Origin of the sequence: Achromobacter sp. NFACC18-2 (assembly GCF_900108985.1) — a bacterium.
Lineage (GTDB): Bacteria > Pseudomonadota > Gammaproteobacteria > Burkholderiales > Burkholderiaceae_B > Achromobacter.
This window is the reverse complement of record NZ_FNYM01000005.1, coordinates 254,453-367,407: the sequence shown is the minus strand read 5'-3', so window position 1 is coordinate 367,407 and position 112,955 is coordinate 254,453. Positions and strand designations below refer to the sequence as shown.

The 112,955-nt window shown below is 64.2% G+C and carries 95 protein-coding genes (1 of these 95 cut by a window edge); 29 read left to right on the top strand and 66 right to left on the bottom strand.

The features are described from left to right. A partial coding sequence (locus BMW75_RS29630; RefSeq protein ID WP_217646942.1) for a hypothetical protein occupies positions 1-226 on the top strand: 226 nt, incomplete at its 5' end. 319 nt (positions 227-545) lie between these two features. Here BMW75_RS29630 and BMW75_RS10475 read toward each other — a convergent pair. Further along, the gene (locus BMW75_RS10475) at positions 546-842 is read right to left on the bottom strand and encodes a hypothetical protein (RefSeq protein ID WP_254791983.1); all 297 of its coding nucleotides are present in this window, start codon (positions 840-842) and stop codon (positions 546-548) included. Between the two features lie 146 nt (positions 843-988). Between BMW75_RS10475 and BMW75_RS10470 the strand changes: the two genes are divergently transcribed. Beyond that, the gene (locus tag BMW75_RS10470; RefSeq protein WP_092579100.1) at positions 989-1,912 is read left to right on the top strand and encodes a LysR substrate-binding domain-containing protein; all 924 of its coding nucleotides are present in this window, start codon (positions 989-991) and stop codon (positions 1,910-1,912) included. Positions 1,913-1,999: 87 nt separating this feature from the next. Here the strand turns inward: BMW75_RS10470 and BMW75_RS10465 are convergent, their stop codons facing one another. After that, positions 2,000-3,517 (bottom strand): acetyl-CoA hydrolase/transferase family protein, encoded by a 1,518-nt coding sequence (locus BMW75_RS10465; RefSeq protein ID WP_092579098.1) that lies wholly within the window; start codon positions 3,515-3,517, stop codon positions 2,000-2,002. Positions 3,518-3,762: 245 nt separating this feature from the next. Here BMW75_RS10465 and BMW75_RS10460 point away from each other — a divergent pair, with 245 nt between their 5' ends. Then, positions 3,763-4,689 (top strand): LysR family transcriptional regulator, encoded by a 927-nt coding sequence (locus BMW75_RS10460; RefSeq protein WP_076515564.1) that lies wholly within the window; start codon positions 3,763-3,765, stop codon positions 4,687-4,689. 226 nt (positions 4,690-4,915) lie between these two features. Continuing rightward, entirely contained in the window at positions 4,916-7,330 is a 2,415-nt protein-coding gene (locus tag BMW75_RS10455; protein ID WP_092579096.1) for a DUF3772 domain-containing protein, read from the top strand. Positions 7,331-7,362: 32 nt separating this feature from the next. Here the strand turns inward: BMW75_RS10455 and BMW75_RS10450 are convergent, their stop codons facing one another. From BMW75_RS10450 to BMW75_RS10440, 3 genes are all read right to left on the bottom strand, one after another. Next, positions 7,363-8,043 carry a hypothetical protein gene (locus tag BMW75_RS10450; protein ID WP_092579094.1) on the bottom strand — a complete coding sequence of 227 codons (681 nt, stop codon included), beginning with the start codon at positions 8,041-8,043 and terminating at the stop codon, positions 7,363-7,365. Positions 8,044-8,087: 44 nt separating this feature from the next. Continuing rightward, on the bottom strand, positions 8,088-8,564 hold the full coding sequence (locus BMW75_RS10445; RefSeq protein ID WP_076515568.1) for a hypothetical protein: 477 nt from the start codon (positions 8,562-8,564) through the stop codon (positions 8,088-8,090). Positions 8,565-8,967: 403 nt separating this feature from the next. Then, positions 8,968-9,360, bottom strand: coding sequence for a hypothetical protein (locus BMW75_RS10440; RefSeq protein WP_231952186.1), 393 nt, complete (start codon positions 9,358-9,360; stop codon positions 8,968-8,970). Positions 9,361-9,458: 98 nt separating this feature from the next. Here BMW75_RS10440 and BMW75_RS10435 point away from each other — a divergent pair, with 98 nt between their 5' ends. Further along, the gene (locus tag BMW75_RS10435) at positions 9,459-9,749 is read left to right on the top strand and encodes an antibiotic biosynthesis monooxygenase family protein (RefSeq protein WP_076515572.1); all 291 of its coding nucleotides are present in this window, start codon (positions 9,459-9,461) and stop codon (positions 9,747-9,749) included. Between the two features lie 76 nt (positions 9,750-9,825). On the opposite strand, the gene BMW75_RS10430 is transcribed toward BMW75_RS10435, so the two are convergent. The 8 genes from BMW75_RS10430 to BMW75_RS10395 form a co-directional block, all read right to left on the bottom strand. Further along, entirely contained in the window at positions 9,826-10,437 is a 612-nt protein-coding gene (locus BMW75_RS10430; RefSeq protein ID WP_092579092.1) for a 3'-5' exonuclease, read from the bottom strand. Positions 10,438-10,441: 4 nt separating this feature from the next. Continuing rightward, positions 10,442-10,666, bottom strand: coding sequence for a DUF1653 domain-containing protein (locus BMW75_RS10425; protein ID WP_076515574.1), 225 nt, complete (start codon positions 10,664-10,666; stop codon positions 10,442-10,444). A 122-nt stretch (positions 10,667-10,788) separates the two neighbouring features. Further along, complete coding sequence (locus BMW75_RS10420; protein ID WP_092579089.1) at positions 10,789-12,132, bottom strand: methyl-accepting chemotaxis protein; 1,344 nt, start codon at positions 12,130-12,132, stop codon at positions 10,789-10,791. 147 nt (positions 12,133-12,279) lie between these two features. Then, positions 12,280-12,990, bottom strand: coding sequence for a glutathione S-transferase (locus BMW75_RS10415; RefSeq protein WP_092579087.1), 711 nt, complete (start codon positions 12,988-12,990; stop codon positions 12,280-12,282). 84 nt (positions 12,991-13,074) lie between these two features. Continuing rightward, complete coding sequence (locus tag BMW75_RS10410; protein ID WP_092579085.1) at positions 13,075-14,673, bottom strand: GMC family oxidoreductase; 1,599 nt, start codon at positions 14,671-14,673, stop codon at positions 13,075-13,077. A gap of 35 nt (positions 14,674-14,708) precedes the next feature. Further along, complete coding sequence (locus BMW75_RS10405) at positions 14,709-15,512, bottom strand: shikimate dehydrogenase family protein (protein ID WP_076515582.1); 804 nt, start codon at positions 15,510-15,512, stop codon at positions 14,709-14,711. Between the two features lie 13 nt (positions 15,513-15,525). Then, positions 15,526-16,512: a transketolase family protein gene (locus BMW75_RS10400; RefSeq protein WP_092579083.1), complete on the bottom strand. Its 987-nt coding sequence runs from the start codon at positions 16,510-16,512 to the stop codon at positions 15,526-15,528. Next, complete coding sequence (locus BMW75_RS10395; protein ID WP_092579081.1) at positions 16,513-17,370, bottom strand: transketolase; 858 nt, start codon at positions 17,368-17,370, stop codon at positions 16,513-16,515. A 125-nt stretch (positions 17,371-17,495) separates the two neighbouring features. On the opposite strand from BMW75_RS10395, the gene BMW75_RS10390 reads away from it, so the two are divergent. Next, positions 17,496-18,200 (top strand): GntR family transcriptional regulator, encoded by a 705-nt coding sequence (locus BMW75_RS10390; RefSeq protein ID WP_076515588.1) that lies wholly within the window; start codon positions 17,496-17,498, stop codon positions 18,198-18,200. A 9-nt stretch (positions 18,201-18,209) separates the two neighbouring features. Then, positions 18,210-19,280 (top strand): glycerol dehydrogenase, encoded by a 1,071-nt coding sequence (locus tag BMW75_RS10385; protein WP_092579079.1) that lies wholly within the window; start codon positions 18,210-18,212, stop codon positions 19,278-19,280. A gap of 62 nt (positions 19,281-19,342) precedes the next feature. Here BMW75_RS10385 and BMW75_RS10380 read toward each other — a convergent pair whose 3' ends face one another. Genes BMW75_RS10380 through BMW75_RS10370 form a run of 3 tightly spaced genes read right to left on the bottom strand, consistent with a single transcriptional unit; the run spans position 19,343 to position 22,009 of the window. After that, positions 19,343-20,278, bottom strand: coding sequence for a 3,5-dioxohexanoate:acetyl-CoA acetone transferase (locus BMW75_RS10380; RefSeq protein WP_092579077.1), 936 nt, complete (start codon positions 20,276-20,278; stop codon positions 19,343-19,345). Further along, positions 20,271-21,227: a 3-hydroxyacyl-CoA dehydrogenase gene (locus BMW75_RS10375; protein ID WP_092579075.1), complete on the bottom strand. Its 957-nt coding sequence runs from the start codon at positions 21,225-21,227 to the stop codon at positions 20,271-20,273. Before BMW75_RS10375 ends, BMW75_RS10380 begins: the two co-directional genes overlap by 8 nt. Further along, positions 21,227-22,009 carry an SDR family oxidoreductase gene (locus BMW75_RS10370; protein WP_092579073.1) on the bottom strand — a complete coding sequence of 261 codons (783 nt, stop codon included), beginning with the start codon at positions 22,007-22,009 and terminating at the stop codon, positions 21,227-21,229. The genes BMW75_RS10375 and BMW75_RS10370 overlap by 1 nt, the downstream gene beginning before the upstream one ends. Before the next feature lie 329 nt (positions 22,010-22,338). Between BMW75_RS10370 and BMW75_RS10365 the strand changes: the two genes are divergently transcribed. From BMW75_RS10365 to BMW75_RS10340, 6 genes are all read left to right on the top strand, one after another. Next, positions 22,339-23,538: an ABC transporter substrate-binding protein gene (locus BMW75_RS10365; RefSeq protein ID WP_076515598.1), complete on the top strand. Its 1,200-nt coding sequence runs from the start codon at positions 22,339-22,341 to the stop codon at positions 23,536-23,538. A gap of 134 nt (positions 23,539-23,672) precedes the next feature. Continuing rightward, entirely contained in the window at positions 23,673-24,539 is an 867-nt protein-coding gene (locus tag BMW75_RS10360; RefSeq protein WP_092579071.1) for a branched-chain amino acid ABC transporter permease, read from the top strand. A 23-nt stretch (positions 24,540-24,562) separates the two neighbouring features. Further along, positions 24,563-26,344 (top strand): branched-chain amino acid ABC transporter ATP-binding protein/permease, encoded by a 1,782-nt coding sequence (locus BMW75_RS10355; RefSeq protein WP_092579138.1) that lies wholly within the window; start codon positions 24,563-24,565, stop codon positions 26,342-26,344. After that, the gene (locus tag BMW75_RS10350) at positions 26,337-27,041 is read left to right on the top strand and encodes an ABC transporter ATP-binding protein (RefSeq protein WP_076515602.1); all 705 of its coding nucleotides are present in this window, start codon (positions 26,337-26,339) and stop codon (positions 27,039-27,041) included. Before BMW75_RS10355 ends, BMW75_RS10350 begins: the two co-directional genes overlap by 8 nt. 19 nt (positions 27,042-27,060) lie before the next feature. Continuing rightward, positions 27,061-28,056, top strand: a complete 996-nt coding sequence (locus BMW75_RS10345; protein ID WP_092579069.1) for an NAD(P)H-quinone oxidoreductase — start codon at positions 27,061-27,063, stop codon at positions 28,054-28,056. Positions 28,057-28,076: 20 nt separating this feature from the next. Beyond that, positions 28,077-28,844: an SDR family oxidoreductase gene (locus BMW75_RS10340; protein WP_092579136.1), complete on the top strand. Its 768-nt coding sequence runs from the start codon at positions 28,077-28,079 to the stop codon at positions 28,842-28,844. Positions 28,845-28,907: 63 nt separating this feature from the next. On the opposite strand, the gene BMW75_RS10335 is transcribed toward BMW75_RS10340, so the two are convergent. Then, positions 28,908-29,567: a thiopurine S-methyltransferase gene (locus BMW75_RS10335; protein ID WP_092579067.1), complete on the bottom strand. Its 660-nt coding sequence runs from the start codon at positions 29,565-29,567 to the stop codon at positions 28,908-28,910. A 187-nt stretch (positions 29,568-29,754) separates the two neighbouring features. Between BMW75_RS10335 and BMW75_RS10330 the strand changes: the two genes are divergently transcribed. Continuing rightward, on the top strand, positions 29,755-30,531 hold the full coding sequence (locus BMW75_RS10330) for a hypothetical protein (protein WP_092579065.1): 777 nt from the start codon (positions 29,755-29,757) through the stop codon (positions 30,529-30,531). A gap of 50 nt (positions 30,532-30,581) precedes the next feature. On the opposite strand, the gene BMW75_RS10325 is transcribed toward BMW75_RS10330, so the two are convergent. The 4 genes from BMW75_RS10325 to BMW75_RS10310 all read right to left on the bottom strand — a co-directional run bounded on the left by BMW75_RS10325 (position 30,582) and on the right by BMW75_RS10310 (position 34,554). Beyond that, positions 30,582-31,340, bottom strand: a complete 759-nt coding sequence (locus BMW75_RS10325; RefSeq protein WP_076521736.1) for a YoaK family protein — start codon at positions 31,338-31,340, stop codon at positions 30,582-30,584. Between the two features lie 77 nt (positions 31,341-31,417). After that, on the bottom strand, positions 31,418-32,128 hold the full coding sequence (locus tag BMW75_RS10320; protein WP_092579063.1) for a lysozyme inhibitor LprI family protein: 711 nt from the start codon (positions 32,126-32,128) through the stop codon (positions 31,418-31,420). Continuing rightward, complete coding sequence (locus BMW75_RS10315; RefSeq protein ID WP_092579061.1) at positions 32,125-33,354, bottom strand: SMI1/KNR4 family protein; 1,230 nt, start codon at positions 33,352-33,354, stop codon at positions 32,125-32,127. The genes BMW75_RS10320 and BMW75_RS10315 overlap by 4 nt, the downstream gene beginning before the upstream one ends. A 153-nt stretch (positions 33,355-33,507) precedes the next feature. Beyond that, on the bottom strand, positions 33,508-34,554 hold the full coding sequence (locus tag BMW75_RS10310; RefSeq protein ID WP_092579059.1) for an aldo/keto reductase: 1,047 nt from the start codon (positions 34,552-34,554) through the stop codon (positions 33,508-33,510). A 317-nt stretch (positions 34,555-34,871) separates the two neighbouring features. Here BMW75_RS10310 and BMW75_RS10305 point away from each other — a divergent pair, with 317 nt between their 5' ends. From BMW75_RS10305 to ycaC, 3 genes are all read left to right on the top strand, one after another. Beyond that, entirely contained in the window at positions 34,872-35,831 is a 960-nt protein-coding gene (locus tag BMW75_RS10305) for an AraC family transcriptional regulator (protein ID WP_092579057.1), read from the top strand. Positions 35,832-35,879: 48 nt separating this feature from the next. Then, positions 35,880-36,851 (top strand): LysR substrate-binding domain-containing protein, encoded by a 972-nt coding sequence (locus BMW75_RS10300; protein ID WP_092579055.1) that lies wholly within the window; start codon positions 35,880-35,882, stop codon positions 36,849-36,851. 128 nt (positions 36,852-36,979) lie between these two features. Then, positions 36,980-37,612 (top strand): isochorismate family cysteine hydrolase YcaC, encoded by a 633-nt coding sequence (gene ycaC, locus BMW75_RS10295; protein WP_076515620.1) that lies wholly within the window; start codon positions 36,980-36,982, stop codon positions 37,610-37,612. Between the two features lie 75 nt (positions 37,613-37,687). Here ycaC and BMW75_RS10290 read toward each other — a convergent pair whose 3' ends face one another. Further along, complete coding sequence (locus BMW75_RS10290) at positions 37,688-38,839, bottom strand: sterol desaturase family protein (protein WP_092579053.1); 1,152 nt, start codon at positions 38,837-38,839, stop codon at positions 37,688-37,690. 252 nt (positions 38,840-39,091) lie between these two features. On the opposite strand from BMW75_RS10290, the gene BMW75_RS10285 reads away from it, so the two are divergent. Next, the gene (locus BMW75_RS10285; protein WP_092579051.1) at positions 39,092-39,334 is read left to right on the top strand and encodes a YdcH family protein; all 243 of its coding nucleotides are present in this window, start codon (positions 39,092-39,094) and stop codon (positions 39,332-39,334) included. Positions 39,335-39,351: 17 nt separating this feature from the next. Here the strand turns inward: BMW75_RS10285 and BMW75_RS10280 are convergent, their stop codons facing one another. The 3 genes from BMW75_RS10280 to BMW75_RS10270 form a co-directional block, all read right to left on the bottom strand. Next, the gene (locus BMW75_RS10280; RefSeq protein ID WP_254791982.1) at positions 39,352-40,344 is read right to left on the bottom strand and encodes a Bug family tripartite tricarboxylate transporter substrate binding protein; all 993 of its coding nucleotides are present in this window, start codon (positions 40,342-40,344) and stop codon (positions 39,352-39,354) included. Positions 40,345-40,484: 140 nt separating this feature from the next. Continuing rightward, entirely contained in the window at positions 40,485-41,717 is a 1,233-nt protein-coding gene (locus tag BMW75_RS10275; protein WP_092579049.1) for a CaiB/BaiF CoA transferase family protein, read from the bottom strand. Positions 41,718-41,752: 35 nt separating this feature from the next. After that, complete coding sequence (locus BMW75_RS10270) at positions 41,753-42,709, bottom strand: hydroxymethylglutaryl-CoA lyase (protein ID WP_092579047.1); 957 nt, start codon at positions 42,707-42,709, stop codon at positions 41,753-41,755. Positions 42,710-42,823: 114 nt separating this feature from the next. Here BMW75_RS10270 and BMW75_RS10265 point away from each other — a divergent pair, with 114 nt between their 5' ends. Next, a complete protein-coding gene (locus tag BMW75_RS10265; RefSeq protein WP_092579132.1) occupies positions 42,824-43,771 on the top strand; it encodes a LysR family transcriptional regulator in 948 nt (315 codons plus the stop codon). On the opposite strand, the gene BMW75_RS10260 is transcribed toward BMW75_RS10265, so the two are convergent. Beyond that, positions 43,768-44,094, bottom strand: a complete 327-nt coding sequence (locus tag BMW75_RS10260) for a hypothetical protein (protein WP_175493142.1) — start codon at positions 44,092-44,094, stop codon at positions 43,768-43,770. The genes BMW75_RS10265 and BMW75_RS10260 overlap by 4 nt on opposite strands. Before the next feature lie 179 nt (positions 44,095-44,273). Between BMW75_RS10260 and BMW75_RS10255 the strand changes: the two genes are divergently transcribed. Next, positions 44,274-45,179: a DNA/RNA non-specific endonuclease gene (locus BMW75_RS10255; protein ID WP_092579043.1), complete on the top strand. Its 906-nt coding sequence runs from the start codon at positions 44,274-44,276 to the stop codon at positions 45,177-45,179. Between the two features lie 22 nt (positions 45,180-45,201). Here the strand turns inward: BMW75_RS10255 and BMW75_RS10250 are convergent, their stop codons facing one another. From BMW75_RS10250 to BMW75_RS10210, 9 genes are all read right to left on the bottom strand, one after another. Beyond that, positions 45,202-46,434, bottom strand: coding sequence for a beta-ketoacyl-[acyl-carrier-protein] synthase family protein (locus BMW75_RS10250; protein WP_092579040.1), 1,233 nt, complete (start codon positions 46,432-46,434; stop codon positions 45,202-45,204). 13 nt (positions 46,435-46,447) lie between these two features. Further along, the gene (locus BMW75_RS10245; RefSeq protein ID WP_254791981.1) at positions 46,448-46,792 is read right to left on the bottom strand and encodes an acyl carrier protein; all 345 of its coding nucleotides are present in this window, start codon (positions 46,790-46,792) and stop codon (positions 46,448-46,450) included. Positions 46,793-46,966: 174 nt separating this feature from the next. Then, entirely contained in the window at positions 46,967-48,133 is a 1,167-nt protein-coding gene (locus BMW75_RS10240; RefSeq protein ID WP_092579038.1) for a fimbrial protein, read from the bottom strand. Further along, entirely contained in the window at positions 48,124-50,736 is a 2,613-nt protein-coding gene (locus tag BMW75_RS10235) for a fimbria/pilus outer membrane usher protein (protein ID WP_254791980.1), read from the bottom strand. The genes BMW75_RS10240 and BMW75_RS10235 overlap by 10 nt, the downstream gene beginning before the upstream one ends. Then, positions 50,619-51,356, bottom strand: a complete 738-nt coding sequence (locus tag BMW75_RS10230; RefSeq protein ID WP_092579034.1) for a fimbrial biogenesis chaperone — start codon at positions 51,354-51,356, stop codon at positions 50,619-50,621. Before BMW75_RS10230 ends, BMW75_RS10235 begins: the two co-directional genes overlap by 118 nt. Positions 51,357-51,460: 104 nt before the next feature. Beyond that, on the bottom strand, positions 51,461-52,003 hold the full coding sequence (locus BMW75_RS10225) for a fimbrial protein (protein WP_092579130.1): 543 nt from the start codon (positions 52,001-52,003) through the stop codon (positions 51,461-51,463). Between the two features lie 202 nt (positions 52,004-52,205). Next, positions 52,206-52,739 carry a fimbrial protein gene (locus tag BMW75_RS10220; RefSeq protein ID WP_092579032.1) on the bottom strand — a complete coding sequence of 178 codons (534 nt, stop codon included), beginning with the start codon at positions 52,737-52,739 and terminating at the stop codon, positions 52,206-52,208. 53 nt (positions 52,740-52,792) lie between these two features. Then, entirely contained in the window at positions 52,793-53,200 is a 408-nt protein-coding gene (locus BMW75_RS10215) for a hypothetical protein (RefSeq protein ID WP_139208522.1), read from the bottom strand. Between the two features lie 5 nt (positions 53,201-53,205). Further along, a complete protein-coding gene (locus BMW75_RS10210) occupies positions 53,206-54,564 on the bottom strand; it encodes an amino acid permease (protein ID WP_175493141.1) in 1,359 nt (452 codons plus the stop codon). 1,107 nt (positions 54,565-55,671) lie between these two features. Here BMW75_RS10210 and BMW75_RS10205 point away from each other — a divergent pair. Both BMW75_RS10205 and BMW75_RS10200 read left to right on the top strand, forming a co-directional pair. Continuing rightward, the gene (locus BMW75_RS10205) at positions 55,672-56,043 is read left to right on the top strand and encodes a DUF2946 family protein (RefSeq protein ID WP_092579026.1); all 372 of its coding nucleotides are present in this window, start codon (positions 55,672-55,674) and stop codon (positions 56,041-56,043) included. A gap of 256 nt (positions 56,044-56,299) precedes the next feature. Beyond that, positions 56,300-57,070: a helix-turn-helix domain-containing protein gene (locus BMW75_RS10200; RefSeq protein WP_092579024.1), complete on the top strand. Its 771-nt coding sequence runs from the start codon at positions 56,300-56,302 to the stop codon at positions 57,068-57,070. Positions 57,071-57,097: 27 nt separating this feature from the next. Here BMW75_RS10200 and BMW75_RS10195 read toward each other — a convergent pair whose 3' ends face one another. The 5 genes from BMW75_RS10195 to metC form a co-directional block, all read right to left on the bottom strand. Then, positions 57,098-57,826, bottom strand: a complete 729-nt coding sequence (locus tag BMW75_RS10195) for an amino acid ABC transporter ATP-binding protein (protein WP_092579128.1) — start codon at positions 57,824-57,826, stop codon at positions 57,098-57,100. A 29-nt stretch (positions 57,827-57,855) separates the two neighbouring features. Further along, positions 57,856-58,950: an amino acid ABC transporter permease gene (locus tag BMW75_RS10190; RefSeq protein ID WP_175493140.1), complete on the bottom strand. Its 1,095-nt coding sequence runs from the start codon at positions 58,948-58,950 to the stop codon at positions 57,856-57,858. Further along, positions 58,947-60,089, bottom strand: a complete 1,143-nt coding sequence (locus BMW75_RS10185) for an amino acid ABC transporter permease (RefSeq protein ID WP_092579020.1) — start codon at positions 60,087-60,089, stop codon at positions 58,947-58,949. Before BMW75_RS10185 ends, BMW75_RS10190 begins: the two co-directional genes overlap by 4 nt. Before the next feature lie 25 nt (positions 60,090-60,114). Further along, the gene (locus BMW75_RS10180; protein WP_092579018.1) at positions 60,115-61,194 is read right to left on the bottom strand and encodes an amino acid ABC transporter substrate-binding protein; all 1,080 of its coding nucleotides are present in this window, start codon (positions 61,192-61,194) and stop codon (positions 60,115-60,117) included. 68 nt (positions 61,195-61,262) lie between these two features. After that, positions 61,263-62,414 (bottom strand): cystathionine beta-lyase, encoded by a 1,152-nt coding sequence (gene metC, locus BMW75_RS10175; protein WP_092579016.1) that lies wholly within the window; start codon positions 62,412-62,414, stop codon positions 61,263-61,265. A 108-nt stretch (positions 62,415-62,522) separates the two neighbouring features. Between metC and BMW75_RS10170 the strand changes: the two genes are divergently transcribed. Both BMW75_RS10170 and BMW75_RS10165 read left to right on the top strand, forming a co-directional pair. After that, positions 62,523-63,434: a LysR substrate-binding domain-containing protein gene (locus BMW75_RS10170; protein ID WP_076515654.1), complete on the top strand. Its 912-nt coding sequence runs from the start codon at positions 62,523-62,525 to the stop codon at positions 63,432-63,434. 310 nt (positions 63,435-63,744) lie between these two features. Continuing rightward, complete coding sequence (locus BMW75_RS10165; RefSeq protein ID WP_092579014.1) at positions 63,745-65,268, top strand: tyrosine-type recombinase/integrase; 1,524 nt, start codon at positions 63,745-63,747, stop codon at positions 65,266-65,268. Between the two features lie 51 nt (positions 65,269-65,319). Here the strand turns inward: BMW75_RS10165 and BMW75_RS10160 are convergent, their stop codons facing one another. The 8 genes from BMW75_RS10160 to BMW75_RS10130 all read right to left on the bottom strand — a co-directional run bounded on the left by BMW75_RS10160 (position 65,320) and on the right by BMW75_RS10130 (position 74,518). Next, positions 65,320-65,859, bottom strand: coding sequence for a JAB domain-containing protein (locus tag BMW75_RS10160; protein ID WP_092579012.1), 540 nt, complete (start codon positions 65,857-65,859; stop codon positions 65,320-65,322). 50 nt (positions 65,860-65,909) lie between these two features. Continuing rightward, the gene (locus BMW75_RS29080) at positions 65,910-66,329 is read right to left on the bottom strand and encodes a JAB domain-containing protein (protein WP_139208521.1); all 420 of its coding nucleotides are present in this window, start codon (positions 66,327-66,329) and stop codon (positions 65,910-65,912) included. 120 nt (positions 66,330-66,449) lie between these two features. Next, entirely contained in the window at positions 66,450-66,914 is a 465-nt protein-coding gene (locus tag BMW75_RS10155; protein ID WP_092579010.1) for a hypothetical protein, read from the bottom strand. A gap of 709 nt (positions 66,915-67,623) precedes the next feature. Beyond that, positions 67,624-70,254, bottom strand: a complete 2,631-nt coding sequence (locus BMW75_RS10150; protein WP_092579008.1) for a GAP1-N1 domain-containing protein — start codon at positions 70,252-70,254, stop codon at positions 67,624-67,626. Between the two features lie 4 nt (positions 70,255-70,258). After that, positions 70,259-71,101 carry a TRAFAC clade GTPase domain-containing protein gene (locus BMW75_RS10145; protein WP_092579006.1) on the bottom strand — a complete coding sequence of 281 codons (843 nt, stop codon included), beginning with the start codon at positions 71,099-71,101 and terminating at the stop codon, positions 70,259-70,261. Then, positions 71,098-72,129 (bottom strand): TRAFAC clade GTPase domain-containing protein, encoded by a 1,032-nt coding sequence (locus tag BMW75_RS10140; protein WP_092579004.1) that lies wholly within the window; start codon positions 72,127-72,129, stop codon positions 71,098-71,100. Before BMW75_RS10140 ends, BMW75_RS10145 begins: the two co-directional genes overlap by 4 nt. Continuing rightward, positions 72,126-73,154, bottom strand: a complete 1,029-nt coding sequence (locus BMW75_RS10135) for a GTPase-associated system all-helical protein GASH (protein WP_092579002.1) — start codon at positions 73,152-73,154, stop codon at positions 72,126-72,128. Before BMW75_RS10135 ends, BMW75_RS10140 begins: the two co-directional genes overlap by 4 nt. Continuing rightward, a complete protein-coding gene (locus BMW75_RS10130; protein WP_092579000.1) occupies positions 73,154-74,518 on the bottom strand; it encodes a metallophosphoesterase in 1,365 nt (454 codons plus the stop codon). The genes BMW75_RS10135 and BMW75_RS10130 overlap by 1 nt, the downstream gene beginning before the upstream one ends. 274 nt (positions 74,519-74,792) lie before the next feature. On the opposite strand from BMW75_RS10130, the gene BMW75_RS10125 reads away from it, so the two are divergent. Further along, on the top strand, positions 74,793-75,419 hold the full coding sequence (locus BMW75_RS10125) for a tyrosine-type recombinase/integrase (protein ID WP_092578998.1): 627 nt from the start codon (positions 74,793-74,795) through the stop codon (positions 75,417-75,419). A gap of 117 nt (positions 75,420-75,536) precedes the next feature. Here the strand turns inward: BMW75_RS10125 and BMW75_RS10120 are convergent, their stop codons facing one another. The 13 genes from BMW75_RS10120 to BMW75_RS10060 form a co-directional block, all read right to left on the bottom strand. Further along, positions 75,537-78,014, bottom strand: coding sequence for a TonB-dependent siderophore receptor (locus BMW75_RS10120; RefSeq protein WP_254791979.1), 2,478 nt, complete (start codon positions 78,012-78,014; stop codon positions 75,537-75,539). 120 nt (positions 78,015-78,134) lie between these two features. Continuing rightward, entirely contained in the window at positions 78,135-79,100 is a 966-nt protein-coding gene (locus BMW75_RS10115; protein ID WP_092578994.1) for a FecR domain-containing protein, read from the bottom strand. A gap of 11 nt (positions 79,101-79,111) precedes the next feature. Then, positions 79,112-79,615, bottom strand: a complete 504-nt coding sequence (locus tag BMW75_RS10110) for a sigma-70 family RNA polymerase sigma factor (RefSeq protein ID WP_092578992.1) — start codon at positions 79,613-79,615, stop codon at positions 79,112-79,114. Between the two features lie 764 nt (positions 79,616-80,379). Beyond that, a complete protein-coding gene (locus tag BMW75_RS29910) occupies positions 80,380-80,601 on the bottom strand; it encodes a CrpP-related protein (RefSeq protein ID WP_092578990.1) in 222 nt (73 codons plus the stop codon). Between the two features lie 273 nt (positions 80,602-80,874). Further along, positions 80,875-81,711, bottom strand: a complete 837-nt coding sequence (locus BMW75_RS10100; protein ID WP_092578988.1) for a DUF2950 family protein — start codon at positions 81,709-81,711, stop codon at positions 80,875-80,877. Next, complete coding sequence (locus BMW75_RS10095) at positions 81,708-82,991, bottom strand: DUF3300 domain-containing protein (RefSeq protein ID WP_092578986.1); 1,284 nt, start codon at positions 82,989-82,991, stop codon at positions 81,708-81,710. Before BMW75_RS10095 ends, BMW75_RS10100 begins: the two co-directional genes overlap by 4 nt. Before the next feature lie 137 nt (positions 82,992-83,128). Beyond that, a complete protein-coding gene (locus BMW75_RS10090; RefSeq protein WP_092578984.1) occupies positions 83,129-84,316 on the bottom strand; it encodes a hypothetical protein in 1,188 nt (395 codons plus the stop codon). A gap of 18 nt (positions 84,317-84,334) precedes the next feature. Further along, a complete protein-coding gene (locus BMW75_RS10085; protein ID WP_092578982.1) occupies positions 84,335-86,434 on the bottom strand; it encodes a site-2 protease family protein in 2,100 nt (699 codons plus the stop codon). Between the two features lie 7 nt (positions 86,435-86,441). Further along, complete coding sequence (locus tag BMW75_RS10080; protein ID WP_092578980.1) at positions 86,442-87,773, bottom strand: efflux RND transporter periplasmic adaptor subunit; 1,332 nt, start codon at positions 87,771-87,773, stop codon at positions 86,442-86,444. Between the two features lie 5 nt (positions 87,774-87,778). Further along, positions 87,779-88,558: an efflux RND transporter periplasmic adaptor subunit gene (locus BMW75_RS10075; protein ID WP_175493139.1), complete on the bottom strand. Its 780-nt coding sequence runs from the start codon at positions 88,556-88,558 to the stop codon at positions 87,779-87,781. Then, complete coding sequence (locus tag BMW75_RS10070; protein ID WP_092578976.1) at positions 88,555-90,072, bottom strand: TolC family protein; 1,518 nt, start codon at positions 90,070-90,072, stop codon at positions 88,555-88,557. Before BMW75_RS10070 ends, BMW75_RS10075 begins: the two co-directional genes overlap by 4 nt. Beyond that, complete coding sequence (locus BMW75_RS10065) at positions 90,069-101,228, bottom strand: VCBS domain-containing protein (RefSeq protein WP_092578974.1); 11,160 nt, start codon at positions 101,226-101,228, stop codon at positions 90,069-90,071. Before BMW75_RS10065 ends, BMW75_RS10070 begins: the two co-directional genes overlap by 4 nt. Positions 101,229-101,360: 132 nt before the next feature. Further along, on the bottom strand, positions 101,361-102,371 hold the full coding sequence (locus BMW75_RS10060; RefSeq protein ID WP_092578972.1) for a helix-turn-helix domain-containing protein: 1,011 nt from the start codon (positions 102,369-102,371) through the stop codon (positions 101,361-101,363). 667 nt (positions 102,372-103,038) lie between these two features. Between BMW75_RS10060 and BMW75_RS10055 the strand changes: the two genes are divergently transcribed. After that, the gene (locus BMW75_RS10055) at positions 103,039-103,824 is read left to right on the top strand and encodes a hypothetical protein (protein ID WP_175493138.1); all 786 of its coding nucleotides are present in this window, start codon (positions 103,039-103,041) and stop codon (positions 103,822-103,824) included. Positions 103,825-103,910: 86 nt separating this feature from the next. After that, a complete protein-coding gene (locus BMW75_RS10050; RefSeq protein WP_139208520.1) occupies positions 103,911-105,932 on the top strand; it encodes an alkyl/aryl-sulfatase in 2,022 nt (673 codons plus the stop codon). Positions 105,933-106,003: 71 nt separating this feature from the next. On the opposite strand, the gene BMW75_RS10045 is transcribed toward BMW75_RS10050, so the two are convergent. From BMW75_RS10045 to BMW75_RS10030, 4 genes are all read right to left on the bottom strand, one after another. Then, positions 106,004-106,273 (bottom strand): H-NS histone family protein, encoded by a 270-nt coding sequence (locus tag BMW75_RS10045; protein ID WP_092578970.1) that lies wholly within the window; start codon positions 106,271-106,273, stop codon positions 106,004-106,006. A 124-nt stretch (positions 106,274-106,397) separates the two neighbouring features. Beyond that, the gene (locus BMW75_RS10040) at positions 106,398-107,381 is read right to left on the bottom strand and encodes a hypothetical protein (RefSeq protein ID WP_092578968.1); all 984 of its coding nucleotides are present in this window, start codon (positions 107,379-107,381) and stop codon (positions 106,398-106,400) included. Positions 107,382-107,389: 8 nt separating this feature from the next. After that, positions 107,390-108,172 (bottom strand): bestrophin-like domain, encoded by a 783-nt coding sequence (locus tag BMW75_RS10035; protein WP_092578965.1) that lies wholly within the window; start codon positions 108,170-108,172, stop codon positions 107,390-107,392. 543 nt (positions 108,173-108,715) lie between these two features. Continuing rightward, positions 108,716-110,104, bottom strand: a complete 1,389-nt coding sequence (locus BMW75_RS10030) for a transposase (protein WP_092578963.1) — start codon at positions 110,102-110,104, stop codon at positions 108,716-108,718. 294 nt (positions 110,105-110,398) lie between these two features. Between BMW75_RS10030 and BMW75_RS10025 the strand changes: the two genes are divergently transcribed. Further along, a complete protein-coding gene (locus tag BMW75_RS10025; RefSeq protein WP_092578961.1) occupies positions 110,399-110,860 on the top strand; it encodes a response regulator in 462 nt (153 codons plus the stop codon). On the opposite strand, the gene BMW75_RS10020 is transcribed toward BMW75_RS10025, so the two are convergent. Then, positions 110,834-112,006 (bottom strand): two-component system sensor histidine kinase NtrB, encoded by a 1,173-nt coding sequence (locus tag BMW75_RS10020; RefSeq protein ID WP_092578959.1) that lies wholly within the window; start codon positions 112,004-112,006, stop codon positions 110,834-110,836. The two genes, BMW75_RS10025 and BMW75_RS10020, sit on opposite strands and share 27 nt — an antisense overlap. Before the next feature lie 870 nt (positions 112,007-112,876). Between BMW75_RS10020 and BMW75_RS29070 the strand changes: the two genes are divergently transcribed. After that, positions 112,877-112,955, top strand: partial view of a hypothetical protein gene (locus BMW75_RS29070; RefSeq protein ID WP_139208519.1) — the start only. Its footprint extends 257 nt past the window's final position; the window shows 79 of its 336 coding nt (coding positions 1-79); its start codon is at positions 112,877-112,879; the stop codon falls past the right edge of the window.

The following is a 112,955-nucleotide window of genomic DNA, read 5'->3' as shown; positions in this document are numbered from 1 at the left end:
TGTCGTTGCAGCAGAGAAACGAGATTATGAAGAAGTTTTTATCGCTTGTCAAGTCAGCGTCGTTTTTAACTTCGCTTTCTTGCTGCGGCCTCTCCAGGTCTCGCCAGGGCTTTCGCCCTGCCTTAGCAGCTATCGAAACATCAGGGTAAACCCTAAACTTTCGGCAACTGCCAAGCCCAAGACTATAGCACAATTTTTGCAGATCTTGCAACTGGCTTCTGCCTGATTTGCGTCGATCCTTGCAATAACCGCTTGGCGTTCATGACTGATTGCCTTCGCGGCAGGCGGTGGTGGGTTGCCCCGTCCGCCTGTTGCACTTGCTTGGCTTCGCGGCTCAGAACTGCGTGAACTGCGAAGGAGCGAGACTATAGCACAAATTTTCTGGCTGTCATGTGCGTGTCGCAAATTGCCTGAGTGGCTGGGTGCGTTTGGGCGGCGTGCGCTGCCCGTTCTCCATCGCTCTCTATATATAAGAGGGATAACAGGGCAACTGGCAGCGACCGCTGCGCGTAGTTGGGTTCGGGGGGCCACAACGCGCAGAGGAGTCACCAGCGAATGTAGTCGGCGTTGCGCAGGCGTTCCAGTTGCCGGCGCACGATCGATTCATTGATCAGCCATGGCGGCGCGCCGACATCTTCGAGCAGGCGTGGTTCGATGTCCACGGCGAGATTGCGGATCCGGGCTGCGTTGCGGTGTTGGCGGTACGCTTGCCAAAGTCGGGAGAGGAGGCTTTGGTCGGGCGCGTGCATTGACGCGAGTACGGCCGGATCCGGCGACGTGGGCTTGGGCATCGAGGCCGTCGAACCCAAGGGGGATGACGCCAAAAATGGTTGCGCGGTCATAACGGGCTCCTTTGCAATTCCGTTTTGGTAAGAGTATTCGCCCAATGTCGCGCTGAAAATCCAATTGTTTTGGCGTGATCGGTAAGCTACGATGACCAAACCGATCCCGGTCCGGATTGCCGGATAGAAACGAATGAAGGTTCGCCGTGCGATTACCCCTTAATACCCTCCCTGCCTTTCGCGTCGTGGCCGAGTTGCAGAACCTGCGCGCCGCGGCGGAACGGCTGCATCTGACGCACAGTGCGGTCAGCCAGCAGATCAAAGTGCTGGAGGAACAGCTTGGCTTTCCCTTGTTCGAACGCAGCGGGCGCGGCATCGTGCTGAATTCCGCGGGCGCTGCGCTGTTGTGCAGCGTGCAAGGCGCGATGGCGCTGCTCGATGAGGGACTGATGGCGGCGAACGCGGCGGCGACGGGCAGCGAGCAGCGGCTGCGGGTGTCGGTGCTGCCGTCGTTCGCACAACGTTGGCTGTTGCCCCGCATGGCGCGCTGGCGCGCCCGGCATCCGGGCGTGGCGTTGGAGATCGAGACGTCCCAGAACGTGGTGGATCTGTTGCGGGACGGCTTCCATGCGGCGCTGCGGTTTGGCCGCGGACCGTGGGCCGGGGTGGAGTCGGAGCCGCTCTTTGACGTGCCGTTGCCGCTGATCGTTCTGGCGTCGCCGGAGACGATGGCCGCCCTGCCCGACGATACGCCCGCCACGCTGGCGCGCCAGCCTTTGCTGGGCGAGCGGGAGTTATGGCAGCACTGGTTCACCGCGGCGGGGTTTCCCACACCGGTCACGCCTGTCGCGTCTTTCAATGATGCGGGAATGATGTTGCAGGCCGCCGAACAGGGATTGGGCATCACCTTGGGTCGGCAACTGCTGGCGGCGGACGCGCTGTGCGCGGGGCGGCTCGTGCAGGTGTCGCCCGTATCCGTGCAGTATGAGTTGGCGCAGACCTATCACCTGGTTTATCTGCCCAGTCTGCGCGACTGGGCCCCGCTTGCCGCATTCAAGCAGTGGCTGCGGGACGAGTTGGAGATGTCGCGGCAGACGCTGGTGACAGGGAAACCCGAAGGCGAGGCTTAGGCCTGGGATTGGGCAAAAAAAAGTAAGGCAGCTTGCGGCGGCCTTACCCAAATCAAAACGCGGCGGCAGTAAACCTTCAAGCGTGCGTCAGGCCGCTTTGCGCGCGGATGAGGCGACCGGCTGCATCGAATCCGTTTCGTTGAAGCGCTGGTGCCAGGAGAAGGCTTCCTCCAGCAGGTGCGGCGTCTGGCCGCCGCGTTCGCAGGCGCGGTCGAAATAGTCTTGCAGCGCGTCCCGGTACGACGGATGCACGCAGTGCTGGATGATGGCCCGCGCCCGCTCGCGAGGCGCGAGGCCCCGCAGGTCGGCCAGGCCGCATTCGGTCACCAGCACGTCGACGTCGTGCTCGGTGTGATCCACATGGGACACCATCGGCACCACGCTGGAGATGTCGCCGTTCTTGGCCATGGACTTCGAGACGAAGATCGCAAGATGGGCGTTGCGGGCGAAATCGCCGGAACCGCCGATGCCGTTCATCATGTGCGTGCCGCCGACGTGCGTCGAATTCACATTGCCGTAGATATCGAATTCCAGCGCCGTGTTGATGGCGATGATGCCCAGCCGGCGCACGATCTCGGGCGCGTTGCTGATTTCCTGCGGGCGCAGCACGATGCGTTGGCGATAGTGCTCCATGTTCGCGAGGATCTTTTCGTAGACGGGCTTGGACACCGTGATGGACGACGCCGAAGCGAAGGCCAGCTTGCCCTGGTCGAGCAACTCGATGGCGCTGTCCTGCAGGACTTCGGAATACATCGTCAGGTTCTCGAAACCGGACGATTCGAAGCCGTGCAGCACCGCGTTGGCGATGGTGCCGATGCCTGCCTGCAAGGGCAGCAGCGCATTGGTCAGGCGCCCGGCGGCCACCTCGCGGCGCAGGAAGTCGTTGATGTGCCCCGCGATCGCGTTGGTCTCGGCGTCGGGCGGCAGCGCGTTGGACGGGCTGTCGGGTTCCTGCGTGATGACGATGGCGGCGATCCTGGCGGGGTCGACCTGGATGCAGGGCTGGCCGATGCGCTGGTCCACCGACACCAGGCCGATGGGCTGGCGCGTGGGGCGATCGCCCGGGATGTAGATGTCATGCAGCCCTTCGATCTCCGCGGGCACGCTCATGTTCAGCTCCACGATGATCTTGTCCGCCTGCTGCACGAAGGACGCGGAATTGCCCACCGACATCGTCGGCACGATGGCGCCGGACTCGGTGATGGCGGCGGCCTCGATGATGGCCACGTTGATCGGGCCGAGGTGGCCCGCGCGCAACTGTTCCACCGTCTCCGAGAGGTGCTGGTCGATGAAGGCGATTTCGCCCTGGTTGATCTTGCGGCGCAGGGTCGTGTCGACCTGGAACGGCAGGCGGCGAGCCAGCGCGTTGGCCTGCGCGAGCAGCTTGTCGGTGTCGTGGCCGAGCGAAGCGCCGGTGATCAGCGTGATGGACAAAGGTTCGCGCTCGGCGCGGGCCGCCAGCGCGGCCGGCACGGACTTACAGTCGCCGGCCCGGGTGAATCCGCTCATTCCAACGGTCATTCCGTCCTGAACCAGTAGCGCCGCCTGCTCGGCGGACGTGATCCTGGCGTGCAGCTCAGGGTTGCGAATACGGTCCAGATGCATGGTGTCTCCAAATTCAAAGGCCTGCGGCTGGCGGCCGGGCGCGGCGTTGCCGCCTTGCGCGCCCGGGCACCGTCTGACGCGGCGTTTCCCGAGGTCCCACGGGCCGCGGATACGGACGGTGGGACGATTTTTCGGCAGTATAGGAAGGCGGGCTCAAATCTCGTAATGACTTAAAATCATCCAAATAAGTCGTTTTTTTCATCATTTGATTTTTTCTCGCGCAATGCGCGAAGGACCGCCCCGACATGGATGTGCGCGCGTTGCGGTATTTCGTGGAAACCGTCAGGCATGCCAGCTTCACGCAGGCCGCCAAAGCCCTGTTCGTCACGCAATCCACCGTGAGCAAAATGATCCGGCAACTGGAGGAGGAAGCCGGCACCCCGCTGCTGATCCGAGACGGGCATACCGCGCGCCCCACCGACACGGGCCGGGTCATGTACCTGCGCGGCCTGCAAGTGCTGGAGACGATGCGGCAGCTTTCGGAAGAACTGCGCCAGACCGCTGAACTCGGCCGCGGGTCGCTGGAGGTCGGCATCCCGCCGATGATCAATCTGCTGTTCACGCCGGTGGTCAAGCGATTCCGCGAATTGCATCCCGGGATTCATCTGACGCTGCGCGAAGGGACCGGCCAGGCGGTGGAGAGCCTGGTGGCCAGCGGAGAGCTGGAGATTGGCGCCACCATCCTGCCCGTCGCACCCGATGGCGGGCTGGCCGCGCAGGCGTTCGGCAGCTACCCGATCTGGGTGATCGGGCCGCCCGACGCGCCATGGGCCGGAAAGACGTCGCTGCCCCTGAGCGCGCTGCGCGAGGCGCGGCTGCTGATACCCACCGACGACTTCGCCATCACGCGCCGCTTGCGCCAGGCATTTGCAGACGCGGGCTTTCAGCCGGGCATTGCCGCGCAGAGCGCGCATTGGGATTTCCTGGTGGCGATGGCGTCGGCCGGACTGGGCGTGGCCCTGCTGCCCGAGCCGCTGATGCAGCGGATGAAGACCCGTGGCCTCAGCACCGCCAAGCTGGCCAAGTCCGGCATGCAATGGGAAGTGGGACATATCTGGCTGCAGTCGGGCTACCTGTCCTTTGCGGCCCGGGCGTGGCTGGAGGTGTGCGACGCCGTGCTGGGCAAGCCCCGGCATCGGGCCGCGCGCGGTTCCCAACGCCCATCAAGTTGAATCCAAACGTTGGCCGCGTAAACAGGGGTTGCGCAGGCAGGCATGGCCTGCCGCGCGGCGGGCGGTGTCGTGGCAATCCGCCCCCGTTTAATCGGCCTGCGGGCTCGGCCATTGGAGCGCACCCGCCAGCCTGAAAATACAGGGACACAACACCAGTTTTTGTTGCAACGCGCAGGCCGAGGCCTTGCTATGCTGCGGCCTCGACGCGAGCCACTCGTCCAGGACCATGATCCCGACAACGCCTTCTTTGCTTACGCGCGCCCGCCTGGTCCGCGCCCCCAACCTGGCGGCGCTGCTTGCAGCGCTGCTGCTGGCGTTCTGCTTTCTGCCCGCCTTCGCCGCGCCGCCCGCCACGCCGGTCGATACCGAGGCCGTGCTTGCCGCCGCGCGCAAGCAGATCGACGATATCCGCAAGCAGATTCCCGACGTCACCGACGATGCCGTCCTCCTCAAACAGCGCGGGGAGGCCTTGGATATCCAGTCCAAGGCGGACGCCGCCACGGAGGCGCTGACGCCGCAACTGGCCAGCGTGACGGCGCGGCTGAGCGAATTGGGCACGCCGCCGGAGGGCGCCAAGGAAGCGCCCGACGTGGCGGCGCAGCGGGCACAGCTTGAAAAGAACAGCCGCGCGCTGGACGCGCAGCTCAAGCTGGCCAGGCTGCTGTCGGTGGACGCCGGCCAGACGGCGGAGCAGATCTCGGCGCAGCGACGCAAGCAGTTCCAGGCCCGCCTTGGCGAACGGCGCGATTCCTTTCTGTCCGGCCAGTTCTGGGCCGAGTTCCGCCAGGAGTTTCCGCGCGACCTGCAGCGGCTGGAAGCGCTGCGCAGTAACCTGTCGACCGCAGTGGGACAGACGCCCAAGTGGGGCTGGCTGCTGCTGGCCGCTGCCGCCGGCCTGGCGATTGCGCTGCGCGTGTGGGTAGGCCGATACCTGCTGCGATTGACCGCGACGCGCGTGCCGCCAGGGCGCCTGCGCCGCTCCTTCCTGGCGGTGGCGCTCGTGGCGCTGTCGGTCGCCACGCCGGGCGTGATCGCCCTGCTGATCCAGGCCGGCCTGGACTGGAGATCGCAGCTGTCGGATCGCACCGATTCCCTGGTGACCAACCTGGTGGCCACGGTCTGTTTCGGCGGCTTCGTCTCCGGGATGGGCTATGCGCTGCTGTCCACGCATCGACCTACCTGGCGTTTGCCCCCCGTCAGCGACATCGTGGCGAACCGGCTGCGCTGGCTGCCCGGCGCGCTGGGCGTGCTGGTGGTGCTGATCTGGCTTGCCGAGGGGCTGCCGGTCCTGTTGGACGCAAGCCTGACGACGACGATCACGTTGACGGGCATGGTCGCCGTGCTGAGCATGGCGATGCTCGCCGCCGTGCTGGCGATCAGCCGCCGCCTGCGCCGCCAGGTCATGCAGGACAGCGAGACGCCGGTGCCGTTGTGGGTTTCCCTGATGCTGGCCGCCGTCTGGACCGTGCTGATCGTCAGCCTTGCGAGCCTGCTGGCGGGCTACGTGGCGTTTGGCAGTTTCCTGGTCAAGCAGGTGCTGTGGGTGCTGATCGTGCTGGCATCGGCGTATCTGGCCTCGACGCTGATCGAGGATGGTTTCAGCACGCTGCTGGGCACCTCGCACCGCGAGGGCGGCGACGGCGAAGGGCCCAGCATGCGCGACCAGGCGGCGGTGCTGCTGTCGGGCCTGGGGCGCGTGGCGATCGCGCTGCTTGCCATCACCCTGGTGCTGGCGCCGTTCGGCGAGGCGCCGATGGACCTGGTGCAGCGCTTCGACCAGCTCCGCAAGGGCCTGGCCATCGGTGAGGCGCAGATCCGGCCCGGCGCGGTGCTGCAGGCGCTGATCGTGCTGGCGCTCTCGCTGCTGGGCGTGAAGATGCTCAAGCGCTGGCTGTCCCACCGCTACCTTCCGACGACGGAGCTGGACCCGGGAATGCAGCTGTCGGCGGCGACGCTGTTCGGCTATGGCGGGTTCGTGGTGGCGGTGGCGCTGTCGCTTTCGGCCGCGGGTATCGGCCTGGAGCGCGTGGCCTGGATCGCCAGCGCGCTGTCGGTGGGTATCGGCTTTGGCTTGCAGGCCGTCGTGCAGAACTTCGTGTCGGGCCTGATTCTTCTGGCGGAGCGTCCGGTGAAGGTCGGCGACTGGGTGTCGCTGGGCGGCGTCGAAGGCGACATCCTGCGCATCAATGTGCGCGCCACCGAGATCCAGATGGGCGACCGGTCCACGGTGATCGTGCCCAATTCTGAATTCGTGACGAAGACGGTGCGCAACGTCACGCGGTCCAATCCGCTGGGTTTGGTGCAGATCAAACTGCCCATGCCCCTGTCCACGGACGCCGAACGGGTGCGCGAACTGATGCGGCAGGCCTTTGCGGATCACGAGGACGTGCTGGAGTCGCCGGCGCCCGACGTATTTCTGGACGGCATCGACGCTGGCCATCTGATCTTCAACGCAAGGGGCTACGTGTCCTCCCCCCGCGCGGCGTATGGCGTGCGCAGCGCGTTGCTGTTCACGGTGCTAAAGCGCCTGGACGAAGCCGGGCTGGAGGTATCGTCTCCGCCCACGATGCTGCTCGCGACGGCGCCGGAACCCGCGCAGGCGCCTGCCCCCGCGGCGGTTCCGCCGCCCGCCACGACCTAGGCCCCCCGCGGGACCGCCGCCGTCTCGCTTCCTTAGCCTGGCGTATACAGGTCTGCGAACTGCTGCCGTTCCAGGCGCGGATTACGCAGGGGCGGCGCCGTCAGCGCCGCGCTGCGCGCGGACACGACGGGAGCGCCCTGGGCCATGGGCGCCTGGGGTTGCGCGGGCGCGGAGCGCGCCGTCTGTATCGGCGGCGGCGCGACCTGGGCCACGGCCCCGCTGTCGAACCGGTGGTCCGCCGTCGTCAGGGCGGGGTTGGTGCACAGCCCCTGCGCCACCAGCGCCGCCTTGGTGCGGTCGTCGGTCTGGCACAGGATGTCGATGGCCGCCGTCTCCAGCCGCCGCGAGCGGTCCGCGTCCTTGGTGGACGCCGCCGCCTGCATGGTGCGCTCGAAATTGCGGCGCAGGCTGCATTTCTGGTCTTCGATCGGAATCGCGACATTCATGCCGAAGCCCACCACGGAGCCGCCGCCGCCGGCGGACACCATGCAGCTGTCGGAAGAGAACGAGCCGTAGAAGCTTTGGCCGCCCACGGGCGGCGCGCTGCGCAAGGTGCTGGTGCCGCTGTTGCTGGAGTTCAGTGTGATGCCCTGGTTATTGCCCGCGTTGGTCGCGCCGGACGACGCCGATGTCGTGGAGCTGGAGGTACTGGTCTGCGCCCCGGCCGACGCGGCGACGAGCGACAGGGAGATGGCTAAAACAATGGTCTTCATGATGTCCCCTCGCCCGGACGGCCGAAGCCGTCCGGATAATTGGGTCAGCGATTGAACCCGCCGACATGGCCCACCGAGCCGATGCCGTGTATCGACCCGAAAGCGCCGATATTCGCCGCGTGGAACGTTCCTGTCGCCGACGCGCTCGTTTCCGTGCTGCCGAATGTTGCCCCGCCATTGGCGATGCTGTCGCCGACCATGATGGGCGCGTTGCCCGAGACATGGCCGTAGGACTCGCTGTTGGCGTATTGGCGCGTGCTGGTCACCACTTGCGTGCCGTCGCGACTGAAGCTTCCGCCGACCTCCGCGATGCCGCCCGTGCTGCCGAACGACGTCTGGCTCGACGAGCCGTAGCCGTTGACCTGGGTGGCCACCACGGAGCTGCCTGACGAGATGGATGTGGCGGTGCCGTTGATGGCGCCGGCATGCCCGGTGATCGAGCCTCCTACCTGACCCGGGCCGGTGGCGTAGGCCGATGCGGCAAACAATGACAACGCGGCGACTGCTGCGAGCTTTTTCATTTGAGCTCCTCCTGATCCGTCTGCACGGATGCACAGGTGCCGGAGACCGACCGGCGCGGACCGTTACTTCCCCGTGGGCTGCGCCCTTTCAGGGCGAGGCGCATGGGACTTTCGTAGTGGTACGGAATGATTGCGCCGCGGTAGGCAGATCGGTATCGGTTAAACGAACGACCGGGTCTTTCTGGAGGATGGACTCGCGCATGACACGAACCTGAAAGCGTAGAACGCGGCCCTGCCTGGCCCGTCGTATGGCCGAGGCGGGCGGCATGACAACCCCGCCTTGCAGCCAGGGCTTCAACTCAACGGATGGGACGATGCGTCCTACGCTCGCGCGTGATGCCTAACGCGCAAGGCGGAGGCACAGGACGCGCAGCGGCTGCACGGAAAGCCCGCGCCGCGGCGGTCAGCCGCCCGCGCGTTCCCGTGCAATGCGCAGCAGCCAGCCGGTCTCGCGGCGGGCGAGCATCAGGTCGACGGCCACCAGGACCAGAAGGAATCCGCACTCGGCAAGTTCCAGATTGGCCAGCACCTGGTAGCTGGCCAAGAGCGCCATGCCGCAGACGCCGGCCAGATGCGCGGGCCAGGCCGGCGGCAGGCCCCGTTCGTCCCAGGGAGCGCCGCGCCGCAGACATAGCCAGGCGACGAGCGGCAGGCTGAGCATCGACAGCGGAATGTAGATGGCGATGGCAGACAACAGCACGTCAACCCCGAATTGCGTGTGCAGGAACAACGACATCAAGGCGATGCCGCCCACGCCGATGTACCAGAACAGGCGAACGGCAATGAGACGAGTCAAGGTGACGGCTCTGTGATTCATCGGTGGGGATGGAAACGGAAATTTCGGCCATACTACTCCCGGCCCTGCCCGCCCCCCCTTCAATTGGAGACAAAGCCATGATTCAGGAGATTGCCAGCATCCACGTCCGCGAAGGACAGGAAGCGCTGTTCGAAGCCGGTGTTGCCCAGGCCAAGCCGCTCTTTCTGCGCGCCAAGGGATGCCACGGCATGGAACTGTACCGCAGCATCGAGCAGCCCCAGCGCTACACGCTGGTGGTGCAGTGGGAAACCGTGGAGAACCACATGGTGGATTTCCGCGAATCGGCCGACTTCCAGGAATGGCGCAAGCTGGTGGGCGGCTTTTTCGTCGAACCGCCCCAAGTGCATCACGAACAGCAAGTGATCTGACGCAGCGCGCCAGCCCGGGCGCACGCCTGGGGTGGCGCCATCGCGGCCGTTCGTCAGGCGCGGGTATTGATCCCCATCACGCCGCGGCCAGGCGCGCGCTGGCCGCCAGCGCCACCGCGACCGTGGTGCGCACGTCGGCCAAGGCCCGGTGCGTCGGCTGCGACGCACCCACGTGCCGCGCCAGGATATCCAGCTTGTGCGACGGCAATTCCGGCCATGCGCGGCGCGCCAACGCGAGCGTGCAATGGGTGGCGTTGGCGAACGGCAGGCCCGTCTGGAGCGCCGCCGCGCCAAGAAAGCGCCGGTCGAACGACGCGTTATGGAAGAACACCGGCAGGTCTTCCACGAACGCCAGAAAGGACGAAAAGGCCTGCGCCACGGGCACGCCGTCCCGATCGACCTCGGCCTGCGTGATGCCGGTGAGCCGGGATATGAAAGACGGGACGCGGCCGCAGGTGCGCACCACTTGCGTGTATTCGCGTTCCAGCGTGCCGCCCGCGCCGACCCTTACTGCGGCGAATTCCAGGATTTCGCAACTTGCGGTCGACAGGCCGGTGGTTTCCAGGTCGGCGACGACGAAGGGGCCGCCGAGCGCCTGCAGCGCCTGCGTCAATGCGGCCTGGGCGCGCGGGGCCGGCCGGGCGGGCGCGGCGTCGTTGGCGCGCGGCCGCCGGAAGAAATAAGTCATGGGCCTACTCCGCGGGATGCAGGGCGGCAAAGCGCGGCGAGCCATCGGCAAGCTGGCCGAAAAACAGCTCGGCCGGGCGCACCCACATACCGCGCGCGTGAGGCCACAGATGCTCGTACACCACCATGGATTCCTCGGTTTCGGAATGGCGGGCGGTGCCGATGTATCGGTACAGCCCGCCCTTGTAGTGGCGGTGCGAGGCAAGGGCGAGGGCTTCGGATTCGGTCATGACGTTTACGGCAGAGGGCATGGCCCGCGGCGCATTTCGCTGGCGCGGACGGGGTCGTTACGGACAATGCCGTCTTTATAGCGCACTCGCGCCACCGCGCTACGCAAGCCGGACGGCTTGGGCTAGGCGGCGCGCAACCGTTCGACCGCGTCGGCGCTCATCTGCGTGAGGTCTTCGGTGACGTCGCCCAGCCGGGCCGATTGCGCCAGCGACACCTCGACGACCTGGCCCATGATTTCGGTCACGCGCCGCGACGACGACACGATGCTTTCCATCGTGTCGCCCGCGGACCGGACCTGCACCGCACCGCCTTCGATCTGCTCCACCGACGTGGTGATGAGGGCCTTGATCTCCTTGGCGGCCGCGGCGCTGTTCTGCGCGAGGCTGCGGACTTCGGCGGCCACGACCGCGAAACCCTTGCCGTGCTCGCCGGCGCGCGCGGCCTCGACGGCGGCGTTCAGGGCAAGGATGTTGGTCTGGAACGCGACGCCGTCCATCACGCCGATGATGTCGGAAATGCGGCGCGAGCTTTCGGTGATGCCAGCCATGGTGCTCACGACGTCCCGCATGGTCTCGCCACCCGTTTCCGCGATGTGGCTGGCGTCCTGGGCAAGGCTGTTGGCCTGCCGCGCACGCTCCGCGTTTTCGGTCAGGCCCTGGACCGCGACGCGCAGCGTTTGGGCGGCGGTAAAGCGCTTGGTGATGTCGGTGGCGAACTTCACGACCTTGAACGGCCGGCCCTGCGCATCGAGGATCGGGTTGTAGCTGGCTTCGATCCAGACCTGGCGTCCGCCCTTGCCCAGCCGCAGGTACTGGCCGGTGTCGTGTTCGCCGTTGCGCAGCCTGCGCCAGAACTCCTTGTAGGCCGCGCTTCGGGCTTCCTCGGGCGGCACGAACATGCTGTGGTGGCGCCCCAGCACTTCGTCGGCGCGGTAGCCCACCGCGTTCAGGAAGAGCTCGTTGGCGCGGATGATGGTGCCGTCGAGCTCGAACTCGATGATCGCCTGCACCTTGGAGATCGCGGCAAGCTGGCCTTCGGAATCGGCCTGGCGCTGCTGCTGCTCGGTGATGTCGGTGGCGTACTTGACCACTTTGACGGGCTGGCCGTGCGGGTCGAAGATGGGGTTGTAGGTCGCCTGCAGCCAGACGTCCGTTCCATTCTTGCGAATCCGCCGATAGCGGCCGGCATCATGCGCGCCCCGGGCCAGTCTCTGCCAGAAAGCCGCGTATTGCGCCGAACCGGATTCGCCGGGATCGACGAACATCCGGTGATGCCGGCCCTGGATCTCTTGGAGCGCATAGCCCATGGTGTCCAGGAAATTCTGGTTGGCCATCAGGATGTGGCCATTCAAATCGAACTCGATGACCGCCTGGGATCTGTCGATGGCGTCGATCTGTCCCAGCAGATCCCTCTGCCGCGAGGGTCGGTGTCCACGAATGAATCGGTCAAGCGTATGCCAAAGCATGGTGACCTCCAGGATTCAGTTTGCCGCGCGCCTGGTACACGCGTATCTAATGGAAACTATTTAATCCTAAAAATTTGCGAGCCTCAACCTCATCGGACCAAAATTTTCCACGGCGTTGTCCTCACACACACCCGGGATAACCCGCAGCTACGCCGCGTCAAGCTCCCGATATTGCCGGAAGATGCCCTCTCCGAATGGCAGGCGCCGGCCGCTGGAAAAATAGGCCTGCAACGCAGGCAGCGCGGTCACGCGCTCGTGCAGCGCAAACACATTGGGGTAATGCGCCGCCAGGGTGGCCATGCGCTTGGGAAACGCAAAAAGCAGCCCATCGACCAAGTGATACAGGGATAGATCGACGTAGGTCCACTTCTTGCCGCCCGCCAGCCACGACTGCGGCCCGTCAAGCAGGCGTTCGAAATAGCCCAGGAATTTGGGGATGCGCTCTTCGCGAAAGACGCGCGCCCGGCGGGCGGCTTCTTCCTTCTGGTCTTCGTAGTACTCGCTGGCGGAGATGGGGTGATGCGTGTCGTGCGCTTCGGCCACCATGTCGGCAATGGTGAGCTGCAGCTGGTTTACCCAAAGGCGCCCTTCCAGCGAATCGGGGGCAAGACCGTGCTTTTCGCCCAGGAAAAGCAGGATGTTGGCCGTTTGCCCCAATGTCATCTTTCCGGCCACGAGGTACGGCGGCGCGAAAGGGGGATGCTTGCGCGCGGACTGCAGGTCGTCGATCAGCGCGCCTTCATCGGCGCCGGGGTCGCGCGCCCGCTCGCGGTACGGGATACCGCCCGCCTCGAGCGCAAGGCGCACGAACTCGCCGCGCCCGGGGATGCCATTCCAGTACCAAAGGTCGTAAGTCATACGGTCTCCTTTCAGTTGGCTCAGCCGAACCTCCAGTCTGCAGCCAGCGTCCCGGGTTAGCAAGACGCGTGCCCCGCATGCGACCTACCCCTGCGCGGCATCCTCCAGGATCATTTCGGCGCCGCGTTCGGCCACCATCATGACGGCGGCCTGCGTGTTGCCGGAGACCATCTTCGGCATCACCGACGCATCGACCACGCGCAGTCCGGCCAACCCGTTGACCCTCAGGCGCACGTCGGTGACGGCGGCGGCGTCAGTTCCCATGCGGCAGGTGCCGATGGGGTGATAGATGGTCTGCCCGTTGCGCCGCGCGAAATCCAGCCATTCGTCGTAGCTGTCCACGTCCGCGCCGGGGCTGAGCTCGGCCTGCACGAACCGCTGCAGGGCGGGCTGCCCCACGATGCGCCGCGCCACCTGCATGCCGCCCACCAGGCTGTCGCGGTCCACTTGCGCGCAGAGGAAGTTGGGGCGGATGGCAGGGCCGGCCAGCGGGTCGGCTGATTTGATGTGGATGGACCCGACCGATTCCGGACGCAATTGCGCCACGCCGATGGTCATGCCGGGATGGCGGTCCAGGATGCGTTCGGCGGCATTGGCGTAGCTGGCGTGCACGAAGAAGAACTGCACGTCGGGCGTGGGCAGGTCCGGCGCGCTCTTGACGAAACCATGCACGAGCCCCGTGCCGAGCGTGAGAATGCCCTTGTGGTTCAGGTAGTAGCGGGCCACCTGCTGCGCCAGCCGCCATCCGCGCGACATCTCGTTCAGGGTCACCGTGTTCTTCACGCGCCAGTTCATGCGCGTGGCGAAATGATCGATATAGTTTTCGCCGACCTGCGGCTGCGCGTGCACCAGGGCGATGCCGAGCGACTTCAGCAAGGCCGGATTGCCGACGCCGGACAGTTCGAGCAATTGCGGCGACTGCACCGCCCCCATGCACACGAGCGTTTCGCGGCGGGCGCGCACGGTGTGTTCCTGGCCGTCCTTGCGGTAGGCCACGCCGACGCAGCGTTTGCCCTCGAAGACCAAGCGCGTGACATGGGCGCCGCATTCGACGCTGAGATTGCTGCGTCCGGCGGCGGGCTTCAGGTAGCCGTCCACCACGCTCCAGCGCCGGCCGCGGTGCTGCAGCACCTGGTAGTAGCCCACGCCTTCCTGGTCGCCGCCGTTGTAATCCGGATTGAGCGGCTGGCCGTCTTCGCGCGCGGCCTGCAGGAAGGCATCCGACACGGGAAAGCGTTCGGCGACCTCCTCCAGGTACATCGGTCCGTCCTTGCCGCGGTTTTCGCCGCCCGGCGCGTAGTTTTCGATCTTGCGAAAGACGCGTTCGGCCACTTCGCTGCCCCAGCCAGACGCGCCGGCGGCTTCCCAACCGTCGTAATCCTGCGGTTGGCCCCGGACGTAGATCATGCCGTTGATCAGCGTGGATCCGCCAAGCCCCTTGCCGCGCGGCACGGCAATGGTGCGGCCGTAGACGTTGTCTTCCGGCTCGGTCGCGAAGCGCCAGTTGTAGGTCGGATCGACCAGCAGCTTGGAAAAGCCCGCGGGAATCGGGATCCACATGCTGCGGGCCTCTTGTCCGGCCTCGAGCATCAGCACGCGATACTTGCCGTCCGCACTCAGGCGGTTGGCGAGGATGCAGCCGGCCGTACCGCCGCCCGCGATGATGAAATCGTAGTCGCCCATCTTTGTCTACCGGTCTCGAATGTGGCTGCGCGGATTCAAGGGGCGGACGTCACGCCCAGCATTTCCACCATCAGTTCGATCTGGCACGCCAGCATCGGCGCGCCGTAGTGAACTTTGCAGCCGCGCGCCTGCGCGGCCACGAGCAGCGCCGTGTCCCGGGGCTGCATGATGACCTCGCACACGAGTTGGTCGGGCGTCAGGCGGCTGGTGTCCAAAGGCAGCGGATCGCCCTCCTTCATGCCCAGCGACGTGCCGTTCACGACCAGGTCATGGCCAGAGGGGTCGGCGTTGCCCACCGAGATCTGCGCGTCCGGATGCAACGACAGGATGCGCGCCTTGAGGTCTTCAGCCTTGGCGGGGGTGCGGTTGGCGATGGTCAGGCGCGAAACGCCGGCCTGCACGAGCGCGAAGCCGATCGCATTGGCCGCGCCGCCCGCGCCGGCGAGGTACACGCTCTTGCCTTCGGGCGCGACGCCGCAACTGCGCAGGCCGCGCACAAAGCCTTCGCCATCCAGCATGTGCGCCACCAGGCGTCCGTCCGCCTCGCGCCGCAGCACGTTGGCCGCGCCGATCTTGCGCGCGACGGGCGTGGCTTCGTCGGCAAGGTCCAGGATGGCGGTCTTGTGCGGCACCGTGACGATCACGCCGCCCAGGTTTTCCAGGCGGCGCAGGCCCTCGACCACGGCGGCGAGGTTTTCGGGCCGGGCGTGAAAGGGCACGCACACGCCGTCGAAGCCGATCTTGGCGAAGTGCTCGTTCATGCGCTGCGGCGTCTTCACGTGGTGGATGGGGTCGGCCAGGATGCCGAACAGGCGCGTGTTGCCGCTGATTTCCTTCATGAGCGTCTCCGTTTCAATGCTTGATGAATTCGCGCGCGACGTCGGCGATGCCCGCGGCGTCGAGCTTGTAGTGGGCGTACAGGGTCGTGGGCGGAGCGATGAGGCTGTATTCGTCGTAGATGCCATGACGGCGCAGCCGCGTGCCCGTGCCCGCGTCGGCCAATACCTCGGCCACCGCCGACCCCAGACCGCCCAGCACATTGTGCTCTTCGACGGTCATCAGCAGGCGCGACTGCCCGGCGGCCTTCAGTACGGCGTCGCGGTCCAGCGGCTTGATGGTGGGCATGTCGATGACGCCCACGGACAGCCCCTCGGCGCGCAGCGCGTCGGCGGCGGCCAGTGCGCCATGCAGCGTGATGCCGCAGGCGATCAGGGTGAGGTCGCTGCCTTCCGCATGCACGATGGCGCGTCCGAATTCGAAGGGCGCGCCATCCGCATAGACCTGCGGATCGCGGCCGCGTCCGATGCGGAAATAGATGGGCTCGGGCCAGTTCGCCGACGCCTTGATGGCGGACGCGAGTTGCGGCCCGTCTGCGGGCGACACCACGGTCAGTCCGGCCAGCGCGCGCATGGTGGAGATGTCTTCGGTGGCATGGTGCGAGGTGCCGTAAAACCCCAGGCTGATGCCGGTATGGTGGCCGATCAGGCGGACCGGCAAGCGGGTATAGGCGACGTCCATGCGGATCTGTTCGCAGCACAGCAGACCCAAGAAGGACGCGAACGTGGCGACAAAGGGCATCATGCCCGTGGTGGCCAGGCCGGCCGCGGCCGACACCATGTTCTGCTCGGAAATGCCGAACTGGACGTAGCGGTCGGGATAGGCCTGGGCGAAGCGGTTCAGGCCGTTGGAGTATTGCAGGTCGGCCGAACCCGCGACGACAGGATGGCCGGCTTTCACCAGATCGATCAACGCGTCGGAAAGATACGACAGCCCGGGGTTCACCGCGTTGAGCGCGCGGTACTGCCAGGAATCGGGAGAGAGGACTTGTGCCTGTGCCATTCAGATCTCGCGGGAAAGGATTTCGTCGGCGGCGCTCTGCGCATCTTGCGGCGCCAGGTAGCCCAGGTGCCAACCCGGTTCGGTTTCCATGTAGGACACGCCCTTGCCCTTGATCGTCCTGGCGATCACGCACGCCGGCCGGGCGCGCGCGTCGTCGGCCCGCAGCCGGCGCAGCAGGGCGGTCAGCGCCGACAGGTTGTGGCCGTCGACCTCGTGGACCTCCCAGCCGAACGCCCGCCACTTGTCCGGCAGGGATTCCACGCCCATCACGTCGTCCACCTTGCCATCGAGCTGATAGCCGTTGCGATCGACGATGGCGACAAGGCGCGACAGGCGGTTATGCGCGGCGAACAGCGCAGCCTCCCAGACCTGCCCTTCCTGCATTTCGCCGTCGCCCAGCATCACGAACACGTTGAAGTCGCGCCCGCTCATGCGCCCGCCCAGCGCCATGCCGACGCCATTGGACAAGGCGTGGCCGATGGAGCCGGAGCTGAAGTCCACACCGGGCACCTTGGTCATGTCGGGGTGGTCGCCCAACGGGCTGCCCAGCCGGGTGTAGCCGTCCAGCATGTCGCGGCCGATGAAGTCCAGGTCCGCCAGTACCGGGAACAAGCCGACGGCGGCGTGGCCCTTGCCCATGAGGAAGCGGTCGCGATCTGGCCAATGGGGCTCGCCCCGGCGCAGGCGCATCACGTCGTAGTACAGCGCGGCGAAGATCTCCGCGCAGGAAAACACGGAACTGTAGTGGCCGACCTTTGCGATTTCGATGAGCCGGATGGTCTCCAGCCTGATATGGCGGGCCTTGTCCCGCAGCATCGCGATTTCCCCTGAAGCGGGGGCATCCTGACCCAAGCGCATGGCGTCTCCTCCTGTCGTATGGATATATGATATATAATATACTCACTCTGCGCGAATTGGCTACGCCGGGCTAGAATCCAACCTGGATTCACCCCGCATCCTCCATACAGCAAGCTAGAAACGCCATGCCCAGCCTCAAACCGGTCAAAAAAGAGAACCTTTCCGTCAGGGTCTATAACGAAATCCGCAATGCCCTGATCAATGGGCAATACGAACCTGGCGAGCGCCTGATCATCGGGGAACTGGCGCAGGAAATGGGCGTGTCGATCACGCCCGTGCGCGAAGCCATTTTCCGGCTCATCAGCGAGCAGGGGCTGGAGATGCAGGCCGCCACCGCGGTGTACGTGCCCTACGTCAATTCCGAAAAGCTGCGGGAAATCCAGCAGATCCGCTTTCACCTCGAAGGCATGGGCGCGGCCGAGGCCGCGCAGCACATCACGCGCAAGCAGCTCGACAACCTGATCGCCCTGCAGCGGGATTTCATCTCGTGCACGTCCACCGATCCCAAACGCGCCAGCTACCTGAATCGCAAGTTTCACTTTGCCATCCTGGAAGCCAGCAACAAGCCCATCCTGCGCAACACCGTGGAGTCGTTCTGGGTCATCACGGGCCCCATTCTCAAGGTGTTCCACATCAAGACGGCGGGGCTGGACTACTCGCTGGACGAACATCGGCACGAGGCCGTGATCGAGGCCCTGGAAGCGCGCGATTCGGAAGCCGCCCGCCAGGCCATCCAGGCCGACCTGGTGTGGGGCGGAAAGATCATGATCGACTGGCTGGTCGAACGCGAAAAAGAACTCGACTACCGCCCCCCCGGGGCCCGCAAATAGGGAGATGCCATGCTGAAGATTTTTGGAGCGCCCAGCCGCTATATCCAGGGCTCGGGCGCCCTGGACACGCTGGGACAATATGCGGCGTTGTTCGGGCGGCGCGCCGCCCTCGTCATCGACGGCTATGTCCATGGCGTGCTGGGTCCAAGAATCGAAGCATTGTGCGCGGCGCACGGCGTGGCGCTTTCGCCGCTGATCGTGGAAGGCGACCTGACGCCAGAGGTCATCGAGGGCCTGCGCGCGCAGGCCGCGCCGGCGGGCATCGACATGGTCATCGCGGTCGGCGGCGGCAAGTCGCTCGATGCCGGCAAGGCGGTGGCCAAATCGTCGCATTGCCACCTGATCACCGTGCCCACCGTGGCGTCCAACGATGCCCCCACCAGCAAGAACTACGTGCTGTACGACGCGCATCACAACCTCCTGGCGGTCGAGCACATGCTATTCAACCCCACGATCGTGCTGGTCGACACCGCCATCATTGCCACCGCGCCCGTGCATTTCTTCCGGGCCGGGCTGGGCGATGCCATTTCCAAGAAGTTCGAAGCCGAGCAATGCGCGCGCAATGGCGGCAAGAACATGTATGACGCGGCGCCGCTGCTCACGGCCCAGCTCATTGCCGACGGCTGCTTGCGGACGCTGCTTGCCGACGGCGCCGACGCGGTCGCCGTGGCGGGCACCGGGCAGCCCACGCCGGCGTTCGAGCGCGTGGTGGAAGCGATGATCCTCATGAGCGGTCTCGGATTTGAAAGCGGGGGCCTGTCCATTGCCCACGCGTTGACGCGCGGGCTGCCAAAGATCACCGGCGTGCCGACAGCCCTGCACGGCCTGCAGGTCGCCGTGGGCCTGCTGGTGCAATTGGACCTGGAGAACCGCGGCGACGGCTTGCTGGCCGACCTGAAGCAGTGGTACGCCCAGGTGGGCTTGCCCGTTTCGCTGCGCGAACTCGGTGCGCCCGCCGCGCCGCCGGACGCGGAACTGTCGCTGGCGGCAGACCTCAGCCTGAAGGCCCGCCACGCCTCGAACTTTGATCGCACGCTGGATGTGAACACGCTGGCCGACGCGCTGCGTCGCTACGCCTGACCTGCGGCGGCCGGCGGGGCCGACCGCCGGCCGGGCGCGCCCCGCCCCACCCGGCGTGCGCGTCAGAACGCCACTTTGTCCCTGCCCTTCAGGCCCAGCTTGGCCCGCGCCTCGTCGGGCGTGGCGATCTCCAGGTTGAGCGCTTCGAGGATGCCGCGGATGCGTTCCACCTGCATCCGATTGGATTCGGCCAGTTGTCCCGGACCGATCCAGAGCGAGTCCTCCAGTCCCACCCGCACGTTCGAGCCCATGGCCGCGCCGATGGTCGCCAGCGGCATCTGGTTGCGGCCCGCGCCCAGGATCGACCATTCGTAGTCGTCGCCAAAGAGGCGATCGGCGGTGCGCTTCATGTGCATCAGGTCTTCAGGATGCGGACCGATGCCGCCCAGGATGCCGAACACGGACTGGATGAATGGCGGCGACTTGACCAGGCCCCTGTCCACGAAGTGGGCCAGGTTGTAGAGATGGCTGATGTCATAGCACTCGAACTCGAAGCGCGTGCCGTTGGCGTTGCCCAGCGTCAGGATGGATTCGATGTCCTGGTAGGTGTTGCGAAAGATCAGCGAGCGGCTGTTTTCCAGGTGCTCGCGTTCCCAGTCATGCTTGAAGTCCTGGAAGCGGTCCAGCATGGGGAACAGGCCGAAGTTCATGGATCCCATGTTCAACGACGCCAGCTCCGGCTTGAACGTGGTGGCCGGCCGCATGCGCTCTTCGACCGTCATGTGAGGGCTGCCGCCCGTGGTGATGTTGATGATGGCGTCGGTCTCGCGCTTGATGCGTTCGAGGAAAGGCTGGAACAGCACCGGATCCTGCGAAGGCTTGCCCGTCTGGGGATCGCGCGCATGCAGGTGCAGCACCGCGGCCCCGGCCTGGGCCGCGCCGATGGCCGCCTCGGCGATCTCGTCGGCCGTGACCGGCAGGTGCGGCGACATGCTGGGCGTATGGATGGCGCCCGTCACGGCGCAGGTGATGACGACTTTCGGTTTCGGTTTAGCCATGGTTGTCTCCGTTGCTTTGTTTGTGACGCATCAGGCGCATCAGCATGTCGTCGCGCCAGAAGCGGCGCGCGGGCAGATCCTCGGCGGGCAGCAGGCTGCGCCGCTCGTCGGACAGGGTGTCGATCAGCGCCCCCTCCCAGGCCACGCATTCGTCTTGCGTGGCACCGATGGACCGGTAGAGGTCACCGTAGCGCTGGCAGTAGTCGGCAATGCCGCCCGGCGCATTGAGGTCTATGGTTTCAAACGGCCCCATGAAGGCCCAGCGCAAGCCCAGCCCGTCCTTCACGGTGGTGTCGATGTCCTCGGCGCTGGCGATGCCCTGGCTGGCAAGCCGGAAGGCCTCGTGCAGCAAGGCGCCCTGCAGCCGGTTCAGGATGAAGCCTTCGATTTCGCGGCGGACCAGGACCGGCTTCTGACCGATGCTGGTCATGATCTCGCGCGCGCCCGTCAGCGCTTCGGGGCTGGTCCAGGGCGCGGGGCACAGCTCGACGACCGGGATCAGGTAAGGCGGGTTGACCGGATGGGCCACGAGGCAGCGATGCCTGCCCGCCAGATGGTCGGTGAACTGGCTGGCCGGAATGCTGGACGTGGAACTGCCGATGATGGCGTGGGGCTCGGCCAGGGCATCCAGTTCGGAAAACAGCTGGCGCTTGATCTGCACCTTTTCCGGGGAATTTTCCTGGATGTAGTCGGCGCCCGCCAGGGCTTCCTGCAGGCTGGCTGCCGTCTGCACGCGGTCGACGATGGCGTCCGCGCCCACCAGCAGGCCCTGCGTTTCCAGTTCCCGCAACTGTTGCAGGATCAGGGTGCGCGCCTCGGCCAGCATGGCGGCGTTGACGTCGTACAGCCGCACTTCCCAGCCCATGCGCGCAAAGACGATGGCCCAGCCCTGGCCGATCAGGCCGGTTCCGATGATGGCGGCGCGCCGCGCCGCGGTGGCGGCCTCCATCAGTAGAGCTTCTGCGTGAAGCCATCGACCACGATGGCCTGGCCCGTCACGCTGCGGGCAGCCTCGCTGGCGTTGAACAACACCATGTTGGCGATGTCGCGCGCGGTGACCATGCGCCCCAGCACGGCCTGGTTCTCGTACTGGGCCGCGATCTCTTGGACCGGGCGTCCCAGCGTTTCGGCCTTGGCCGCGATGACGGCGCGGATGCGCGGCCCTTCGACGGCGCCCGGCAGAATGGCGTTGACGCGGATGCCGTAGCCGCCCAGCTCGATGGCCAGGGACTTCGTGAAGCCGATCACCGCCCACTTTGAAGCCGAATACACGGACCGTCCGGCGAAACCGAGATGGCCCGCGGCCGAGGACAGGTTGATCATCACGCCGGCCTTGGACTCCTTGAGCAGCGGGATGGCCTGGCGGGCGCACAGGAACTGGCCCGTGATGTTGACGGCGAGCGTGCGGTCCCAATCGGCCTTGGACAGGGTTTCGACGTAGCCGGTCGGACCCGCGACGCCCGCGTTGTTGACCAGGATATCCAGCCCGCCCAGCGTTTCCTTGACCGCGGCAAAGAGCTGTTCAACGCTGGCCTCGTCGGACACGTCCGCCCGCGCCACCTGCACGCCGGGCAGTTCGGCGGGCAAGGCGGCAAGGCGCGCTTCATTGACGTCGCACACGAAAACCGCGGCGCCGGCGTGGTGAAAGACCTTGGCCATTTCCAGCCCCAACCCGTCTGCGCCGGCGGTGATCAGCACCTTCTTGCCGGTGAAATCAACTTCCTCGAACATGCTTTTGTCTCCTAGGACTGTTCTGAAAAGCGCGATTCATCATATACGATATATGATAAAAACAGCTATTCTTGAGGCAGTCATGCGGCGCTTGGAACCACCTTAAAGCTACATCCGCGTGACGGAATTTTGTCGGTAGATTTTTCGTAGATCGGCCGCTAAGGCTTTATTCATGCGGTTTCAGGGAATTCCCTGATTCGTCATACAGCGACCGACACTAGAATCAAAGGCGAGGGTTTTCGCCTCGCCGGCGCATATATCATATATACAAAAAGACGGACGGCACGTAGATTCAGTCCGCATTCCATACCAACAAAGGAGCGTAGACAGTGTTCAAGTTCAACAAAATTGTTTTGGCGCTGGGCGTGTGCGGCGCGCTGGCAAGCGGCACCGCAGCGGCCGACATGAAGGTGGGCGCCCTCTTCCCGTTCAGCGGCGCGCTTGCGCTGCTTGGCCAGGAAAGCTACCGCGGCCTGGAACTGGCCGTGAACGAAATCAACGCCGCGGGCGGGGTCAACGGCGAGAAGATCGAAATCGTCAAGGCCGACGCCGTGGATCCCACACAGGCCGTGTCGGAAACCAAGCGCCTCATTTCCGCCAACGTGGTCGGCGTGTTCGGCAGCTACGCCTCGGGCATTTCGTACGCGGCCTCGCCCGTCACCGAGCTTGCCGGGGTGCCCTACTTCGAACTGGGCGCCACCGCCCACAAGATCACCACGCGCGGCTACCAATACCTGTTCCGCAGCAATCCCAACACCGCGCTGTACGGCGTTTCCGTCGTGAACGCGCTCCACGAGACCATCGCTCCCGGCATGGGCCTTAACCCCAAGGACATCCGGATCGGCATCATCCACGAGGACGGCCCCTACGGCACCGACGTCGCGGCCACCGAAAAGAAGCGTGCGCAGGAACTGGGCTACAACGTGGTCGAAGTCCTGCCGTATTCTGCCAAGACGGTCGACCTGTCATCGCTAATCCTGCGGCTCAAGGGCGCGAAGGCCGACGTCGTGCTGCAGACGGCCTATCAGAACGACGCCATCCTCTTCTTCAGCCAGGCGCGCGCGGCGGGCTTCAAGCCCAAGGTCGTGATCGGGGCGGGCGGCGGCTACTCGCTGGCCGACACCGCCAAGGCGGTGGGCGCCGACATGAACGGCGTGTTCGACCTGGACTTTCCGCAGGCGTCCATCAATCCGGCCGGCGCCCCCGGCCTGGACAAGTTCCTGCAGGCCTACCGAAGCACCTACAAGAGCGACCCTCAGTCCGGCCACAGCCTGACCAACTACGTGGGCGCCAAGGCGTTCTTTGAAGCCATCGGCAACGCCAAGTCCACCGACAAGGACAAGATCCGCGCCGCGGTGCTGGCCTACAAGAAGCCCGCCGGCCAGACGGCCAACGGCTGGGGCTTCGACTTCGGCGAAGACGGGCAGAACAATGCGTCCACGTTCTACGTGATGCAGTGGCAGGACGGCAAGCTCGTCACCATCGGCCCGGAAAACCTCGCTCTCGGCAAGCCCATCTTCAAGAAATAAAGCGCGATGCCAGCGGCCGGACGCCCGGGCCTCGCGGCCCCGGGGCGCGTCCGGCCTTTCCCGGGGCTTGGGCGCCCCGTCCCTGGACGCTGCGGGACAGGGACGGAGCGCCTCCCGCACTTAAAGGTTGCACCATGGAATTATTCATTCAACTGGTCATCAATGGCCTGTTGCTGGGCGGCGCATACACCATCATCAGCCTGGGGTTGACGCTGATTTTCGGCGTCGTGCGCGTCGTGAACTTCGCGCATGGCGAATTCCTGATGATAGGCATGTACATGGTCTATCTGATCGCGGCGCATTTTGGCGTCCATCCCTACGCGGGGCTGATCCCGGTGGCGGTCATCCTGTTCGCGCTGGGCGCGCTGACCCAGAAGGGCATCATCCAGCCGCTGCTGCATGCCGACCAGCACATCCAGATCTTCGCCACGGTGGGCGTGTCCACCATTCTCCTGAACCTCGCGCTGGTGATCTTCGGCGCCAACGTCTATCGCGCGCCGGTCGAACTGGGCACCAACGCCATCGACGTGGGTCCGTACTCGATGGTCACGGGCCAGCTCGTCACCTTCGTGATCGGCCTGACGCTGGCCGTGCTGCTGCACCTGTTCATGCACCGCACCTACCTGGGCCGCGCGCTGCGCGCCGTGGCCCAGCACCGCTATGCGGCCACCCTGATGGGCGTGAACGTCAACAACGTCTACGCCATCGCCTTCGGCCTGGGCACGGCGTTCGTCGGCATCGCCGCGGGCCTGCTGGCCCCGCAGTACCCCGTGTTTCCCACGGTGGGCACCTACTTCGTGCTGACGGCCTTCGTGATCGTCGTGCTGGGCGGCCTGGGCAGCCTGTACGGCGCCGTCGCCGGCTCCATGATCATCGGCATCGTCGATACGCTGGCGGGCTTCTACATCGCGCCCGACCTGAAGGAGGTTGTCTATTTCGGGATCTTCCTCTTGATCCTTGTCCTGAAGCCGAACGGCCTGTTCGGCGTCGGTACCGAGTGACCCGGAACAACAAGGAGCAAGACGTGTTTCCCGACTTTCGACACCCCAAAACCTACGTCAGCCTCATCCTGCTGATCGTGATGTTCCTTGTGCCCGTCGTCATGGGCACCCCTTTCTGGACCAACCTCTTCGTCCTGCTGTTCGTGTTTTCCGCGCTGTCGGTCGCGTGGAACATCGTGGGGGGCTATGCGGGCCAGCTTTCCCTGGGACACGCCGTGTTCTACGGGATCGGCGGCTACACGGCCACCCTGCTGACCCAGAACTTCGGCATCTCGCCGTGGATCGGGATGTTCGCCGGCGCCGCCATTTCCGCGGCGGTCGCCGTCCTGATCAGCTATCCCACGCTGCGGCTGCGCGGCCCCTTCTTCGCGCTGGCGACCATCGCCATCCTCGAGGTGGTGCGCCTGCTGGTCATCCACGAGGAAAGCTGGACCGGCGGATCGAGCGGCATCAGCCTGCCCTTGAACATCGGTTGGGCGTGGATCGTGTTCCGCGAAAAGATCAACTACGTGATCATTGCGTTTGGCCTCTTCGTGATGGTGACCTGGGTCTCGTGGTACATCCGCAAGTCGCGCATCGGGCACTACCTGATCGCGATCCGCGAACGCGAGGACGCGGCGCTTGCGGTCGGCATCCACACTGTGCGGGTCAAGATCATCGCGGCCGTCGTCTCGGCCGTGCTGACCAGCATCATCGGCACCTTCCACATCACCTACCTCACCTTCGTCGACCCCAGCTCCGCGTTCTCGCTCGAATTGTCCATCCAGGTGGCGATGTTCGCGCTGATCGGCGGACTGGGCACCGTGTCCGGTCCCATCGCCGGGACCTTCCTGGTGCTGCCCATCGCCGAACTCGCGCGCGGCTGGCTCAGCAGCGTGGGCAACGGCATGCATGGCCTGATCTACGGCCTGATCCTGGTGGCGGTGGTGCTGACAATTCCGCGCGGCCTGGCCGGCGCGTTCGGTCCCTTCGTCGAGCGCCTGTTGGCCAGGCTGCCTTACCTGGGCACGCCCCGCCCCAAGCTCAAGCTCGCCGACGAGATCCGCATCCGCAACGCGACCCGCACCGACCGGCCCGTGCTGAAGGCCGAAGGCCTGTTCAAGAGCTTCGGCGGCCTGCGCGCCACCAACGATGTGTCGCTGACGCTCAACCAGCACGAGATCCTGGGCATGATCGGTCCGAACGGCGCGGGCAAGACCACGGTGTTCAACCTGCTGTCGGGCTTCCTGTCGCCGGACAAGGGCGATATCTCGATGCTGGACGCCAAGGGCAACTGGGTCGTTTGCCGGACGCCCGACGCCTTTGCGCACCAGGGGCTGGGGCGCACGTTCCAGATCGCCAAGCCGTTCACGGGCCTGACGGTGCTTGAGAACATCATGCTGGGGGCGTTCATCCACACGTCCGACCGGGACGAGGCCGAACAGATCGCGCTCAAGGTCGCCGAGCAGACCGACCTGGTGAAGTACCTGAACACCGAGGCGCGCAGCCTCACCGTGGGCGGCATGAAGCGCCTGGAGGTGGCGCGCGCGCTGGCCATCAAGCCGCGCATCCTGCTGCTGGACGAGGTGATGGCGGGCCTGAACCCCACGGACATCGAAAAATCCATCCAGATGATCCGGCGCATCCGCGATTCGGGCGTATCGGTGCTGCTGATCGAACACATGATGCAGGCGACGATGGCGCTGTCGGATCGCATCATCGTCCTGAACGAAGGCGGCGTGCTGGTCAGCGGCGCCCCGAAGGACGTGGTCGAGAACCCCGCCGTCATCGAAGCCTATCTGGGCAAGGAGTTTCAAGATGCTTAAGGTGTCGAACCTGACCTCGGGTTATGGCAAGAGCCAGGTGCTCAACGGCCTGGATTTCGAGGTGAACGCGGGCGAGATCGTCACGCTGATCGGCGCCAATGGCGCGGGCAAGACGACCACGCTCAAGACGCTGTGCGGCGTGATCCCCGCCACGCAGGGCAAGGTGGAATTCGAAGGCCAGGACCTGACCAACCGCGAGCCCTACGACATCGTTGACGCCGGGATCACCATGATCCCCGAGGGCCGCCAGCTGTTTCCCCACTTCACCGTGCGCGACAACCTGCTGATGGGCTCGTACAAGCGCGCGGCGCGGCCCATCGTCGAGCGCAAGCTTGAAGAGGTGTTGCGCATCTTCCCGCGCGTCAAGGAGCGCATGAGCCAGTACGCCGGATCGCTGTCGGGCGGCGAACAGCAGATGGTGGCGATCGCGCGCGGCATGATGTCCGATCCGAAGCTGCTCGTGTTCGACGAGCCCTCGCTTGGCCTGTCGCCGCTGCTGGTGCAGCAGATGTTCGACATCATCCGCGACGTCACCGCGCATGGCGTCACGGTGCTGCTGGTAGAGCAGAACGTCTTTCGCACGCTGCGGCTGGCGGATCGCGGCTATGTGCTTGAAAACGGCGCCATCGTGCGCACGGGCACGGGCGAGGAGCTGCTCAGCGATCCCCATGTCAAGAAGGCCTACCTGGGCCACTGAATCCAAGGACCAACGTCTCATGTCTTTACGCTGCACATTCATCGACCATGGCAAGGGCGGCGCGCCCGATTGCATGCGCATTGCCGAGCGCGACATGGAGGCGCCCACGGGCCGCCAGGTGCTCATCGAGGTCGCCTACGCCGGCGTCAACCGCCCGGACGTGCTGCAACGGTCGGGCTCCTACCCCCCGCCGCCGGGCGCCTCGCCCTATCTGGGCCTGGAGGTGTCGGGCACCATCGTGGCCGCCGGCCCCGACGTGCAGGCCTGGAAGGTGGGTGACCAAGTCTGCGCGCTGACGCCGGGCGGCGGCTATGCCCAGTACTGCCTTGCCGACGAACGCCACTGCCTGCCGGTTCCGCACGGTATGGACCTGCTGACGGCCGCGGCGATTCCCGAGAACTATTTCACGGTGTGGACCAACGTGTTCGACCGCGCGCGCCTGGCCGCGGGCGAGAAATTCCTGGTCCACGGCGGCTCCAGCGGCATCGGCCTGACGGCCATCCAGCTCGCGCGCGCCTTTGGCGCAGAGGTCTGGACCACCGTCGGCAACGCGCAAAAGGCGGATGCCTGCCTCAAGGCCGGCGCGCACCACGCGGTGCTGTACCGCGACACGGACTTCGAATCCGCGGTGCGCGAGGGCACCGGCGGCGCGGGCGTCGACGTGATCCTGGACATGGTGGGCGGGGCCTACATCAACCGGAACCTGCGGCTGCTGGCCCTGAACGGCCGGCTGGTGCAGATCGCCTTCCTGGAGGGCAGCAAGGCCGAGATCGACGCACTGCCCATCATGACCAAGCGCCTGCAGTTCACCGGATCGACGCTGCGCCCGCGCTCCGACGAGGACAAGGGCGCCATCGCGCAATCGCTCGTGGAAAAGGTGCTGACGCTCATGGCGCAGGGAAAGTGCCTGCCCCTGATCCACGAAGTCTTCCCGCTGGCCGAGGCTGCGCGCGCGCACGCGCTCATGGAAAGCAGCAGGCACATCGGCAAGATCATGCTGCAGGTGCGGCCATGAGTGCGGCGATGAATGGGGCCATGCATGCGCGCTTTACGGACCAGACCGTCATCGTCACGGGCGCGGTGGGCGGCATCGGCGGGGCCATCGTCCAGGCCTTCCTGGCCGAGGGCGCCCGCGTCGGCCTCATCGATTTCAACGCGCAAGGCGGCCAGGCCGTTGAAAGCGCGCTGCGCAAACGCGGCCACGACGTATGCTTCGTGCCCGCCGACGTCGCGCATTTCGACCAATGCCAGGCCGCCTACGAGCGCATCACGCAGGAACTGGGCGCCGCGACCGTCCTGGTGAACAACGTCGGCATCTCGCCCAAGACGAACGGCCGCGCGCTGAAGGTCTGGGAAATGCCGCCCGCCGAATGGAACAACGTCGTCTCGGTCAACCTGAACAGCGTGTTCTACATGACCCACCTGGCCACGCCGCACATGGTGCGGGCGCGGCAAGGGCGGGTGATCAACATGTCGTCGGTGGCGGGCAAGGCGTATTGCGACATCGTGGCGGCGCATTACGCCGCCACCAAGGCGGGGCTGATCGGGCTGACGCGCCATTGGGCCGCCGAACTCGGCGAACATCAGGTCACGGTGAACGCCCTGGCGCCCGGGCGGATCAGCACGCCCTTGCTGAAAAGCGTGCCGCAGGAGATCAATGACGCCGTGGCCGCCGTGACCGCGCTGCGGCGGCTGGGCACGCCCGAGGAAGTGGCCGACGCCTGCCTGTTCTTCGCATCGGATCAGGCCCGCTTCGTGACCGGCCAGGTCCTGGACGTGGCCGGCGGCTGGCTCATGACCTAGCAAAAAGGCCCGCCCGCGGAGCACCGCGAACGGGCCGATCTGCGGGCTTGCGCCGAGGACGCGTCAGTCCTGCACGCCCAGGCGGTAGACCACCGTATCCAGGCGGCTCACGCCGGCTGACTGGAACTTGGGCTCCTTGTCCAGGATGTCGCGGCGGTCGATGATGACGGCGGGCGACACATCCGCGAAGATCGCCTGCACTTCACTGTCCGCCACCGAAAACGGCGGGCCCGCCATTTCGTCCTGCGGGTAGTCCAGGGTGATCAGCAGGCCGCGATAAGTCGGCGCCAACTGGCCGTAGACGTGGCGCACGTAATCCGCACGCATGGCCAGCGGCAGCGCGACCAGGGCCGCGCGGTCGTACACGCCCACGCAATGCGACAGGACCTGGGCGTCCATCTTGAAGATGTCGCCGCAGACGATCTCGATATTGCCGGCCACGTAATGGGTGCCGTATGCGGAGTCGTGCGTGACGGCACGAAGCTCGTTTTCGGCGAAGAACTGTTCAACCGCGAGCTGCGACAGCTCGGCTCCCAGCACCTGATGGCCCTGCGCCGCCAGCCACACCATGTCCAGCGATTTGCCGCAAAGCGGGACCAGCACCTTGCCGCCCTTGGGCACGCCCAGCGTCGGCCAGTATTTCTGCAAGAGGGGCGTTACCCGCGACTGATGAAAATGCGTGCGCCCTTCGCGCCACCGTTCCAGCCAGAATTCTGCGTCCATGTCTTGTCTGCTCCTCCTAGGAATGCCCGGCGCTCGAGCGTGGCCCAGGCCTGGGCCTGGGCCGGGTCGCATGACCGCGCGCCGATGCCACTGCGGGATTGTATGCCCGGGCCCGCCCCGGCGCTTTTAGGCATGGCGGCGGGCTTCCGGTATCTTATGACCCCGCCTTTCACGCCCGCGACCCGCCATGCTACGCCGCACCCTCCTTCTGACCCTGGCCGGCCTGTCCGCCGCACCGCTGCGCGCCCTGGCCTCGCCCGGCCGCGACGCCATCATCCGCGAGGTGTTCGCGGCGCCGCGGGACAGCCTGCCGTACACCGCGCAGCACGTTGCGCTGATGCGCCTGCTACGCGTGCAGTGGATGCCGGTCGAATCCGGCGCGCCCGCCATCGATTTTGAACAGCCGCTGCTGGGAGGCGAGGATACGCTTGCGGTTGCGCGCGGCGCCCTGGGAACGACGGACGACGCGCTGGCGGTGCGCCGGATGGCGCAAGTGTGCAGGCTGGTGCCGCGCTATGTGGGGTCGATCGGCAGGCTCGCGCCCGGCCGCTATGACGTGCCCGAGGCAATGCGCGCGGCCTTCGACTTTCCGGAAAGCGGCGTGGACAGCCAGGGCAGGTTTGCGCTGCGTAAGGAACACCTGATTCTGCTGCGGGCCGCCGTGTGGCGCGAGGCCGACAGCCCGGCGCTGCAGGCCGTCCTGCGCGAAGGCGACCGCTTCTGGCCGATGCCCTATATCGACGGCAAACGGCCGTACGGCAACGCCAGCTTTTACCAGGTCGACATTGCCCGGTTGCTGGGCGAGCCCTATTCCCTGGACGCCGACGGCTACGCCATCACCGAGCCAGCGAAAGACGCCCGCCTGGCACGCCTGCATCACGAAACCCTGGCGGCGCTCCAGGTGTTCCTGCGGCATTCCACCGCCGCCAAGCCCAGGCGGCAAAGCTCGGCGAGAGCCGGCTAGTTGCGGCCGGCGAGGTGCGGCCGGCCAGGCGCGGCCGGCGAGGCGCTTGCCTATGCGCGATGCATGAAGTGCCGGATGTCGTCCGTGATCGGCACCGCGGCCAGCAGCATCAGCAGGAGCGCCAGCGGCCAGGTCGATCCGAAGCCGAAGTTGAAGAACGAATACGCGCCCGTCACCCCGCCCACGAAGAACAGCGTGACCATGAGGCTCAGCACGATGAGCTTGCCCCGGTCGGCCAGCACGCGCGGCATCGCCTCTGCGCCGCCTTTGGCGACGTTCCAGTAAAACAGCTTGCCCAGTTCGATGCCGATGTCGGTCACCATGCCTGTCACGTGCGTGGTGCGGATCTCGGACCGCGAGACCTTGGTGATCATCGCGTTCTGCAGGCCCATGATGTAGCACAGCAGCATCACCGTCCCCGGCACGTAGAACCAGCGCAGCGTCTCCAGGTTGGCGCCCAGCAGGCCAAAGACGAGCAGCAGCACCGCCTCCAGCAGCAGGGGTAGCGCGTATTCGCTGGCAAGCCGGGACCTGCGCCCGAAGTTGATGAGAAAGGCCGAGCTGGCCGCCCCCGCCATGAAAGACAGCAGCGCCCCCAGGCCCTGCAGCACGACGACGATTCCGCCTAGCGCCATGTGGTCGGCCATCATCGACACAATGCCGGACATGTGCGAGGTGTACTGCTGGACGGCCAGGAAGCCGCCGGCGTTGACGGCGCCGGCGGTGAAGGTCAGCAGGTAAGCGAGATGGCGGTTGGCTTGGGGGCTGCGGCTGACGGCCGTCAGCCGGCGCAGATACGGGATGGTCACGCCGGTCCTTTCAATCAAGAACACATGCACGGCGGTGCGGTGCGAAACACATTCTAGACGGGGTGTACCCGGGTCGATCAAGGCCTGGAGACGGGAAAGTACACGCCGCCCAGGGCGCCGTTGAGCCCGCAATACGGCCGTCCCGCCGCGTCCTCGGCGCCGGCCGGCGCGCGTTCGGCCAGCGCCAGGCCCGCCCCCTTGCGGACCAGGGTCAAGGTCCAGCCTTCGGCGTCGATTGTTTCGACCACCAGCGCGCCGCCCTTGACGGCGCCCACGCCCCGGACGTCGCACACCCAGCGTCCGTTTTCCGGGTGCGCCGCGGAGCCGTCGAATGACAGGCGGCCGTCGGGCTGCTTGCGGATCGAGATGCCGCCCGCGAGATTCTCCCAATCCCCTTCGAAGCCCTGGCGCCGCTTGAACACCAGGGATGCGAGGAAGTCGTCGCGGTACTTCAGCCGGTCGGCCAGTTCCTTTTGCGGCGTGCCGTCGCCGGGGGGAGACGCATAGGCCTCGTCCCGGACCTGCACGAACCAGCGCTGGTCTTCGGTAAGCGCCTTGGCGGTCGCCGCATCGAAGGATTTACGCGCCTTGCCGAAGCGGTTCCCGATGCTGGCGTCCTGGTCGGCCAACGCGCCGTCCGCGCAGATCGCCTTTTCGACCGCGCTCCGGGCCTTCGCGCAATCGAACGAGGGCCGGCCGGCCGCCCAGGCCGCGGGACTGCCCAGCCCAATGCCCAGCCCAACGCACAGCGCAAAGCACAGGGCCGGCGCGCGCACCAGGCGATTCATAGCGAAAACTCCCGCAGGTTCTCAACCCGCGCAGCCAGGCCGTCCGCACCCAGATAGTGGCCCAGCTTGCCGGCGCGCACGCGCTTGAGGTCTTCCTGGTAGCGGGTGGCCATGGCGTCGCGCTCCTGGGCGTAAGCGTCGGCGATGCCTGCGCCGCAGGCCCGCGCCACGAGGCGCGCGGCGTCGGGCGAGCCGCAGGCCACGCAACGCGCCACGCCCAGGGCATCGGCCACGGCGCCGCGCGCCAGCAGCCCGGCCACCAGTTCCGCGGGCGGCTCACGATCGAAGCGGTGGATGGCGGTGGCGCTGACCAGCGCTCCCGCGTCCAGCAGCGCCTGCGCCGCGCCGAAGGCATGCTGCGTCAGGGCGACGTCCACCGGCTGGGCGCTGCCGTGCAACGGCGCATCAAAGCGGACACCCTGCTCCGCCAGGCGCCGCACGAGGCCGGCGTCGTCATGCGCCAGGGCATGCCGCAAGGCCAGCGCGGCAAGACCGGGCCTGTCGGCCAGCGTGCCGGCTTCGAGCGGGGTGCGCCAGTCCACCTGCGCCCGTCGGTAGAAGGCGGCCACGCGGTCGGCCAGCGACTGGGGCATGCCATGCGCCGACACGCGTTCGTCCAGGTACTCCAGCACGCGCACGCCGGTGCTGTCCTCGTCTTGCTCGGGGTCCGCTTCCAGGCACAACGCGGCAAAGGCGCCGTACAGGTCCGTGGCGATGGTCGCGATGCTGTCCTGCTGCAGGGCATGCGTCCAGCCCGGCAGGCCCTGCTTCCAGGCGACCACGCTGCCCGCGCGCGGCCCCGGCTCGACGACGACGTAGATGCGGTCGCAATATTCGAAGCCGCCGATCGGCAGATAGCGCAGCTTGCCGTTCCAGGCCGCGCCATCCTGGTCCGCGGCGTCTTGCGCGCATTCCTGCTCGTGCTCGATCCAGCCCCGCAGATCGCGGTAGTGCTGGCTGCCGTCGTAGAACAGCTCGGACCAGCTCAAGGCCTCTTCATTTCCGTCCATCTGCGTCCGCAGGTCATACGCCAGCTCGCCCCCGGCGGTAAGCCGCCACAGGTCGAGCAACGCTTGCGGGAGCGGCCCCTCGCACTCGGCCTGGATCTCGGCGATGCGGGCATCGGCCAGGGGCGGTTGCACGTCGATCAGCACGCGGTCGGCGAAAACCGCGATGCCGTGCTCGCGCAGGGCCAGCAGTTCACCGGCGGTAAAAAACTCACTCATGTTGGCGCTTCAAGAATGGAACTGGTGCGATTTTACTAGCGGGTGGTGACGCATCACCGCCCTAAGATGGCCGACCGCGGTTGGCGTACAGAGTTTGTCCTTGGCCCTCCACATGAGCATCGGCCGCCCGTCCATTCCCGAGCGCAAGCCGGATCAGGCCGCGCCCGACTCGCGCAGTTGCTGGCGCCGGAATTCGCCCTGGCGCACGTGCATCCAGCCCGGATATTCCGGCGCAAGCGCGCTGACTTCATCCAGCGCCGCCAGCTCTTCCTGCGTCAACCGGATGTCCGTGGCCGCCAGGTTGTCCTCGAGCTGGTCGACGCGCTTGGCGCCGATGATGACGCTGGTGACGACCGGCTGGTGCAACAGCCAGGCAAGCGCGATCTGCGCCACCGAGACGCCCCGCGTGTCCGCGATCTGCCGCATGGCGTCGACGGTGTCGTAGGCGCGCTCCCGGTCCACGGGCGGGAAATCGAACGCCGCCCGGCGGCTGCCGGCTTCGGCTTCGCCGTCGCGGCGGTACTTGCCGCTCAGCAGCCCGCCGGCCAGCGGACTCCAGACCATCAGCCCGACGCCTTCGCTCTGCAGCATGGGCGCCAGTTCCCGCTCCAGGTCCCGGCCCGCGATCGTGTAATAGGCCTGCAGCGACTCGAAGCGCGCAAGGCCCAGGCGTTCGGCAATGCCCAGCGCCTTCATGATCTGCCAGGCCGCCCAGTTGGAGACGCCGACATAGCGCACATGACCGTGCTGCACCAGGGTGTCGAGCGCCCGCAGGGTTTCCTCGATGGGCGTGGCGGGGTCGAAGCCGTGGATCTGATACAGGTCGATGTGGTCCAGTTGCAGGCGCGACAGGCTCTTTTTGACGCTATCCAGGATATGAACGCGCGAATTGCCCCGGGCGTTGACGCCCGCGCCCGTCTGCCCGAAAACCTTGGTGGCGACCACCACGTCGTCGCGCGCGACCTTCAGGTCGCGCAAGGCCTGGCCGGTGATGATTTCCGAGCGGCCCTCGGAATAGACGTCCGCCGTGTCGATGAAATTGACGCCGGCCTCCAGCGCGCGCCCGACCAGCCGGTTGGCGTCTTCCTGTTGCAGGTTGCCGATCTTGCTCCAGAGTTCGCCTTCGCCACCGAAAGTCATGGTGCCCAGGCACAGCTCCGAGACGAACAGGCCCGTGCTGCCGAATTTCTTGTATCGCATGTTTGCTCCTTCAGGGGCTGGCGGGCACGCCGGCCCCCGGAACGGGGACCGCTGCGGCAACCTGCCGGGGGAGCAGACAGTATGCGTCCGGGTCAGCTCGCACGCGCTGCTCGATCCTGCCCTTTTTTTGCCCGATTCTCCGGCGCCGCGGCCTGGGCACCGGAACCCGCCGTTTTCTCCGAAATTCCTGCCTGATTCTCCATTCCCCTGGGCGGCCCGCCACGCGCACTGACCGATGGCAATACACTGACAGGCACCCAATTCTCTGCCGCCGCGGCGATTCCCGCCTGCGGCAGGCACGCAACGGGAGTCCCCCAATGTCCCTGAATCCTGCCCGATCGGGCGAGCCGGCCTACGCGGTCCAGGACGCCGCCTGCGAACTTGCCCGCGCCGAGCTGCTATGCACGCTGGAGCGCATGACCGGCGCCCTGGAAGGGGCGCTGGATACGCCGATCGAGGGCCTGTACCTGCACCGGCTGTCGCAACCCACCGGCGCCAAGCCAGCCCTGCAAAAGGCCGCGCTGGCGGTCATCGCGCAGGGGTCGAAGCGTCTTTTCATCGGCGACGAGACCTATGAATACGATCCCTTCCATTTCCTGATTTCGTCGGTGGACCTGCCGGTGGTGGCCAAGGTGTCCGTCGCCAGCCCGACCCTGCCTTACCTGGGCTTGCGGCTGGACCTGAACCCCGAGGAGATCACCGCGCTGATCAGCGACGAGAACCTGCCGCCGCTGGTCCCCGCGGAAACCTCACGCGCCCTTTGCGTCAATCCGCTGGGCGGCACGCTGCTGGACGTGGTGGTGCGCCTGCTGCGGCTGCTGGACACCCCACGCGACATCCCCATCCTCGCCCCGATGATCAAGCGCGAACTGCTGTATCGCCTGCTGATGAACGGCCAGGGCGTCGTGCTGCGCCAGACGGTCTTGCAGGACAGCCAGCTCAACCGCGTGGCCAAGGCGATCCGCATCCTGCGTGATAATTTCGCCCAGCCGCTGCGGGTGGAGGAGATCGCGCGCGACGTGCACATGAGCGTGTCGTCGCTGCACCACCATTTCAAGCAGGCCACCGCCATGAGCCCGCTGCAGTACCAGAAGCACCTGCGCCTGCAGGAAGCGCGGCGCCTGATGCTGACGGACGACGCCGGCGTGGCGCTGGCGGCGCATGCGGTGGGTTACGAGAGTTCGTCGCAGTTCAGCCGCGAGTACAGCCGCCTCTTCGGCGCGCCGCCCTTGCGCGACAAACAGCGCTGGAAGGACGAAACCGCGCTGGCCGCCTGAAGCGGGCCGCCCGCCCCCTACCCCCACCCGGATTGACGAGGACTATGCATGCATGACCTGAATGACCTCTATTACTTCGTCGAGGTCGTCAAGCACGGCGGATTCGCCCCCGCCGGCAGGGCCCTGGGCATCCCCAAGTCGCGTCTGAGCCGGCGCATCGCGCTGCTGGAAGAGCGCCTGGGCGTGCGCCTGATCCAGCGGTCCACCCGCACGTTCGCGGTGACGGAGCTGGGGCAGGAATACTACGACCAGTGCCTGGCAATGCTGGCGGGCGCCGAGGCGGCGCAGGATGTCATCGACCGCACCCACGCCGAACCGCAGGGCACGATCCGTATCGCCGCGCCGCCCGCCCTTATCTACTATTTCCTGGGCGACGTGGTGGCGCGCTACATGGGAAAGTGCCCCAAGGTGAACGTCTACCTCAAGAGCTTCAGCCGCCCGGTGGACGTGCTGCGCGAGGGCTTCGACCTCGCCGTGCGGGTGCGCTTCGGCGCGCTCGAAAGCAGCGACCTGGTCATGAAGCACCTGGGCATGAGCTGCCAGAGCCTGGTGGCCAGCCCCGCGCTGGCTCGCGGCCTACCCCATCCCGCGGACTTGCAGCACATCAGCCGGCAGCCGGCGCTCGCGCTGGGCACCGAACAGCGCGAATGCCAATGGCGTCTGCTGGGACCGGACAACGCGCGCCTGACCGTGCCGTTCATGCCCAGGCTGGTCACGGACGACATGCTGGCGCTGAAGCAGGCGGCGCTGCGGGGCGTGGGCATCGTCGCCCTGCCCCTGCTGATGATCCGCGAAGAGCTCGACGCGGGGACGCTCGTCACGGTGGGCGCGCCCTGGCAGCCCGAGCCAGGCAGCGTACACGCGGTGTTCCCGTCCCGCCGCGGCCTCCTGCCCGCGGTACGGGAACTGTTGGATTTCATGGGAGAGGCGTATCGTGAAAACGCCCGGCGCGAAGCGCAGAGTCAGGCGCGCCACGGCCTTCCCGTCCTGCAACCGCCCACCTCATTGTCCGATAAATAGAACTCTGAGACGCAATTTGGCGATCTACCGGAGCGGTCGTCCTGAATTTAAGATTCTTTCTACGCACTCAGCGTTGTTCCCAACACCGCGCACCACCGCGCAAACCTGGATCGACCAAGGAATCCGCCATGACCAAACCCTACGTGAAGCTCGACAAGTCCCAAGCCGCCGTTCTGCTGGTGGATCACCAGGCAGGCCTGCTGTCCCTGGTGCGCGATTTCCAGCCCGACCAGTTCAAGAACAACGTGCTGGCCCTGGCCGACCTGGCCGAATACTTCAAGCTGCCGACCATCCTGACCACCAGTTTCGAAGACGGCCCCAACGGCCCGCTGGTCCAGGAATTGAAGGACAAGTTTCCCGACGCCCCCTACATTGCCCGCCCCGGCAACATCAATGCCTGGGACAACGAAGATTTCGTCAAGGCGGTCAAGGCCACCGGCAAGAAGCAATTGATCATCGCCGGCGTGGTCACCGAGGTCTGCGTCGCGTTCCCCGTGCTGTCGGCCATTGAAGAAGGGTTTGACGTGTTCGTCGTCACCGACGCGTCGGGCACCTTCAACGAAGTGACGCGCGACGCGGCCTGGCGGCGCATGGAGCAGGCCGGCGCGCAACTGATGTCGTGGTTCGGCGTGGCGTGCGAACTGCACCGCGACTGGCGCAACGACGTGCAGGGCCTGGGCACGCTCTTCGCCAACCACATCCCGGACTACCGCAACCTGATGGCGTCGTACTCGGCCCTCCAGGCGGCCAAGCAAGGCTGACCGCCGCGTGACCGGCGGAACACCGCCGGGACCAAAGCCAAAAGGCCCAGGTGAATTCACCTGGGCCTTTGCCATTCATTTGCGGCGGGCGAAGGGATACGCCTGCTGCGCCAGGAACGTCCCTGGCATGTCGTTGTCCAGGATGCCGTAGTTCTGCGGCAGCCGGTTGCCGGCCCCGCGCACCGCCGTGCCGAACAGGTAGTCGATGAAGGCGAAATGCGCCGCGTAATTCTTGTCGATCGCCTCGGTGTCGGACGAATGATGCCAATGATGGAAATCCGGCGTCACGATGATGTAGCGCAGCCAGCCCCACGGCAGCTTCACGTTGGAATGGATCAGCACCGCCTGGAACCCCACGATGATGATGTAGGCGTCCAGCACCGGCTTGGAAAAGCCCAGCACGAACAACACGCCCAGCACGGCCACGCGCGTGATCAGCAGTTCCACGATGTGCAGGCGCGAACCCGCCAGCCAATCCAGCGTGCGCGTGCTGTGGTGCACGGCGTGGAAGCGCCACATGAACGGCACCTCGTGGTAGATGCGGTGCGCGGCGTACTGCGCCAGGTCCGCCACCAGCACCGCCACGAAAAGCTCCAGCAGGTACGGCATGGACTGGATGGCGTGTTGCAGCGGTTCGTAGGCCGCCCACGAGAACAACCGGTGGATGAAGAAGTTGATGCACAGCAGCACCGCGCCCACCGACAGGTGATTGAACAGGAAGTGCTTCATGTCCACCTGCCACTCGCCGCGGAACACGGGCTGGCCGGGATAGAGCGGCGTCAGCTTTTCAAAAATGATGAACACGGTGCTGGAGGCCAGCAGGTCCAGGATGAACCAATCGAGGCCCAGATACGGATGCCCCCCGGCGCTGGACGCGCTGATTGCGACCTGGCTTCCGCCCGCCGCGACCGCGCAGCAGACCAGCACGAACGCCGAGATGTTCAGCCAACGCTGCCGCCCAAGCACGGTGTTGGCCAGCGCGATCGAGCCCGACACGAGCAGCGCGCCAAAGAGCAGCGTGCGCATTGCTTCCACCGAATAGAAATTGCGCAGTTCCGGCGTGGTGAGATAGGCGGGGAAATGGAATGCCAACACGCCCAGCACCGACAGGATGGCCAGAAAAAGCGCAATCACGCCGCTCATCATTCCGGTGCCCGGATCGATCCGGCCATCTTGTTTGAATAGATCCAATACTCGCCGATAAATGGGCGCGCCACGCTGTTTCATTGCGATTACAGGACAGTCCAAGGGGAAGCGAGTGTATCGCCGGGGACAGACCACCTTGTAATCAAACGTGAAAGTACGCGACAGAATGACGCATTTCGCGGCGCCCCTTGCGCCCGGTCAACGGGGCGGCCCCGGGCGGCGGGTGGCAAGGTTGACAAGGCGATGGCGTTGGCGTGTCATGGGCTTGACGCTGATGAGGCGTCGAGCCAGGCGCATCGTCGGTCCCGTCAACCGGTTCCTCAAGAGGCCTTTATGTTCCCTGAATACCGCGAGCTCATTACCCAACTGAAGTCCGAAAACGCCCATTTTTCGGCGCTGTTCCAGCGGCACAACGATCTGGACCAGGAAATCCAGAATATGGAGGACGGCATCAAGCCGTCCTCGAGCACCGCCATCGAGGTGCTGAAAAAAGAAAAACTCCACCTCAAGGACAAGCTATACGGCCTGCTCCGCGCCGCCGACAAGAACGGCGACGCCAGCGGCAAGGACAGCTAGCGCGCCCTCGGCGCGGGCTACATCGGCTCCAGGCCCGCGCTCTTGACGACGGCGGCGTACTTCGCCATCTCGGAACGGAAGTACGCCACCGTCTGCTCGGGCGGCATCAGGACGATACGGTTGTTCTGCGTCGCCATCGCTTCCTTCACGGCAGGCGAATTGAACGCGCGTCCCAGCGCGTCATAGATGCGCGCAACGTCCGCCTTCGGCAACTTCGCAGGCCCGGCCGCGGCGAACCAGCCGCCGATCTCATAGTCCGCCAGCCCCTGTTCGCGCAGCGTCGGCAGGTCGGGCAGCGCCGCCATGCGCTCGCCGCCGCAGGCGCCCAACGCCTTGAGCGCGCCGCTCTTGATCTGCGGCAGCACTGACGGCAGCGATAGCACCCCGAAATCCACCTGCCCGCCGATCAGATCGGCCATCATCGGCCCCACGCCCTTGTACGGGATGTGCCGCGCCTTCACACCCGCCTGCTGCACATACATCTCGGCGGCAAGGTGCAGGATCGTGCCGTTGCCCGACGACGCGTAGTTGTAGCGGCCGGGCTGGCTCTTCAAGAGCGCCGTCAACGCCTTGATGTCATTGGCGGGAATGTTCCGGGGATTGGCGACCAGCAGGAACGGCGTCATGCCCACCATGCTGATCGGCGTGATGTCGGTCAGCGGATCGAAAGGCAGGGTCTTGTAGACGCTGGGAAAGATGACGTGGTTGTTGGACAGCATGCTGAGCGTGTATCCATCCGGCGCCGAGCGCACCAACGCGGACGTACCCACGATGCCGCCGGCGCCCGGCTGGTTCTCGACCACCACCGTATGTCCCAGCGCCGCGGACAGCGCCGGCCCCGCTGCCCGTGTGATCGTGTCCACGCCGGAACCCACCCCCACCGGCAGGATGAATTTCACCGGCCGGTCCGACTGCGCCCACGTCAAGCCGGGCGCGCCCAGCACAGCGGCGCCCAGCGCCCCGATCACCTGGCGGCGGCTCCAGCCCCCGCCTGCGCGTTGATTGCTCATGTCTGTCTCCTGATGATTGTTGGACCGGCCGACTTGTGCGGCCGTTTGCTACTGCTACTGCTACTGCTACTGCGACTTCGACGCTACCCACTGCCCGTTCCGGCGTTCTTGGCGTTTTTGGCGTTCCTGGCGCCTTTGGCTCAGGCCGCCGCGCCCTGCTCGCGCAGCGCGGCGATCTGTCCGGCGTCGTAGCCCAGCCCCTGCAGCAACGCCTCGGTGTCCGCTCCCAGCACCGGCGGGTCGCGCCGCACCCCGAGCCGCTGGCCGTCCATCATCAGGGGAAAGAGCGCGGCGCCCGCCGTCTGCCCCGCCCGCTCGCCGTCGGGCAGCCGGATGTCGGCCAGCCCGCCCGTCGCGCGCAGATGCGGATCGTCGTACAGCTCCTCCGGCTTGACGATGGGGGCGAACGGCAGGCCGGCGCGCTCGAAGATGGCGCCCAATTCGGCCGCGCGGTAATTCGCCAGCCGCCGGCGCAAGTCCGCCAGCAGCGTGGGCCGCAAACGGACGCGGTCGTTGTTCGTGGCCATCGCCGGATCGTTCTTCAGGTCGTCAAACCCGAAGGCATCGCAGAAAGTCACCCACTGCGCATCGCTCACCGCCGCCAGGAAGATCTGCTCGCCGTCCTTGACCGTGAACACGTCGTACAGCGCCCAGGCCGACACACGCTCGGGCATCGGCGCCGAGGGCTGCCCCGTGATCGCATACTGCAACATATGCTGGCCGACGAGGAACACGTTGTTCTCGAACAGCGCCGACTGCACCTCCTGGCCGCGCCCGGTGATGCCGCGCTGGATCAGTGCGGCCATCGCGCCGATGGCGCCGAACATGCCGCCCATGATGTCGTTCACGCTGGTCCCGGCGCGCACTGGATCGCCCGGCCGGCCGGTCATGTACGCCAGCCCGCCCATCATCTGCACGACCTCGTCCAGCGCCGTGCGCATCGCATACGGACCGGGCAGGAATCCCTTGTGGCTGACGTAGATGAGGCGCGGATTCTCCTTGGACAGCGAGGCATGGTCCAGGCCGTACTTCGCCATCGTGCCGGGCCGGAAGTTTTCCGCGACGACGTCGGCGCTGAGGGCCAGCCTGCGCGCCACCTCGGCGCCCGCTGGGCTCTGGATGTCGAGCGCAATGCTCTTCTTGTTGCGGTTGAACATGGGAAAAAAGCCCGCGCCCACGCCCAGCAGGTGGCGGGTCCGGTCGCCCTTGACGGGCTCGACCTTGATGACTTCGGCGCCCAGGTCGGCCAGCACCATCCCGCAGGTGGGCCCCATGACCATGTGCGTGAATTCCACCACGCGCAGGCCGGCCAGCGGCAAGGGACGGGAGGCGGGAGCGCCGGCGGCGTCGGGGGTGTCGGGGGTGTCAGGCATGAAAAGGCTCGCAGGAGTCGCGTTGAAGCGCGGGCTCAGGCCGCCAGGCCGGGGCGCGCGCGAAAAGTCTTGGGTAGGCCGGCGCGCCACAACGCGCCGTGCAGGGGCTGGTCCGGCAACCAGCCGGCGACGGCCTCGCGCAATGCAAGCAGCCGGTCCAGGTCGACGCCCGTCTCGATGCCCATGCTTTCCAGCATGAACACCAGGTCCTCGCTGCTGACATTGCCGCTGGCCCCGGGCGCGTGCGGGCAGCCCCCGATGCCGGCCAGGCAGGCGTCGAAGCGCGCCACGCCGGTATCCAGCGCGGCCAGGACATTGGCCAGCCCCAGTCCGCGCGTGTCGTGGAAATGCGCGCAGCACAGCCGGTCGCCCGCGATGCGCCGCGCCGCCTCGAAGAGGCGCCGCACCGCCTCGGGATCGGCATAGCCCACGGTGTCGGCCAGGCTCACACGGTCCGCGCCGGCATCCAGCAGCGCCTGCATCAGGCGCAGCACTTCCTGCGGCCGCACCTCGCCCTGCAAGGTGCAGCCAAAGGCCGTTCCGACGCCGCCCTCGATCAGCACGGACGACCCGGCCGCGTCGCGCGCGGCCCGCATCTGGCCGACCATCGCCACCACCTCGTCCGGCGTCTTGCGCAGGTTCGCCAGGCTGTGGGCGTGGCTGGCCGACAGCGGCACCAGCATCAGGTGGGCGCCGCTGTCCAGGGCCAGCTCGGCGCCCTTCAGGTTGGGAACCAGCACCGACACGGCCAGGCCGGGGAGCCGCCTGGCGTGGGCAATCAGTTCGGCCGTGTCCGCCAATTGCGGCAGCAGCCGGGCGGGCACGAAGGAGCCCACTTCGATCTCGCGCTGACCCGCCGCATAGGCGGCATCGATCCAGCCGAGCTTGGTGTGCGTGGGCATCACCACCGACAGGCTTTGCAGGCCATCGCGCAGCCCCACTTCACGAACCGTGACGGCGGACGGGCGACAGGGGGATTCAAGCTGGGGCATGGCGCGATTGCGTGGGTAAGGGAAGCCCCAGTTTAGATATTCCCTATTTGCGCACAAGCGGTATTTCGGAACGCTTAAAATTCCCATTTGGAATATCACGTCAGGATGACCGCCATGCGCGACCTCGACATCACCACCCTGCGCCTCTTCATCTCCGTCTGCGAGACCGGCAACATCGCCCGCGCCGGGCAGCGCGCCAACATCGTTGGCTCGGCCATCAGCAAACGGCTCGCCCAGCTGGAAGACACCGTCGGCGCGAAGCTGCTCACGCGCAAGCGCCGGGGCGTCGAACCCACGGAGGCCGGAGAAACGTTGCTGGAGCACGCGCGCGCCATCCTGGCCAGCTCCGACCGCATCGAACGCGACATGTCCGCCTACGCGAGCGGCGTGAAGGGGCAGGTGCGGATACTGGCCACCGCCTCGGTGCTGGCCGAGTCCCTGGCGGAAGACATCGCGTCGTTTCTTCAGGCGGAGGCGCACCGCAACATCCGCGTGGACATGGAAGAACGGGTGAGCAACGAGGTGGTGCGCGGCGTGAAGGAAGGCATCGCCAGCCTGGGCATCTGCTGGGACGCCGCCGAATTCCATGGGCTGGCGCACCGCCCCTACCGCGGCGACCGACTGGCGGTGGTCACGGCGCCGGGGCATCCGCTGGCCGAGCAGGAAGCCGTCTTTTTCGAGGAAGCGCTGGCGTACGAGCATGTGAGCATGCCCGCCGCAGGCGCGGTGCTGCGGATGCTGCAGACGGCGGCCAGCAACAGCGGCCGGACGCTGCGCCACCGCGTGACGGTCAGCAATTTCGATTCAGCCTTTCGCGTCGTGCTGGCCGGCCTTGCGATCAGCGTCGCCCCCATCGAGGTTGCGACGCCCTACGCCCTGGCGCACGGCCTGCGCGTGCTGCCGTTGAAGGATGCCTGGAGCCGCCGGCGCTTCGCGATCTGCATGCGCAGCGAGACGGGCCTGACGGCCGCCGCGGCCTTGCTGCTGGAACACCTGGTGGCCGCGGGCGCGGCTGCGCAGCCTGTCCCTGCGCCGAAGGATCGGCCGCGCCGCCCGCGCTAGCGTGGCCGCGCCGTGTCCTTTTCGCCGACGGACGCGTTCATGTACTCCTTGACCGTGCCGTCGGGGTTGTAGATCACCGTCAGCATGCGCTGGTCCTGCATCGCGCCGTACTCGCTGTTGTTGAAGTAGAACCATGACGCGGTCCGCAGCCCTCGCGCATCGACGCGCTGCGACCGGGGCGGGCCGAAATCCCGGACCATGTCGTCAAACGTCGTGACGTTGATCTTGATGGCTTGCACCTTGGCCTGCGTGACCAGGTCGCCCGACGTTGGGGCGGCGCACCCCGCCACGAGGGCGGCCACGAAAAGCAATGACGGTCTCATTCGGTTTCCCCGATCCTGTCAGCCTGCCTGCGCGGCTGCCGTGTCTGTGAATGTCGGACGACCATAAGAATACCTCGCCCCCCCTTCCCCGGGGCCGACGGCGCCGTCAAGTTGCGGTCATCTACAATGCCGCCAGTTGCCGAGCGCGAAGAGGCGCCGGCCCGCAACACACAGGCAGTATGACCCGCGCGAAGAAATCAGCACCCAGAAGGAAAGCCCCGGCAGGCAGAAGCAAGAGCGCCAGCCCCGGCCGCATCTACCGATTCCTGCGTACGTTTGCGCTCACGTCGCTGGCCACGTTCGGCGCCGCCACCTATGCGCTGAACCCCCAGTGGCGCCCCAACCTCTCGCTTGACGAACTCCTCGCGCGCGTCGGTTGGCCGACCCAGGAACAGTTCGCGCCCGCGGCGGTGCCGGCGGGCGGCCTGGCCCACACGCGCTTTGCCGACTGCCCGCAGTTCTTTCCGCAGCAACGCCCCCCTGTCGTGCCCGCCAGCCTTGCGCTGCGAGAACTCTGCTTTTCAAACTTCGCCATCCTGCACAACGGCCAGACGAAGACGCCGGTGTTCGTTGCCGAGCGCCTGAACCGCAGCGTGTTGACGCAGGCGCAAGGCATGGAGCGGTCCGACAAGTTCTATGCCGAGGCCCGCGTGCCGCGCGCCGAACGCGCCGAGCTGGCCGACTACCGCGGCTCGGGCTACTCGCGCGGCCACATGGCGCCGGCGGGCGACATGTCCACACACGAGGCCATGGCGCAGAGCTTTTCGCTCGCCAACATGGTGCCGCAGGACCAGCGGCACAATGGCGGCCCATGGAGCCAGATCGAACAGGACACCCGCAAATACGTCATGCGCGCCTCGGGCGACGTCTACGTCTTCACCGGTCCGTACTATGGCGACAAGCCCAAGGAGATCGGCTCGGGCGTGGCGGTGCCCAGCCATCTCTTCAAGGTCGTCTATGACGCGGCCACGGGGCGTTCGTGGGTGCATTGGCAGGCCAACAGCCCGAACACGACAGCGGGCGCGCCCATCAGCTACGACGAGTTCCAGCGGCGCACAGGCATGCAGTTGCTGCCTGCCCGCTGAACGCCCGCGCGAGCCGCACCGCTCACCCCCGCGTCCCGGCCGCCTGTCGAAACGCCAGCACGGCATTGTTGCCGCCCATGCCGAAGGAATTGCTGATCGCCACCCGCAGCCCGGGCAATTGGCGCGCGCGTCCGGGCACGTAGTCCAGATCGCATTGCGCATCCCCGGGTTCAAAAAACAAGGTGGGCGGCACGACGCCTCGCGCGACGGCCATCGCGGTCACCGCCGCTTCGATCGCGCCCGCCGCACCGATGGTGTGGCCGATGGCGCCCTTGATGCTGCTGACGGGCAACGCGTCCGCCTGAGCCCCAAAAACGCGCCTGATGGCTGCGGTCTCGATCCGGTCGCCCACCAAGGTGCCCGTCGCGTGGGCGTTCACATAGCCGACTTCGCCGGGCGACAGGCCGGCATCCGCCAGGCATCGGGACATGGCCAGCGACTGGCCGTCCGGGTCGGGACGCAAGGGGTGCGTGCCATCGTTGCTGACGCCGTATCCGCAGAGTTCCGCGATGGGCGTCGCGCCGCGCGCCGCGGCGTGATCCGCCGATTCCAACACCAGCATCGCGGCGCCCTCGGCCAGCGCGAAGCCGGTGCGCCGGCGGCTGAACGGGCGGCAACTGCCTTCATCGCCGCTTTCGGGGTCCGCACACAATACGTGCAGCTGCTTCCACGCCGCCATGATCACCGGCGTGAGCATGGCCTCCGCGCCGCCCGCGATCGCCACGTCCAGGTAGCCGTCGCGGATGCGTCGGAAGGCTTCGCCGATGGCGACGGCGCCCGCCGAGCAGGCGGTGGTGTAGGTCTGGGCCTCGGCGGTAGAGGTGAGCTGCTGCGCGATGTGCGCCGCCGGCGCATTCGGCATGGTCGCGGGGACCACCAGCACCGTCCGCCGGGGCACGACGCCGTGATAGGCCTCGACAGCCTCGCACAGCGTGGACACGCCGCCGATGCCGGTCCCGATGAAAACGCCGCATTGCGCCTTGTGGCGGTCCTCCAGGGCGGCGCGCGCCATCGCCTCGGCGGCGGCATGCTGCGCCATCAACGTCACCCGGTCCATCATGCGGACCTGTGCGGGATGCAGCCCCGCGGCCACATCGGTCCGGACATGGCCCACGCGCCGGTCGATGCCGCCGTCCGGCGAGCGCGCCACGCCGCACCGGCCTTCGATCAGCGCATCAAAGGTCTGCTCGGCGTTGTCGCCCACGGGCGTCACCATGCCGATGGCGGTGACCACGACAGATCGACGTTGCGTCATGGCGCAGCTCCGGCTAGGCGGCTGACGCGACGGGGGCGGCAGCCATGCGGTCGACAACCTTGCGCATGTAGACGATCAAGGCGGACAGGTCCGAGGGAAAGACGCTCGTGATCTCCTGCGCGCCCACCGCATGATCGGCGGGCAGCATTTCGTCCGTCGGGATGCCGAACAGGGTCTCGATCTCGAGGAGGATCTCCAGGATGGCCAGCGAGTCGAATTGCGTGATGACGGCGGAAAATGGCTCGTCATTCAGCAGCGGGCCGCGATCGCAACGGCACACGTCGGAAATGATGTCGGCGAGCTTTTCGCGCAGGATGGCGTCGTCCGGCAGGACGGGAGATGCCGCTTGGGTTTGCATGGTCATGGCCCCATAAAAAAATGAACCGCCACCGTCGCGAAGAAGGCGCCGTCTTCCAGAAACCAGACGGTTCCACTATATGACACAGGCGACGACATAGGCGAGGGACGGGCGGGAGAAGTACGGACGACCGTCGGCAGGACGCTGCCGCGGCCGCGATCCGCCAGGGCGGCGTCAGCTATAACTGAAGGTCAGCGTCGCCTTGGCGCTCACCGCCCCCGCCGTGGGCGTCGGCTCTACCTGTTGGTAGCTGGCCCCGATCTGATAGGACCAGCTCGCCGTGGGAACCGCCCCGACGGGCGAGCCCAGGTTCTTGTCGGCCACGCCCATCTTGGGCGGGCGGAAGGTGCCGGTCTGCGTGTCGTATACCCACAATGTCACGCCGACCCCCTTCGCGGCCGTGGCGGCAGCTTCCTGATTTTTCAGCGTCGTGTCATAGCCCTGAACCGTGGATCCGGCGATGGACAGCGTCGGCGCCTGCGCGCTGCTGCTGGTGCACATGACCTGCAGCGTGGTCGATGAGACGCTTCCGGCGGTGCCTGCCTTCAACGCCGCCACGTTGGCGTCGGGCAGTGTGATGCTCAGGGCGGTCGGATTGGACACGCTGCAGGTCGGAACCGAGAACGAGACGTTGCCGTACATGGAAACGGCGTAGAGGTTAACGGGCGGCGACGCCATTCCCAGGTTCGCCAGCGTCGTAACAGCGGATATTTCGGTCGTGTTCAGTGAGCCCGGTACGATCGGGTCGCCGGTCGCGACGACCTCGATGCGCGTCCGGGCGTTGGGCAGGTATTCGGAACTGTTGAACGGAAATACGAGCGCACCGCTCGAGAAATTATTGATGTAGGTGATCGGCGCGGTCTGGGACGAGCTGTCGGTCACATAGTAAAAGATGCGAAAGCCGATGCCCTGGCGGCTGGTCTTGTAGATGTCGGTGCCCCCGATCAAGGGCCTTGAGCTGGCAAAAGTTTCCGAGGCTCCTGGCGGGCAGGCGTACAACGGGGCCGCCTTGCCCCGCTCCCCACCCTCCAGACGCGGCAGCGCCAGCTCCACCGCGAAGAACGGCTGGCCACGCGTCGGGTTGGCCGGCACCGCCACGGAAGTTCTTCCCGCGTAAATCGAATACTGGTTGCCGGCATACGCGGAGTACATTGTCCTGCTGGGCCCCATGCCACCTTGGTTGACATAGCATCGGATTGCTCTCGCGTCGAGCGGACCCGCCTGCGCATCGGGCGCGCCGCCGGCGGCGCCGAGCAATGCGAGGCAACACGCTGCCAAGACGCGTCCCGCCCCCTTCAGCGGGCCAGGCATGCTCTGAGCCTTTTCATGGATTAGCTGCATGTCAGCTCCTTGGTCGATTCCTCGGCGCCGGATGCCACCGAAGATGCGTCGATTTCAAATGCGCAATGCTGCGCCTGCCCTTCGCCCCATTGCACCGTGAACCTGCTGACGCCTTCCAACCCGGTCAGCCAGGCGCGTCCCACCGGTCCCACGATGCCGCGCTGCTTGCCGTCCGGTTCGTGGATCGCCGCCCCAAACGGCAAGGCTGCGCCGGCCGCATCCTTGAGCACCACCAGTATCGTGCGACCCAATTCGGTGTCGAACTTCGCGACCACGATCGCGCCGCGGCTGGGGACGACAGTGGCGACGTTCTGCCCCAGCGTCGCATGGGTATCGTCATAGTCGGGCTTCAAGGAGATGCGATTCTCGCGGTACGGCGTCGCGGACGGTACCAAAGCCCGTCCCGCGCTGTTGGTCCGCACGCCGGGATAGGACTCGACCTCCACGCCGGCTGCACCTGGCGCGTCTACGATGACGGCGGTCTCGCCGATGTTCTGTCCGAGCAGGAAGCCTTTCTTGTCCACGACGACCGCGCCACTGAAGTCGATGTTCGTATTGGAGGCGCCAGCGTTGTAGGCATGGCTGACGTTGGCCACGCCCACGGGAGACGCGTAGCCCACCGCGGCATATCCCCGGCCGCCATTGCCGCCGCCCGGCGCCCCCTGCGTCACGCCGCCCTGCACCGCATAGGTCATCGCGTAGTCGTCGGTCAGCGCCCCGCTGAGATTGACGTCCTGGCTCACTCCCTGGCCCTGGTTGCGCGACAGCGAGTAGCTCGCGCTATGCGTGCCGCCCAGCGGTATGCTGAGCGTCAGCATGAATGTCGACTGGCGCTTCTGCCAGGGGCTGCTGTTGATGCCGTAATTGAGCGAGTATCCCAACCGGCCAAAACCGCTGGAATAGGAAACTTGCGCGAACGACGCGGCGCGGGGAGCGTTCCGATAGACGATGCCGTAGTAGTTGAACGAGATGGAGCTCATGCTTCCGACTCGTTGAGAGAGCCACAACTGGTATTCGTGCATTCGCTCGTATCCGCGAAACGCGTTGTTCGAGCTGCGATCCCGCACCGCGTCGTCCAGGCTGCGGTAACCATCCGAGTTGTACCGGTAGCCCGCCAGCGTCAGGTCGGTACCCAGCGAAGGAAAGGCCTTGGCGTACTGGATACGCGCCGCCGTGCCAACCAGCTTCTTTCCGTCGGCGCCGCGCGAGTGAGAGGTCGTCACATCCGTGGAAAGCGCACCGAGTTCGCGCAGGTTCAGCGCCAGCCCGGCGGCTCCCGCGTAGTACGAACCCTGCGCACCGGTGAGACCGCCGTACGCCGTCACCCCAAAAGGCAGTCCATGCGCGAGCGTCATCTGCGCCATCATCGGGCGTTCGTTCACGTAGCTCTGCCGATGCTGGCCCAAGGCAAAACTGTAGTTCCAGGTTCCTTCGCGCAACATGGTCGGCAGGGCCGAAAACGGCTGAGAAAAGCGCGTGGTGCGGCCGCCCAGTTCCTCGATGGTCACTTCGAGGTCGCCGCCGCCCGGCGTCGAGTAAAGATCGTCGATGACGAAAGGCCCGGCCGGCACGAACGTCGTGTAGATCGCGTAGCCATTCTGCCGCACGGTCACCTTGGCGTTGGAAGGCGCGATGCCGCGCACCACGGGTGCGAACCCGCGTTGGCTGTCCGGCAGCATGCCATCGTCGGACTGAAGCATCACGCCGCGAAACCGCGTCGCATTGAAAATGTTGCCCGGGGTGGCGCTGTCGCCCATGCGCAACCACCCGCGCCAAGGCGCCACGTCGCGCTCGGCGTAGAGGTCGCTCCAGTCAAAGCTGGAACTTCCCGCGCTCTGGAAATAGTTTCCGTTGGCCCGCAGGCGCCATGCCCCCAGATTGAAGCCGTTGCGGAAACTGGCAAAGGTGCTGCTGGTGCTGCTGCCCTGGCCGCCGGAAAAGCGGGAGGCATTGTGCGACAAACGATAGGACGACCAGAACACGGTTGCGCCGTTGTCCCAGAGTTCGGGCGCAACGGTGCCCCGTGCCTTGCGATCCAACGCCGCCTGGGCGATGGAAACGTCAAGGATGTTCTTGTCCTGGTCGTAGCGCGCCTCGGCGGAAGGCAGCGTCTTGAGCGCCCCGGTGCAGCCGGTCGCGGTCTGCAACGCGGGAAAGGCCTCGATCTTTACCCCCATTTCCTTCAGCAACGGCACGGGCAGACACGGTTGCGCGTCCTCCATGCCCTCCACGGCGGCGAAATCGATCTCGCGCATGCCGAAAGCCTCGCGGTTAAGCTGGATCATGACCGACTTCGTGCCCGGCAGGACGCGGTTGGAAAACGCGAACACCGACAAGTCGACGCCGGTCGCGCCCGCCTTTTGATACAGAAAGCTGCTATCGAACGTTGCCGCGTCCTGGTCGGCCTCTGCCGCACGGCCGACGAGACAAGCGGCGAGAATCACGACCGCCGAGAAAACGGCGCGGGCCTGATTCGCGATCATTTTCACTGCCCGCGCGCTTGTGCTTCGGCGCCAGCGGGCACCGCAACCTCTGCCCAGGATTCCACCACGCCATAGTCGTTGACGACTTTCGCCGTGGCCTTCGTCGCGCCGCTGGGACACTTCGCCAACGGCAGCAGCGTCGTGGTCAACGGCTTGGCCACGACAGTGCGGCCAAAGCCATCCGCTTCGCCCGGGACGTCAATGCCCGAGAAATTGACGGTAAACACCGACGTGTTCTTGATCGCAAGCTGGCAGCCCTTGCCGTCCTTCTGCCAGGACCACTGCACCAGCGACGCATCGCGGGGCATTTTCTGGATGGCTTCCGGGCGATAGAACAGCTTGATGCGGGTGCGCGTGGCCAGCGTCAGGCTGTTTTCCGAGGCGCCCTTTTTCTTTTGCGGGATCTCGAGCACGTTCAGCCAGTAATAGCTCTCGCGATCGACGGGCATGCCGCCGCCCACGCGGGTGATCGTGAGACTGCGTTCGGTACCGCCGTCGAAACGGCTCAAGGGCGGCGTCACGAAGAACGGCGTTTCCATTTCCTCGGACTCGCCGTCGATCCATGCCTGCACGACGAAGGGATCCGTGCCGTGATTCTTGGCGTTGATCGAGACGCTCTTTTCCTTTTCATTGAAGATGACGCGCGTGCTGGACAACTGCACGGCCGCGTGGACGGAACTGAAGGCCAGCGCACCGAGCGTGGCCACGACAGAAAGAATGCGCTTGGAGAGAATGTTCATGATGCTGGCGCGCGGCTCTTTGCGGACAAGCCGGCTGATGTTCAGGTTGAGTTGGACCGCCGCCGCCGCATCGGATGCATGGCGGGGTGGATCCCCAGGATGATTCAGGAGTAGGTCAGCGTGATCGTCGCGGTGGCGTCGGCCGTTCCTGATCGGATGCCGGTCGCGCTGGGAGAAGAAATGTAGGAACTGGTGAACTGAAAAGTGCTTTTGCTTGAGTTCACGTTGAATGCGTAGGACTCGCTGCCATCCATGCGCACGATCTGCCCGGACCCGTGTATGGCATCCTTGGTCTGCACCTGCACACCGAAGCCCGTGGCGGCGCCCTGGACCGCCGTCAACGCCAGAATGCCTGCGTCGCCAAACGCCGTGGTGCCGTTGAATCGCAAGCTGGCGGCCTGCAGGGTGGAGACTTCGCACCCGCCCAACGTCACGGAGAAATCCTTCCAGTACTGCTGACCCGGCGTTCTGCTTGCGCTGAACTCGGAAATCGGCACATCGCCCATCACCACCGCGTCCACCGATACGGTGCAAGGGGTGCTCGTGATACGCCCGGAAATGCTGAGTGTCACGGACTGTCCATGCGCCACCCAGGACGCCGCCACGAGAACCACCGCAACAGCGAGTTTTGCTTTGTTGAGTTTCATGTCGTCAAGCACGCCCAGTACGATCTGGCGTGCGGTAATGGAGCGTCGCCGCCATCCAGACAAGCAGCGTTACGGCGGTGCGCCCAGGGCGCACAAGGCGGGCGAGGTTCAGGGGTCGCAAGGCCGTCCGCGCGGGCGGCCTTGCGTAGAACCCGGGCGGGCGGGAGCTACTCCCAGCCCGCCGTACGCGCGTCTGCGCGAATTACGAGTACGTGACTTCAAACACCGCGCGCGCGTTGGCGGGACCCGCGGTCACCGACGTCTCGGTCGCTTCGTAGTAAGCCTTGAAGTTGAAAACGTTGGTGCCTTCGGCGAGCGTGTAGGTCTTGGCGGCGCCGCCAACGACCACGTCGGTATTGCTCGCGACATCTTCCAGCGCGATGGCCACGCCTTGCGCACCCGCGCCGTTTTCCAGACCCAGCAGGCGGCCGAGGACGACGCTGCCAGCGCCCGGACGGAAGGCGATGGAGGCCGTCCCCAGCGTCGTGACGTCGCAATTCAGCAGCGAAATGCTGAACGCGGAGGCGGGGCCGCGGTCGCCCACGTTGGCAAAGTAGTTGGTGGAGATGGAGCCCATGGACACCACCATGTCTGCGCCCTGCTGGCCGCCACCGATCGAGCAAGGCGAAGTGGTGATCTCGCCCTGGAACGAGATGTTGCCGGTATCGGCCGACGCGGCGCCCGCGAAGGCGGCGAAGGCGGAGGCGATCAGGGCGTTGATGACGAGCTTTTTCATGACGTAAAGACCTATCTAAGTGGAAGAAAAAAACAACGAAATGGCGGATTGAACTACCGCCCAAGTGCTTGCCTTCGGGTCCGGCCGGCGCAGACGCCGGTATCGATCCAAACTAGTCGCGCAAGACAACCCAAGAGCAGATTGGCGGGCCAGAAAATGCCGCGCCGCACGATCCTGCCCAGCAGGTGCCGCTGCTTGCTAACGCCCAGTTCGTGCTTCAGGTCGGCGACCATCCAGCGAACCACCACCGCAAGTTTTTTCGCCAGCGGCGGATGCCTGTGCATCAGCCGCAGACATGGCTTTGCCCAGAGCCGATAGCCGAGGTAGCTGGTCGGCGAGAAGCGCCGTGCGCAATTCGTTGCGTCGTAGACCCAGTCCTGGAACGAAATGAGTTCCTGACGGCGCAATTCGTTGCACACGATCTTTCTGTCGTAGTCGACCCAATAGGCGTGATTGCTCATGGACATCACTCCGTCTGGAATGGCGCGGACAGGCGGTCTGCCATGGCAGACGCTCGGCCCGTCGAGCGCGTTGAACGGGAAAGGAATGTGAAGCCCGCGTAGCCGAGCCAAAGCAGGAGGAGGAAAGGAAGGCCGATGTGCAGCGTGGCGGCGAATTCGTCGATCACCAGGGTGGAGCCGGCGATCGCCGCCACCACCACGGCGCCAACGATGGCGGGTACGGCACGCAAGCGGCTTTGCATGGACGAGCGCAGGAATATGGCATCGCGGCCAAGATCGCGGCGGGCATGCGTCAGGAAGATGGCCAGCCACACGAACAACAAGCCGCTAATGGCGATCGACGTCGCCACAACGTAGGCGTCGCCGGGCAGCCAGGTGTTGACCCCCAGCACCGCGATGGACAGCCCGCCGGTCACGGCAACTGCGCGGCCGGGTCCCCGGCGGGATGAACGGCCCAGCCTTGCCGGCGCCTGCCCGGCGCGCGCCATGCTGAAGAGCATGCGCGAGGCGCAATAGATCTGGCTGTTGAGCACCGACAGGATCGTCACAAGCACCAGCGCGCGAAACAGCGTGTTCGACCAAGGCAAGCGGGCCAAGTCGAGCAACGTGGCGAAGAGGGGCCGGGACAGTGAGCTCACGCCGCTGTCGAGCAGCACCGACGCCGCTGCAACCGCAGCCAGCGCCAGGCCCACGACGGCGAAGGAGGTGATACGCAGCGTGCGGCGCAGCCCCTTGGCGGTGGATCTCGTTTCAGCGGCCACGATGGCCAGGGATTCGATGCCGACGAAGCCAAGCGTCGCAAGCATGAAGGCCTGCCAGACATTGATGAAAGGCACGGAGCCGAAGACGGACGTCAGTTCGGAGGAAGATTGCGCAGGTGTGGAAGGCCCCTGCGTGGTGTAGTGAAATGCCAGGCCAATGAGGGCGATCAGCCCCCCCACCTTGAGCATCGACAATGCGACTTCGCAGCGCGCGAATGCATGCGCACCCGCCATGTTGACCAGCGTGAGCATTGCAAGCACGCCAGCCAGCAGCCAAACAGGAGAGGCCTGAGGCAGCCAGGCCGCCAGCACGGGAACGAGCAGGGACACTTCGGTTCCGATGATCAGGACGAGAGAGGCCAGGTATGCCGCGCGCACCAGAAACCCCATGGCAGGCCCCAGGGTGCATTCCGCGTAGGAACCGAATGCGCCGGGCGTGGGGTATTGGGCGACGAGGCGGCTGAGCCCGGCCATCAAGGCCAGCACCACCAGCGCTGCCGCCACGTAGGCGGGAAACGCGGCCGGGCCGGCCAGCAGCAGCGGCAGCGCGCTGCCCGACACCAACCCGTAACTGATGACCGTACCGAAAGCGACCATGGACATTTGCCGACCGCTTAGCACAGCTGGCAGGGCCGACTCTCTGTTCAATATGTGGTTCAAGTGATTCATGGCGGGTACCTCTCCCGGAAATCGAGGGGTACACCTCAGGCAGGGCGAAGCCTCATTGGGACGAGACTTTAGGCCTGGCTCCAATGTACGTATGTAGAAGGATTACGAAAGGCGCGGCGAGAGAATTGCGTCCGCCGGCCAGCATGCACGGCCTGACTGCGGCCCTGCCGCGAGCCTCGCAGGAGGCCCTTTCACCTGAAGGACAGGCCGCCATCCCTGCAAGGCATATCGTGCGCCAGCGCGGTCTATCCGCGAGAATGACAGCATTGACCCACATTCGAATTGATGCGGGACCTTGTGAAAGATCAATCACTACTGGCCTGAACGTCAGTAAAAGAGCGGAATGACACTTTCTCCGGCTTAAATTTTCTACGACGGAGTCATGCAGATGAAAGCCAACAAATTGCTGGCACTGATCGGTTTGGTGCTGTTGAGCATAATGGCGTTAACGAATGCGCACGCCCGAAACTGCACCAAGGGACAACCATGCGGTGGTTCATGCATTTCTTGGAGCAAGGTCTGCCGGGTGGGAACGGGGACATCACGTCCGACCGCTCCGCGTTCAGCCACTATTCCGCAAACTGTGGGACCTTCCTCACCGTCAAGTACCGGCCTCAGCCAGATAAGACCTGATGCGCCAAGTTCGACCCTCGCGCCAGCCGCGGGAGCGGCGTCCGCAGCAACGCTCCGCGTTCGCGTGGACGCTGCGGTATTTGAATGGCCGGAGCACAGTGCTCCGGTCATCCGCGTTGTCGGTGCGGGAAGCCAAGTGACGGCATATCGCAGGCACAACGGCTGGATCCGGATCAGCGCAGAAAAGGCAGCATCTGAATGGCTGCCGCTCACGGTCATAGAGCAGCGATGACGGGAGCTCACAGGAGCGCCGCCCTACGTCTCACGCGCGGCGGCGTTGGCCGCGCCCCGGATCGACATACGCGCAACGCCCAGTCTGCGCGCGAATGCCCGCGACATTTGGCTGCACACGCCCCGTGGGGCCCCACCTTCGCGCTGACTTTCAGGCACGCCCGTGCGGTCCTGTGGATGCTGTTGCTGGCAATCACGGTGCGCGGCCTGGTGCCCGCGGGCTATATGCCGGACGTCCGCGCGCTGGAAAAGGGCCGTGTCGAGCTGACGTTCTGTACGGCAGCGGGCACGGTCTCGAAGATTTCCCTCTCGCTCACGGGCGGCGGCTCGGATGCCTCGGACCATGGCGACCAGACAGCCCTCGGGATGGAGTGCCCCTTCGGCCTGCTGACGCATGTGACGGCGGCCCCGCCCGCGACAGCGCCATCGGTTGCACTGCCCGTGCAGGCCGCGCCGTCGATTCCCTTCGACGTCTCGCGCGCGCTTCCACCTTTGCCCGCGCAGGGTCCGCCGCTTGGATCCCGCGCCCCTCCCTCCTTGCTCGGCTGATCGCCGCCCGTGCGACGCGCTGATTCAGCGCATGCCACGGTGCCCGTCGATGCCGAGGTTCTGGCGGCCACGCCTACCCGCTCCTGCCCGGATCCAGCCCCGCTGATCCGGGCCTGATCGGACCCGCCTTCCCCCTCTTTCACCGACGTAGACGATCTTCGCGACGCGTTGCCTGCCTGGGCAACCGGCCGCGAGGCTCGACGGCGCGCGACTCATTCCGCATCGCCGTCCTCCCATTCATAGCGAGCAAACGAACATGACGATGACTTTCTTTGCTTCCGTGCAGCCTGCGGCATCCCTGCCCTTTAAACCCAGCGTCAGCTGCACCGACTGCCGGTTGCGCGGCTGCTGCCTGCCGCGCCGTCTGAACGATCCCGAGGTCGCCAGCCTGAGCGACTGCATCGATACTCGCGTACGGCTCAAGAAAGGCGAAGTACTTTTCAGCCAGCACGACTCGCACCATGCGGTCTTTGCCGTTCGCGCCGGTTCGCTCAAGACGCACTGGGCAGACCCATGCAAGCCTGACCAGGTGGCGGCTGTCCACCTTCCCGGGGATCTTTTGGGTTTCTCCGGCCTGTTTGAGCGCCGCCACGGCATGACGGCGACAGCGCTGGAATCCAGCGAAGTCTGCGTGATACGCCTGGACACCCTGGACGCCCTGACGCCGCAATTCCCGCAAATCCAGTCTCAGATCCGGGGATTCATGAGCGGCGAACTGATACGGCTTCAGAAGCTCCTGGCCCAGACAAGGCAGCGCTCCGGGCCACGAATCGCGTCGTTTGTTCTGGACCTTGCGGAGCGGCACGCCGCCCTCGGATATGCGCCCGACAGCTTCTCACTACGCATGACGTACAGCGATATCGCCAGCATGCTGGGAATGACGCTGGCCACTGTCAGCCGGCTGATTAACATCCTCAAGCGCGAAGACATCATCGATGTACAGGGCAGGCAATTGAGAATCGTCGATCGGGTGGCGCTTACAGCCATCGCGAAAGGCCGGGATGATGTGTGCCGCCTGCCGACGTAGATGCATCGCGCCTGGCCTGCCCTTCGCTCAATGCAGGATGCGCTCAAGAAACGCGCGTGTGCGTTCGTGCCGAGGGCGGTCGAAGAAGGCGTCCGGCGCGGCCGATTCCAGGATACGGCCGCCGTCCATGAAGACGACCCGGTCTGCCACGCTCCGTGCAAAGCCCATCTCGTGCGTCACGCACAGCATGGTCATGCCATCGTCGGCCAACGAGGTCATGGTGTCGAGCACCTCCTTGACCATTTCCGGGTCCAGGGCGGACGTGGGTTCGTCGAACAGCATGATGCGCGGCTGCATGCACAACGAGCGCGCGATGGCCGCGCGCTGTTGTTGCCCGCCGGACAACTGGCCCGGATACTTGTCCGCCTGGTCCAGGATGCGTACCCGCGCCAGGTATTGCAGCGCCAGGTCGGCGGCCTGCGGGCGCGCCATGCGCTTGACGTGCATGGGCGCCAGGATGCAATTTTCCAGCACCGTCAGGTGAGGAAACAGATTGAAGTGTTGGAACACCATCCCCGCATCCGCGCGCACTTCGTCGATGGCGCGCAGGTCGTCGGCAAGCTCCACCCCGTTGACCACGATGCGGCCTTCCTGATGGCGTTCCAGCCGATTGATGCAGCGGATCATCGTGGACTTGCCCGACCCCGAAGGCCCGCAGATCACCAGACGTTCACCGACGGCCACCTGCAGGTCTATGTCATGCAGCACCTGAAAGTCGCCATACCATTTGCTCATGCCGGATATGCTGACGGCCATGGGCGCGGCCTCGCCGCCTTGTTGCTGGTTCAACGGAGTTCCCCTTTTTTGAAGCGCCGCTCCAGCCACATCGAATAGCGCGACAGGCCGAAGCAGATGCAGAAATAGATGCCGGCAATGAAGAGATAGGTCTCGACATAGGGCGTGGGCCAGGCGGGATCCGTCAAGGCGGCGCGCCCCGAACTGAGCAGGTCGAACAGCCCGACGATCAGCACCAGGCTGGTGTTCTTGATCATCACGATGGCGGTATTGGTGAGCGGTGCGATCACCTTGCGCACGGCCTGCGGCAGCACCACCAGCCGCGTCATCTGCCACCACGACAGGCCCAGCGCGCGCGAGGCTTCCATCTGCCCCGCCGGCAGCGACTGCAGGCCGCCACGGATCACCTCGGCCAGGTAGGCGGCCGAAAAAACCGTAAGCGCGATGCCGGCGCGCAGCAGGCTGTCGATGGTCATGCCGGCCGGAAGCATGATGGGCAGCACGATGGATGCCATGAATAACAGACTGATCAACGGCAGGCCGCGGATCAGCTCGATGACGCACGTGGCGATGAAGCGCGCCATCGGCAGCGACCCGCGCCGGGCCAGCGCCAGCAGGATGCCCAGCGGCATGCCCACCCCCAGCGCGCATACCGCCAGCAGCAGCGTCACGGGCAGGCCGCCCCACGATGCGGTGGGCACTGGGGTCAGGCCCGCCCAGCCGCCCTGCATCAGCGCCAGCGAGCCGCCCATGCCCGCCAGCCACAGCCAGACCGTGCGCAGCCGCCATTGGCGCGGGTCGAGCGACACGACAACCATCGCCAGAATCACCACGCACACCACGGCCGGCCGCCATTGCTCGCCGCGCGGATAAATGCCGAACAAAATCTGATTCAGCTTTTCGGCCAGGAACGCCCAGCAGGCTCCGCTGGCCTGCCGGCACATGGCGCCGGGTTCACCCGGCCAGACGGCATTCAACAGCGACCAGTCAATGAACCGCCCCAGGGCATAGAGCGCCAACCCAAGTGCCACCACGGTGGCGATACTGCTGGAAACGCTGCCGAACAGGCGCTGGGCCACGCCCGCCCGGCGATCCACCGGCGCCGGCCGGGAAGGCATGTCTGTAGAGATCACGGTCGTATTCATTTGCGTTCGGTCCGCAGGATGCGCCGGTTGTAGAGGTTCATGAACAGCGACACGCTCAGGCTGATGCACAGATACACGCCCATCAGGATCGCCAAGCCTTCGATGGCCTGCCCGGTCTGGTTGATGGTGGTGGTGATCACGAACGACAGGTCCGGATACCCCACCGCGAGCGCCAGCGTGGTGTTCTTCACGATCGACAGGTACTGGCTGGTCATGGGCGGCACGATCACGCGCAGCGATTGCGGCACGATCACATGGCGCAGCGTGGTCCAGGGCCGCAGGCCAAGCGACTGCGCCGCCTCCCATTGCCCTTGCGCAACGGCCTCGATTCCACCGCGGATGATCTCGCCCGAGAACGCCGCCGAATACAGCGTCAGGCCCACCAGCAGCGCGGTGAATTCAGGCGTGAGCGCGGTGCCGCCGACGAAATTCAGTCCGCGCAGTTGCGGCGCGGTGGTGCTTAATGTCAGGCCGCCCCATTGCCAGGCCGCGACGCCCGCCAACGCCGTCACGGCGATCAGGATGCGGCCCAGCGGCAGGGAGGGACGATGCCTGCGCAGCGGGCGCAGGCCCCACCACGCCAACAGCGCCGCCAACAGCACGCCCGCCAACGGCAGCCAATCGCCCTGCGACTGCACGCTTGGAAAAAACAGGCCGCGAATCGACAGGAATACGCCCGGCAAGGGGTTGAGCGCCTGCCTGGGCGAGGGCAGATTGATGGTGACCAGGCTATACCAGAACAGCAGTTGCACCACCAACGGGGTATTGCGCGTGATTTCCAGATAGAGCGTGGCGATGCCATGCACCAGGGGATGCCGGCTGCGGCGCGCCAGCGCCAGCAGGAATCCCAGCACCGTCGAGGCCACGATCACCAGCACCGAGATATACAGCGTGTTGACCAGCCCGACGGCGAACGCGCGCGCATAGCTGTCGGTAGGCCGGTAGGCCAGCAAGCTTTCCGACACCGGGAAGCGCGCGGCGTCCCCCAGATAGCCAAAGCCGGTGGTGATGCCGCGCTGGGTCAGGTTGTCGTGCGCGTTCCACACCAGCCAGTACAGCGTCCCGAAGAAAACGCAGGCAATGAGCCCCTGCGCCAGCACGGATCGCGCCCGCGCGTCGTACCAAAGTCGCTTGAACATGAATCAGCCCCGCCCGGCTTGCGGGTCAGTTGAAGACGTAGGGGTACATCAGGCCGCCGTCGCGATACAGCCGGTTCAAGCCGCGCTCAAGCTTCAAAGGGCTGTTCTTGCCGACATTGCGTTCGAACATCTCGCCGTAGTTGCCCTGCGCCTTGACGATGTTGTAGGCCCAGCGCTCGTCCAGGCCCAACGCCTTGCCGTTGCCCGGCTCGACGCCCAAAAAGCGCGCGATGCGCGGATCGTCCGACTTGAGCATGGCGTCCACATTGGCCTGCGTGATGCCCATGTCTTCGGCCGCGATCGGCACCTGGACCACGAATTTGACGATGTCGAACCAGCGGTCATCGCCATGGCGCACCGCGGGAGTCAGGGCTTCGCTGTTGCCGCTGGCCGGAAAGATGATGTAGTCGTCCGGGTTCTGCGCCTGCGTGGCGCGCACCGCCGCCAGCGCCGACGAGTCCGTGATCAGGCCGTCGCAGCGCCCCGTGAAGAAGGCCTGGCGCGATGCGGCCACGTTGTCGAACAAGACCGTCTTCAAGCCCAGTTTGAACTTGCGCGACAGGTCGGCCACCGTCACTTCGTTGGTCGATCCGGTCTGCACGCAGATGGTGGCGCCCTGCATGTCCTTGGTCTGGGTGATACCCAGATCCTTGCGCACCATGAAGGCGTCGTACTCGTAGTAATTGGGATAGGTGAAGTTGATGCCGTTGGCATCGCGCCGCAGGGTCCAGGACGTGGTGCGCGGCAGCACGTCGATCTGCCCGGTCTGCAGGGCGGTCAGACGCTGCTGACCGGTCAACGGAACGAAGCGCACCTTGGCGCCGTCACCCAGCACGGCAATCGCGATGGCGCGGCAGGTTTCCACGTCCAGCCCCTTCCAGTTGCCGTCTTTGTCGGGCGCGGAAAAGCCGGTGGTGCCGTGGCCGGATCCGCAGATCACATAGCCGCGGGCACGGATCTGGTCCACGGTCGGGCTGTTGCTGGACGCGGAAACCGCCGGTGTGGCCGGGCTGGCCGGTGCGGGAGTCTGCGCGCCTGCAAAGGCGGGCAGAATGGCGGCGGCGCCCAGGATGAGCGCGCGCGTAACGGTATGGATACGGTACATGGCAATTCCCCTTGCAATGTGTTGGCGGGCCATGACGCTCTTGTCGGCGGCTGGCCCCAGGATGGATATCAGCGTGCCTGGCGGGCGTAGGCGTCCAGCGCCCTGCGCAGGTCTTCTTTCAGGATCTCGACGCCCTCAAGTCCGATCGACAGGCGCACCACCGGCTGGTCCGTGGCCGGATGCACGCGACCGGCCTGCAAAGGCGCGGGGTAGTAGGCGGCCAGGCTGTGCACCCCGCCCCAGCTCGCGCCGATGGAGAAGTGTTCTAGCGTGTCAAAGAAGCCGTTGAATGCCTGCTCCGGCGCCGGCTTCAGGATCAAGGAGAACAGGCAGCCGTTGGTGCGGAAATCGCGCCGCCACAGGGCATGGCCGTCATCGCCTTCAAGCGGCGGATACAGCAGCCGCTCCACCTGCGGTTGCGCCTGCAGCCACTGCGCGATCTCCAGCGTGGCAGCGCTTTGCGCGCGAACGCGCAGGTCCAGGGTTTCCAGGCCGCGCAGCACCAGAAAGCAATCCTCCGGGCTGACCTGCTGGCCCAGGATGCTCTGCGTTTCCCGCAGGACTGCGTAGTGGCCGGCATCATTGAGGCTGACGCTGCCCATGAGCACATCGGAATGGCCGCTGAAGAACTTGGTGGCGGCTTCCACACTGAAATCCACGCCATGCGCCAAGGGCTGGAACCCCAGCGGGCTGGCCCAGGTGTTGTCCATCATCGTCAGCACGCCATGGCGGCGCGCCACCTCGGCAATCGCCGGGATGTCGGCCATTTCCATCGTGACGGTGCCGGGCGCTTCCATGCAGATCATGCGCGTGGCGGGCCGGATCAGCGCCTCGATCTCCGCGCCGATGGCGGGCCGGTAGATCTCGACCTCCACGCCCATGTGGGCCAGCCACTTCTCGGCAAAGGTCTTGAGCGCGCCATAGCAGGCCGCCGACACCAGCAGGTGATCGCCGCCGCGCACGAAGCCCATCACGACGGTCATCAGCGCCGACGCGCCGGAGGGGGTGATCACACAGTGGCGGGCGCCTTCGAGCGCCGCGATGCGTTGCTCCAAAAGGCGCGCCGTCGGCGTGCCGGTAATGCCGTAGCTGTAGCCGTCGGGCTGGCGCTGCTTTCGGTTGACGAAGTCGGCAAGTGAGCCGAACACCACCGTGGAGGCACGTTGGACGGCCGGCGACAGGCTGGCGAAATCGGTATTCGAGGGGCTGGTGTTGTTCATTTAGACTAATTTCGGCGCGTGAGAAAGGTCTCGATGCCGTGCAGTCTGGACGTTCAGACCAATTCCCTCAACAATTGAACTGACTTAGTCAATAAGCAGGACTTATATATGGATATGCGTGAGATCCAGGTTTTCCGCGCCGTCATGCAGGCCGGCACGACCAGCAAGGCCGCCAACCTGCTGGGCGTATCACAACCCGCCATCAGCCAGTCGATCCGTAAACTCGAAGACACCTCCGGGCTACGCCTGTTTGAGCGGGTGCGCGGCCGGCTGGTCCCCACGCCCGAGGCCGGCGCGTTGATGGAAGAAGTGGATCGCTGCTTCGCAGGTTTCGAGCTCATCGAACACCGCATCCGCAGCCTCAAGTCATTTGGCGTGGGCCGGCTGGCGATTGGATCGCTGCCCGCCTTGGGCACCGGCTTCATGCCGCGCGCCATTGCCGCCTTCGGCCTGGCCGACCGCCGCCTGCAGATGTCATTTCAGATCATGAGTTCGCGCGAGGTGCTGCGCCAGGTCGCAGCGGGCCAGCTCGACTTCGGGTTGATGGCCGACGAGCTGTCGGTGCGGGGCCTCGAACACTCGGAATTCCTGCGTACACCGGGTGTGATCGCGATGCACCATCACCATCCGCTCGCCCGCAAGAAGGTGATCGACGCCAGCGACCTGGTCGACCATCCCTTCATTGCGCTCAATCCGGAAGACGCCAGCCGGCGCCGCCTGGAAGCCGCGATGCAGACGGTCGGGTTGAATCTGCGGCCCATGCTTGAAACCCCCTATTCCAACTCGGTCTGCGAGTTTGCGCTCAATGGCGCGGGGATCGGCATGGTGCACCCCATCATGGCGCTGGACTATCTGTCGCGCGGGCTCACGATAAAGCGCCTGTCGTTGGACGTCAGCTTCACCAGCCTGCTGGTGTTCCGCTCGGGCATGCCGCTGTCGGGCAACGCCCGCGAACTGCTGAAAGTCATGCGCATCCAGCTGGAAAGCGATTTGAAGAAGATGCAGGCGGCGCTGGCGTAGCGCAACAGGAGGAGTGGCATGGGCAGTCCCACGGGTTGCCTCCGCAGTGTTGCTCCATCCGCTGCGCAATGAAAAAGGGTTAGCTCACCAGAAGTAAGCTAACCCTTTCATTTTTTTTGGTCGGGGCGGTGGGATTCGAACTCACGACCCTCTGCTCCCAAATTAGAAACGCGCGAACGTCGGCGAACGTCAGCGAACGAATAACCAGCTGATTCATAAGGCTTTATACAAATTTCCTTGTTCGTCGACGTTCGCTAATGTACGCTGACAGCCGCAAAAATGTTGTCCCATATGTTGTCCCATATGGCGCATGAGGCAGAAGAACGGAGAGATTCGAGGAAATATGACGAGATACCCAAAACGCGGAAAAGGTGCGCGGTGGACCGTCAAAGAACTGGAAGCGGTACCGGCGGAATGGGTCGGTGATCACCTGGCCGATGGGGACGGCCTGACTGGAGAAATCCGCATTCAGCGCGGCACGATGGCCGTGGTGTGGCGATACGCCTATCGCATGGGCGACAAGGTAAAGAGATTCTACTGCGGCTCATGGCCGGAGCGCACACTCGACGAGATCCGCTCCGCCAGGAACAAAGCGCGGGCGGACATTAAGGCGGGCCGCAATCCGTCAGCCGTCCGCGACTTGGAAAAAGCCCAGGTGCGGGAAGCTATGGCAGCTGAATCTGCCGCTGTAACCGCCGCTGAAGAAGAGGCCACGACCGACGCCCTGTCGTTCCAAGAGATGTATAAAAGCTGGCTGGAATCGGGAGTGAAGCGAGCAGATGGCAACACCGAGGTGAAGCGCATCGTTGAAAAAGACGTGCTTCCCTTGATCGGTGATACTCCCGTGCGATCAATTCGCGAGAAGGATATTGAGCGAGTGATCCGCTCGATTGTCGGCCGCGGTTGCAATCGGCTTGCCGAGGTGACCTACCAAATACTGGGCCAGATGTTCCATTGGGCAGAAAAACGCCAACCATGGCGAAGGCTGCTTTCGGAAGGAAATCCGGTTGAGCTGGTTGAACTCGGGGTGCTCCTGGCGGACGATTACGACCCGGATAACGCGCGCGAACGCGTTCTCCCGCCTATTGAGATTGTCGAGCTCCAGACTCGATACCGCGAGTTGGAGGAGCAGTATCTCGCTTCGGATGACAAGCGAAAGAGGAAGCCTCCATCCAAGGCGTTGCAGGCAGTTTCCTGGATCTGTTTGAGCACGCTATGCCGGATAGGGGAACTGCACCTAACCGAAATTACGCATCTCGATCTCCGAGAAGGTACGTGGTTCATTCCCAAGGCGAACGTCAAGGGCAGAAAATCACAGAAGCGCGACCACCTGGTCTTTCTGTCACCCTTCGCAGTCAAGCATTTCGAGACCCTTGTCAGCCTGGCAGGATCATCCCGCTGGCTCCTACCTTCGCGCGACAATGATGACGCGGGGCTAGACCAACCTATGTACAAGCAGGCCTTTACTAAGCAAATCAAAGATCGGCAAGCCATGTTCAACGGAAAGCCCAAAGCACGCCGCGCTTCGGACAACTCCCTGGTGCTCGGCAAAGGCCAAAACGGTAATTGGACGCCTCATGATTTACGGCGAACGGGGTCGACCATCATGGAATCACTGGGAATCGATCCAAACATCATCGACCGCTGCCAAAATCACGTCATTCACACGGGCAAGAACCGTGTCAGGCGGCACTACCAGCTCTACGACTACGCCGACGAGAAGCAAGCAGCATGGGCGAAGCTCGGCGACTATTTGGAAAGACTGCTGTCGGGAGCCGTGGCGCCAGCCGAGCTTCAAAAGCGGCTAACCGCCAAGCAACTACTCGCGGCGTAAAAAAAGCCGAAGACCGTTCGGTCTTCGGCTGTTGGACGCAGGCGGGCAAGCCTAGATCAAGCCCTTCTGGGCCATAGAATTGCCGCTACCTGCCGCCACGATCACGTGGTCGACCAACGTCACATTGACCAGAGCCACGGCTTCCTTCAACCGCCGCGTAACCTCAACGTCCGCCCTGCTTGGCTGCGACGAACCCGAGGGATGGTTGTGGGCAATCAAGATGGAATGCGCGTTGTGCCGAATAGCCGCCTTGACGACCTCGCGTGGATACACGCTCGTCTCAGACAGCGTGCCTCTGAACATTTCCTCGAAGGCGATCATCCTCAACTGCGCATCAAGGAACATAACGCCGAATATTTCGACGTCCGACAGCGCCAGCCGCGTCACTATATAGTCGATAGCGGCGGATGGCTTGGCCACTGGCAAGCGGCTACCCAGCGCCCCCTCCAATTGCTGCGCAGCTGCACGTAGCAGCTCTTCCGGGGTTGCGGCTCGATACAGGCCGCCCGCCTCGCGCACAACCGGTGCGCCTTGCGCAACCTCCGGCACCTGCCTTTCTCCTGCCCACGCACTACTGAAACTTAGTTGCATTGCTCTCTCCAAAAGCGAGGGTTGCCTATCAACCCATTGCCCTTCGGTCGTCAACAATCCTCGGTGTCAGATCGAGCTTGCGTACCGACATTCATTTGCCCCATGTGCATTGTCCAAAGGGCATTTCGCATTGACATCGCCGACGACGTCCAGAAGCGAATTCGCTTGCGGGCTAGCACGACTACCGCCACCGGTGCCGATGTCGAAGTTCGATCGGCTTGGGAGTAGGAAATCTCACTTAACCTGGAATTTTCCGAAAAAGCTCTTCTGGGCAATCGCGGATGATCGAGCGTGCCGTGGAACGGCTCGCAGTAGTCGAGCGGTTCCATCTGCGAGTTGAGGCAGAGCATCGCGAATGCCTCGGTGTCTCGTTCCGCGAGCTGGGCCCAGATGTATTGGCGTGCGGCCGCAGGTGACATGTGCCGGCCGGCCTGGACGTAGCGCGCCGCGGCCTCGCGCGCAGTGGCCATGGCCGCCCACCGCCAGGAGGAACCGCCGTCGGCGGCTCCGGGCGCAGGGCGCGGCCCGGGCCACTTTCGCACGCGAAAGTCTCGAATGAGTGATAGCCACCAGCAAAAGAGTGCTGGCGATCAGAAGACAAGGCGGCGGACGTCGATGGTGGTGACGTTGGGGCCAAAGGCACGGGTGACGGCGTTTTGTACGAGAGTCTGCAACAGCGTCCGGCGCCAGGTTTCGATCGGGAAGCCGGCCGCCGGCGGCGTGGTGTTGATCGACTGGTCGAGGCTCATCGTAAACGCGAACTGGTTCGCGTTGTGGATCGGCTCCCAGGTGTGCAGGTCCGATCGCAGGCCGTATTTGACGCCGGCGCCGGCCAGCGTGTCTTCATCGAAAAACACCTCCAGCTTGTACGGGCTGAGATCAGCCAGGTGATTCAATTTGGCGACGTCGAAATGATTGTGCAGCAGGCGCGCGACGCAGTGGTTCAGGTCGATGTCCGACAGCAGCGTGATCTGGACGGTATCGTTCTTCTGCGTCGGGACTGCAATGGAATGGACGTGCAGCGGGGTCAGCAGGGCGACGTCGGCGACTGGCATATACAAGCTCCAGCGTAGTGAGAAACGAACGAGTCTACCCTCGATCCGCAGCGGTCGGGCATGACCGTTAGAAGTCAGGTGGTTCGATCTGTGGCAGGTGGCAGGTTGCGGCCAGGCAAGTGTCGACGCAGCGCGCTTGGGAATGACATTACCGTCAAATCAATGAATTACGAGAAATGCGTCTTTGACTTTGGTTCCATCGCGTCACTCAAGTTGGGATTTTGCTGTGGACGCGTCACTTAACTTGGGATTTTGATCAACCTTGGGGATGAAGGCCGGTTTCGGCCAGAAGCCGTTCACAGACGGCGTCGGTCGGACGTCCTAAGGTCGGCTACGCGCAGTACAACCGGTCGTCCAATCGTAAAGGAGGAACGCGAGGTCACCGGCCAACGCTGACATTGGAGCCGGTCGCTTTCAGCATCAGCGGTTTGACGCGGTGCTGCGTTGGCAATGGGGCTCAGCAGGACTGAAACCCGTGGACCAACGACCTCTCCTCTCACGGCCCGACGTGACCACTCGATCCCAACCGCTTCTCACGTTTTGCGCGTCGAGGTTGCGGCAGCCGGGCAATTGCCGACCGCCGCCCGCTTAGCGGTACCGCTTTCAATACACTTCAGGACTTGCGACCAATGCTGCCAGGTGATCCGACAGATGTGATTGGCTAACGCAGCGACAGGCTTCGAATTCAAAAGATAAATTAACTACAATTTCACCAGTCAAACTTGTAGGATGTATCCGCTCGAATCTCGGCAATCGTGTTCATGACAAGTCGTCGATCGTTATCGTTCAAGCGGTCCAGATCATTCTCCATGCGCACAAGGTAATCCTCTCCACCGTATGAATTTGCCACGCGCTTGAGAATCTTTGCGACATCACCACATCGACATGCGGTTAGGGCCAGATCACCAGTCTTCCATGAGGAGGACATGAATGCGTTGACCAGTTCACGTCGCGCGGTTTTGCAGCGATCCCAATCGAGAAATGGGACGAATTTCAGAAGGTCAGGTACAGCGGCGGCCTTCGCCAGTTCCCGGTAAATCATTGGGAACAAGGCCGCGATCATCAGCGAGACGGGCTCACGACGGGCAAGAAGCAGTGATGGCACGAGCCAACCCGCCGCATCGACCAAAGTCTTGCTCGACATATTCTCCGCGTCGAACATGAGCTTCGCGCAAGCGTCGATAGCAGCCTCATCCAAATCGATGACGTGCCGCCCGTGCAACACTCGAGCGATTTCATCGACTGCCTCGACGATTCGTGTGCGGGCGGCCGAGGGCGCCCTCTCGAAGACAACGAGGTTCCGGCTCGCAACAGCGGCGTCATTGCCGCGCTCCAATCCCACCCTCGCAGCCCATCCACCATTTAGTCGCTCGCCCAGAATGCCGATTAGGGTGCACAAAACGGCGATCTCGTCGCCATCAAATCGCTGGCGCAAAAAGCGCTCAATCGCTTGCCGGGCGATCTCAAATTTCCGGGCATCATCGACCCGCGGGACCACAGACTGGATCACACGGATATGCGTATTGATTGGAAGACTGTCCACCAACGCCGCTCGCTGCAAGATGTCGAGAGCTTCGTCCGGGAGACGTTCAAACATGCGCTCTCGGATCACATGATTGGAAAGCAGCTCTGCGAACTCGCTATCGTCGGCACGCCGCAGTACACCTTCGAGCAATGCAGCGCTCACCGTCTCGGACAGGCGCTTCTCATCCAGAAGCCACAGTATGTCACTTCCGACGGGGGCAATCGTCAGTTCCAGCAGCTCATCTCTTCGAGATGACGCCTCTGATGAAACTAGCACGTCGCGAACGGCTGGCAGCCCGCCGACCTCGCTCGCACGATCGATTAGTGCGGCGACAAGCAGCTTCGCACGGAAGGAGTTGGTTTTTCCCAGCCAATCGATTTCCGCAACGATCCCTCTAGGATCAAGCTGTTTGAAAATCGGCATGGCGGCCGAAAGCTGCCGATCCTCGATCAGGAAGGGGAGCAGCTTTTTGCCCGCCCTATCTGCGAGCTCTCGTTCAACGTCCGTCAGAACGACTCCCATTCTCCCGATGAGTTCATCATTCTGAGCAACCCTACTGGCCAGTGCTCCCCCTTGTGAAACCAGGCCAGCAAGGATGTCCATCGGGGCCTCGGCAAGCACATCCTCGACGCGTGGTGCCGAACCTTTGCTGAGACCTATTGCGATGCTTGGGGTCAAGCGGTCAATCGCACCGCTTGGGTCAGGCTGGCGCAAAAGGTTGATCGCACCATCGGGCGCCCGCTCGGCGAGATACTCCGCAAGCTGCTCAACCGCTATCCTGCCGGCCGGAACCTCGTACCCTTGCATCTTCTGCGAGATCGCGCCGACGAAGTCCCAGGCGTCGCCTGAGGACAAGTTAGTAGCGGCCCGACGAGCGGCATCAGCCAACCGGGGATCCAGCGACTTCACAGCCGCCTTATTGCTGACCAATCCCGAATTGGCAATGTCCAGTAGTCCCAAGGCGGCCGTGGGCGTCCGCTCCAGCTTGTCCAGCAGTTCGTCCCACAACAGGGCTATCCGGAGGGTTGCAGCGCTGTCCGCGTCGCGGTCACCGAGCAGACTGATCTCGCGGTCGGACAGCAGTCTTGGCTCGGGCTCCTCGAAGACGCGGCGCACGATCGTGCCTGTCCATCTATGCCGATCAGTTTGCGACGAATGGCCGTCGACGCGACGTCCAGGCCAGTCTGAAAACTTGGCCTTGGCATTCGATGGCGCGAATACGAGATCGAAGTCGCGACCTCTTATCTTGCGCGGAGACAAGGCAAACGTCGAAAGTGCAAACCGCCGCCGCATGTTGGGCCAAAGCGCGTTAAGCAGGCGCAAGGCGATTAATTCCGGATTTTGCGCGTCAAACACGACCACCGGTTTTACGCCCTCAAGAAAGAGCGCTTCAAGCAGTTCGCTCGCGTTGAAGTTGATGGCAGGCGGGAGCGGTGTTTCATACTGCTTCTCAAGTTCGAGGCACACTGCATCCTGATCGGTGGGCAGTTCACCCGAATCAAGCAGACGAAGAATCGGGAGAAGCGGCGGACTGTGTGCCCAGGCTTGCGCATCGATCAGCACACTCTTAGTCCTGACGCAGCCCGCCCGTGGAACGGTCAGGTCTTGCCATGTCCGGGCAATGACATAGTACTTTCCGCTGGGCAAGGGATAGGCTGACAGGTAGGGCGAGAACTGTTCCTTCGGACGCAGGGGGCCAGCCACGTCAGAAAGGCGATCTATCACCGCCTGATCTTCTTTGAGCAGGACCACCGACGATGCAAGGAGCTGGTGTCCCTTGCTATAGCCGTGAATCTGAACTTGCGCGGTAGCCACGGTTTTAGAGGCCTACTGCCCAGGCGATCGGAATGGTGACATCGTGTTTCTTCTCCCACCCGTCTCCGTCACGCACCGCCACCCACCCCTGACCATCACACCCTGCCTCAAGGAATTCCTGCCGGTATCTAGGATCGTGTTTCAGGTCACCACCGACGGCGCTAAGGCCAAAGATCTGGACATTGAGACGCTCCAAGTCGGCGAGCCGGCCGGCGACAAGTGGATATTCACGTTCGAGATAGGCCACGGGCCCCTCATTAAACTTGACCGCATCGACTCGATCCCAGGCCGTGACGACGACGGAGAGACGCGGAAGTCCGCCGTCCTCACGATTGGCGAGCGAAACTTCGAGAAAGCGGATGAGTTCACACAGCATAACCTGAGTCGAAATACCCGGATCCTCCTCTTGACCAAGCCTCTCGAGCATCCTGCGCGAGGTCACCCAATCAAGCGGCCGGACGTCCAAGTCAGAATCAACCCGCACAAAGAGCAGTGCGGCGTCGGCGTGCCTCAGCTCGTTCATCCAGTCCCGGTCAATTTCGCCGTCGATGACGGCGCTACGCCAAAGCTCCCCGGAGACATCCGGCACGACGACCCTAGATCTAGGGCCGTCTTTCGTCGCGGCGACCACAACCTCGAAATCGCGACGTGTGTCGCTGTGTTCGGAGCGTGGTGCAAAATTCCCTTCGAAAAGGTGGTCGGTGACCTCAAGCACGAAGTTGATGTTCTCGGGCTGCTCCGCAGCATGCAGTGCACCAGTTCCAGCGTCTAACGCTCTCCACAGAGGGCCGATATAGTTGGTCTTTCCCGAATCTGGACCACCAAGCAGTATGATAGATCGGCTCATCGGTCTCTCCTGTACGACAGATAGGCCCGATCGTCCTCGGTTGGTTCAGTCAAATGCCAGAGGATCGGTCGCTCCGCCGGTGTCGTGACGGTCAAATTGATCAGCTCGCTGATCCCGTATCCCGGCGGAACGTTGTCCGGATCGTCGGAGAAAGGCGCTATGCCCAGAATCTCGGCCTTCGCGCCGCGCCGCACGAGTTCTGCCTGCAAGCGGTCGGCCACAGTGTCGCCCAGGACATGCATGTCCCGATGAGTCACTACGAGTATAAGGCGAGGCGAGACGCCGTCTAGCATGGCGTTCAGGCGGCCGGCAAGCTGCCCGACCCGGGCTATGAGTCCCTGACGCTTCTCGATATCGGCGAGCGTGCGTCCGTCGAGCACGATCCATATGACCTCGGCGGCTTTCATGAAGTCCAGCCGATCCGATCGCGCGGTGTTGACGAATGCCTGCGTCCATTCTCCCGGCACATCCGGAAGCGCAAGGTCCACGCGTCGATTGTCAGAATGCCGGACGAGCCTGAGATGAAGAAATCCAGGACGATGATCGTCCGCGAGCTCCGTGTGGACTGTCATCTGTTCCGGCGCTTTTCCGTCGTTCCAGTCGCGGGCGCCCCGAGCAATCTCTTCGAAGGCTGTCAGGCTCCTGCTATCCCCAAAAGACCACCCTTCAAGCATCGCGTGCGAGACGAGCAGGTACAAACTAGCCAGCATTGCCGTTTTGCCTGACTCTGGATCGCCGAGGATACCAACCACATTAACGTATCTGGTACCCATCAAGCTATTCAGATCCTCCAGCCCGAGCGGTCGGCTGGCAGGGAATGCGCTGGCGCTGGCTGGCTGATCAAGTACAGGTTCCCCTAACTGCTCACCCGTTTGAGATGGCGGCTCGTCGTCACGTTGGGCGTCCATCGACGGCAAACCGTCCGCCCCTCCGGCGATGCGGTTGCTGCACGTTGACGGATCGCGCGCGAGCGCGCAGATGCCAGTCTCGTCGATAGTGCAACCATCGAACTTGCATGATCCACTCATAGCCTGCCCGCGCCCTGAGTCATCATCCTGGCAAATCCGGCTTCCAGCAGCGCGCGTTCACCCCATTCGGAAATATGCCGCTTCAGAGTCGCTCCCGGGCCATTCACTTCACCGGTGGCCAAAGCGTGGAGCAGGGGAAAAACGGTAGGATGATCGGCGACATAGCCGTCGACGAATGCCGCACCGAGTACCGCACGGTCTTCGCCGATGGCCGCAATCATCTCTGACAGATCGAGTTGCACGTTCTCCTCCAGCGATCGGAGGACAATTTCGCGATGTACCTCGCAGGGAAGGCGGCGGAGCATTTTTGCCCCTTCGATGCCGGCTGTGACGATGCGTAATGGTTCGGCGACCGCAGACAGTTGTCTTTTGAGCAGCCGACTACGACTGAGCTGCGCCCACCACAGGAAATCGAGTTCCTCACGGTCGAGTGCAGCATTGCGACGTAGCGCTTCTATCGTGCCAGCGATGGCCTCATTGACATTGTTAGCAGGGGCATTGCCTTCGCCAATAGTTATATCGACAGCGACCGGATCAGGGACATCTACCCGTTTCCTCGCCTTTTCGGCCGAGGTTGCCACCCGCTCTCTAGCCGACTCAAGAACTTCCCGCCGAAGATTCTCGCGCCGTTCGGCCTCCAGGACTGGTTGATAAGAGAGCGCAGACCAAAGCGCGGTCGCATACACGTCGGAGATGCTCCAGCCAAGGTTGCCCGGTTTAGCGCCAAAAATGGAAACCATCGCCATACCCGCGCACACGCCAATTTCGAGCGGACGCTCTGCAGACAGGAACGACGAGGACTTCTTCTGGACGGCCCCCTGGATTTCACCTCCCAAAGATGGCGACGGGTTACCGTCACCGCCGAGACATTTTGCGACGTCCTCCGCCCTGGAAATGATCTTCGAAACGGATTTCTCCCTCCCCCAGCTAGTCGCGAGGCTGATCGCCGCCGCCCGGCGAGAATTCACATCGTCATCGCTCACGGTGACGCCAGAGATCCGCATGTGAACCGCAATATTGTCCATTATTGAGCCCCGTTCTTCCGTTCTTCTACCAACTGATCGACCATCTTCTTGACCTTTTCCAGTTTTCCCTGCCGAACAAGCATGTCAAGCAGCCTCCGTTCGAGGCCCTGCGACATCCGCTCATCGGAATTTTCCGGAAGCGCGTCCAACTCCACGAGGATGCGCAGGCGCTCGCCTTCGAGCAAGTCACGGAAAAAACGGAGCCGAACGGTTTCATAACCTTCCACCCTCGGCGGCATAGGCTGCGGCCCTCCTTCTGCGGACTCCATCGGAACCATCTCGATTAACGGCTCCGCGGATTGTGTTCTCATGACAGCAACCGGTACGTCAGAAGGTTGAACCGACTTAGGTGCCGCCGGTCGACCCGCCTTTCGAAAAAACGGACACTCCAGCCGATAGTTGGGATCCTTTCCGCCCAAGCGTTTTTCATCCGCCTCGAAGGAGGTGCGCTGAGGATTCCAAACCCTCGGGTGCATCGTCACCGACAATCCGTCGATTTGTTCATCCCAATCGAATTCTATTATGTTGTAGGTGAAGGTGAAGATGTCGTTGGAGACATAGGGAACGGTGGCGCCAGCGGCAAGCATCATCAAGTCAGAACCCGCCTCAACGTTCTCGACCGACACCTTGGGGTCGTGCTCATGTCCTGATATGAAAACCCGCGCCCGGCTACGAATGTAATCTCGTACTTGCTCCTGGTCCTTGTACCAGTTCAAAGGGTGGTGAACGAGCACGATGTTCTCCACGCCAGGCGTGCGTGGGATGATGAACTGACGAGCACCTATCACCAGCTCCGGATGCTCATCCCGCTCTGGGCCGTGGCAGAGAAGAGCTGAGTTAAACCTGATAAAGCGGATCGTCCTCCCGGGCGCCAAACTTACCTCCATTTCGGAGGCAAATGCACCCTCGTTGTTGAGAGGGCAGTTGTAGCCGAAACTGAAACGATCGTAATCCCCGAATCGGGCAAAAAGCGCCATTCGATCAGTCGGGTTGTTTAAGATCTCCTCGTATTCGTCCGAGCCTCCGGCGCGAATATAGTCCAGAATCTGTTTTCCTGAGAACGAAAGTTTGGATCGATCAAGATCGTGATTCCCTGGCACCATCTGCACACGATGGATCTCCACGCCGACACTAGACGCAAGGTCATCGAGCCATTTACCGGCTTCTTCGTATTCCTTCCACTTTCCGGATTGGGCGATGTCTCCAGTGACCAAGATGCCATGAGCGACACCGCCCGCTATTTGTGCAATAACTTCCTTGGCATCGGCGATCAACTGCTGTTTAACATCATTATGGATATGCACCCGATCACCCTTGTCCTGCCCGAAGTGAATATCCGAAACGTGAACAAAAACCGCCGGCATGTTGTCTCCTGTTGTGCCGTCCACGGAAATATTGACGTGCGCGAGAATGTTAGACGAAAAGATCGCTTTAATTAACTGATATCTTTGCTGCTGCGAGAACTAGGCGATCCTGTGCTTGTGGACACAAAAAGTACATTCGGTCTGTCAAATCGAACGTCCGTTGTAGCTTGAGAGCCGCCCTATATATCGCGCTGAATCCACCGGCTGCAATGGGTCGGAGAGCGACCCTCCGTAGGAGCACACTGAATCTCCCTTTACTCGAAAGGAGATTGTCATGGAATCCGAGAATGCCGCCGTTGAACGTCGTGTGCCATGGAACAAGGGAAAACTCACCGGGCAGAAGCCGCCGCTAAAGCTCGGAGAAATTTGGGCAATCCGAACGAGACTCCAGATGGCATCGAACATCCGGGAACTCGCGATGTTCAATCTCGCGATCGATAGCAAGCTTCGAGCGTGCGATCTCATGCGACTGCAAGTACAGGACATCCGTCACGGAAGCCACGTGGCCGCGAGAGCCACCGTCATGCAACAGAAGACCCTGCGTGCGGTCCAATTCGAGATTACGGAGCACACCCGTGAGAGCCTTGAAGCATGGATCGAGGCGCGAGGGCTGAAGGCTTCGGATTTTCTGTTTCCGAGCAGGTTACATACGTCGCCGCATCTGTCGACGCGGCAGTACGCCCGAATTGTGCATCGCTGGGTCGCATCGATTGGCCTCGACCATACCGCATATGGCACCCACACTATGCGTCGTACAAAAGCCTCGCTGATCTACCGCCGGACGAAGAATCTTCGGGCTGTACAACTGCTGCTCGGGCATACAAAGCTGGAAAGCACAGTCCGCTACCTTGGCATCGAAGTCGACGATGCGCTTGAGATGGCTGAACAAACAGAGGTTTGATGGATCCCGGCCGGCGAGCGGTCGCTTGTCGGTCAGAAGCAGCCGCTCGACGCCACCGTAGTACCGAATTAACCCATCAGCCGAATCCCTTGTCCTCCAGCACGAGGTTCGGTGAAATCACCAGCTATAGCTCAATGTCCCCACCACGGCGCGCCTGTTGCCGTAAAACACGGACTGATCGTAGAAGCCCGGGGTGAAATAGCGTTTATCAAAGAGGTTGGTCGCACTAATCGAAGCGCGCAAGCCCTTAAGATCTTGGCTCAACTGACCCAGGTCATATCGCACCACCGCATCAACCAGGGTGTACCCGCCGATCTTGATCGTATTGGCCGCGTTGTAGGACGATCCAACATACCGGACGCCGCTGCCCAGGCCCAGCCCGGCGAGCGGCCCGGTGCGCACGGTGTAGTCGACAAACAGGCCCGCCATGTGACGCGGCACCGACGCTGGGCGTAGGCCCTTCTTGCTAACGCCGGTGACGAGATTGGCATTGTCCTTGGTGATCTCGGCATCCAGATAGGTGTACGACGCCGCCACGTTAAGGCCAGCGGCCAGCGAGGTCTTCGCCTCCAACTCCAGGCCGCGCGAGCGCACCTCGCCGTCCTGCACCGAGTAGCCGGAATACAAAGGGTCCGCGGTGGTGACGTTTTGCTGCGTCAACTGGAACAGGGACGCCGTGATCATGCTGTCGGAACCCGGAGGCTGGTACTTGATGCCGACTTCGTACTGCTTGCCCTTGGTCGGATCGAAATTGCCGCCACCCCGTGCCGGCGCCAGCGTGCCCGAGGCGGGCTGGAACGACGTGGAGTAGCTGACGTACGGTGCGACGCCGTTATCGAAAAGATAGGTTAGTCCGCTACGGCCAGTGAAGGCCTCAGAATTGACCTTGCTGGACGCATCGGACAGATAGTCGGATTCCTTGTTGGTGGCCCAGTCGTAGCGGCCGCCCAGCGTCAGGATCCAGCGCTCATAGCGCAGTTGGTCCTGCGCATACAACCCGGTCTGATAGACCTGGCTCTTGCCGTCCACCGATTTGAAGCTGTTCCACGTGGTGGTATTGGTGTAGACGGGATTGAAGATGTCCACCGTGCCGTTGGTGCCCCCGGTGCGGGACTCGCGGCCGGAATAGTACCCGTAGTCCAGGCCTGCCAAAACGGTGTGCTGCACGGCACCCGTCGAAACGCGGCCTTCGACATTGGTGTCGACCAGGAAGGTGTCGGTGCTTTTCGGGCGGTCCTGCATGCCGAACGTGTAGTAGCGTCCGTCGGTCAGTTGCGCGCTGTTGCGTGCGCCGCTGGACACGTAATCCACGTTGGCATGCGTGTAGCGGGCTTTTTGACGCACGGTCCAGTTTTCCGTGGCGGCATGTTCGACTTCATAGCCGACCGAGGTGTTCTCGACCGTGTAGTGCGTCAGGTCGGGTTGCCCCAGAAAGACGTCCGACGGGAAGCGGCCGGCCGGGTTGTCATTGACTGTGCCGGTCAGTGGCAGGCTTTGTTCCGAACCGCCGCGCTTGGATTTCTGGTAGCTCGCGTAGACGGTGACGTTGGTCCGGTCGGTGGGACGCCATGTCAGCGACGGCGCCAGATAGAACCGGTCGTCGGGCGAATGGTCGACTTGGGTGCCACTGTCGCGCGCCACGCCGGTGATGCGGTAAAGCCACTTGCCCTCCTGGTCCATCGGACCTGCGAAGTCGAACGCAGCCTGTCGGCGGTCAAAATTCCCGCCCTGCAATTCGATTTCATGCAGCGGCGTTTCGGTCGGGCGCTTAGTCGTCATGTCGACCAGCCCGCCCGGGGCGATTTGCCCGTACAGCACGGACGACGGCCCCTTGATAACGTCGATCCGTTCCAGCCCGTAGGTCTCGATATCGATGTCGTACTGGTTAAACCCCGCGCGCAGGCCGTCCCGGAACGTCGAAAACAGGTTGAAGGCGCGGAAACCTCGAAGGTAGATGTCGGGCGCGCCTTGCCCGCCGGGGTAGTCGATGGCGCGAATGCCGGGTGTGTACGCCACTGCGGAATTGAAATTCTGCACGCCACGCTGATCCATCTCTTCGCGACTGACGACGCTGATAGCTTGGGGAATCTCGATCAGGGGCGTATTGGTCTTGGTGCCTGCCGACGAACGCAGCGCTACGAAGCCGTCGTCGGCTGGCCGCTCGGAAGACGCGGTCACGGCGATGCTGGGGAGGGTGACCACGGATCCCGCTACGGGAAGAACCTGCAGCGTGTAAGCGCCCTGCGCGCCGCGGACGGCCTCCAGTCCACTACCCGCCAGTGCGACCGCGAAGCCCGCATCCACCCCATACGCGCCATGCACGCCGGCAGAGGTCAAGCCGCGCGTTTGCGCGGCATCGAACGAGATGGCCACGCCGGCTGCGCTTGCATACTGGCTGATCACTTGGGCCAGCGGCCCGCCAGGGATGTCGAAGCGGCGGGCGGTGGACTCGGAGGCCATGACGGCGCCTTGCGCATGCAGCATCGGCGAGGCAAGCAGGGCCGACGCCATGCACAATAGCGCCAAATGGGACGGCCAGGCGCGCAGGCGCATGCCGCGGACGGAAATAGAGTGAACAGAGGGGTTGTACGACATGAAGTCTCTCAGGAAGGCGTGAAATAAAGGTTCTGCCTGAGAGGACGAACGAAACGGCCCGAAGACGCAAATTCTTCCAAAATAAATTTGGACGGTTCCTGAGCTCGGCGTCCGCACGCTTCACCGCGCGACAAGCCGGGTCCAATAGCCCAGCACCCGCTCGGTCTTGACCGGAAAGCCCTGCGTCAACGCGGCCAGGGCCTGATCGGTGTTGTCCAGCGGAAAAGAGCCCGACACCAGCAGTTGGGCAACATCGGCGTCGCACCCAAGACCGCCGCGCCGATATCTGCCCAGCTCGGCCGCCAGTTGGCCCAGCGGCATGTCCAACGCGACGAGGTTGCCACTAGTCCATGCCGCGGTAGTGATGTCGTTTGGCTTGGCGGGTTCGACGGTGTCTCGGCTGAACCGCGCTTGCTGGCCAGCATGCAGGACGACGGCCCCCTGCCCCTGTACTGGTTCAATGCGTACCGACTTTTCCAGGACGGCCACGCGCGTCCAGCCACCTTCGGTCTTGACCATGAAACGCGTGCCGAGCGCGGTGGCCGTGCCCTGGCGCGTTCGCACGAGGAAGGGGCGCGGCGTGGCGGCGGGGTCGGGATGCGTGGAGACCAGAATGGCGCCCGATCGCAGGTCCAGGATGCGCGCCTGGGCGTCGAACGTGACGTCGACGGCGGTATCGGTGTCCATCAGCATGGACGAGCCGTCCGCAAGCTTGATGTTGCGCCGTTCGCCGACGGCGCTGCGGTAGTCGGCAGCCCAGCCTTCCCACGGCAGGGTGCGCCATCCCAGCCAGGAGGCGGCGCCGGCGCCTGCCACGAGGCCGATGGTACGCAACACTGCGCGGCGCGACGCCTTGGCCGGCGCCAGCGTGGGGCGGGCGATGCTGCCTGGCAGGCGGCCCATCTGGCGGCAGACCTGCTCGACCTTGCCCCACGCGGCGCGGTGGGCGGCGTCGCTGGCGAGCCAGAGGCTCCAGGCGTGGCGATCGTTGGCGGTAGTGGCTTCCGAACTAAGGCGCGCGTACCAGGTGGCGGCCTCCTTGATGGCGCGCAGATCCCGCGCGCTGAGCGGTGTCTCCGTAGACATCGGCGTGCCGCTCACGGCAAGAGCAGGCAGCAATGCGCCATGGCGCGCGCCAGATAATTGTCCACGCTGCGACGTGATATCCCCAGACGGCGGGCAATCTCAGCATAGGGAAGGTCTTCGCACTGCGCCATCAAGAAGGCCTGCTTGACCTTTAAGCCGAGTCCGTCGAGCATGGCGTCGATCTCGATCAAGGCGCTACGCAACACGGCCTGCGTTTCGAGCGAAGGGACCTCCTGCGGTGGGAGTGCGGCCAAAACCTCGAGATAGGTCCGCTCCAACGTTTGGCGCCGGAAGAAATCGATCATCAGGCTTTTGGCAATGGTCGCCAGATAGGCGCGCGGTTCCCGAATCTCAACGGCCGGGTCGGCGTTGGCCGCGCCGCATCGCCTTGTATGCGTCTTCAGCACCCTGACGAAGGTGTCCTGCATTAGATCAGCCGCATCGAACGGATCGCCCACACGACGGCGCAACCACCCCAGCAGCCACCCATGGTTGTCGCTGTAAAGCGTATGCATCGCTGATACGGCAGCGGGAGGAATGGTGGACACCAGGCGCTCCGGATTGAAAATTTAGTAATGAGAATTACTATCAATTTTCCATCAAACCTGCCGATCTTGGCAAGCCGCGCTTGAGTGGCCGTAATGGGTCGCAAGCAGCCCTCCAATTGGCCGCCCACTCCGGCCCGGGGCATACCAAATTTGCCGTTGACCAAATCAAGCGAACGATTTGACTCGACTTTTGTCGGTCACCCAACTTACACGGAATTCCAGCGAAACGCTTCTCACCTGCTTTAGTAGACCTACTTAGTAGGTCGTCGATGAGCGACCGCGACGGCTACAGTGCCATCTGGCAGGCGGTACTTGCCGTCACGAAGCCAAGTGACAGACTCGCCTGATGGCAATGTGCAAATGTATTGCGGCTCTGAAGGGGCCGTATCACTGCGTTGATGACCAGGCGACGTTGTATGAGGCAGGTCGATCGATCTGGTAGCTTGACGATGACGTCTGCTAATCGAGTGCCTGAGGCCATTTTGTCTCCCTCCTAGATCGTCGCGCCTGTATCGGGAGCTGGATTGCCTCCAGGCGCGTGTTCCCGTGGCGGATTCATCTTTAGCACCGACATTCGGATGAGGGGCATCCATCGTAGGGGCAAGGGCTATGAGGTCATAGAGGGAGCACGCGCGCACGCGTCGGGCGAAATTGGGGAAATTGGGGAAATTGGGGAAATTGGGGAAATTGGTAAAACAAATAGCGCCCCGTGGGGCGCTTAGTTGTGAACGTCACGGACTTCTGTCTTGAGCGCCTTTCCTGTTTGGCAGCGAGCTATGAGCCTGAACTTCAGTGCGCCATCCCTCTTCCCACGCATCAACCTTCGCTTTCCAGCCGCTGAGCGAGCCTCCGGTGTGGCCAGGCATCGCCTCGGCCTTCAAGTATGGGCAATCCCACAAGGTCAATCCTTGGCGGGCAGCTAGGGCACCCTGCTTTCGGATTTCACTATGCATGTCGGCACCCTCCACAAGTAGACGATCAGGCGGACAGTATGAAATATATTGAGATTGATATGCAATAGTGTGTCGGCACTAGAAGACTTAATGTGGAACCTTCCCGCTACTTACGCGATTCCTCATCCGATTGACCTCCACTTGACCGCGCTTTCACCCACACTCCAGTAGCTAAATCACGCAACAAGCGCCCCGATCGGGTAACGGCACGGAAAGCCACCTGGTTGAGGTGGCCTTCCGCAGCCTCCTCCTGCAATGCCGCAACGAATTCCACTACTGGGAAATCGGCCTCCACGCACTGTCGTTTGGAACTGACTGCTTTATTTCGCGTTCGCCGACCGCACGTCCGAAATCCCGCTCGCGAACAATCTTGTCCGGCCCGATGAAGAAGCTATGCAGCCCCGAGCGCGAATGGGCGGCAGGCCATGCAGCGAACGAGCATCCAGAGACGTCTTTGGTCGCCAGGTACGCATAGCGATAGCCGTGCAAGGCGGCGTCGGCCGGCACGTCGGGTCCCATTACTAGCGCGTCGTCATTGAGCGGGCTAGCCGAAGCTGTCGAGGCTGGATCCCAATAGAGACCGTCCCGCTCGCCATCGCGGCTGATGATCCGCCGCGCCGGGTGCCCATTGCCGGCCGTCTGGCGGTAACGGTCCTGGGCGGCGCACAACAGCCGCAAGGTTTCGATGGCGGCGCCCTCGTTGCGCGCTATCTGGCGATGCTGCATTTCCTGCACGCCGGTGCGCAGGTCGAAGCGCCAGCCGCCGTTCCCCTTGACCAAGGGCGCGGGGAACGACCAATCATGCTCGCCCACGACGAACTCGGCCGTGGTCGCGCTGGTGTCGACGATTTTGTGCTGCCTGGACCAGGCTGCGAGAAAGGCGTAGATATCGTCCCGGCCTATGCTGTCGCGCGGGACGAAGTGGCGGAAGTCGCTGCCCAGCACTCGTTTCAGGCCGTCGTCGTCGCCAGTCGCCACCGCCTCCACAAGCGCGTCGGCAGCCGCTTGCGGCGTGCTGAAAGCGGCCTGGGCCGCGTAGCCTTGCGATGCGGCCGAGACAAGAATCACAGCCAGTGCGAGGCCGCCTAGAGTATGTCGCGTCTGTTTCATCTTCTTCCATGCCCCCTCTCGATGTGTCCACCGCCCGCGCGGCCGCCGGAGCGCGCGCCGGCGCCCGGCGATGGCCGGCGTGTTTCCGTATGCGCCGCCGGCCTGTTGGCGCTCCTACCCGAGGCGTGGCGTGCCGGACTCGGACTGTCCACGCCGCGCAGCGCGTTGTCACGGTTGGCGCTGCGCGAGCGTTCGATGGCGGCATTGCGCGCGTCGTTGCGTTGCGGAGTCGCATCGCGGTGAGCCGCGGGCCGATTGGCTTCGGGACGCTGCGCGGAGGCGGAACGTCCCGCATTGCCTTGACGCTGGCCTGCCGCCCTGCCACCTGTCGGCTCGCGGTCCCGCATGACTTGTTGTGCATGGTCGCGGCGCGCCTGCTGGTCGCCCGCGGACCGGCGGGCGCCCTGTCCTTGCGTGGCGCCGACGCGGCGCTGCTGGTCAAAGCGCTGTTGTGTCGCCGAGTTGCGGTAAGGCGTATTGCCGCGCCGCGCAGGATCGTGGTTCCAGGTCACGTTACGGCGGCTGGCGTCCAGCTTGCGATTGACGTTGATGTTGTTGTACCGGTTGACGTCAATGTCCACGTCATTGTGGCCCCAGTCGAAGCCGCCCCACAACGAGTCCGCGATGGCGATGCCGGTGCCGAACGCCAGGCCGCTGACCATGGCGGTCGCGAACGCGGATCCTGGCGGCGGCGGATAGTAGGCGGGCGGGTAAGAGGGATAGGCCCAGGTGCCGTAGGCGGTGGTCGGGTTGTAGGACGGCACGTATACAACGCTGGGAGACGCGGGCGCTATGGTCACCACGGTAGTTCCGCCCTCGGTCTGCGTCGAGACCTTCTGCTGCTCGTTGCTGGCCAGCGTGCCGGCGGCCTGGGCCTGGGTCCGCAAGCGCTGGACCGAAGACATCACGTCATCGGGCTGATCCAGGAACGCGTCGCCCACCGACCGTACCCAGTCCGGCTGGCGGCCCATCATGTCCAGCACCGAAGGAAAGGCCGCCAGAGACATAACGCTGGGATCCCAGGGCTGGTCCTGGACGGCCTTGACGGCGGCGTCGCCGCTGAGGCTGGCGTTCTTCGCCGACCATGCCGCTGCCGCCGCGACGTCGTCGGGATAGGTCGACGCCATCAATAACTGCGACAACAACGCATCCGGATAAAGCGCCACCGGCGCCAGCATCTGGTCGAGCTGTTCTTTGCTGAACGACGATTGCGCCTGGGTTGCCGAGCTTGCGAACAACAGCGCCATCATGATGAGGAAATGCCTTAATGCCCGTCTCATGGACCTCTCCTGCAGGGAAACCCTGGCACTATGGGGAGCCTCCATTGGGCCCTTTCCCGTGCCGGGAAATGCTTCTGGCGCTACCGGCTGCGAGCATCCGGCGCACAAGAGCGCTCAACGATTCCGTTCATGTCCTCCTACAGAAGCGTGAAGAGAAGCTTGGAAAGCGTGCTTTTCAATGGCCATTGCGTCGCGATCAATATCAGCAGGGGCAAGGCCGACGGCAACGCGATCTTGAACAAGATGGATTTGCTGATTACCGCGGGCCGCATCGCCGCCACAGCTTGGTACATCGCCTGGACATCCGCGACCGGCCCGAGTTCCGGCGCATCCAGGATGGGACTCTCCGGAATCCGTTCTTTGTGTATCCAGCGCGTGTCGACCAGCCGTCCGTGCTCGGAAAGCAAGGCGCCGTAATCCAGCAGCGCTTGACGCTTGGCGCGGGCCAGCATCGAGGAGAACACCAGCAGCGGAGCCAGCCCGATCAGGATCAGTACCAGCAGCAAGGTCGCGACCTGCACGTAAAGCGACGGAACGGTGACACCGTGGTAGAAAACCGTGTGAGCCCATGCCCCGGCGACTACAGCAGACACGGAAAACAAGAACGGCGCATAGACCATCGGCAGCCGATCGAGGAATCCCAAGCCTCCCATGCGGTCCGGATGCATCACCACCAGCTTGAGCGGCAGCCGCGCGATGCGCAGCAACAGGATGCCGACCAGTGTCAGCCGCCAGACCCAAGCCAGCAAAAGCACCGAAAAGATCGGCCGGGTGACGAGCAGGAACCACCACGCGCCGAAGGCCAGGCCGTCGGCCCCGGGCCCCGCCCATCGCACCTCGTCCGGATTCGGCGAAACCAGGAAGGCGGCGGTCCAGGCGATAGCCACCGTCCCTACGATGACCCACGGAAACACGCGCTTCTTGAGCTGCGCAACGCCGGCGATGACCTCGTCGAAACGCGGAGCCAGCTCCTGGTCGACCAGCCCCGAGCGCTTGAACTCGCGCAGGCAAAGCGGGAGGATTTTCCGGGCTATGCCCTCGGCCAGAACCAGCAATGGAATGGCGACGAGGCAACGGATGTGGATTCCAAAATGCCCCAGCAGCGTCTCGGCCGTGCCCGTGCCATGCTCGGGCGGCGTGCCGGTCAGCCACGAGGCCACGACCAGCGGCAGCCAGGCTACGAGCGCATAGATCAGCGCGCGCCGCTTGATCCCTCCTCCCTTGGCCGGAATCAGGCCGACCTGCTCCTGCAGGCGCGAAAGCCCGTCATTCTCGACCAGGAGAAAGGGTTCGTCACGGGTGGAAGGCGATGAATCCTGGATCATGGCGCACCTCGAAGAGGGTCAGAAGCCGCTTTCGCGGATGGCCAGGCTGGCCAGGTACCGCAGGCCGGCCATCAGACGGCTACGCTCGGCCCCGGTGAAGTAGGCTTTGCCGCGCTGCTCGCGCAAGAGCGGCAAGGGTTCGTCCAGCGTGACGCGCACTGCATACAGTGAATACTCGGGAATCAGGGCATCCTGCTTCTGGAACGCCGGAATCGGGCCGTCATGCACGGTAGCCAGCATGGCCGAAGGCAATTGCTGCAGTCGGGCGGGCGCGATGGTGTCGATGCGGCCGCAGAGCCGCCGGGGAGCCAGCTCGAAGTAAAAGCACCCGCCGTCGCCCGGCCGCAAGGCGTGGACGTCGTCTTCCGCCACATAGGCTTCCACGATCCAGTTCTCAGGGTTCACCAGGCGCCCCAGCCGCTGCCGCTGGCTGACCCAGGTGCCCGCGCGCACGTCCGGCGCAACGTCCAGCCATATGCCGTCAAAGGGAGCTCGCAGCGTCAGGCGTGCCTTTTCCGCGGCCACCGAGGCGGCGTTCGCGCGACTGAGCGCCAGCGATTCGATCGTGGCGGCCTGCTGGTCCAGGCCGCCCGACTGGTCCAGCAGGCCGGACAGGCGGGCGGCGCCGCCCCGTATTCCCGCCCGGGCCGCGTCGGCCTGGCTGGCCAGCTCTGGATTGTCCAGGCTGATGAGAACGGTGCCGGCTGCTACGTGGCCGGGCTCGACGCGCATGTCCACGCGCGCCGGCGTCGGGGCGAAGGCGATCCATTGCTGGATGGGGCGCGCCAGCGCGGGCGCGCGCACTGGCGTCGCGGCGGGCACGGCCAGCCAGGCGAGAATCAGTATCGGCACCAGCAGGAGCAGGCGGCGGCGCCAGCCCCGCGTCTCACGTCGACGCTGGGACCAGGTGCGCAGTTCGCGCCAGCAGGGGCGCACGATGAAAAATCCCACTTCCACCGCGAACAGCAGCACACCCAGCGCCTTGAAGAAGAAGTGATAGACCGCCACCGCGATCCCTAGGTAGACGGTCAGGCGATAGATCCAGGTCACCCAGGCGAAGACGATGAGCCGCCGCCGCAGCGGCGCAGCAAAGGGTTCCGGCCAGGGTTCCTGCCAGCCCAGCAGCCCGCGGCGTAGCGCAGTGCGCGCCAGGGCCGCCGCGCGCTCGTGCAAGTTGGGCATGTCCAGCAGGTCCGACAGGATGAAGTAGCCGTCGAAGCGCATGAACGGACTGGCGTTCAGCAAAAGCGACAGGACCCAGCTGGTGGTGGCAAGGTAAAAGCACGCCTGCCGCAGGATGCCGGGCGGCAGCAAGGCCCATGACAACGTGGCAAGGCCGGCGATCGCCAGCTCGGTGCAGATACCGGCAGCGGCGATCATCAACCGCTTGCGCGACGACGCCAGACGCCAGGATTCGCTGGTATCGGTATACAGCATCGGCCACATCACCAGGAAGGCCACGCCCATGTGTCCGACACGCACACCGAAATGCGTGGCCACCAAGGCGTGGCCGAATTCGTGCAAGGTCTTGGCGACCAGCAGCGCCAGCGCGAAGCCCATCGCTCCCTGCCACGACACCGATTCGAACAGGGTGTGCTGAAACGTATCCCACTGCCTCAGGGTCAGGGCGATTCCCACGAGCGACAGCGCGGCGACGACCCTGGGCGTGGCCGGATGGAACAGGAACCGCAAGCCGCGGTACAGCTTGCCCAACCAATAAGTGGGATGAATGAGCGGAATGCGGAAGAACAGATAGTTGTGCAGCCACCACTTCGGCTTGCTCCAAGGCCTGCGAGGCTCTGCCCACGCCATGGCCTGGCTTTGCGAGGGCGCCGGCCGCAGCAGGTCATTGGCGCGCAGGAAGTCGGCGAATTCGCGCAGTTGGTCCTCGCCGGGCTGCAATGCGGTCCGGCGAACGATGTCAGCCAGCAGTTCGGCGGGCGCCAGGCGCCAGCGCGACAGGAACTCGAACTCCAGCCAGCCGATCCGAAAATGGCGGTTGCGCACCGGATCTTCGATGACCCAGGCCGGGCTGCCGTCGGCGTGTGGGGCCGCGGCAAACAGGCGCAGGTCTTCCCGCAGGCTGGGCAGGGATTCCAGGGCGGCGGCGAGCATCATGGCGTTCTCACAGGCCCAGGAACGCGCGCAGGGCCGCCAGCGGCCGCCGTATGAGCTCGAATCCCAGCACGGACTGGCCGCCCGAGAGCCTGGCCGTGCCCTTTAACCCGATGCGGGCGCCTTCGCCCTCCTCGACGCTCGCCCGCAGCCGGTAGCTGGGCACTCCCTCCGGCGTGAGCGCGGCCTGGTAGCTGGTCTCGATGACCTTGCCGCGCAGTGGGTGCATGGGTCTGACGGTGAGGTACAGATCCACCGGCGCTCCAACGTCCAGCGCGATCGCGTCGGAAGCCGGCAACTGGACCAGCATCGCGGGTTTGGCCGGATCGGCCAGCTGCATGATGCGCTCGCCCGTTACGACCGGCTTTCCGATCCAGTCATTGGCGTCGCTGAACACGGCCACGCCCGCCCGCGGCGCGCGGGTTTCCAGTCGCTGCAGCTGCGAGCGTATGGAGGCCAGCTCGGCGCGCCGCTCTTCGGCACGGCTCTGCAGCAGCGTCAGCCTGGAGCGGCTGTCCTCGCTGCGAAACGCCGTCTGGCTGGCCGCCAGATATTCCGCGTCGGCCACCGCAACGGCGCGGGAGGCAACCTCCTGCTGATGGCTGAGCGTCGTGTCGTCCAGCGAGAACAGGACCTGGCCCGCCTGCACTTCCTGGTTGGGCCGTACATGGATCGCCTTGACCACGCCGTCCAGCGGAGCGCTGATCATTTCCAGATCCAGGGAAGTCACTTCGCCAGGTGCCAGCGCCCGCTGGCGCACCGGCAGAAAGCACAATGCGACCAGCAGGATCAGCGCCAGCCTGACCAGCCAGGCCCTGCGCCGCCGCGGCCGACGGCCCGCCCGCCGCGCCAACAACTCCCAGCTGTAGGCCCACGACTGGGCCAGCCGCCCCATCACCGCAGAATGCGCCGCGGTCGGTGGCTGGTCGAGCAGGTAGACAGCCCAGCCCAGCGCCGTGCCGGCACGGCTCTTCAGCGGTAAAAGCCAAGCGCCCGCCGGCCACCACTCCCGCCACCCTTGGGCGACCAGCTCGGCCCCTGGCGAGCCGGCTGGCGGCGGCTCCAGCCATTCCTTGCCCTGGCCCGCCTGTTCGCGCAGCCATTTACGCGCCTGGCCCAGCCACACCAGATACGGCGAGTCGTGGTCGACGGATACCAGCCCCGAAATATTCAGCAAACGCCAATCCGCCCCCGTGTCCTCGAAGACCAAGGCTTGCCGATAGTTCAGGAGCGGATGCGCGTCGTTAGCGACATGGAAACTCAGTTGCTGGACGTCGTCGGCCTGTCGCGCCAGGCCTTCCATTTCCGCCAACTGCAGCAACAGGAGAATGTCGTCCTGCATGGCTCTCACCGGGGGAAACCGAAATCGGCTATGCCGCTCATGCCGGGCAGCAACTCGTGCGCGGGATCCTCCGCCCTGCCCTCCAGTTCGATGGATTGCGCCACGGCGTCCACGCGCGCGTTGACGGCCGTGACGCGCGCCTGATATTGCTTGCCCGTCTCGATCACGTCCAGCTTGAAGGTGCTGCCCACCTTGACGCTGCCCAATTGGCGCGACGGCAGGTTCAGCCTGAGCCTGGGCGGCCCATCGCTGACCAGGTCGATCAGCGGCGCGCCGGCGTTGACGGTTTCGTAGGGACGCACGTAGACCTTGGCGATGCGCCCCGCAAATGGCGCGGCGACCGTGCAGTAATCCACTTGCGCCTGCGCCAGCGCCTGGGCGGCGGCGGCCCGGTCGGTGGCGGCCCGCGCCAGCGCGACTTCGGTATCGCCGGCGGCGTCCAGCTTGCGCAGTCCCACCTTGGCCCTCAGATTCTCGCGCGCCCCGGCCAGTTCGGCCGCGGCCATCTTCAGCCGCGCCTCCGGCTCGCCGCAGTCCAATCGGAGCACGACGTCGCCTTTTTCCACGCGGCGGCCCAATTGCACCTCCATGGACTGCAGCCGGCCTGCCATCGGCGCGGCGAGCGTGCTCTCGGGATCGGCCGCCAGCAATACCCGTATGGCGTTCGGATCGCTGGACATGTCGGTAGGAGGAGGCAGCGCCTGAAGCTGGGCATGCGCCGACAGGCTTGCGCCCGCCAGCAAAATCGAAAGCCACGCCCCCATACCCTGCGAGTGGCGGCTCATTTTGCCTCGCTTTGGGCCAGCAGCGTGGTGCGCTCCCAGTTCGTCATGGTCTTCTGGATCTCGGCGGCCAAGGTTGCCACGTCATGGTTGGCGATCACGTCCGGCATCACGTCCAGGCCGACGGAGTTATAGAGCCGGCCCCAGGCCGCCTGAGCGTCCGAATAGGCGGCATAGCGCTGGTACTGGGACAGCAGCCAGCGAGCATCCGCGCGGATGAATTCCAGCCTGGAATCCGCCGAAATGCTGGCGCTCGCCTCGGCATAGTCGCGCAATCTGCCGTCGACCTGCGTGCTCTGATCGGCGAATTGGTATTGCTCGCGCGCCAGGTAATAGCGTTGGGCGGCCACCCGGACCTGGGTCAGCACCGCCATGGAAAGCGCCAGGCGGCGCAGATCCGCTACTTTGCTCTGGTTCTCCCCCGCTGCCTGCAGCGCCGGCGCCTTGAGCAAGTTCAGGAGGTTCCACGACACCCGCACCCCGACGGAAGACCAGCTGTTGTTATAGAGATATTCATTGGAGTCGTAATGGGCGCCCGCATTGATGCTGATGTGCGGCCAGAGCTCGGCCTTGGCGATCCGGATGTCGTTGTCCGTGACCCGCTTGCGATACCACTCCTCCATGATCTCCGGGCGGTTCTCAAGCGCCAGCTGCTCCAGCGCCGGAACGTTCATGTTCGGCATGGGAATGGGCGGAGGGTTCTCATCCGCCACCTGGAAGTCGGTGCCCGGCGGCAGGGACATCAGGGCCGCCAGCTCGGCGCGCGCCAGTTCCAGGTCCTGCCGCCGCGTCGAAAGCAGGCTCACCGCGTCCAGCAGCGCCCGCTGGTATGCAAGCGCCTCCTGGCGCGGCAGCAGCCCGCGCCGCTCGGCTTCGCGTGCGTTGTCCAGGCCCGTGCGCACGCGCACCAGCAGGTCGTCGACCGAAGCGATCAGGCGCTGCGCGCCCACGGCCCGCCAGTAGGCATTGCGCACGTCCTGCAAGACGTTCTGGACGACCTTGCGGCGGCGCTCCTCGGCCATCAGCACCTGGTCCATCTTCTGCTGCGAGCGCTCGTAGGCGACGACGAAATCCAGGGTGCTCCAGCTGAGTTCCAGGTCGGCCAGCCGGTGATATCGCTGCTCGGACGTGGACGGCCGCAGGCTGACCTCGCCATCCTCGATGCCGATCGAGGTGCCGCCCGAGTCATTGGACCGGTCGGTGTAGCCGGCCGAGGCGATCAGCTTGGGCAGCATCTCGTGGCGGGTGACGTCCACCAGGTTGCGCGCCAGCGCGCCTTCCATCAGCTTGAGGCGGTAATCCAGGTTGTATTTCAGCGCGCGGGCCGACGCCTCGTAGAACGTGATTGGATGCGTGATGGGTTCCTGGTCCGAGTACATCATCTTCCGGTCCTGGTCGATGCGTTGCAGGACCTCTTCATGCGTGTACGGACTGGCCAATTGGTTGGAAGAACAAGCGCTCAGGCCCATCACGGCCAGCGCCAGGAAATTCGCGCGCATCACGAGCTTTCGCTTCATACCTCTCCCCTTTCCGTCTTCACCACATTTTCTTCATCCCCGGGCGCCCACTGCTCGCGCCATGCGTCGCTGGCGCTGACGCGAATCTGGTCGCTGAAAGATCCCGCGCCATGCCTGGGCGGCTCGCCGCGCCCATTCGCCGCGTGAGCGCGGCCGGTCTCCGGCAGGCGCAGCTCCTTGTACGTGAACACCGAATCGTCCCGCAGCAGGCCGTCGGCCGACAGGAAGACATTGGCATAGCGGGTCTGCATGCAGGCATCCTGGTAACGCGCCTGCCATTGCAGCGCTTGGATGGTGCGGGTCAATGGCGTCTCGTGATCCTCGCCCAGGCCGGCGGCCAGCGACTCCAAGGTAATCTCGGGAGGCATGGCAAGCTGGGGCCGCTGTCCACGCACGCCCGCGTCGAGATACCGTTCGAACGCGAGCGTGTCCCGCACGGCGGGCGTGACGTAGACCACGGGATCCACCGTCAGGTCCGATCTGAATGCGGGCGGCGTGTCCTGTCCAAACAGGGCATAGGGGTTGGGAGGCGCCACGTAATCCGCGTCGAGTTTGAGGACGATGGTGAGAAGCGCCTCGGATTGGCGGCCCGCCAGGTCCGAGATCGTGTAGACGAATACATCCTGCAGAATCGGCCCCCGGCCGCGCGCGGCCTGGACATCCGGATTGCTCAGGTCGATTTCGTATCGGTAGCTGCCATCGGCGTTCATGACGATGAATCCGTAGCGGCCCGCGAGGCGTTCGCCCACCTGCCCCGCCGCTGCTACGTCCTGCTGCGGCCGTATGCCGGTCACCGCGATCGCGTCGCCGCCATCCACGTCGCTATCGTTGGGCAGGACATTGCCCTGGACGATGGGCGGCCCCGATACGTCGTCGACATATGCGCTGTCGTCGCGCGCCTGCGGCGTGTCGTCGCGTCCTGAAATCGTGATGATCAGGCGAGCTTGAGCAACGGCGCCCGCGGTATCGCGCATGGCGTAGGTAAATACCTCCGTGAGCGTCTCGCCGGGGGTTCTCAGGGCCTGCACCAAGGGATTGTCATTGTCCACGACGTACTGGTAGGCGCCGTTGGCGTCCATGACCAAGGTCCCATACAACCCTGCAATCCGTCCCACCGTGCCGCTCGCGGACTCTCCCAGGCCGACGGCAAGAACGGTCTTGCCGTCGCCTGCGTCGACGTCGGTATCGTTGGCGAGTACATTGCCGCTCGGGTCGATGCCGGGCTCGGTGTTGTTCAGGCCACCCGCTTCCACTGCCTCGGCCACATCGTCATGGGCAACCGGCGCATCGTTCTGCCCGAGGATAAGGATGACCATCGTGGCGCTGTCCTGCTGGCCCTCATCGTCGGCGATGGTATAGGTGAATACGTCGAGCAAGGTATCGGTAGGCAATCGCAGCCGGTTCACCGCGTCCAGGGAGTTGTCCAGCACGTAGGAATAGGTGCCGTCGGCATTGATGATCAAGTCGCCGTAGGCGCCGCGCAAGACGGATCCCACCGTCCCGCTGGTGCCGGTTCCCGCCTCCGTCCCGGTCCGGATTGCCACGACGGTCAGCGGACGGCCCTCGGCGTCGAAGTCGCGCAGCGTCACATCCCCGCTGGGATTCCTGCCCTGGAACGGCTCGTTGTCGCGCACGCCCTGTTCGATGGCGATCCCCACCACCGGCGTGGCGACCGGCGGATCGTTGACGCCCTGGATCGTAATGCGCAGTTCGGCCTGGTCGGTCAGGCCGCCACCGTCCACCGCCCGGTAAGTGAACACCTCCAGCAAGGACTCGCCCACGGCCAGCGCGGCGACCGCCTCGTTGGTTTCATCGGCGTGATAGGTATAGCTGCCGTCGGCCGAGATCTCCAGCCAGCCATACATGCCATCCACTCGCAGCGGCGCCGTGCCCGTGACGGACGTGAATCCATGGGTTCCCGCGCCCGCGCGTATACCGATGACGGCCTTGGTGTCGCCGGCGTCGACATCGCCGTCATTGGCCAGCACATTGCCTTGGGCGTCGACGGCAGGCGATATCGAGGTGGCCGGAACGGCCGTATCCGTATCGTCATCCGCCACGGGGGCATCGTAGCTGCCCGCGATGGTAATGGTCAGCGTCGCCGTGTGCGTCAGGCCGGCAAGGTCCCGCACGGTATAGGTGTATGTCTCCTGCAAGGACTGGCCCGCGCGCAATTGCTGCACCGCGGCCAGCGTATCGTCGACTTCATAGCGGTACGAGCCGTCGGCCTGCAGATACAGCGTTCCGTACAAGCCGGCTGCGGCGCCGCCCACAACGCCCGCCTGGGCCTGGGAGTTCTGTACCGCCGAGACGGCGCTCTGGTCGCGAGCGTCCACGTCCCGATCATTGCTCAGAACGTTGCCGATGGCGGGACTGCCGGGCGTCTGGTTGTCCGTGCCGCCTGCCTCCACCGCGCTGCCGGTGTCGTCGCGCGCGACCGGCGCATCGTCGGCGCCACGGATGGTTACCGTCAGCAGGCCATCGCTGTTCAAGCCGGCGGCATCGCTGAGGCGGAAGGTGAAATGCTCGACCAGGATATCGGTCGGCAAGCGCAGCGCCTGAACCGCAGCGAGCGTATTGTCGACGGTATAGACATAGCTGCCGTCGCTGTCGATGCGCAAAGTGCCGAAGCGCCCCTGCACCGTCGTGCCGGCGGCCTGCATGGCCGTGCCGTCGCCCGGCTGCCCGGCGCGCAATCCGACGATGTGCAGGGTGTCGCCGGTATCCGGGTCGGACCCTGCTCCTGGCAGCAGGTTGCCGGAAGGATCCAGGCCGCCCGTGTCGTTGCCGGTGCCGCCCTTCTCTACCGCGATGATCGCTTGCGCTTGCGCCTCGGGAGCGTCGTTCGCGCCGGCGATGGTGATCCGCAGCGTCGCGGTGTCTTCCAGGCCGCCCACGTCGCGCACCTTGTAGGTAAAGTCCTCGAATATCGAAGCGCCCGCGGGCAATGCCTGGACCGCGGGATTGGCGTTGTCCACGCGGTAGACGTATGCGCCGTTGGCCAAAAGGGTCAAGGTGCCGTACGAGCCGGTGATGACCATGGCGGGACCCGTTGCATCCGGCACCGCGCCGCCGCTTGCGTCGCCCGCGCGGACGCCGGCGACGGTCAACGCTTCGCCGTTGGCCGCGCTGTCCACGTCTTTGTCATTGGCCAGCACATTGCCTTGCGCAGGCCGGCCGCCCGACGTGTTTCCGGTGCCTCCCGCCTCCACCGCGGAGCCCGCGTCATCGGCAGCCTCCGGCGCATCGTTTTGTCCCAGGATGCGCACTCGCAGCTCGGCCTGGTCGGTCAGGCCGCCCGTATCGGACAGCGTATACGTGAACACGTCAACCAGCGTGTTGCCTGCCGTACGCAAGGCCTGGACAGTTTCGTCGGTTTCATTCAAGGCATACGAAAACGTCCCATCGCTCATCAGCGTCAGGGTTCCGTACTTGCCGAGGATGGGCGCGCCTATCGGCTGCATGCTGCCGCCCTCGGCCTCGGCGCCGCTGCGGGCGCCGGTGACGGTCAGATCGTCGCCATCGGGATCGATGTCGTTGACCGTGACGTCGCCGGTCGCGGTGCGGCCCGGCGTGGCGTTGCCGACGCCGCCGCGTTCCTGCGCGATGGCGACTATGTTGCTGGCCACCGGCTGGTCGGACACGCCATGGATGCGTATGGTAAGCACCGCCGTGCTGCGGCCTCCGTCCGCGTCCTCCAGCCCGTAGACGAAACGCTCATCGACCGTGCCGTCGGGCCCCAGCGCGACCAAGGTGGGGTTCAGGCTATCGATCTCGTAGACATAACTGCCGTCGCTGTTCATGCGCAGCACGCCGTACAGGCCCGCCACGGTCTGTTCGACCCCGGGCGTCACGTCGGCCTGGCTGCCGCCCTCGGGCCCGATACTGTGGACGACCGCGTCCGCCATATCGTTGTCCACGTCGCTGTCGACCGCGCCGGGATCGTCGTCAGGATACGCGTCGGTAATGACGTTGCCCTGCGGATTGCGCGGCACGCCGATAACCGTGCCGGTGCCTGCGTCGACGCTGGCGGTATAGCCTTCGCCCAGGTTGTCGACCGCGACCGGATTGTCGTTCGCGCCCTCGATGGAGATGACCAGCGACGCGATCGCGTTCAAGCCGCCTGCGTCCGTGACGGCGTAGTCGAAGGTCTCCAGCAACACGTCGCCTTGGTTCAAGGCCTGCACGGTGGCGTTGTTGTCGTCCACCGTGTAGACGTAGCTGCCGTCCGCGCCCAGGCGCAGGGTGCCGTAGCGCCCCTCGATAATCGCGCCGTCGGCCGCCGTGCTGCCCGCCGGAACGCCCAGCGCCGGGCCGGGCCGCGTATCCGTGGCATTGCGCGCCAACGTGACGCTGCGCGTGTCGCCGCCGTCCACATCGCTGTCGTTGTCCAATACATTGCCGCTGGCCGGGCTGCCGCCGCTGGCATTGGCCGTTCCGCCTTTTTCCTGGGCGATGCCGGCGTCATCGACCGCCGTCGGCGCGTCGTTCGCGCCAGTCAAGGTGACGACGAGCCGAGCGGAGCTGCTTACCAGGGCGGAATCGCGCAAGGTATAGGTGAACGTATCCTGCAGCGGCGTGCTGCTGGCCAGCAGTTCCTGTACGTCCGGATCGGTATTGTTCACCACATACCGGTATCCCCCCTGCGCGTTGATGAACAGGGTTCCGTACTGGCCGGCGACCATGGCTTCGCCGCTCAGCGGATCCACGGTGACGGGACCTGCAATGCCGCTGGCCTGCGTAACAGTCAGCACGTCGCCGTTGGTCTCGATATCCACGTCGATATCGTTGTCCAGCACGTTGCCCGCCGGATCAATGCCGGGCACGTCATTGCCGACGCCGCCCGCTTCCACGGCATGCGCGGTATCGTCCACGCCCTGCGGCGCATCGTTGACCGGCCGCACGGTGATGTCCACCGCATCCGTGTCGGTCAGGTTGTCGTCCACGGGTTCAAAAGGCGTGCCGTCTCCGTCGGCATCCCCGCGCTGGCCCAGATCCTCCGTCAGTATGGTCAAACGGTCGTTGCCGTTGTAGTTCGCGCCGGGGCTATAGACCAGCGTGGCGAGCGCCGCGTTCAGGGCGTCCCGGCTGCCGCGCAGTTGCAGCATCCCCGACCCCAGGGCGCCCGCGGCCAGCTCGACGCTGCCCAAGGTCAGCGTCAGGCCGCCGTGCAGGACGTTGAGCGTGACCTGCATCGTCGCGGCGCCTGAATCGGGATCGGCGATGGAAATCCCCGTTATGGCGAGCGATGTGTCCTCGTCCAGCGCCTGCGCGCCGGGCACGGTATTGACCGGTCCGTCGTTGCGTTCCACATAGCCCACATTGCCGGCAGCCGCCGCGCCCAGGTCGCCGAACTGGGCCTGCACCTGGCCCACGGCGGAGGCGCCGTCGCTGTCGATGCGTGCGTTCACGACGCCGGTGGGGCCGGCGACGGTGACCGTCGGCGGCGCATCTATGCGGAAAACGCCGGGTCCAAGCACGCCGAAGTAGTAATACCCATTGACGTCGGTGGTTACCGTCCAGCTGCGATTATCGGTCGCCGTCGACAGGTCGTTGTCGGCGCCTCCCCAGGTCAGGGTCACGGTCTGGCCAGCCAGGCCGGGGCCGTCCGGCGTGGCGGAGCCTGTTGCGCTATCGGTGTCGTTCCACAGCGTGCCATCGATGCGGCTGAGTCCCGCGGCGTCGCCGTCACGATAGGTATTGGGTCCGGTGCCGCTGCCGGTGCGCTCGCCGCCGACTGTGCCTGCCGCGCCCACCTGAGTGCCTGCGAAACTCTGGAAGCTGGTGGGCAGGCTCGTGTACGTCACCGTAGCCGACGTGTCGGCCAGCGGCGTATTGTTGGGCAGGTCGGCGCTATAGGCCAGGCTGACGCTCGCCCCCGCCACCAGCGTGTCCAGCGAGACAGTGACGGTTCCGCCGCTGACCACGACCGACACGCCTGGCGGGTAGCCTCCGGGCGCGTACGTCGTGCCGTCGATGGTCAAGCCGGTGACGGTCAGATTCTGGCCTCCCGTGGGCAACGTATCGGTAAGGACCACGTCGTACGCCGTGGCCGTACCCGCGTTGCCGAAAGCCACCTCATAGCCGGCCTGGCCCACCGTGCCGCCGGCGCCGGGGTCGAAGCTGACGACGGACTTCTGCACGTCGTCTATCTTCGGTTCCACGACACGCTCGGTGACCGTTTCCGTGCCGAACCGCACCTCCGAGCCGCTCAGGAACTCGGCCCGCACGGCGAGCTGGCCGCCCGCCGCCACGCCGGCGGCGTTGTCCACGCGGGCGTTGAACTCGAAATACAGCCCTTCGAAATCCGAGTCCTGGTTGGCATTCACGAGGTTGCCCAACCGCAGCACGATGACGCGCGGATCGGCGGTGTCGATGGCGGCGGTATTCAGCACACCCTCGGCACGCACGCCTGACAGATCCGGATTGAGCAACGTGCTCTCCTTGTCCGTCACCCCGCCGTCGATATTGGGGTCGCCCGAGACGATCAGGCCGGCCATATCGGTCCACAGTCCGGGCGATCCGTTGGCAAGTGCATTGGCCAGGTAGGCCAGCATGGCCGAACCGTCGTTCATGAAGGTCAATCCGGGCGGCAAATACACCCGGATCGCCGCGTCGGGCTGGGTGCCCTCGGGCACCAGCAGCGCGACTCGGTAATGCACGATCTCGCCGATCGCGACGTCTTGCGGGTCGGCTGTCGTGGGACTGCCGCCCGCCGTGTCGGTCAGGCCGCCGACGTGGCTGATGGTTCCCGAAGCCGCGACGTCCTCGCTGTGGACGCTGACCAGCCGATAATCGTTGAGGGCGCCCGACCCGAGGCTGCCGTCTGCGCCGGTGCGCTCGCCGCCGTTGACGCCGTTCAGGCTCGTCCACTGCACGGTGACCTCGTTGTCGACTTTTCCGGACGTGCCGGTCGAGTCGTTCAGCGTGCCGCGGAACTGCAGGACCAGGCTTCCGCCCTTCGGGATGTCCAGCTTGGCATTCGGGTCCAGTTGAAGAACGCCGTTCTGGATGATGAAGTCGCCGCCGGTCAGGGTCGCCCCGCCATACAGCGTCACGCCGACGATCTCCACCCCGCTCAGTTCGGAGGGCAACACGTCCGAGAGGCGGACATCGAAGGCATCGACGTCGCTTGCCGCCGAGCCGTTACCGACCGTGATGGTGTACGTGATGTGGTCGCCCCGGTCCACTCCCACCGACGAACCGTCGGTGACCGCGGTATGCGAGACGGTCAGCGTGGGTTCGACGATGGTGACCGACGGCAGGCCGCCGGTCGCCGCGACGCTCCGATCCACCGAGGTGGCTCCATTGGGCGTATCGCCATCGGGATCGGTGTACGTCAGCGACGCATCGTTGGTCAGCGTCTGGCCCGCCTGGTTGCCCGTCACGTTCGTGGCGATCAGTCCCAGGCGAATGACGAAGCTGTTGTCCGCCTGGTTGTTGTTGGCCAGCGCGCTGCTGGCGCTGAAAGTAAGCACCATGTCCACGCCGTTCGCGCCCAGCGTGCCGCCCGACCCCGTCAGGCTGGCAATGGAGACCATGCCGCCGAAGTCGGCCGCGAGGCTGCCGCTCAGCGCAGCCTGCGTGATCAATTGGTAGCCTCCCAGGCCGAAGGCCGTGTCCAGCGCGAACCCCTCGGGAATCAGGTCGCTCAAGCGCAGGTTCTGCGTTGTGCCTTCGGGCAGGGTCACCACAATGTCGTAGAGCATGCGCTCGCCGATGACCAGGTTGCTGCCACTGGTATGGCTGGCGCTGGAGTCCGTCGGATCCAGGCTGCCGTCGGCGTAGCCCTTGGTGATGACCGGCGCAGCAGACTGCGCGTCCGCCGTATCGGCCAGATCGGTGGGCGTAAAGTCCGACCCGCCTTCCACACTGGCGTAGTGGGTCAGGATCGCCGTGCTTTGCAGGGTGCTGGACGCGGCCAGGTTGCTGCTGGCCACGACGTCGTAGGTAATCACGACCATGTTCTGGCCGCTGTCATCGGCAGCGGTGCCGGGACGTCCCGCCAGCAGGCTGGCCTGGCCGCCCGCATCCAGGAAGGTGATCGTGGTGCCCGATACGCTGTAGTCCTGTTCCAGCACCAGCACGGTGCCGTCTCCACGGGCAATGCGCAGGTTCGCGGTGTCGAGCGAACCGCCCAGGAACGCCAGACCGGCAGGCACCTGGAGGTTCACCGTCACGTCGTAGGCCCCGCCTCCGCCGCGGTTCTCGATACCGGTGGCAAGGCGCAGAATATCGCCGGCGTCCATCCCGGTGACCGCGCCTTCGAGGGCGGCCAGATCCGTAACGGAACCATTGAAACCAGCGCCCGTGCTGCCCGGCGGATTCCAGTCGCCCGTTGCCCCACTGACCGTCCCGCCAGAGGCTCCCACCACGCCATGGCCAATGGTGAGCACGGGCTCCGCCACCGACTGGATCAGCACGTTGTCGGTATCCACCACAGGCGCGTGGCCCACGGTAGTCTGCTGGGAGGACTGGCCCAGCACGGTTATGGAGCGCTGGTCCGCGAAGGGTTGGCCGCTGACGCGCAGCGTGAACAGCACCTCGATGCGGTTCTGCCCCGAGGGGTCGCCCTGCATGGCGTAGTCGCCAAAATCGAAAACCAGCGCCCCGCCGGCTTGCGAGCTCACACCGACCACCGTGCCCGGATGGGTGTCGCCCGGACCGTAGGACCAGCGATGGTCGCCGATGCCCACGGACCATGACCCGGCCGGCTCGAACACCGGAGCCGGCAGATACGCCGTCAGCTTCAGGTTTTCGTAGTCGCCAGTCTGCAGGTCGTAACGCAGCACGAAGGTAACGATATCTCCCGGCTGCAGCTCATAGGACGGCGGCACCGTGCTGCCGTTGACCTGGAAGACGGCGATGTCGACGTTGCCTGTCGGAACGGTAACCGTCACCTCGGAGCCGTCGGACTGCACCGCCCCGACGTTGAGCCGGCTTTGTATGATGGTGCCCGCCAACAGCGCGCTATTGCTCAGCGAGTCGCCTTCGTTGATCTCCGCTTGCGCATAGGAGCCCTGGTAGGCCTCGTCGACCCTGGCGTCGTAATTGATCGTCGCCCGCGTTGCCGATTGGCGCGTGCCGTCACTGGCGATGTCTCCGATCAGCGCGTCCATGCTCAGGCCCGCCTGGGCGATCGAGGCGGCCAGGTCGAAGACGATCTGCGTACCGGTCGCCGTCTTCTCTCCCAGGGTATAGATCAGCGCGACGGTGTATTGCTGGCCATCCTGGGTAAACGTCAGCATGGGCGTGCCGGCGAACGTCAGCCCGTCGCCCAGCGTGTCCGTGATGGTCAGGCTGCCCTGCCCCAGCATCGACTTGCCGATGGCGAAGTAATCGGACAGCGTCACATCGTACTGGTAGCTCAGCACGTCGCCGGGCGACAGGCCCGCCACACCGCTGTCGGTGTCTATTTCCACGGTTTTGTGCAGCGCGACCGCCTTGGCGGTGAACGCGACGTCCTCGCCGCGCCCGATCACCGGCACCCATGGCAAAAGGTCGGGCACATCGCGCGGGTCCAGCGGCGTCCATTGGCCAGTGGAGAACGCCTGCGCGACCTCGATCTGACGCGGCGCTCCGCTAGCGGGGTCCAATACCTGCTGGCCGCCGGATGTCGTCTCCGCGACGAAAAAACGCACTAGCGTATCCGCGGGGCCGCTCAGGCTCGCGTAGCTGATTTCATACGAGGTCACATAAGGCTTGAGCGCCAACGCGGCATTGATCGCCGCGGTGTCGGAGAGCACCCTGCCGTCGGCCAGCGTCAATCGCGTCAGGATTCCGCCGCTGCCAGGGGTAATGCCCAGTACCCGGATGCTGTCGGGCAACTGCTGCACGACCGCCACGTTCTGCAAGGTCTGTCCCGGCGCCGGGGTGGCGGTGACGGTCAAGGTATGGGGATAGTTCTCACCGGTGGCGGTCTCGCCTTCGGTCATGTCCAGCGATTGCGTCACCTCGAAGGGGGTGGAGCGCAGCGCATAGGTCTGCCAGTCGGCCTCGAACAGCGCCGGGTCCTGCTCCGGGTTGTCCAGCGCATCGTTGCCGTACTGGAAGCCCGCGCGCAGGCTGACGGTATGGTCCTTGTTCACGTCGGCCAGGGGGCTGAGGCCCAGGACGATGTCCACGGCAATCGTGGGTTGATCTTTGCCGAAGCCCGCGTAAGGCAGCGCCAGCACCACCAGTTGGTCGCCGGGGCGATAGCCATACTGAGACGCCTGCAGCACCACAGGATTGCCGGTGGCGTCTTTTGCCAAAGGGTGCTCTGCCGTGCCATCGGCGCCGAAGGTAATCACATAGCCGTTGAGCGTAATGCCCATCGTGCTGGCGGACACGAAACTGACACCGTCGTCGCCGTCATACCCCGTCGCCGGAATCAAGATGTCGATGAACGGCGCGTAGCCTTCCTGGGCCGAGGGATTGCTGACGATGGCCTGGATCTGGGCGGTGTCGCCCAACAGGATGTCGGCGCTGCTGCCGCCCAGCGCGAGGGTGGGCAGCGCATCGGCGAGCAGGCCGTCGTATGCCGCCAGGGCCGCCGCGCCGATCTGCAGTTGGCTTTCTATGCTGCCGGTGGCGACTTCCAGATCCCAGTCGCCGCCGACGGATGGGTTGCCGGTGTCGTTGGTCGATGCCGCGACGTCCGCGCCGGTGGCGCTTGCCAGCGCGCCCATCAGTTCCTGCCCGCTGGCCGAGCTGCCCGTGCCGCATCCGTAGAGCAGGATGTCGGCGTTGGTACTGAGGTGCGCGCCCCAGTCAGCCGCGCGCTGCGTGTCGGCCGATTGCGCGGTCAACACACTGTTGCCCAGGGTCATTTGCCCGGGCGTGCCGTGGCTGAGGATCTGGATCGAGTCGACCGTACCCAGCGCTTCCAGCGCCTGGCGCACCGCCGCTACGCCGTCCTGGCTGGGATTGACGACCAGCACCTTGGTGCCGGGCGTGGCGCTGTCCGCCAGCGCCTGGGCGCCGGCCAGGCGGCCATCGATGACCAGCAGGTTCTTGCCCTGCGCGGGTGCCGCGTTGTCAGCCTGGCCCGTGTCGTGGGCCGACGAATCGGTTTGCTGGCGGTCGGCCGCCACGGCGGCCGCAGCGTCATACAGCAGCCGTGGCTCGAGTGCCAGCGCCCTGGCTACTGGGCGGAAAATCGGCGTCGTACTCATGGTGCTGCACCTCCGGTGGAGATCGGCCTGCTTGACCTACACAACATCATCTGGCTGCCATGCTCGGGTTTGCGCGCCGCAACGGTGCCCCCCCGGTCCAAGGGCGATTTAAATCCCCCAAAAGGATGACGTCTATCCGAATTGCGAAAAGGCGGTTGCTCCGTTGCCACGGCAGCGCTCCCGCGCATGCCGCAAGGTCTCGCTGGGCGATTCTCCGAATGCCGCCCGGTAAGCGCCGGCAAACCTGGACATGTGACGGAAGCCCCATTTCATGGCGACCGACGCGACGGTGCAGGCCTCGTCGCCCGATAGCAGATCGCGCAATGCGCGGTTGAGACGGGCAGTCAGGAACCAGCGCCCCGGCGTCATTCCCACCCCGCGCCGGAAAATGAGTTCCAACGAGCGCTGACTGTAGCCGCTGCGCCGCGCCACCTCGCGCAAGGCGATATCGGTTTCATCCCCGCTCAGCACCAGTCTTTCGCAGGCTGTGATCAGGTGGTGATGCCGGCCAGCGGTGGATTGCGCCCAATTGGCGGACGGCGCCGTCTGTACAGCCAGGGCATCGACGTACCCGAGCAATAGCGATGCCTGGACTTCATCGGCCAGCGCCCGGGACATGCCGCCCAGAGGTTCCAGGCGGCGTGCCACCGCCATGGCATCGTCTGTAAGACAGGTCAATCTTTGCCGGTCACCCCGCGCGACCTGCACGGACTGGGCGAACCGCTGCGCTAGCTTGAGCGGACGCCCTACCCGCGCCAAGGCTGCGCGCTGCAGGGTCTCCAGCCCGATAGTGAGGGTCACCCAGCGTGACGGACCCGCTGCGTGGTAGAGCAATTCGGCGCCCGCGGGATATACCTGGATTTCGTCGAGAGCGAAGGGCACGGTGTTGTAGCGCGCAGTCTCGATGCCCTCGGCCACGAAGCCGATGCAAATGGCATCCCTGGGCATCGAGCCCAGCGCCACCACGGGAAAGTCATAGTTGCCGGTCTCCAGGCGCATCGCGCCCAGGCCCAGGCGCTGGTGCTCCATCGTTGCACGCTGGGAGGACAGCAGGCGATGCTCGAAGCTTCCCCCCGTGATGACGTCGAAAGCCTGGGAAGGCTCGAATCCGGAATAGACATGTCGGAAGTAGGCTAGCTCCATCGTCACCCCACCTGCGCTTGAGAATTTCGTTTTCTGGATAGCGCTTGTTTCGGCTTGCCATTACTTTTCACCGTAGACCCCTGTGTTCAATGGATGAGTCCATGCGCAACGAGATCGAGTCGAATGCAAGGTCATCACCGAGGAATGGCGCTCGGCGAGTCCAGACTATGTGCAGTGGAAAAGCAGGGAAACGCCAGCCGCGGAGTTCGCGGCCGATGGCGGTGGGATTCCGCAGTCAAGAAGAGGACCGGGATAAATGTTGTTGCCGTATACGAATATTGTTGCCACATACTTCACCTCTAAAGATTCGTAGAGAGTAGGCAAAACGTCGAATGCGGCCCTGGTCGGTGCTTCAAATAACGATTTCCCAGCAAGGGATCAGCAAGTGGCAACTGACACAGGACGGCACAATCTTGTCAAACGGGGTCGCCGCTGTACAGCTTTTTTAATAATTCCGCACAAATATTGCTAAATATATTTTCGCGAATCTTTATGTATCAAAGCCACATAATCCCAGAAAAATCACGCAAGTCAGGTATATCCGCGATTGATTTGTCGCCATTTCCAAGTAGGCTTTAAAGCGGCCAGAATTCTCCAAGCCGTTTTCTTGCAAAGATCCGACAGCGGTGTGTCGTATCTTTACTAATCTCCATAGGTGGAGCAAGGAATGAAGCACGAGTTGCAACAACTTGCCTGGGCGCTGCTTCTGGCCGTTCCCTGGTCGATTGCATCCGGGCAGGAGGACGATGCGGCTGCGCAGGCCAACAATCCCTTGGCCAACATGACGGCCTTCAATATCCAGAATTACTACGTAGGCAGGCAGACCGAGACGGGAAAGAACGCCAACCAGTTTTGGATGCGTTATGCCCAGCCATTCTCCGGAGGTGAAAGCAACTGGCTCATGCGCGCCTCGCTACCCGTGAATTCCTTTCCGGTGGATAGTCATCATGAAACCGGAATCGGCGATCTGAATATTTTCTCCGCTTATCTGATCGACACGGGAAATCCGTCGGTCAGTTTTGGCATCGGTCCGCAGATTACCGCCCCAACGGCAAGCAAGAAAACCGTGGGCAGCGAGAAATGGTCCGCTGGATTGGTAAATGTGCTGTTCGATGCCAGCTCGCCCAAATTCCAGTACGGCTATCTGTTGTCGTGGCAAAGCAGCTTTGCCGGATCTGGCCGCCGCGAGGACGCCGACATTGTGGCGCTGCAGCCGTTTGCCATGTACCAACTGGGCGGCGGCACTTATCTGCGTGCCGCTCCCATCTGGACCTACAACCTGGAGAACGACGGCTATAGCGTGCCCGTGGGATTGGGCATCGGCCAGGTCTTCAAACGCCAAAAAACGGTCTACAACCTTTTTATCGAACCCCAATTTTCCGCAGCCAGCCGGGGGCCGGGGCAACCCGATTGGCAGATTTACTTGGGGCTGAATATGCAGTTCCTGAACTGAAGTCCCGGGCCCTGCAAGGCCCTGCTGTTTGGCGACCATACCGTGCTCACGGCTGGTTTTTTTTGGTTTTGTCTGGAGTCGACATCATGATGCAAGTTGCTCGTGCCGTACCGTCCCCTACTCCGTTGTCCGCTCAGCGGCGGCGCTTCGCGCCGGCCGTGACGGCGTTGACATTGGCGCTGGCGTTTGCCCTCCCTGGTTGGGCCGCGACCACTCCAAAGCCGGCGGAACCCGCAACCAAGGACGCCAATGCGGCGCTTCTCAAGGAGCTTCCATTCTCCGACAAGACTTCCTTCGAACTCGCCCACAAGGGTTTCATCGCTCCGCTGCCGGCGGGCATGATCAAGGGCGCCGAGGGCAACCTGGTATGGGACCCCACCAAGTACGACTTCATCAAGGAGGGCGCGCCGGCCCCGGACACCGTCAATCCCAGCCTGTGGCGGCAGTCCCAGTTGCTGAACATTTCGGGTCTGTTCCAGGTCACGGACGGCATCTATCAGGTGCGCAACTATGATCTGTCCAACATGACGATCGTCGAAGGCAGGGAAGGCCTTACGATCATGGACCCGCTGATTTCGACGGAGACGGCCAAGGCCGCGCTGGATCTCTATTACCAGCACCGTCCCAAGAAGCCGGTGGTGGCGGTGATCTATACGCACAGTCACGTAGACCATTACGGCGGCGTGCGCGGAGTGGTGGATGAAGCGGACGTCAAGGCGGGTAAGGTGAAAATCTATGCGCCGTTGGGCTTTCTGGAGCACGCGGTCGCGGAAAACGTCATGGCCGGCACGGCGATGAGCCGCCGCGCCAGCTACATGTACGGCAATCTCCTGCCCCCCAGCCCGACCGGCCAGGTCGGCGCCGGCCTGGGCACCACGACCTCCGCCGGGACGGTCACCCTCATTCCGCCCACCGATATCATCGAAAAGACCGGAGAGAAGCGCACGATCGACGGACTGACGTACGAATTCCTGTACGCGCCGGGCAGCGAGGCGCCCGCCGAGATGCTGTACTACATCAAGGAGAAGAAGGCGCTGAACACCGCCGAGGACTCCACTCACACGCTGCACAACACTTATTCGCTGCGCGGAGCCAAGATTCGCGACCCGCTGGCATGGTCCAAGTACCTGAACGAGGCGCTGGCGCTGTGGGGCGACGATGTGGAGGTGATGTACGCCATGCACCATTGGCCGGTGTGGGGCAAGAAGGAAGTCCAGGAGCAGCTGGGCATGCAGCGGGACATGTACCGCTACATCAACGACGAGACCTTGCGGCTGGCCAACATGGGCTACAACAAGGAAGAGATCGCCGAGCAGGTCAAGCTGCCGGAGGCCATCGCCACCAAGTTCTCGAACCGGGGCTACTACGGTTCCGTCAACCACGACGTGCGCGCCACCTACGTGCTCTATCTCGGCTGGTTCAATGGCAATCCCGCAACCTTGCACACGCTGCCAATCCAGGATGCGTCCAAGCGTTATGTGGACATGATGGGCGGCATCCCCGCCATCCTGGAAAAGGCGCGCGAGTATTACAAGAAAGGGGAGTACCGCTGGGTGGCCGAAGTCGTGAACTACGCGGTGTTCGCCGACCCGAACAACCAGGAAGCCAAGAACCTGCAGGCTGACGCGCTGGAGCAGATGGGATACCAGGCCGAAAGCGGGCCGTGGCGCAACTTCTATCTGACCGGGGCCAAAGAACTGCGCGAAGGCGTGCAGAAACTGCCTGTTCCGGACACGGCAAGTCCCGACACGGTGCGGGCGATGACGCTGGACATGCTCTTCGATTATTTCGCGGTGCGGTTGAACCGGGAGAAAGCCGCGGGTAAGCACGTCATTCTCAACCTGGACTTCACCGATACCAACCAGAAGTACACGCTGGAAATGGTGAACAGCGTGCTCAACCATACCGAAGGCAAGCAGTCCAAGGAGCCGACGGCCAGCATGACGCTCAGCCGCGAAACGCTCAACCGCATGATGCTCAAGGAAACGACGCTCAAAGACGCCCTGGCAAAGGGCGAAGTGAAGGTCAGCGGCGATCAGCAGAAGATCACGGACATGTTCGCCTCGCTCGACAACTTCGAGTTCTGGTTCAACATCGTGACGCCGTAAGCAGGGAGGGGCCGGCGCCAATGCCGGCCCCTCGGGCGAGAATTCCGCCGCACTCTACGCATAAAGCGCCTTCAATCCACGAGGAAACGGCTGCGGTCTTCGCCCCTGATCCAGTTCGGCGGCCGTCCGATGCCATTCCAGGTTTGCCCAGTGTCCGGATGACGATACCGCACCAGATCGGAAAGATCGGGACCGAACAATTGTTCCGGTGTGATCTTGTACTCTCGGATTTTCTGGCGCATGTCGGCCAGCACCCGCTGCAACTCCTGACGACGCAAGCGCTCCGCCTCGACCTCGAGGCTGCGTATGCGCGCCTTGACCTGCCGGTAGTTTTGCGTCATAGATTCAATCCGGTCTGGACCTTGCGATAAGCAAAATAATCCGCGCGTGGCCGGCGCGCTATCCGAAAAACGCAAAATCCTGGCGCGTGCCTCTTCGCATCGATGACGGCACGTGCGGCCCGCCTCAGAAACTTACCGCGAGCCCCACCGAGAAGCCGGATACGTTGTTGCCGAACACGTAGCGTCCAACCAGGCGAGTCCGCGTGATGAATACGTTGTAGGCGCTTGAATCCAGTTCCAGCCCCGCGCCCACGGAAGTCAGCCGGTCGAAGCCGAGGATCCCCTTCTGGTCGCCCAGGAACTCGGAATGCGTCAGCTCAAGTACATAGCGCAACGGCCGTTGCAGCATGACGATGCCCGTGGGCGCGCGATAACGTGCCCAAAGATTGGCGGACTGGGCGACGGCATTGCCGCTTACCGCCGCCGAGCTGTCGAAACTCTGCAGCCGGATATCGGAATAGCGGAGTTCCACATCCACCTCGTAACCCGGACGGTAATGCTCGTAGTCCAGCATGATCGAACCGCCCAGGCCGTAGGCATTCAGGGAGCCCCGGTCCAGGAAGTCGATGTCCTTTCCAGTGCGTTGCCCCACGTACCAGCTGGCCGCGCGCAGATCGCTGGTCACATTGCCCAGCGCAAAGTTGAAGATGGGACGCAACTTGAGTTCGTCGGTCAGCTTGAAATCCCAGCCTATGCCGCCAGTGGCGGACACGCTGTTCCATTTCGTCGGAATGCGGCGCGTTTCCGCGCCCTGGGTGGCGATGAATGTGGGGTCGTAGCGGCTGGCCGCCAGCACGCCCTCCAGATAGATTGGAACGGAATCGGAAATCGTGTCGCCGCCGCCCAGCTGCGTCATGAAGAACTCGTTCGAACCCGTGGTCGAGCCGCCGCCGCTGCCTATGTTCAGCGAACTCGTCGTGATGTCGGGAACAATGGAAAACGACATCAGCGCCAGCACGCCGTTAGCGCGCTTTTGCAGGTCGTCCTTGCTTAACCGCAGGCCCTGCTGGCCCCACGCCGCCGCGGGCACGCTGCAGGCAGCGGCGAACACGCAAGCGCCGAGGCGGACGGCGATCTTCCTCGGCAATCGCGGGATTCCCGGTTCCATGAGATCTCCTACTTGGCATCACCTGCGGGATCGGCCATGGATTGTCGCTGCGCCACCAGCAAGGCATCGCTCTGATCAATGCGTATGGTTCCGATCCGCGGGAACTCGAAATCGATGATGATGTAAAGCGCCGCTGTCATGACGACCGCGTATATCACCTGGTGCAGCAAGGTCCCACGCTTGGAGGACGCCAGGTTCAATCCCACCAGGCCGGCCGCAACGAGCGTCAGGAAACCCAGGAAGACATAGGTCGCGACGGGCGGATGCACCTTCTGCGCCACGGTCTGAGCGGATGCGACGTCGAACATATCGTTGACCGCTCCGACGTAGGACACGGCAAAAGGCGGCACACTCACGCGTGCCGCCTGCATCGACGTGCTCCATATTTCCTTTTGCAATGTCCCGATGCTCGCGGCGAGCGTATCGCGCTGCTCCAGGTCGGCCACATTGCGATAGTAGTCAATGCGCAGATCCACATACTGCCGGAACTGATCGCGCAGCCGGGGTTGGTCGCCCGCATTGACCATGTCGATGCGCAGCCAGGCGGTTCCGATCGCATTGACCTCCTGGACCAATAGATCGCGGCGTTCCGCCATGCGCTGGGCGGCGCCGGAGAACGTAAAGGCCACCAGCAACCCTAGTAGAGCGAAGACCGAGCCTTCAATGACTGTGGCACCTGCGCCGCTTTTCTCATCGGCATCGCGTCCCAACCTCTTTCCAAGTTGAATCGCAATCAACAGAAGGCTAAAGAAGACGACAGCCAGCCCAGCAAGGAGAAAAGAGTAATTCATTCAATCACCCTGTGCATCATTTCATTTGAAGGCCGTCTTCACTTCATTAGGACACCTTACCCCGCTTTACCCCTTCACCGAGCTCACCTGGTCGAGGTTGTCACGGTCATGGTCCCGACCCAGGCTCGGGAAGGACTGGAGCCAGCGCTCTCGGTTCGAGCACAGAAAATAGTTCCAAACTCGAAATCGTGCTATCCAAAAAACGAAATCTCATAAAGCGGTTCCTACTGTTGGCCCGCTGCTAAGCCCCCGGATGCGCCGTTCGGAGCTATTGCTCGCATGCCAGGCAGTGAGCTGCGCCGAGGGGCAATCAATGAGTAATCTCGGCACTTCAGAACGGCTCCTGCCTACCCACGTACCCTGAGACGGCGGCGAGCCAGAGCATTAAGCGAGCGACTGCTTTCGGCCGATTCTGTTGAAAAACTCGATTGCGCGTCGCGATTTGTCGCGCTTACAAGGCCGATGACCTGGCGGCTTTCGCCATTTTTTCGATTGGAACCGGGTACTGATGCCCGGTTGCCTTGTTAATCGGTGGGTTTCGCCTCAACTGGGCGCACCTGTGCCCTGAACCGGTGGCCCCGGCGAGGTAAGCATCGCGAGACGACGTAGGTTTTGAACGGCTGCTGCAAGCGTGAATTCGTCTGCTGCACCAGTAAGTCCGCGTAGCCGCAAGCGGTTGATCTTCAAAATACGTTTGAGGTGTGCAAACAGCACCTCGACTTTCTTTCGTTCGTGACGTGAGCGCTGGTACTGCACGGTGGCGCCGATACGCCTGGCTACATCGCGTGCATCCTCGTGAATGCTGCGAGCGATCTTGCGCATCGGCGTATTGGGGCAGCATCGGGGCTTCATCGCGCACTTACCGCAGTCCGTGTTGCTGGCCCGGTAGATTACGGTGCCCGCCTTGGTGACGTGAGTGCGTTCTATCTTGAACATGCGCCGCTCGCTGCGCAGTGCATGGCCCTCGGGGCAACGGTATTCGTTGGCCTCGCCATCCCATTCGAAGTCGCTGCTCGATAGACTGTCGTCCTTGCGCTGGGTTCTGTCCCAGACGGGGACGTGCGGCTCTATCCCCTTGTCTTGCACCATCCACGCCAGCATCGGCGCCGTGCCGTAAGCGGTATCGCCGATGAGTCGATCAGGGATGATGTCGAATCGTTCCTCGACACGATCCACCATCGTCTTGGTAGAGTCCACTTCTGCGGTGCGATGTGCAGGGGTGGCTTCGACATCGAGGATCACGCCATGCTCGGTATCGATCAGATAGTTTGTCGAATAAGCGAAGAATGCGGGACCGCCAGGGGCGGCCGTCCACCGTGACTGCGGATCGGTCAGCGAGATTCGCCGGGGAACGGATTGTTCGAACGCTTCGTCGTCGAGCGCTTCGAGATACTCGCGCACGGCACGCGTGCTGAGTGCGGGGTTCGACCAGTCGGTGGCCTCACTGGCAGGAACACCGCGCTGGCGGCTAGCATCAGCAGCCACGACGCTGGCATCGACAGCGAAGCCTTCGCCTTTGACTAGGCCCGCAGCCATGCAACGGCGGACCACTTCATCGAACAACCAGCGGAAAATATCGCTGGCGCGGAAACGTCCATGTCGGTTCTTGGAGAAGGTCGAGTGATCGGGCACTGCATCCTCGAGGCCGAGACGACAGAACAATCGATATGCAAGATTCAGTTGAACTTCTTCGCACAGACGACGCTCGGAGCGGATGCCGTAGCAATACCCAACGATCAGCATACGGATCATAAGTTCGGGGTCTATGGACGGACGGCCCGTATGGCTGTAGTGCTTCGCCAGGTGTTGGTGGAGTTCCTTCAGATCCAGACAGCGATCGATGGCTCTAAGAAGATGGGTCGGCGGAACGACGTCTTCAAGGTTGAAAGCGTAGAACAACCGCTCTTGCCCGCTCGCTTGATGACCCATCATGTCGATGCTCTCCGAACTCGTTGGCGCTTTGCAAATTCTGCCAGACGACAGAGACGGCCGCGAGTTTTTCAACAGAATCGGCCAGAAGCGGACATTCCCTCCCGTACGCCGAGCCGGCGCCCTCGGCTGGGGTTTCCATGCAACTCGGTGCGCCGGAATGGTACTTGCTGACTGAAAAGTACTCGCAAGGGCTCGTACGCCTGCAAGCCAGCGCCAAAATCACCAGAAATCGCCGGTTTCACGCCTCTTGACCCCTCTTTCATCACGTTAATTTTACGAAGCAGGGATAAAGAAATGACCGACACCGAATCGGCGATTACCGGCACGCCTAATACGGTTCTAGTGGTCGACGACAATGCAACAGCGCGATGGCTCCTATCAGAGATCCTCTCGACTGAAGGCTACGTCGTGGTCGAAGCAGCGTCCGCAGATCAGGCGCTGATCATTCTGAACGAACGCCCGGAAATCCGCGCGGTAGTGACCGACATTGAGATGCCCGGCACGTTAAATGGTCTCGAGCTAGCTCGGCGGATAGTGGCAGGAATGCCAGGAATTGCGGTGCTGCTTACATCCGGACGCTATCTGCCGGTGACGGAGACACTGCCCCCTTCGACGAGGTTCATGCCGAAGCCCTGGCAAGCCGGAGAAATCCTTCAGCATCTAGAAATCTTGTTCGCTTCATCAAAAAGTGCGCCCGGGATGGCCACAGACTGCGAGGCCGAACGCCGCTCACAAAAAAACCTTAGGGAAAAATAGGGTGAACGTCGTGCCCTTGTTGGGAGCGCTGGTCACATCAAGATAGCCGCCCGACTGGTTAACGTACCCAAACACCTGGCTGAGTCCGAGGCCCGTCCCCTTTCCGACCGGCTTAGTTGTGAAAAACGGTTCAAAGATATGCTCTAACACGGGAGCTGGGATACCCTCGCCATCGTCCGCGACTGAAATTGCTACAAGCGGGCTGCTTATCGCTCCGCCTCGACCATCGGGATGGGAGTCGGCGCTGCCCACAGATATCTTCAAGTTTCCGCCGAGTGGCATGGCGTCACGGGCATTGATCACCAAATTCAATAGTGCATTTTCCAGTTGGCTCATGTCGGCACATACAACACATGGCTCGGACGATATCTCATATTGCAACCGAATCGACGAACCCAGCGTGGATTCAAAAAGCTTCTTCATCCCCTCGACGCATGAACGCGTGTCGAAATTCGCCGGTTTCAGAGGCTGACGTCGCGCGTATGCCAACATCTGTTTGGTGAGCTGGGACGCGCGCTGGGCGGTATCAGCGATCGTCCTGACGTAGCGTTGGCGATTTTCCGGCGTCAGCGCCGGGTTCTCTAACAGGTTCGCCGCACCGCTAATGATGGTCAAGAAGTTGTTGAAGTCGTGCGCTAGCCCCCCCGCCACGCGTCCCAACGCTTCCATCTTTTGAGCGCGATACAGGGCTTGCTGTGCGGTGTGAAGTTGACTCTCGCCAAGATGTTTTTCAGTGATGTCTCGCGTGATCTTTGCAAAGCCGATCAGATGACCCTCGTTAGTTCGGATAGGGTCTATAACAACGCTTGCCCAGAAGCGCGTGCCGTCCTTTCGGACTCGCCATCCCTCAGCTTCGAAACGCCCCGCCGTAGCGGCAGTTGCTAACGCGCGCTCCGGGATGGAAGCGGCACGATCTTCCTTAGTGTAAAAACGCGAGAAATGCTTCCCTACGATCTCCGATGCATCGTAGCCTTTGAAGCGCTGTGCGCCTGCATTCCACGTCGCCACGAACCCGTCCGGATCGAGGAGAAAGATCGCATAGTCCAGCACCGCTTCTACGAGAAGTTTGTAGCGGCGCGCCTCGTCCACGTCGATCAAGCTGTGTGGGTGAGAAGCTCCATTTGGAGTCGGCTCAACGGCGCTCATGGGACAGCCCCTCCTATGCGGTGTTGGGCGTTTTATTATTGTGCTTCGAGCGGAAAAGCGCAAAGCGCCGCATGCACGCCCGGACGCGGGCCGGCCACTGGCAAGCTTGAGCGCGCAGCGCCGACAGCCGCGAAGGCGTGAGCCGACCGCAGTGAGGGACGGACGGACGGAAGCCCCGCAATAGAAGGGGAGAGTGGCGCCTTTTTGCCAGGCTCAACGCGAAGCGCGATGGCCCGACCCGCAGCCGAAGGCGCAAGGGCACGCCCAGGTTTGAACGCATTGTCTGAAAACGACCAGCGCCGGCGTCCTGACCGGTATTTCTGTGCGGGATTCAGTGCTGAGAATCTGTCGAAGGCGGCATCGAGATGCTCAGCAGATCCATGGCCTTATTTGCCCGATCCCTCGCCTGGTAATGCCCCATTCTTAGCGCACTGTTGCGGTAAAAGGTGGTGCCATGATTCTTTCCTGTTGGGAGCAAAGACCCCATAGTCTGCCGACAGGGCCTGCTTAACAATCAGGTTGCGTGAAGCACACTGCTTTGCCAGACGAAGCAATCCAAATGTGGAGATCGGAGTGCCGCAACTTGCATGCGGCCTTGCTTGAGCGCCCGCTACTTGAATTCTAGAATGACCTCTACGGGTCGAAATCGGCCTGTCGCCAACGCAGTCCAAGCCCGGGGAGGCCATGCAGCCAAGCGTATTGGGCGTGGCCGCATGGCCGATACCAGACCACGCCAGCAGTGTGCCGGACAAGCTCAGGTCGCCTGCCACGAGCAAGGGCTCCATGCCGAACAAATAGCGGCCCCGTTTGAAGTTGAGACACAAAATCAAATCTCCACAGGCAGAACGCCTGCGATAGGCCACGCGGGGAATGACGCAAGTCACCAGGCAGCGGATCGAGGCCGGTTTTACGTGCGCTCACCCGCCTGAAGTTCCGAAATTCTCCCAGA

What these genes read in the sequence shown, in the direction of transcription:
- BMW75_RS10430 (WP_092579092.1), bottom strand. Translation starts at nt 10,437, where the DNA reads ATGACTTATTTCTTCCGGCGGCCGCGCGCCAACGACGCCGCGCCCGCC.
- BMW75_RS10315 (WP_092579061.1), bottom strand. Translation starts at nt 33,354, where the DNA reads ATGAGTGAGTTTTTTACCGCCGGTGAACTGCTGGCCCTGCGCGAGCAC.
- BMW75_RS10195 (WP_092579128.1), bottom strand. Translation starts at nt 57,826, where the DNA reads ATGGCCGTCAGCATATCCGGCATGAGCAAATGGTATGGCGACTTTCAG.
- BMW75_RS10240 (WP_092579038.1), bottom strand. Translation starts at nt 48,133, where the DNA reads ATGCAGCTAATCCATGAAAAGGCTCAGAGCATGCCTGGCCCGCTGAAG.
- BMW75_RS10110 (WP_092578992.1), bottom strand. Translation starts at nt 79,615, where the DNA reads ATGCATACGCTTTACAGCGACAACCATGGGTGGCTGCTGGGGTGGTTG.
- BMW75_RS10275 (WP_092579049.1), bottom strand. Translation starts at nt 41,717, where the DNA reads ATGCCTGACACCCCCGACACCCCCGACGCCGCCGGCGCTCCCGCCTCC.
- BMW75_RS10080 (WP_092578980.1), bottom strand. Translation starts at nt 87,773, where the DNA reads ATGCAGGACGACATTCTCCTGTTGCTGCAGTTGGCGGAAATGGAAGGC.
- BMW75_RS10210 (WP_175493141.1), bottom strand. Translation starts at nt 54,564, where the DNA reads ATGTCCATGGTCGCTTTCGGTACGGTCATCAGTTACGGGTTGGTGTCG.
- ycaC (WP_076515620.1), top strand. Translation starts at nt 36,980, where the DNA reads ATGACCAAACCCTACGTGAAGCTCGACAAGTCCCAAGCCGCCGTTCTG.
- BMW75_RS10340 (WP_092579136.1), top strand. Translation starts at nt 28,077, where the DNA reads ATGCATGCGCGCTTTACGGACCAGACCGTCATCGTCACGGGCGCGGTG.
- BMW75_RS10265 (WP_092579132.1), top strand. Translation starts at nt 42,824, where the DNA reads ATGCGCGACCTCGACATCACCACCCTGCGCCTCTTCATCTCCGTCTGC.
- BMW75_RS10260 (WP_175493142.1), bottom strand. Translation starts at nt 44,094, where the DNA reads ATGAGACCGTCATTGCTTTTCGTGGCCGCCCTCGTGGCGGGGTGCGCC.
- BMW75_RS10035 (WP_092578965.1), bottom strand. Translation starts at nt 108,172, where the DNA reads ATGAATTACTCTTTTCTCCTTGCTGGGCTGGCTGTCGTCTTCTTTAGC.
- BMW75_RS10300 (WP_092579055.1), top strand. Translation starts at nt 35,880, where the DNA reads ATGCATGACCTGAATGACCTCTATTACTTCGTCGAGGTCGTCAAGCAC.
- BMW75_RS10390 (WP_076515588.1), top strand. Translation starts at nt 17,496, where the DNA reads ATGCCCAGCCTCAAACCGGTCAAAAAAGAGAACCTTTCCGTCAGGGTC.
- BMW75_RS10215 (WP_139208522.1), bottom strand. Translation starts at nt 53,200, where the DNA reads ATGAGCAATCACGCCTATTGGGTCGACTACGACAGAAAGATCGTGTGC.
- BMW75_RS10270 (WP_092579047.1), bottom strand. Translation starts at nt 42,709, where the DNA reads ATGCCCCAGCTTGAATCCCCCTGTCGCCCGTCCGCCGTCACGGTTCGT.
- BMW75_RS10075 (WP_175493139.1), bottom strand. Translation starts at nt 88,558, where the DNA reads ATGAGCCGCCACTCGCAGGGTATGGGGGCGTGGCTTTCGATTTTGCTG.
- BMW75_RS10140 (WP_092579004.1), bottom strand. Translation starts at nt 72,129, where the DNA reads ATGAGTGGATCATGCAAGTTCGATGGTTGCACTATCGACGAGACTGGC.
- BMW75_RS10230 (WP_092579034.1), bottom strand. Translation starts at nt 51,356, where the DNA reads ATGAACATTCTCTCCAAGCGCATTCTTTCTGTCGTGGCCACGCTCGGT.
- BMW75_RS10040 (WP_092578968.1), bottom strand. Translation starts at nt 107,381, where the DNA reads ATGGAACCGGGAATCCCGCGATTGCCGAGGAAGATCGCCGTCCGCCTC.
- BMW75_RS10120 (WP_254791979.1), bottom strand. Translation starts at nt 78,014, where the DNA reads ATGTCGTACAACCCCTCTGTTCACTCTATTTCCGTCCGCGGCATGCGC.
- BMW75_RS10205 (WP_092579026.1), top strand. Translation starts at nt 55,672, where the DNA reads ATGCTGTTGCTGGCAATCACGGTGCGCGGCCTGGTGCCCGCGGGCTAT.
- BMW75_RS10065 (WP_092578974.1), bottom strand. Translation starts at nt 101,228, where the DNA reads ATGAGTACGACGCCGATTTTCCGCCCAGTAGCCAGGGCGCTGGCACTC.
- BMW75_RS10460 (WP_076515564.1), top strand. Translation starts at nt 3,763, where the DNA reads ATGGATGTGCGCGCGTTGCGGTATTTCGTGGAAACCGTCAGGCATGCC.
- BMW75_RS10045 (WP_092578970.1), bottom strand. Translation starts at nt 106,273, where the DNA reads ATGACGCAAAACTACCGGCAGGTCAAGGCGCGCATACGCAGCCTCGAG.
- BMW75_RS10220 (WP_092579032.1), bottom strand. Translation starts at nt 52,739, where the DNA reads ATGAAAAAGCTCGTCATCAACGCCCTGATCGCCTCCGCCTTCGCCGCC.
- BMW75_RS10305 (WP_092579057.1), top strand. Translation starts at nt 34,872, where the DNA reads ATGTCCCTGAATCCTGCCCGATCGGGCGAGCCGGCCTACGCGGTCCAG.
- BMW75_RS10310 (WP_092579059.1), bottom strand. Translation starts at nt 34,554, where the DNA reads ATGCGATACAAGAAATTCGGCAGCACGGGCCTGTTCGTCTCGGAGCTG.
- BMW75_RS10290 (WP_092579053.1), bottom strand. Translation starts at nt 38,839, where the DNA reads ATGAAACAGCGTGGCGCGCCCATTTATCGGCGAGTATTGGATCTATTC.
- BMW75_RS10055 (WP_175493138.1), top strand. Translation starts at nt 103,039, where the DNA reads ATGAAGCACGAGTTGCAACAACTTGCCTGGGCGCTGCTTCTGGCCGTT.
- BMW75_RS10415 (WP_092579087.1), bottom strand. Translation starts at nt 12,990, where the DNA reads ATGACTTACGACCTTTGGTACTGGAATGGCATCCCCGGGCGCGGCGAG.
- BMW75_RS10400 (WP_092579083.1), bottom strand. Translation starts at nt 16,512, where the DNA reads ATGGCACAGGCACAAGTCCTCTCTCCCGATTCCTGGCAGTACCGCGCG.
- BMW75_RS10330 (WP_092579065.1), top strand. Translation starts at nt 29,755, where the DNA reads ATGCTACGCCGCACCCTCCTTCTGACCCTGGCCGGCCTGTCCGCCGCA.
- BMW75_RS10425 (WP_076515574.1), bottom strand. Translation starts at nt 10,666, where the DNA reads ATGACCGAATCCGAAGCCCTCGCCCTTGCCTCGCACCGCCACTACAAG.
- BMW75_RS10050 (WP_139208520.1), top strand. Translation starts at nt 103,911, where the DNA reads ATGATGCAAGTTGCTCGTGCCGTACCGTCCCCTACTCCGTTGTCCGCT.
- BMW75_RS10025 (WP_092578961.1), top strand. Translation starts at nt 110,399, where the DNA reads ATGACCGACACCGAATCGGCGATTACCGGCACGCCTAATACGGTTCTA.
- BMW75_RS10455 (WP_092579096.1), top strand. Translation starts at nt 4,916, where the DNA reads ATGATCCCGACAACGCCTTCTTTGCTTACGCGCGCCCGCCTGGTCCGC.
- BMW75_RS10420 (WP_092579089.1), bottom strand. Translation starts at nt 12,132, where the DNA reads ATGCTTTGGCATACGCTTGACCGATTCATTCGTGGACACCGACCCTCG.
- BMW75_RS10060 (WP_092578972.1), bottom strand. Translation starts at nt 102,371, where the DNA reads ATGGAGCTAGCCTACTTCCGACATGTCTATTCCGGATTCGAGCCTTCC.
- BMW75_RS10070 (WP_092578976.1), bottom strand. Translation starts at nt 90,072, where the DNA reads ATGAAGCGAAAGCTCGTGATGCGCGCGAATTTCCTGGCGCTGGCCGTG.
- BMW75_RS10435 (WP_076515572.1), top strand. Translation starts at nt 9,459, where the DNA reads ATGATTCAGGAGATTGCCAGCATCCACGTCCGCGAAGGACAGGAAGCG.
- BMW75_RS10125 (WP_092578998.1), top strand. Translation starts at nt 74,793, where the DNA reads ATGGAATCCGAGAATGCCGCCGTTGAACGTCGTGTGCCATGGAACAAG.
- BMW75_RS10375 (WP_092579075.1), bottom strand. Translation starts at nt 21,227, where the DNA reads ATGGAGGCCGCCACCGCGGCGCGGCGCGCCGCCATCATCGGAACCGGC.
- BMW75_RS10245 (WP_254791981.1), bottom strand. Translation starts at nt 46,792, where the DNA reads ATGCAAACCCAAGCGGCATCTCCCGTCCTGCCGGACGACGCCATCCTG.
- BMW75_RS10405 (WP_076515582.1), bottom strand. Translation starts at nt 15,512, where the DNA reads ATGAAGGAAATCAGCGGCAACACGCGCCTGTTCGGCATCCTGGCCGAC.
- BMW75_RS10020 (WP_092578959.1), bottom strand. Translation starts at nt 112,006, where the DNA reads ATGAGCGCCGTTGAGCCGACTCCAAATGGAGCTTCTCACCCACACAGC.
- BMW75_RS10450 (WP_092579094.1), bottom strand. Translation starts at nt 8,043, where the DNA reads ATGAAGACCATTGTTTTAGCCATCTCCCTGTCGCTCGTCGCCGCGTCG.
- BMW75_RS10280 (WP_254791982.1), bottom strand. Translation starts at nt 40,344, where the DNA reads ATGAGCAATCAACGCGCAGGCGGGGGCTGGAGCCGCCGCCAGGTGATC.
- BMW75_RS29910 (WP_092578990.1), bottom strand. Translation starts at nt 80,601, where the DNA reads ATGCATAGTGAAATCCGAAAGCAGGGTGCCCTAGCTGCCCGCCAAGGA.
- BMW75_RS10095 (WP_092578986.1), bottom strand. Translation starts at nt 82,991, where the DNA reads ATGAGACGGGCATTAAGGCATTTCCTCATCATGATGGCGCTGTTGTTC.
- BMW75_RS10155 (WP_092579010.1), bottom strand. Translation starts at nt 66,914, where the DNA reads ATGCCAGTCGCCGACGTCGCCCTGCTGACCCCGCTGCACGTCCATTCC.
- BMW75_RS10185 (WP_092579020.1), bottom strand. Translation starts at nt 60,089, where the DNA reads ATGTTCAAGCGACTTTGGTACGACGCGCGGGCGCGATCCGTGCTGGCG.
- BMW75_RS10350 (WP_076515602.1), top strand. Translation starts at nt 26,337, where the DNA reads ATGCTTAAGGTGTCGAACCTGACCTCGGGTTATGGCAAGAGCCAGGTG.
- metC (WP_092579016.1), bottom strand. Translation starts at nt 62,414, where the DNA reads ATGAACAACACCAGCCCCTCGAATACCGATTTCGCCAGCCTGTCGCCG.
- BMW75_RS10165 (WP_092579014.1), top strand. Translation starts at nt 63,745, where the DNA reads ATGAGGCAGAAGAACGGAGAGATTCGAGGAAATATGACGAGATACCCA.
- BMW75_RS10115 (WP_092578994.1), bottom strand. Translation starts at nt 79,100, where the DNA reads ATGTCTACGGAGACACCGCTCAGCGCGCGGGATCTGCGCGCCATCAAG.
- BMW75_RS10320 (WP_092579063.1), bottom strand. Translation starts at nt 32,128, where the DNA reads ATGAATCGCCTGGTGCGCGCGCCGGCCCTGTGCTTTGCGCTGTGCGTT.
- BMW75_RS10475 (WP_254791983.1), bottom strand. Translation starts at nt 842, where the DNA reads ATGACCGCGCAACCATTTTTGGCGTCATCCCCCTTGGGTTCGACGGCC.
- BMW75_RS10130 (WP_092579000.1), bottom strand. Translation starts at nt 74,518, where the DNA reads ATGCCGGCGGTTTTTGTTCACGTTTCGGATATTCACTTCGGGCAGGAC.
- BMW75_RS29080 (WP_139208521.1), bottom strand. Translation starts at nt 66,329, where the DNA reads ATGGCCACTGCGCGCGAGGCCGCGGCGCGCTACGTCCAGGCCGGCCGG.
- BMW75_RS10090 (WP_092578984.1), bottom strand. Translation starts at nt 84,316, where the DNA reads ATGATCCAGGATTCATCGCCTTCCACCCGTGACGAACCCTTTCTCCTG.
- BMW75_RS10085 (WP_092578982.1), bottom strand. Translation starts at nt 86,434, where the DNA reads ATGATGCTCGCCGCCGCCCTGGAATCCCTGCCCAGCCTGCGGGAAGAC.
- BMW75_RS10380 (WP_092579077.1), bottom strand. Translation starts at nt 20,278, where the DNA reads ATGGCTAAACCGAAACCGAAAGTCGTCATCACCTGCGCCGTGACGGGC.
- BMW75_RS10100 (WP_092578988.1), bottom strand. Translation starts at nt 81,711, where the DNA reads ATGAAACAGACGCGACATACTCTAGGCGGCCTCGCACTGGCTGTGATT.
- BMW75_RS10370 (WP_092579073.1), bottom strand. Translation starts at nt 22,009, where the DNA reads ATGTTCGAGGAAGTTGATTTCACCGGCAAGAAGGTGCTGATCACCGCC.
- BMW75_RS10135 (WP_092579002.1), bottom strand. Translation starts at nt 73,154, where the DNA reads ATGGACAATATTGCGGTTCACATGCGGATCTCTGGCGTCACCGTGAGC.
- BMW75_RS10225 (WP_092579130.1), bottom strand. Translation starts at nt 52,003, where the DNA reads ATGAAACTCAACAAAGCAAAACTCGCTGTTGCGGTGGTTCTCGTGGCG.
- BMW75_RS10030 (WP_092578963.1), bottom strand. Translation starts at nt 110,104, where the DNA reads ATGATGGGTCATCAAGCGAGCGGGCAAGAGCGGTTGTTCTACGCTTTC.
- BMW75_RS10200 (WP_092579024.1), top strand. Translation starts at nt 56,300, where the DNA reads ATGACGATGACTTTCTTTGCTTCCGTGCAGCCTGCGGCATCCCTGCCC.
- BMW75_RS10360 (WP_092579071.1), top strand. Translation starts at nt 23,673, where the DNA reads ATGGAATTATTCATTCAACTGGTCATCAATGGCCTGTTGCTGGGCGGC.
- BMW75_RS10410 (WP_092579085.1), bottom strand. Translation starts at nt 14,673, where the DNA reads ATGGGCGACTACGATTTCATCATCGCGGGCGGCGGTACGGCCGGCTGC.
- BMW75_RS10255 (WP_092579043.1), top strand. Translation starts at nt 44,274, where the DNA reads ATGACCCGCGCGAAGAAATCAGCACCCAGAAGGAAAGCCCCGGCAGGC.
- BMW75_RS10345 (WP_092579069.1), top strand. Translation starts at nt 27,061, where the DNA reads ATGTCTTTACGCTGCACATTCATCGACCATGGCAAGGGCGGCGCGCCC.
- BMW75_RS10285 (WP_092579051.1), top strand. Translation starts at nt 39,092, where the DNA reads ATGTTCCCTGAATACCGCGAGCTCATTACCCAACTGAAGTCCGAAAAC.
- BMW75_RS10190 (WP_175493140.1), bottom strand. Translation starts at nt 58,950, where the DNA reads ATGAATACGACCGTGATCTCTACAGACATGCCTTCCCGGCCGGCGCCG.
- BMW75_RS10160 (WP_092579012.1), bottom strand. Translation starts at nt 65,859, where the DNA reads ATGCAACTAAGTTTCAGTAGTGCGTGGGCAGGAGAAAGGCAGGTGCCG.
- BMW75_RS10465 (WP_092579098.1), bottom strand. Translation starts at nt 3,517, where the DNA reads ATGCATCTGGACCGTATTCGCAACCCTGAGCTGCACGCCAGGATCACG.
- BMW75_RS10335 (WP_092579067.1), bottom strand. Translation starts at nt 29,567, where the DNA reads ATGGACGCAGAATTCTGGCTGGAACGGTGGCGCGAAGGGCGCACGCAT.
- BMW75_RS10445 (WP_076515568.1), bottom strand. Translation starts at nt 8,564, where the DNA reads ATGAAAAAGCTCGCAGCAGTCGCCGCGTTGTCATTGTTTGCCGCATCG.
- BMW75_RS10385 (WP_092579079.1), top strand. Translation starts at nt 18,210, where the DNA reads ATGCTGAAGATTTTTGGAGCGCCCAGCCGCTATATCCAGGGCTCGGGC.
- BMW75_RS10395 (WP_092579081.1), bottom strand. Translation starts at nt 17,370, where the DNA reads ATGCGCTTGGGTCAGGATGCCCCCGCTTCAGGGGAAATCGCGATGCTG.
- BMW75_RS10145 (WP_092579006.1), bottom strand. Translation starts at nt 71,101, where the DNA reads ATGAGCCGATCTATCATACTGCTTGGTGGTCCAGATTCGGGAAAGACC.
- BMW75_RS10170 (WP_076515654.1), top strand. Translation starts at nt 62,523, where the DNA reads ATGGATATGCGTGAGATCCAGGTTTTCCGCGCCGTCATGCAGGCCGGC.
- BMW75_RS10250 (WP_092579040.1), bottom strand. Translation starts at nt 46,434, where the DNA reads ATGACGCAACGTCGATCTGTCGTGGTCACCGCCATCGGCATGGTGACG.
- BMW75_RS10180 (WP_092579018.1), bottom strand. Translation starts at nt 61,194, where the DNA reads ATGTACCGTATCCATACCGTTACGCGCGCGCTCATCCTGGGCGCCGCC.